The 115,343-nt window shown below is 26.4% G+C and carries 109 protein-coding genes, 1 tRNA gene and 1 pseudogene (2 of these 111 cut by a window edge); 51 read left to right on the top strand and 60 right to left on the bottom strand.

All coding sequences use genetic code 11. The annotated features are described in order from the left end of the window. The 4 genes in view from ACBT_RS11540 to ACBT_RS11525 are tightly spaced (at most 31 nt apart) and all read left to right on the top strand, a layout consistent with a single transcriptional unit that may run on beyond the window. Positions 1–2,058, top strand: partial view of a ribonucleoside-diphosphate reductase subunit alpha gene (locus tag ACBT_RS11540; protein WP_034218396.1) — the 3' portion only. Its footprint begins 327 nt before the window's first position; only the last 2,058 of its 2,385 coding nucleotides appear in the window; its start codon lies off the left edge, out of view; the stop codon is at positions 2,056–2,058. A 31-nt stretch (positions 2,059–2,089) separates the two neighbouring features. After that, positions 2,090–3,112 (top strand): ribonucleotide-diphosphate reductase subunit beta, encoded by a 1,023-nt coding sequence (locus ACBT_RS11535; protein ID WP_024774296.1) that lies wholly within the window; start codon positions 2,090–2,092, stop codon positions 3,110–3,112. A 12-nt stretch (positions 3,113–3,124) separates the two neighbouring features. Beyond that, positions 3,125–4,057 (top strand): OmpA family protein, encoded by a 933-nt coding sequence (locus ACBT_RS11530; RefSeq protein ID WP_024774297.1) that lies wholly within the window; start codon positions 3,125–3,127, stop codon positions 4,055–4,057. Next, on the top strand, positions 4,058–4,453 hold the full coding sequence (locus tag ACBT_RS11525; protein ID WP_024774298.1) for a hypothetical protein: 396 nt from the start codon (positions 4,058–4,060) through the stop codon (positions 4,451–4,453). 4 nt (positions 4,454–4,457) lie between these two features. Here ACBT_RS11525 and ACBT_RS11520 read toward each other — a convergent pair whose 3' ends face one another. The 5 genes from ACBT_RS11520 to ACBT_RS11500 all read right to left on the bottom strand — a co-directional run bounded on the left by ACBT_RS11520 (position 4,458) and on the right by ACBT_RS11500 (position 9,126). Beyond that, positions 4,458–5,441: a YhdH/YhfP family quinone oxidoreductase gene (locus ACBT_RS11520; RefSeq protein WP_024774299.1), complete on the bottom strand. Its 984-nt coding sequence runs from the start codon at positions 5,439–5,441 to the stop codon at positions 4,458–4,460. A 9-nt stretch (positions 5,442–5,450) separates the two neighbouring features. Next, positions 5,451–6,347, bottom strand: a complete 897-nt coding sequence (locus tag ACBT_RS11515) for an NAD(P)H-dependent glycerol-3-phosphate dehydrogenase (protein ID WP_084031334.1) — start codon at positions 6,345–6,347, stop codon at positions 5,451–5,453. Continuing rightward, positions 6,348–7,775: an Asp-tRNA(Asn)/Glu-tRNA(Gln) amidotransferase subunit GatB gene (gene gatB / locus ACBT_RS11510; protein WP_024774301.1), complete on the bottom strand. Its 1,428-nt coding sequence runs from the start codon at positions 7,773–7,775 to the stop codon at positions 6,348–6,350. Positions 7,776–7,796: 21 nt separating this feature from the next. Continuing rightward, positions 7,797–8,618, bottom strand: coding sequence for a peptidylprolyl isomerase (locus tag ACBT_RS11505; protein ID WP_024774302.1), 822 nt, complete (start codon positions 8,616–8,618; stop codon positions 7,797–7,799). 73 nt (positions 8,619–8,691) lie between these two features. Continuing rightward, a complete protein-coding gene (locus ACBT_RS11500) occupies positions 8,692–9,126 on the bottom strand; it encodes a deoxycytidylate deaminase (RefSeq protein WP_024774303.1) in 435 nt (144 codons plus the stop codon). A 151-nt stretch (positions 9,127–9,277) separates the two neighbouring features. Here ACBT_RS11500 and accB point away from each other — a divergent pair, with 151 nt between their 5' ends. The 6 genes from accB to asnB all read left to right on the top strand — a co-directional run bounded on the left by accB (position 9,278) and on the right by asnB (position 17,062). Continuing rightward, positions 9,278–9,757: an acetyl-CoA carboxylase biotin carboxyl carrier protein gene (gene accB / locus ACBT_RS11495; RefSeq protein ID WP_024774304.1), complete on the top strand. Its 480-nt coding sequence runs from the start codon at positions 9,278–9,280 to the stop codon at positions 9,755–9,757. A gap of 10 nt (positions 9,758–9,767) precedes the next feature. Then, positions 9,768–11,120 (top strand): acetyl-CoA carboxylase biotin carboxylase subunit, encoded by a 1,353-nt coding sequence (locus ACBT_RS11490; RefSeq protein WP_024774305.1) that lies wholly within the window; start codon positions 9,768–9,770, stop codon positions 11,118–11,120. A gap of 216 nt (positions 11,121–11,336) precedes the next feature. Then, complete coding sequence (locus ACBT_RS11485; protein WP_024774306.1) at positions 11,337–12,857, top strand: DEAD/DEAH box helicase; 1,521 nt, start codon at positions 11,337–11,339, stop codon at positions 12,855–12,857. A gap of 82 nt (positions 12,858–12,939) precedes the next feature. Beyond that, entirely contained in the window at positions 12,940–14,523 is a 1,584-nt protein-coding gene (locus ACBT_RS11480; RefSeq protein WP_024774307.1) for an inorganic phosphate transporter, read from the top strand. Positions 14,524–14,547: 24 nt separating this feature from the next. After that, positions 14,548–15,462, top strand: a complete 915-nt coding sequence (locus ACBT_RS11475) for an AEC family transporter (RefSeq protein ID WP_084031335.1) — start codon at positions 14,548–14,550, stop codon at positions 15,460–15,462. Between the two features lie 4 nt (positions 15,463–15,466). After that, positions 15,467–17,062: an asparagine synthase (glutamine-hydrolyzing) gene (gene asnB, locus ACBT_RS11470; protein ID WP_024774309.1), complete on the top strand. Its 1,596-nt coding sequence runs from the start codon at positions 15,467–15,469 to the stop codon at positions 17,060–17,062. Positions 17,063–17,091: 29 nt separating this feature from the next. On the opposite strand, the gene ACBT_RS11465 is transcribed toward asnB, so the two are convergent. From ACBT_RS11465 to rsmA, 8 genes are all read right to left on the bottom strand, one after another. Next, on the bottom strand, positions 17,092–17,454 hold the full coding sequence (locus tag ACBT_RS11465; RefSeq protein WP_024774310.1) for a type II toxin-antitoxin system Phd/YefM family antitoxin: 363 nt from the start codon (positions 17,452–17,454) through the stop codon (positions 17,092–17,094). A gap of 81 nt (positions 17,455–17,535) precedes the next feature. Continuing rightward, positions 17,536–18,933 (bottom strand): PhoH family protein, encoded by a 1,398-nt coding sequence (locus ACBT_RS11460; protein ID WP_024774311.1) that lies wholly within the window; start codon positions 18,931–18,933, stop codon positions 17,536–17,538. Further along, positions 18,930–19,442 carry a protoporphyrinogen oxidase HemJ gene (hemJ, locus tag ACBT_RS11455; RefSeq protein WP_024774312.1) on the bottom strand — a complete coding sequence of 171 codons (513 nt, stop codon included), beginning with the start codon at positions 19,440–19,442 and terminating at the stop codon, positions 18,930–18,932. Before hemJ ends, ACBT_RS11460 begins: the two co-directional genes overlap by 4 nt. After that, positions 19,429–20,640, bottom strand: coding sequence for a replication-associated recombination protein A (locus ACBT_RS11450; RefSeq protein ID WP_024774313.1), 1,212 nt, complete (start codon positions 20,638–20,640; stop codon positions 19,429–19,431). Before ACBT_RS11450 ends, hemJ begins: the two co-directional genes overlap by 14 nt. Next, positions 20,624–21,436: a pseudouridine synthase gene (locus tag ACBT_RS11445; RefSeq protein WP_024774314.1), complete on the bottom strand. Its 813-nt coding sequence runs from the start codon at positions 21,434–21,436 to the stop codon at positions 20,624–20,626. The genes ACBT_RS11450 and ACBT_RS11445 overlap by 17 nt, the downstream gene beginning before the upstream one ends. Beyond that, complete coding sequence (locus ACBT_RS11440; protein ID WP_024774315.1) at positions 21,433–22,395, bottom strand: KpsF/GutQ family sugar-phosphate isomerase; 963 nt, start codon at positions 22,393–22,395, stop codon at positions 21,433–21,435. The genes ACBT_RS11445 and ACBT_RS11440 overlap by 4 nt, the downstream gene beginning before the upstream one ends. A gap of 9 nt (positions 22,396–22,404) precedes the next feature. Further along, positions 22,405–24,339 (bottom strand): ribonuclease J, encoded by a 1,935-nt coding sequence (locus ACBT_RS11435; RefSeq protein ID WP_024774316.1) that lies wholly within the window; start codon positions 24,337–24,339, stop codon positions 22,405–22,407. Then, entirely contained in the window at positions 24,323–25,120 is a 798-nt protein-coding gene (gene rsmA, locus ACBT_RS11430; protein WP_024774317.1) for a 16S rRNA (adenine(1518)-N(6)/adenine(1519)-N(6))-dimethyltransferase RsmA, read from the bottom strand. The genes ACBT_RS11435 and rsmA overlap by 17 nt, the downstream gene beginning before the upstream one ends. 70 nt (positions 25,121–25,190) lie before the next feature. Here rsmA and hisF point away from each other — a divergent pair, with 70 nt between their 5' ends. The 8 genes from hisF to ACBT_RS11390 all read left to right on the top strand — a co-directional run bounded on the left by hisF (position 25,191) and on the right by ACBT_RS11390 (position 31,929). Beyond that, positions 25,191–25,952 (top strand): imidazole glycerol phosphate synthase subunit HisF, encoded by a 762-nt coding sequence (hisF, locus tag ACBT_RS11425; RefSeq protein WP_024774318.1) that lies wholly within the window; start codon positions 25,191–25,193, stop codon positions 25,950–25,952. Between the two features lies 1 nt (position 25,953). Further along, the gene (locus tag ACBT_RS11420; protein ID WP_024774319.1) at positions 25,954–26,649 is read left to right on the top strand and encodes an SIMPL domain-containing protein; all 696 of its coding nucleotides are present in this window, start codon (positions 25,954–25,956) and stop codon (positions 26,647–26,649) included. Beyond that, on the top strand, positions 26,646–27,191 hold the full coding sequence (locus ACBT_RS11415) for a phosphorylase family protein (protein WP_024774320.1): 546 nt from the start codon (positions 26,646–26,648) through the stop codon (positions 27,189–27,191). The genes ACBT_RS11420 and ACBT_RS11415 overlap by 4 nt, the downstream gene beginning before the upstream one ends. Next, the gene (gene rlmN / locus ACBT_RS11410) at positions 27,191–28,273 is read left to right on the top strand and encodes a 23S rRNA (adenine(2503)-C(2))-methyltransferase RlmN (RefSeq protein WP_024774321.1); all 1,083 of its coding nucleotides are present in this window, start codon (positions 27,191–27,193) and stop codon (positions 28,271–28,273) included. Before ACBT_RS11415 ends, rlmN begins: the two co-directional genes overlap by 1 nt. 87 nt (positions 28,274–28,360) lie before the next feature. Beyond that, positions 28,361–29,770: a glutamate--tRNA ligase gene (gene gltX, locus ACBT_RS11405; protein WP_024774322.1), complete on the top strand. Its 1,410-nt coding sequence runs from the start codon at positions 28,361–28,363 to the stop codon at positions 29,768–29,770. Positions 29,771–29,822: 52 nt separating this feature from the next. Beyond that, a complete protein-coding gene (locus tag ACBT_RS11400) occupies positions 29,823–30,104 on the top strand; it encodes an RNA recognition motif domain-containing protein (RefSeq protein WP_024774323.1) in 282 nt (93 codons plus the stop codon). Between the two features lie 39 nt (positions 30,105–30,143). Then, positions 30,144–30,800, top strand: a complete 657-nt coding sequence (locus ACBT_RS11395; protein WP_024774324.1) for a response regulator transcription factor — start codon at positions 30,144–30,146, stop codon at positions 30,798–30,800. Next, a complete protein-coding gene (locus ACBT_RS11390; RefSeq protein ID WP_157833396.1) occupies positions 30,778–31,929 on the top strand; it encodes a sensor histidine kinase in 1,152 nt (383 codons plus the stop codon). The genes ACBT_RS11395 and ACBT_RS11390 overlap by 23 nt, the downstream gene beginning before the upstream one ends. Here ACBT_RS11390 and ACBT_RS11385 read toward each other — a convergent pair. Further along, positions 31,926–33,305, bottom strand: coding sequence for a sensor domain-containing diguanylate cyclase (locus ACBT_RS11385; RefSeq protein WP_024774326.1), 1,380 nt, complete (start codon positions 33,303–33,305; stop codon positions 31,926–31,928). The two genes, ACBT_RS11390 and ACBT_RS11385, sit on opposite strands and share 4 nt — an antisense overlap. Before the next feature lie 182 nt (positions 33,306–33,487). Here ACBT_RS11385 and ACBT_RS11380 point away from each other — a divergent pair, with 182 nt between their 5' ends. The 5 genes from ACBT_RS11380 to ACBT_RS11360 are packed head-to-tail and all read left to right on the top strand — an operon-like array spanning position 33,488 to position 39,741. Beyond that, a complete protein-coding gene (locus ACBT_RS11380) occupies positions 33,488–33,871 on the top strand; it encodes a FixH family protein (protein WP_024774327.1) in 384 nt (127 codons plus the stop codon). Position 33,872: 1 nt separating this feature from the next. Continuing rightward, entirely contained in the window at positions 33,873–35,063 is a 1,191-nt protein-coding gene (locus ACBT_RS11375; RefSeq protein WP_024774328.1) for a TolC family protein, read from the top strand. Beyond that, the gene (locus ACBT_RS11370) at positions 35,060–36,040 is read left to right on the top strand and encodes an efflux RND transporter periplasmic adaptor subunit (RefSeq protein WP_024774329.1); all 981 of its coding nucleotides are present in this window, start codon (positions 35,060–35,062) and stop codon (positions 36,038–36,040) included. The genes ACBT_RS11375 and ACBT_RS11370 overlap by 4 nt, the downstream gene beginning before the upstream one ends. A gap of 2 nt (positions 36,041–36,042) precedes the next feature. Next, entirely contained in the window at positions 36,043–39,123 is a 3,081-nt protein-coding gene (locus ACBT_RS11365) for an efflux RND transporter permease subunit (protein WP_024774330.1), read from the top strand. A gap of 57 nt (positions 39,124–39,180) precedes the next feature. Then, positions 39,181–39,741 (top strand): YceI family protein, encoded by a 561-nt coding sequence (locus ACBT_RS11360; RefSeq protein WP_024774331.1) that lies wholly within the window; start codon positions 39,181–39,183, stop codon positions 39,739–39,741. Between the two features lie 53 nt (positions 39,742–39,794). On the opposite strand, the gene ACBT_RS11355 is transcribed toward ACBT_RS11360, so the two are convergent. From ACBT_RS11355 to ACBT_RS11335, 5 genes are read right to left on the bottom strand one after another with little or no spacing between them, the layout of a single operon-like run. After that, positions 39,795–40,271, bottom strand: a complete 477-nt coding sequence (locus tag ACBT_RS11355) for a phosphatidylglycerophosphatase A family protein (RefSeq protein ID WP_024774332.1) — start codon at positions 40,269–40,271, stop codon at positions 39,795–39,797. Then, positions 40,271–41,161, bottom strand: a complete 891-nt coding sequence (locus ACBT_RS11350) for a DNA-binding transcriptional response regulator (protein WP_024774333.1) — start codon at positions 41,159–41,161, stop codon at positions 40,271–40,273. The genes ACBT_RS11355 and ACBT_RS11350 overlap by 1 nt, the downstream gene beginning before the upstream one ends. Beyond that, on the bottom strand, positions 41,158–42,282 hold the full coding sequence (locus ACBT_RS11345; protein WP_024774334.1) for a bifunctional 2-C-methyl-D-erythritol 4-phosphate cytidylyltransferase/2-C-methyl-D-erythritol 2,4-cyclodiphosphate synthase: 1,125 nt from the start codon (positions 42,280–42,282) through the stop codon (positions 41,158–41,160). Before ACBT_RS11345 ends, ACBT_RS11350 begins: the two co-directional genes overlap by 4 nt. Before the next feature lie 56 nt (positions 42,283–42,338). Next, complete coding sequence (locus tag ACBT_RS11340) at positions 42,339–43,160, bottom strand: HDOD domain-containing protein (RefSeq protein WP_034218397.1); 822 nt, start codon at positions 43,158–43,160, stop codon at positions 42,339–42,341. Between the two features lie 10 nt (positions 43,161–43,170). Next, the gene (locus ACBT_RS11335; protein ID WP_024774335.1) at positions 43,171–45,132 is read right to left on the bottom strand and encodes a hypothetical protein; all 1,962 of its coding nucleotides are present in this window, start codon (positions 45,130–45,132) and stop codon (positions 43,171–43,173) included. Between the two features lie 180 nt (positions 45,133–45,312). Between ACBT_RS11335 and ACBT_RS11330 the strand changes: the two genes are divergently transcribed. Continuing rightward, positions 45,313–46,485, top strand: a complete 1,173-nt coding sequence (locus tag ACBT_RS11330; protein ID WP_024774336.1) for an Mrp/NBP35 family ATP-binding protein — start codon at positions 45,313–45,315, stop codon at positions 46,483–46,485. Positions 46,486–46,555: 70 nt separating this feature from the next. On the opposite strand, the gene ACBT_RS11325 is transcribed toward ACBT_RS11330, so the two are convergent. The 5 genes from ACBT_RS11325 to ACBT_RS11305 form a co-directional block, all read right to left on the bottom strand. Next, positions 46,556–46,813, bottom strand: a complete 258-nt coding sequence (locus ACBT_RS11325) for a hypothetical protein (RefSeq protein ID WP_024774337.1) — start codon at positions 46,811–46,813, stop codon at positions 46,556–46,558. An 89-nt stretch (positions 46,814–46,902) separates the two neighbouring features. Next, complete coding sequence (hisIE, locus tag ACBT_RS11320; RefSeq protein WP_024774338.1) at positions 46,903–47,583, bottom strand: bifunctional phosphoribosyl-AMP cyclohydrolase/phosphoribosyl-ATP diphosphatase HisIE; 681 nt, start codon at positions 47,581–47,583, stop codon at positions 46,903–46,905. Further along, complete coding sequence (locus ACBT_RS11315) at positions 47,583–47,960, bottom strand: hypothetical protein (protein WP_024774339.1); 378 nt, start codon at positions 47,958–47,960, stop codon at positions 47,583–47,585. Before ACBT_RS11315 ends, hisIE begins: the two co-directional genes overlap by 1 nt. A 29-nt stretch (positions 47,961–47,989) precedes the next feature. Beyond that, positions 47,990–49,066, bottom strand: a complete 1,077-nt coding sequence (locus ACBT_RS11310) for a prohibitin family protein (RefSeq protein ID WP_024774340.1) — start codon at positions 49,064–49,066, stop codon at positions 47,990–47,992. A gap of 39 nt (positions 49,067–49,105) precedes the next feature. After that, a complete protein-coding gene (locus ACBT_RS11305) occupies positions 49,106–50,026 on the bottom strand; it encodes a branched-chain amino acid transaminase (protein ID WP_024774341.1) in 921 nt (306 codons plus the stop codon). A gap of 115 nt (positions 50,027–50,141) precedes the next feature. Here ACBT_RS11305 and ACBT_RS11300 point away from each other — a divergent pair, with 115 nt between their 5' ends. Further along, entirely contained in the window at positions 50,142–50,741 is a 600-nt protein-coding gene (locus ACBT_RS11300; RefSeq protein WP_024774342.1) for a hypothetical protein, read from the top strand. A 2-nt stretch (positions 50,742–50,743) separates the two neighbouring features. Here the strand turns inward: ACBT_RS11300 and ACBT_RS11295 are convergent, their stop codons facing one another. Genes ACBT_RS11295 through ACBT_RS11285 form a run of 3 tightly spaced genes read right to left on the bottom strand, consistent with a single transcriptional unit; the run spans position 50,744 to position 53,088 of the window. After that, the gene (locus ACBT_RS11295; RefSeq protein ID WP_051429927.1) at positions 50,744–51,544 is read right to left on the bottom strand and encodes a metal ABC transporter permease; all 801 of its coding nucleotides are present in this window, start codon (positions 51,542–51,544) and stop codon (positions 50,744–50,746) included. Beyond that, positions 51,544–52,176, bottom strand: coding sequence for a metal ABC transporter ATP-binding protein (locus tag ACBT_RS11290; protein ID WP_024774344.1), 633 nt, complete (start codon positions 52,174–52,176; stop codon positions 51,544–51,546). The genes ACBT_RS11295 and ACBT_RS11290 overlap by 1 nt, the downstream gene beginning before the upstream one ends. Positions 52,177–52,179: 3 nt before the next feature. Then, on the bottom strand, positions 52,180–53,088 hold the full coding sequence (locus tag ACBT_RS11285; protein WP_024774345.1) for a metal ABC transporter substrate-binding protein: 909 nt from the start codon (positions 53,086–53,088) through the stop codon (positions 52,180–52,182). Between the two features lie 129 nt (positions 53,089–53,217). Between ACBT_RS11285 and ACBT_RS11280 the strand changes: the two genes are divergently transcribed. Both ACBT_RS11280 and metH read left to right on the top strand, forming a co-directional pair. Continuing rightward, complete coding sequence (locus ACBT_RS11280) at positions 53,218–53,817, top strand: SAM-dependent methyltransferase (protein WP_024774346.1); 600 nt, start codon at positions 53,218–53,220, stop codon at positions 53,815–53,817. Positions 53,818–53,896: 79 nt separating this feature from the next. Continuing rightward, entirely contained in the window at positions 53,897–57,370 is a 3,474-nt protein-coding gene (gene metH, locus ACBT_RS11275; protein WP_024774347.1) for a methionine synthase, read from the top strand. A gap of 12 nt (positions 57,371–57,382) precedes the next feature. Here the strand turns inward: metH and ACBT_RS11270 are convergent, their stop codons facing one another. Both ACBT_RS11270 and purM read right to left on the bottom strand, forming a co-directional pair. Further along, the gene (locus tag ACBT_RS11270; RefSeq protein WP_024774348.1) at positions 57,383–59,941 is read right to left on the bottom strand and encodes an ABC transporter substrate-binding protein; all 2,559 of its coding nucleotides are present in this window, start codon (positions 59,939–59,941) and stop codon (positions 57,383–57,385) included. A 114-nt stretch (positions 59,942–60,055) separates the two neighbouring features. Beyond that, positions 60,056–61,051, bottom strand: a complete 996-nt coding sequence (purM, locus tag ACBT_RS11265) for a phosphoribosylformylglycinamidine cyclo-ligase (RefSeq protein ID WP_024774349.1) — start codon at positions 61,049–61,051, stop codon at positions 60,056–60,058. A gap of 158 nt (positions 61,052–61,209) precedes the next feature. Here purM and coaE point away from each other — a divergent pair, with 158 nt between their 5' ends. Both coaE and ACBT_RS11255 read left to right on the top strand, forming a co-directional pair. Next, entirely contained in the window at positions 61,210–61,800 is a 591-nt protein-coding gene (gene coaE, locus ACBT_RS11260) for a dephospho-CoA kinase (RefSeq protein ID WP_024774350.1), read from the top strand. A 30-nt stretch (positions 61,801–61,830) separates the two neighbouring features. Beyond that, positions 61,831–62,631: a glucosaminidase domain-containing protein gene (locus ACBT_RS11255; protein WP_024774351.1), complete on the top strand. Its 801-nt coding sequence runs from the start codon at positions 61,831–61,833 to the stop codon at positions 62,629–62,631. 30 nt (positions 62,632–62,661) lie between these two features. Here ACBT_RS11255 and ACBT_RS11250 read toward each other — a convergent pair whose 3' ends face one another. The 14 genes from ACBT_RS11250 to ACBT_RS11185 form a co-directional block, all read right to left on the bottom strand. Then, positions 62,662–63,744, bottom strand: coding sequence for a hypothetical protein (locus ACBT_RS11250; RefSeq protein ID WP_024774352.1), 1,083 nt, complete (start codon positions 63,742–63,744; stop codon positions 62,662–62,664). 8 nt (positions 63,745–63,752) lie between these two features. Continuing rightward, positions 63,753–64,856: an SH3 domain-containing protein gene (locus ACBT_RS11245; RefSeq protein WP_157833397.1), complete on the bottom strand. Its 1,104-nt coding sequence runs from the start codon at positions 64,854–64,856 to the stop codon at positions 63,753–63,755. A gap of 10 nt (positions 64,857–64,866) precedes the next feature. Next, positions 64,867–67,206 carry an RCC1 domain-containing protein gene (locus ACBT_RS11240; RefSeq protein ID WP_024774354.1) on the bottom strand — a complete coding sequence of 780 codons (2,340 nt, stop codon included), beginning with the start codon at positions 67,204–67,206 and terminating at the stop codon, positions 64,867–64,869. Then, positions 67,203–67,694 (bottom strand): hypothetical protein, encoded by a 492-nt coding sequence (locus ACBT_RS11235; protein ID WP_024774355.1) that lies wholly within the window; start codon positions 67,692–67,694, stop codon positions 67,203–67,205. The genes ACBT_RS11240 and ACBT_RS11235 overlap by 4 nt, the downstream gene beginning before the upstream one ends. Then, on the bottom strand, positions 67,691–68,440 hold the full coding sequence (locus ACBT_RS11230; RefSeq protein ID WP_024774356.1) for a hypothetical protein: 750 nt from the start codon (positions 68,438–68,440) through the stop codon (positions 67,691–67,693). The genes ACBT_RS11235 and ACBT_RS11230 overlap by 4 nt, the downstream gene beginning before the upstream one ends. Then, on the bottom strand, positions 68,428–70,125 hold the full coding sequence (locus ACBT_RS11225; RefSeq protein ID WP_024774357.1) for a GspE/PulE family protein: 1,698 nt from the start codon (positions 70,123–70,125) through the stop codon (positions 68,428–68,430). The genes ACBT_RS11230 and ACBT_RS11225 overlap by 13 nt, the downstream gene beginning before the upstream one ends. Before the next feature lie 10 nt (positions 70,126–70,135). Further along, positions 70,136–71,152, bottom strand: a complete 1,017-nt coding sequence (locus ACBT_RS11220) for a hypothetical protein (protein WP_024774358.1) — start codon at positions 71,150–71,152, stop codon at positions 70,136–70,138. Between the two features lie 3 nt (positions 71,153–71,155). Continuing rightward, a complete protein-coding gene (locus tag ACBT_RS11215) occupies positions 71,156–72,823 on the bottom strand; it encodes a hypothetical protein (RefSeq protein ID WP_024774359.1) in 1,668 nt (555 codons plus the stop codon). 9 nt (positions 72,824–72,832) lie between these two features. Beyond that, positions 72,833–76,168, bottom strand: a complete 3,336-nt coding sequence (locus ACBT_RS11210; RefSeq protein WP_024774360.1) for a hypothetical protein — start codon at positions 76,166–76,168, stop codon at positions 72,833–72,835. Positions 76,169–76,237: 69 nt separating this feature from the next. After that, entirely contained in the window at positions 76,238–76,996 is a 759-nt protein-coding gene (locus ACBT_RS11205) for a hypothetical protein (RefSeq protein ID WP_024774361.1), read from the bottom strand. Continuing rightward, complete coding sequence (locus tag ACBT_RS11200) at positions 76,993–77,733, bottom strand: hypothetical protein (RefSeq protein ID WP_024774362.1); 741 nt, start codon at positions 77,731–77,733, stop codon at positions 76,993–76,995. Before ACBT_RS11200 ends, ACBT_RS11205 begins: the two co-directional genes overlap by 4 nt. After that, positions 77,730–78,464, bottom strand: coding sequence for a hypothetical protein (locus ACBT_RS11195; protein ID WP_024774363.1), 735 nt, complete (start codon positions 78,462–78,464; stop codon positions 77,730–77,732). Before ACBT_RS11195 ends, ACBT_RS11200 begins: the two co-directional genes overlap by 4 nt. 121 nt (positions 78,465–78,585) lie before the next feature. Next, positions 78,586–79,260: a hypothetical protein gene (locus tag ACBT_RS11190; RefSeq protein WP_024774364.1), complete on the bottom strand. Its 675-nt coding sequence runs from the start codon at positions 79,258–79,260 to the stop codon at positions 78,586–78,588. Positions 79,261–79,357: 97 nt separating this feature from the next. Next, positions 79,358–80,020, bottom strand: coding sequence for a hypothetical protein (locus ACBT_RS11185; protein WP_024774365.1), 663 nt, complete (start codon positions 80,018–80,020; stop codon positions 79,358–79,360). Positions 80,021–80,096: 76 nt separating this feature from the next. On the opposite strand from ACBT_RS11185, the gene ACBT_RS11180 reads away from it, so the two are divergent. From ACBT_RS11180 to ACBT_RS11165, 4 genes are all read left to right on the top strand, one after another. After that, positions 80,097–80,173, top strand: a tRNA-Arg gene (locus tag ACBT_RS11180). An 896-nt stretch (positions 80,174–81,069) separates the two neighbouring features. Then, entirely contained in the window at positions 81,070–81,822 is a 753-nt protein-coding gene (locus ACBT_RS11175; protein WP_024774366.1) for a hypothetical protein, read from the top strand. A gap of 99 nt (positions 81,823–81,921) precedes the next feature. Then, the gene (locus ACBT_RS11170; RefSeq protein ID WP_024774367.1) at positions 81,922–82,335 is read left to right on the top strand and encodes a hypothetical protein; all 414 of its coding nucleotides are present in this window, start codon (positions 81,922–81,924) and stop codon (positions 82,333–82,335) included. Then, positions 82,328–82,621, top strand: coding sequence for a nucleotidyl transferase AbiEii/AbiGii toxin family protein (locus ACBT_RS11165; RefSeq protein ID WP_024774368.1), 294 nt, complete (start codon positions 82,328–82,330; stop codon positions 82,619–82,621). Before ACBT_RS11170 ends, ACBT_RS11165 begins: the two co-directional genes overlap by 8 nt. Positions 82,622–82,681: 60 nt before the next feature. On the opposite strand, the gene ACBT_RS11160 is transcribed toward ACBT_RS11165, so the two are convergent. Then, positions 82,682–83,266, bottom strand: coding sequence for a DUF134 domain-containing protein (locus ACBT_RS11160; protein WP_024774369.1), 585 nt, complete (start codon positions 83,264–83,266; stop codon positions 82,682–82,684). A gap of 104 nt (positions 83,267–83,370) precedes the next feature. Between ACBT_RS11160 and ACBT_RS11155 the strand changes: the two genes are divergently transcribed. The 4 genes from ACBT_RS11155 to ACBT_RS11140 all read left to right on the top strand — a co-directional run bounded on the left by ACBT_RS11155 (position 83,371) and on the right by ACBT_RS11140 (position 86,811). After that, on the top strand, positions 83,371–83,583 hold the full coding sequence (locus tag ACBT_RS11155) for a DUF4492 domain-containing protein (protein WP_024774370.1): 213 nt from the start codon (positions 83,371–83,373) through the stop codon (positions 83,581–83,583). 11 nt (positions 83,584–83,594) lie between these two features. Further along, positions 83,595–85,121 carry a cytochrome ubiquinol oxidase subunit I gene (locus ACBT_RS11150; protein WP_024774371.1) on the top strand — a complete coding sequence of 509 codons (1,527 nt, stop codon included), beginning with the start codon at positions 83,595–83,597 and terminating at the stop codon, positions 85,119–85,121. Between the two features lies 1 nt (position 85,122). After that, positions 85,123–86,256, top strand: a complete 1,134-nt coding sequence (gene cydB, locus ACBT_RS11145; protein ID WP_024774372.1) for a cytochrome d ubiquinol oxidase subunit II — start codon at positions 85,123–85,125, stop codon at positions 86,254–86,256. A 111-nt stretch (positions 86,257–86,367) separates the two neighbouring features. After that, positions 86,368–86,811, top strand: coding sequence for a NifB/NifX family molybdenum-iron cluster-binding protein (locus tag ACBT_RS11140; protein WP_024774373.1), 444 nt, complete (start codon positions 86,368–86,370; stop codon positions 86,809–86,811). A gap of 99 nt (positions 86,812–86,910) precedes the next feature. Here the strand turns inward: ACBT_RS11140 and ACBT_RS11135 are convergent, their stop codons facing one another. Next, on the bottom strand, positions 86,911–87,471 hold the full coding sequence (locus ACBT_RS11135; protein WP_024774374.1) for a hypothetical protein: 561 nt from the start codon (positions 87,469–87,471) through the stop codon (positions 86,911–86,913). A gap of 392 nt (positions 87,472–87,863) precedes the next feature. Between ACBT_RS11135 and ACBT_RS11130 the strand changes: the two genes are divergently transcribed. The 4 genes from ACBT_RS11130 to ACBT_RS11115 all read left to right on the top strand — a co-directional run bounded on the left by ACBT_RS11130 (position 87,864) and on the right by ACBT_RS11115 (position 91,132). After that, entirely contained in the window at positions 87,864–89,141 is a 1,278-nt protein-coding gene (locus tag ACBT_RS11130) for a Wzz/FepE/Etk N-terminal domain-containing protein (protein WP_176325400.1), read from the top strand. Between the two features lie 454 nt (positions 89,142–89,595). Further along, positions 89,596–89,808, top strand: a complete 213-nt coding sequence (locus ACBT_RS11125) for a helix-turn-helix domain-containing protein (RefSeq protein WP_024776278.1) — start codon at positions 89,596–89,598, stop codon at positions 89,806–89,808. Then, positions 89,808–90,134, top strand: coding sequence for a HipA N-terminal domain-containing protein (locus ACBT_RS11120; RefSeq protein WP_024776277.1), 327 nt, complete (start codon positions 89,808–89,810; stop codon positions 90,132–90,134). The genes ACBT_RS11125 and ACBT_RS11120 overlap by 1 nt, the downstream gene beginning before the upstream one ends. Before the next feature lie 2 nt (positions 90,135–90,136). Continuing rightward, on the top strand, positions 90,137–91,132 hold the full coding sequence (locus tag ACBT_RS11115) for a type II toxin-antitoxin system HipA family toxin (protein WP_024776276.1): 996 nt from the start codon (positions 90,137–90,139) through the stop codon (positions 91,130–91,132). Positions 91,133–91,298: 166 nt separating this feature from the next. Here ACBT_RS11115 and ACBT_RS11110 read toward each other — a convergent pair whose 3' ends face one another. Continuing rightward, positions 91,299–91,619: a hypothetical protein gene (locus ACBT_RS11110; RefSeq protein ID WP_024776275.1), complete on the bottom strand. Its 321-nt coding sequence runs from the start codon at positions 91,617–91,619 to the stop codon at positions 91,299–91,301. 210 nt (positions 91,620–91,829) lie between these two features. Next, positions 91,830–93,110 (bottom strand): Wzz/FepE/Etk N-terminal domain-containing protein, encoded by a 1,281-nt coding sequence (locus ACBT_RS11105; RefSeq protein ID WP_176325399.1) that lies wholly within the window; start codon positions 93,108–93,110, stop codon positions 91,830–91,832. A gap of 394 nt (positions 93,111–93,504) precedes the next feature. Here ACBT_RS11105 and ACBT_RS11100 point away from each other — a divergent pair, with 394 nt between their 5' ends. Together ACBT_RS11100 and ACBT_RS11095 are read left to right on the top strand one after the other, a co-directional pair. Then, entirely contained in the window at positions 93,505–94,887 is a 1,383-nt protein-coding gene (locus tag ACBT_RS11100) for an MBOAT family O-acyltransferase (protein ID WP_024774909.1), read from the top strand. Positions 94,888–94,896: 9 nt separating this feature from the next. After that, on the top strand, positions 94,897–95,886 hold the full coding sequence (locus ACBT_RS11095; protein WP_024774908.1) for a hypothetical protein: 990 nt from the start codon (positions 94,897–94,899) through the stop codon (positions 95,884–95,886). A 12-nt stretch (positions 95,887–95,898) separates the two neighbouring features. Here ACBT_RS11095 and ACBT_RS11090 read toward each other — a convergent pair whose 3' ends face one another. Further along, the gene (locus tag ACBT_RS11090; RefSeq protein ID WP_024774907.1) at positions 95,899–96,447 is read right to left on the bottom strand and encodes a recombinase family protein; all 549 of its coding nucleotides are present in this window, start codon (positions 96,445–96,447) and stop codon (positions 95,899–95,901) included. 599 nt (positions 96,448–97,046) lie between these two features. Between ACBT_RS11090 and ACBT_RS11085 the strand changes: the two genes are divergently transcribed. The 4 genes from ACBT_RS11085 to ACBT_RS11070 all read left to right on the top strand — a co-directional run bounded on the left by ACBT_RS11085 (position 97,047) and on the right by ACBT_RS11070 (position 101,031). Further along, complete coding sequence (locus ACBT_RS11085) at positions 97,047–98,546, top strand: aldehyde dehydrogenase family protein (protein ID WP_024774511.1); 1,500 nt, start codon at positions 97,047–97,049, stop codon at positions 98,544–98,546. A 253-nt stretch (positions 98,547–98,799) separates the two neighbouring features. Further along, entirely contained in the window at positions 98,800–100,101 is a 1,302-nt protein-coding gene (locus ACBT_RS11080) for a tyrosine-type recombinase/integrase (protein ID WP_024774510.1), read from the top strand. Between the two features lie 71 nt (positions 100,102–100,172). Continuing rightward, the gene (locus ACBT_RS11075; RefSeq protein WP_024774509.1) at positions 100,173–100,829 is read left to right on the top strand and encodes a zeta toxin family protein; all 657 of its coding nucleotides are present in this window, start codon (positions 100,173–100,175) and stop codon (positions 100,827–100,829) included. Beyond that, positions 100,819–101,031, top strand: a complete 213-nt coding sequence (locus tag ACBT_RS11070) for a hypothetical protein (RefSeq protein ID WP_024774508.1) — start codon at positions 100,819–100,821, stop codon at positions 101,029–101,031. The genes ACBT_RS11075 and ACBT_RS11070 overlap by 11 nt, the downstream gene beginning before the upstream one ends. Before the next feature lie 178 nt (positions 101,032–101,209). On the opposite strand, the gene ACBT_RS11065 is transcribed toward ACBT_RS11070, so the two are convergent. Further along, complete coding sequence (locus tag ACBT_RS11065; RefSeq protein WP_024774507.1) at positions 101,210–102,253, bottom strand: IS630 family transposase; 1,044 nt, start codon at positions 102,251–102,253, stop codon at positions 101,210–101,212. Positions 102,254–102,487: 234 nt separating this feature from the next. On the opposite strand from ACBT_RS11065, the gene ACBT_RS11060 reads away from it, so the two are divergent. Beyond that, the gene (locus tag ACBT_RS11060; RefSeq protein ID WP_024774506.1) at positions 102,488–103,684 is read left to right on the top strand and encodes an IS110 family RNA-guided transposase; all 1,197 of its coding nucleotides are present in this window, start codon (positions 102,488–102,490) and stop codon (positions 103,682–103,684) included. A 453-nt stretch (positions 103,685–104,137) separates the two neighbouring features. Here ACBT_RS11060 and ACBT_RS11055 read toward each other — a convergent pair whose 3' ends face one another. Beyond that, the gene (locus tag ACBT_RS11055) at positions 104,138–105,484 is read right to left on the bottom strand and encodes a HipA domain-containing protein (RefSeq protein WP_024774505.1); all 1,347 of its coding nucleotides are present in this window, start codon (positions 105,482–105,484) and stop codon (positions 104,138–104,140) included. A gap of 140 nt (positions 105,485–105,624) precedes the next feature. On the opposite strand from ACBT_RS11055, the gene ACBT_RS11050 reads away from it, so the two are divergent. The 3 genes from ACBT_RS11050 to istB all read left to right on the top strand — a co-directional run bounded on the left by ACBT_RS11050 (position 105,625) and on the right by istB (position 109,131). Then, a complete protein-coding gene (locus ACBT_RS11050) occupies positions 105,625–106,467 on the top strand; it encodes a hypothetical protein (RefSeq protein WP_024774504.1) in 843 nt (280 codons plus the stop codon). A 330-nt stretch (positions 106,468–106,797) separates the two neighbouring features. Continuing rightward, positions 106,798–108,345 carry an IS21 family transposase gene (gene istA, locus ACBT_RS11045; protein WP_201768304.1) on the top strand — a complete coding sequence of 516 codons (1,548 nt, stop codon included), beginning with the start codon at positions 106,798–106,800 and terminating at the stop codon, positions 108,343–108,345. A 45-nt stretch (positions 108,346–108,390) separates the two neighbouring features. Then, complete coding sequence (gene istB / locus ACBT_RS11040; protein WP_024774502.1) at positions 108,391–109,131, top strand: IS21-like element helper ATPase IstB; 741 nt, start codon at positions 108,391–108,393, stop codon at positions 109,129–109,131. 210 nt (positions 109,132–109,341) lie between these two features. Here the strand turns inward: istB and ACBT_RS11035 are convergent, their stop codons facing one another. The 10 genes and pseudogenes from ACBT_RS11035 to ACBT_RS10995 form a co-directional block, all read right to left on the bottom strand. Further along, a complete protein-coding gene (locus ACBT_RS11035; protein ID WP_024774501.1) occupies positions 109,342–109,605 on the bottom strand; it encodes a hypothetical protein in 264 nt (87 codons plus the stop codon). A gap of 50 nt (positions 109,606–109,655) precedes the next feature. Then, positions 109,656–110,279 (bottom strand): annotated as a pseudogene (locus ACBT_RS11030) (nucleotidyl transferase AbiEii/AbiGii toxin family protein); the annotation flags it as partial. A 12-nt stretch (positions 110,280–110,291) separates the two neighbouring features. After that, positions 110,292–110,396 (bottom strand): nucleotidyl transferase AbiEii/AbiGii toxin family protein, encoded by a 105-nt coding sequence (locus tag ACBT_RS11740; RefSeq protein ID WP_228130274.1) that lies wholly within the window; start codon positions 110,394–110,396, stop codon positions 110,292–110,294. Further along, positions 110,389–110,787, bottom strand: a complete 399-nt coding sequence (locus tag ACBT_RS11735; protein ID WP_176325398.1) for a hypothetical protein — start codon at positions 110,785–110,787, stop codon at positions 110,389–110,391. The genes ACBT_RS11740 and ACBT_RS11735 overlap by 8 nt, the downstream gene beginning before the upstream one ends. 79 nt (positions 110,788–110,866) lie before the next feature. Further along, positions 110,867–111,193, bottom strand: a complete 327-nt coding sequence (locus tag ACBT_RS11020) for a hypothetical protein (protein ID WP_024774500.1) — start codon at positions 111,191–111,193, stop codon at positions 110,867–110,869. A gap of 82 nt (positions 111,194–111,275) precedes the next feature. Beyond that, positions 111,276–111,929, bottom strand: a complete 654-nt coding sequence (locus tag ACBT_RS11015) for a DEAD/DEAH box helicase family protein (RefSeq protein ID WP_024774499.1) — start codon at positions 111,927–111,929, stop codon at positions 111,276–111,278. Between the two features lie 230 nt (positions 111,930–112,159). Beyond that, a complete protein-coding gene (locus ACBT_RS11010) occupies positions 112,160–113,794 on the bottom strand; it encodes an ArdC family protein (RefSeq protein ID WP_024774498.1) in 1,635 nt (544 codons plus the stop codon). Next, positions 113,784–113,924: a hypothetical protein gene (locus ACBT_RS11005; protein WP_157833398.1), complete on the bottom strand. Its 141-nt coding sequence runs from the start codon at positions 113,922–113,924 to the stop codon at positions 113,784–113,786. The genes ACBT_RS11010 and ACBT_RS11005 overlap by 11 nt, the downstream gene beginning before the upstream one ends. 9 nt (positions 113,925–113,933) lie before the next feature. Further along, positions 113,934–114,425 carry a lytic transglycosylase domain-containing protein gene (locus tag ACBT_RS11000; protein WP_024774497.1) on the bottom strand — a complete coding sequence of 164 codons (492 nt, stop codon included), beginning with the start codon at positions 114,423–114,425 and terminating at the stop codon, positions 113,934–113,936. Further along, positions 114,425–115,343 carry the 3' portion of a toprim domain-containing protein gene (locus ACBT_RS10995; RefSeq protein ID WP_024774496.1) on the bottom strand. 128 nt of this gene lie beyond the right edge of the window, so only the last 919 of its 1,047 coding nucleotides appear in the window; the start codon falls outside the window, past its right edge — the gene reads right to left on this strand; the stop codon is at positions 114,425–114,427. Before ACBT_RS10995 ends, ACBT_RS11000 begins: the two co-directional genes overlap by 1 nt.

Here is a 115,343-nt window from a genome sequence, read left to right as displayed (position 1 = left end):
ATTAAATTTGGAATTGAAGCTGGAAGATTAATTCCAAACTTAGCAAAAGGTTATGATTTAGATGATTTAAATGGTTATATAAAGCAAGAAAGGGACTTTTTATTTAATTATCTAGGTGTAAAAACTTTATATGATAGATATTTAATTAAAAATAATAAAGGTGAGCCAATAGAGTTACCACAACAAATGTTTATGGCTATTGCTATGTTCTTAGCTCAAAATGAAGAGAATAAGCAAGAAAGAGCAAAAGAGTTTTATGATGTTATTTCTAAATTTGAAGTTATGCTTGCAACTCCGACTTTATCAAATGCTAGAACAAATAGACATCAATTAAGTTCTTGTTATATTGGTTCAAGTCCAGATAATATCGAAGGTATTTTTGATGGTTATAAAGAAATGGCACTATTATCTAAATATGGTGGTGGTATTGGTTGGGATTGGAACCAAATTAGAAGTTTAGGTGGAGCAATTGATGGTCACAAAAGTGCAGCTGGTGGAACTGTACCCTTTTTAAAAATCACAAATGATATTGCAATTGCGGTAGACCAATTAGGTACTAGAAAAGGTGCAATTGCTGTTTATTTAGAACCATGGCATATGGATATCATTGATTTTATCGATTTAAAGAAAAACTCTGGAGAAGAGAGAAGAAGAGCTCACGATTTATTCCCTGCATTGTGGATTAGTGATTTATTTATGAAAAGAGTTTTAGAAGATTCGTATTGGACACTTTTTGACCCTGTAGAAGTAAAAGATTTAAGTGAATGTTATGGCGAAGAGTTTGAGGCTAAATATGTTGCATATGAACAAAATGAGAATATTACAAAAGATAGAATGAAAGCAAAAGATTTATGGAAAAAGATTTTGACTTCATATTTTGAAAGTGGTAGTCCATTTTTATGCTTCAAGGATACAGCAAATAGAGTAAATCCAAATTCTCATGTTGGGCATATTAGAAGTTCAAATTTATGTACAGAGATTTTCCAAAATACAAATCCAAATCACTACAAAATAAAAATTGAATTTGAAGATGGAACTATTAAAGTTTTTGAAGAAGAAGATTTAGTAAAAGTTGATGGAGATTTAGAGAAAAAAGCAAATAAAGTGACAGCTTTAGATAGTATAGGTGGTAAAAAAATATTTATTGTAGAAAAAGAAAAAACAGATGGTGATACAGCTGTTTGTAATTTGGCTTCAATAAATCTTTCAAGAATAAATACTACTGAAGATATAAAAAGAGTTGTCCCAATAGCTGTTAGAATGCTTGATAATGTAATAGATTTAAATTTCTATCCGCTAAGAAAAGTAAAAGCTACAAACTTAAAATCTAGAAGTATTGGTTTAGGAGTTATGGGAGAGGCTGAAATGTTAGCTTCTTCTAAAATAACTTGGGGATCAAAAGAGCATTTCAAAAAAGTTGATGAAGTTATGGAAACAATATCTTATAATGCAATTTTATCAAGCTCAAATTTAGCTGTTGAAAAAGGTGTTTATCCAACATTTGATGGTTCAAATTGGAGTAAAGGTATTATGCCACATGATTTTGCTCCACAAAGTGTAAATGCTTTAGTTGAGAAAGATTTATTTGATTCTTCTTGTGATTGGGAAAGCTTAAGAGAAAAAGTTAAAAAAGATGGAATGAGAAATGGTTACCTAATGGCAATTGCACCAACAAGTTCTATTTCAATTTTAGTTGGAACAACTCAAGCAATTGAGCCAGTTTATAAAAGAAAATGGTTTGAAGAGAATTTAAGTGGATTAATACCAGTTGTTGTACCAAAACTAAGTCCAGATACTTGGGGATACTATACTCCAGCTTTTGAAATAGATCAACTTGATTTAATAAGAGCAGCAGCAATTAGACAAAAATGGATAGATCAAGGTCAAAGTACAAATATCTTTATGAGTCTTGATAAAGCAAGTGGAAAATATTTACATGAAATTTATACTTTAGCTTGGAAATTAGGTCTTAAATCAACTTATTATCTAAGAAGTCAAAGTCCAGAAGCAAAGAATGATGTAGAAGATAGAAGTATGGAGTGTGCTGGTTGTCAATAAACCAGATGCTTTTTAATAAAAAAGGAAAGATATGGAAAGAAAAACTAATTATAATCCTGAATCAAAAGAAAGTTTAAATGATAGAAGAGTTTTTGGTGGAAATCCTGATGGGATGATAAATTTCACTAGAATGAAGTATCAATGGGCTTTAAATTTATGGGATATGATGGAAGCGAATACTTGGTTTCCAAGAGAAGTTCAAATGACGCAAGATGCAAAAGATTATAAATATCTGACTCCAGCTGAAAAAAGAATGTATGATTTAGTTTTATCTCAGTTAATCTTTATGGATAGTTTACAAACAAACAATCTAATGGATAATATAAATCCATATATTACAGCTCCTGAAATAAATGCTTGTTTATCTAGACAATCTTATGAAGAAGCAAATCATAGTAAATCATACGCTGTTATGGTTGAATCAATTTCTGATAACACAGATTTAATCTATGATATGTGGAAAAATGATGCTAAATTAAAAGAAAAAAATACTTATATTGCAAGTGTTTATAAAAATCTTTCACATGGAGAATTAACAGATACAAAGTTACTTTTAGCATTGTTTGCTAACCAAATTCTTGAAGGTTTATACTTTTATGCAGGATTTGCAGCAATTTATGCATTAGGTAAATCTGGGAAAATGTTAGGTTCTTCTCAAATGATTAGATTTATTCAAAGAGATGAAGTAACACATTTATTGTTATTCCAAAATATGATAAATAGTGTTAGAAAAGAAAGACCAGATTTGTTTACAGACGAATTGGAAAGAACAGTTAGAGATATGTTCAGAAAAGCTGTTGAACTTGAGTCATCATGGGGGGCTTATATTACTCAAGGTCAAATTTTAGGTTTTACGGATGGAATAATTAGACAATATATTGAATATTTAGCAGATAGAAGACTAGAGGCTGTTGGATATAAACCAGAATATAATGTAAAACATCCAATTCCTTGGGTTGATGGATATGCAAGTTTTAATGACCAAAGAACGAACTTCTTTGAAGGAAATGTTGTAAACTATTCTAAGGGTAGTATAGATTTCGACGATTTTTAATAGGAAACATACATGACTTTATTTAAGAAAATTACTTACTTTTTGATTATTTTTGTAATTCTAAATATTATAACTATTTACAATTATGACTATATTACGGGGGGAAATAAAAATATTCCTTTTAATTTTACTATTGAAAAAAAGGATAATATTTTAAATATAAGTGGGGTATTCCCTAATGAGAATGATTCAAAAATTGTATTAAATAGCTTAAAAATTGATAAAAGTGATAATATTATCTATGATGATAATACTTCAATTGATAGTTTATTAATCGAAAAACTTAAACCTTTTATTGAGAAATTTAAAGAAGATTCAATAAATGGTTCTAAAATAATTTATAATTCAAATGGTTTGTATGTAATTGCTGATTTAAAAAGTGATGAAAGTATTAAAGCATTAAATGAAATCAACTCTAAAAATAATTTATTTGCTACATTAAATATGAAAGTTTTAGTTAAAGATGAAAAAGCTTTAAGTAAAGAGATTGAAGAGATAAAAAGTATAGTTGAAAAAGATGATAAAAAAGAAGAAGTTATTGCTCCTGCTGTTGTTGAACAAGTGCCAACAATAAAAAATATTCAAGAGCAAGTAAATAATATTTTAAAAACGAATAAAATAACATTTGCAAGAGCTAGCACAAATTTGACTCCTGAATCAATTAAAACTGTTGAAGAGATAGCTAAGATTTTAAAAAATCATAAATATGAAATTGAAGTTGGTGGACATACTGATTCTAAAGGAAATCCCACTTTAAATCAAAATTTATCAGAAAAAAGAGCACAAAGTGTTAAAGATAGTTTGATAAATTTTGGAATAAATAAAGATAGTATAAAATCGTTTGGATATGGGAATAAGTTTCCAATAGCTCAAGAAGATGAGTTAGGTCTTTCTGAAGAGAATAGAAGGGTTGAAATTATTTTAAAAGAGAAGGAAGTTAAATAGATGGTTGAAATTGCTTCGCAGATAGTTTTAAATCTTTTTATTGCTCTAATTATTGGAATATGTATAGGATACATTATTGCAAAGGTTAACATTACTCCCAAAGATGATAGTTTTAGAATTAAATATAATGAGCCTAAAAAGTCTACAAAAGACAATCTAAAAAAGATTAAGGGAATTGATTCAAAATTAGAGTTTGAGCTAAATAAAATGGGTATAACTACTTTTAAACAAATATCTGAGTGGACGAAAGAAGATTGTACAACTATTGGTTCTTCAATTAATGCAGAAAATTCAATAGAAGAATTTTCTTGGGTTGAACAAGCAAAAATATTAGCTACTGGTGATGATACTATATATAGTAAAAAAGTTGAAAATAAAGAGATAAATATAGCTTAATAGCTTAAGCTATTTTAACTACATATCTTCCTACTGCTTTTCCATCTAAAAGTTTAGAATATGCATCTTTTATTTCATTTAATGATATTTCATTTACAATATTTTCTAAACATTCAACACTCCAAGGTCCTGCAAGTTTTTCCCAAGCAGATTGTTTTTTTTCTAATCTACACTCAACGCTATCAATACCAATAAGCCTAACACCTCTTAAAATAAAAGGATATACATTAGTGTTTAATTCATAAGATGCTGTCAATCCACAACAAGTAGCAACACCATCATATTTTATTTGTTTTAAACTTTGCGCCAAAATATCTCCACCCACTGTATCTAAAACAGCATCATATTTTGTTGCTAAAAGAGGTTTTGAACTATTCATCATAAAATCATCAAGAATTATTACTTCATTTGCCCCAATACTTTTTAAATATGCTTCTTTATCTATTTTTGTTGTAATAGCAGTCACATTAAACCCAAGTTTATTTAAAATAGCAATAGAAATAGAGCCAACACCACCTGTTGAACCAGTTACTAATACAGTACTGTCTTCAGGATTTATACCATTTTTTATAAGTTCTTGGATACTTAAAGCAGCAGTTAAACCAGCTGTTCCATAAGTCATAATCACTTTATCACTAATTGAATCAGGAGTTCTTATAGCCCATGAAGAAGGAACTTTTACATATTCAGCATGCCCACCATTTGTATTCATTCCTAAATCATATCCAGTAACCACAACTCTTTGCCCTACTTTAAATATTGATGATTTAGATTCTTCAACTATACCTGCTACATCTACTCCAGTTATATGTGGAAATACTCTTGTAACTCCTGGATGTCCTACTGAGCTCAATGCATCTTTATAATTTAAACTTGAATAGTTAACTTTTATTAAAATCTCATTTTCACCACAAACTGGTTTTTCAAAATCTTTTATACCAGATTTAATCTGTTCATTATTATCTTTTTCTACTAAAAATGCTTTCATGTTTTAACCTTATTTGTTTAATAAATCTTTCAAACTATCTTTTGGATTTTTACCCTCTAAAATTAGTTTAACTTCTTTTGCAATAGGTAAATATATATCATGTTGAATGGATAATTTATCTATTGCAAATGCAGTTTTAACACCTTCTGCAACTTCTCCCAAATCATCTAAAATATCTTTTAATGTTCTATTTTTTGCAAGACCTAAACCAACTCTATAATTTCTACTCATTGTAGAATTTGCTGTTAAAAATAGATCTCCTGCTCCACTTAAACCCAAAAATGAAGACTCTTTTGCTCCAAAATGTTTTCCAAATCTATACATTTCAACTAAACCTCTTGCAATTAAAGAAGCTTGAGCATTTTTACCAAGTTCTAATCCTTCACAAATTCCACTTGCAATTGCTAAAACATTTTTATAAGCTCCTGCAACCTCAGCGCCTATCACATCAGAACTATAATATGTTTTTATGAAATTTGGGAAAAATTTACTATACTCTTCATAAATATTTTTTGATACAGAATTTATTACTAAAGCACAAGGAAGAGCTTTTATTACTTCAGCAGCAAAAGATGGTCCAGATATAAAACCGATGTTTTCATCAGGTATAAATGATGAGTAGATGTCATTTAAGAAAGCTCCTGTATCTGCTTCTATACCTTTTGATGCAACAAGGATTTTTTGTCCTTTAAATTTAAAATTTTGTTTTAACCATGCTCTTATTTCTTGAGCTGGGATTGCAATTACCAAATATTCACAATCAAGAGCAAAATCTAAATCAACAAAGTTCTTTATATTCTTTTTTGTTCTAGAAGTAATATAGCACTCTTGATTGAAGCTTAGTGCAAAATGAAGAGCTTGTCCCCATTTACCTGCACCAATAACTGCAATTGCACCCATTTTCATTTATGATAATCTCTCTTTGATTAGTTCATTTACTTTATTTGGATTTGCAGTTCCTTTTGAAGCTTTCATAGTTTGTCCTACAAAGAACGCAAACATTTTTTCTTTTCCTGCTTTATATTCTGCTACTTTATCTGCATTTGAGGCTAAAATTTCATCAATAATAGCTAATAGTGCCCCATCATCTGAAACTTGTTTAAGTCCTAGTTTTTCAATTGTTGCATCTACATCACTACAGTTATTTGCAATTAAATCATCTAAAACATCTTTAGCTGCTTTTCCTGAAATTGTACTATCTTCAATTCTTTTTACAATAGTTGCTAAAGTTTTCGCATCGATTGGTGATTCTTCAATTGTTACACCCTCTTTTAATCTTCCTTGAAGTTCAACAGTTAACCATGTTGTAGCATTTTTAGCACTAATTCCTTCATTCATCATTGAATCAAAGTAGTTTGCCATTTCTAAAGATGAAGTTATAACAGAAGCATCATATTCTTTAATTCCATAATCTTTAACAAATCTAGCTTTTTTTTCATCAGGAAGTTCTGGAATTTTTGAATACTCTTCTAACATTTCATCAGTAATAATTAAAGGTAAAAGGTCAGGATCTGGGAAATATCTATAATCAGCAGCATCCTCTTTACCTCTCATTGATCTAGTTTCTCCAGTACTTGGGTCAAAAAGTCTTGTTTCTTGAACAACTTTTTCTTCATATTCTCCATCTTCCCAAGCTTCAATTTGTCTATTTACTTCATAAGCTATAGCTTTTTCAATAAATCTAAAAGAGTTCATATTTTTAATTTCACATCTTGTGTAAAATTTAGTGTCACCTTTTGGTCTAATAGATACATTAACGTCACATCTAAAACTTCCCTCTTGCATATTTGCATCACTGATACCAATATATCTAACAATAGAGTGAAGTTTTTTAAGATATAAAATAGCTTCTTCTGCACTTCTCATATCAGGTTCACTAACGATTTCTAAAAGAGGTGTTCCTGCTCTATTTAAATCAACTTGCGAATGGTTACCACTATGAATGTTTTTTCCTGCATCATTTTCTAAGTGAGCTCTTGTAACACCTATTGTTTTACTTCTTCCATCTGGAAAATCTATTGTTAATTCTCCTAATCCTACAACAGGAATTTCTAATTGAGATATTTGATAACCAGTTGGTAAATCTGGATAAAAATAATTTTTTCTATTAAAAATTGATACTTTATTTATTTTAGATTTTAAAGCAGTTCCTAGCATAATAGCTTTATGTACAGCTTCTTTATTAAGTACAGGTAGACCACCTGGAAGAGCTAAACATGTAGGACATGTATTACTGTTTGCTTCTTCTCCAAAACTTGTTGCACAAGAACAAAATAGTTTACTATTCGTATTTAACTGTGCATGAACTTCTAAACCTATTACCGTTTCAAACATACTTGACATAATATATAATCCTTATCTTAATACTTTAATATCTGCTGTTAATTTTTGTTTTTCAAAATGTTCTTTTAAAAATGCCTGTTCTCTTTGCATCATAATATCGTTAAATATTTTTGCTTTAGCCGCTTCAAAAGATTGAGTTGTTGTTCCACTTCTATTTGATATAAACATAGTAACAAAATTTTTATCAGCAGTAAAAATTGGTGTAAAAGCACTATTTTTTGTATTATTTAAAATATATTGAAACTGAGGAGGAAGAGTTGTAGCATCTAAATTCAATGTTGATTTTGTTACATCAGCTGGATTCATCATTGGATTTTGAATAATTTGATTTAAGCTACTTTTATTTTTTGAAACATATTGAATTACTTCAAAATTTTTTGCACTTGAATATTTATTTTTATTTTTTTCATAGTATAACTCCATATCTTCATCAGTTGCAACTGCTAATTGACCTTTTACAATTTGTTGAATTAGTTTTTGTCTAATTACAGCATTTTTTGCTTCATTCTCAAAAGCTTCATAATTAGGGTACTCTTGTTTTACTATAGATTTAAATGTATAAACATCCATACCATTTGAATTTGCAAGTTTTTCAATATAGTCATTTATTTCAAAAACATCTGCTGATATATTATATTTCTCAACTTGTTGATCATAAAGTGCTTTGTCTATTAGATAACTAACAGCCTCATTCTTTGTAATTTTATTTACTGACATTGTTCTTTCAATATCGTAAATTGTAATTGGTTCGTCATTTACTATAATTGCAATACCATTTGGCGCTGCACATAATAGTGTTGAACCAATAAATAGAGATAGTAGAAGTTTATTCATAATAGTCCTTTCTTTACATAAAGTTAATATTTTATCGAAATTTTTTTAAATAAAGGTTTTATCTTTTATTCCTTTATGAAATTTGTTCGATTTTAACACCATTGTCTTTCAAAAATTTTGAAACTACACTTGAATTTGTATGTTCATAAGATTTTTCATAAACAATTCTTTTTATTCCACTTGCAATTAAATTTTTTGAGCATTCACTACAAGGTTCCAATGTTACATAAATTGTCGCATCTTCAATTGCTATTCCTTTTCTTGCCGCCCAAATAATTGCATTCATTTCAGCATGTATTTCATATGTTTTTGACCATTCATGATGATCTTTTGTATATTCACCATTCCAGTAGTCACAACAATTTTGGTAACCAGGAGGTGTTCCATTATAGCCAGTTGATAATATTCTTCCATCTTTTACTATTACTGCACCTACTTGTTTGGATACACACTTTGATGCTTTGGCTATTTCTTTAGCTATATTTATAAAACTCTTATCATTGAACATTAACTTAATCCTATAAAATTTTATTATGATTATATCAAAACTGTTATTTTAATTTGTAATCTTAAAAATTGCTTATTTTTACAAATAAAAATATAAATATTAGAAATATTTTGATATTATGATAGAAATTTTACTAAATAAAAGGCTAAATATGGATTTTAAAGATATCAAAGAGTTAATTAGAGTTTTCGATAAAAGCGAACTTAATAAACTAAGAATTAAAGAGGGAGAGTTTGAAATCTCTATGCAAAGAGGATTTGAAGGTGGAGTGACAGCTGTTGCTGCAGCGCCTATGGTTCAAGCTCAATCTCCTATTCAAACTTCGACAGCTTCTACTTCTGTAGCTTCTACACCAGTAAATAGTGAAGATAAAGTATCAGCATCTTTAAATGGAATTACTATAAATGCTCCAATGGTTGGAACTTATTATTCTTCTCCATCTCCTGATTCACCTGCATTCGTTGGAATTGGTGACACAGTAAGAAAAGGTCAAACTTTATGTATTTTAGAAGCTATGAAAATTATGAATGAAGTTGAAGCAGAATTTGATTGTAAAATTATTGAAATTTTAGTTCAAAATGGTTCTCCAGTAGAATATGATATGCCAATTTTCATAGTTGAAAAAATATAAGAAGTAAATTATGGCAGAAATAAAAAAGATTTTAATAGCAAATAGAGGTGAGATAGTTCAAAGAGCTATTAGAACTATTAAAGAGATGGGAAAAAAATCTGTTGCTATTTATAGTGCTGGAGATAAAAATGCCTCTTATTTAAAACATGCTGATGAAGCAGTATGTATTGGTGGAGCAAAATCAAGTGAATCATATTTAAATATTCCAGCAATTATCACTGCAGCTGAAATGACAGGGTGTGATGCAATTTTCCCAGGATATGGTTTTTTATCTGAAAATCAAGATTTTGTTGAAATTTGTAAATTACATAATATTAAATTTATTGGACCTACTTCTGAAGTTATGGAAAAAATGGCTGATAAATCTAAAGCAAAAGAAGAGATGGTAAGAGCTGGAGTACCTGTTGTTCCTGGAAGTAAAGGTGCAGTTAGAACTCTTGAAGAGGGTAAAAGAATAGCAAAAGAAATTGGTTATCCAATTATGGCTAAAGCTTCTGCCGGAGGTGGTGGTAGAGGTATGAGGCTTATTAAAGAAGAAGCTGAATTTGACCACATGTATTTAGCAGCTTCTAGTGAAGCATTAGCTGCTTTTGGTGATGGTACTATGTATCTTGAAAGATTCATAAATAATCCAAGACATATTGAAGTTCAAGTTCTTGGAGATAGTCATGGTAATGCTATTCATATAGGTGAAAGAGATTGTTCTTTACAAAGAAGACATCAAAAGGTTATTGAAGAATCACCAGCAATTTTATTAAATGAAGAGACAAGAGCTAAATTACTTGATGTTGCTGTAAAAGCTACAAAATATTTAAAATATGAAGGTGCAGGAACTTTTGAATTTTTAGCTGATGATAAACAAAATATCTACTTCATGGAAATGAATACTAGACTTCAAGTTGAACATCCAGTTTCTGAAATGGTTTCTGGAATTGATATTATTGAATGGATGATAAAAGTTGCTGAAGGTGAAAAATTACCAGCACAAGAAACTATTAGATTCAAAGGTCATGCTATTGAATGTAGAATTACTGCTGAAGATCCAAATACATTTTTACCATGTCCAGGAAAAATAACTCAATGGATGGTTCCTGGTGGAAGAAATGTAAGAGTTGATTCACATATTTATACTAATTATATAGTTCCTCCTTATTATGACTCAATGATTGGAAAACTAATTGTTTGGGGTAGAGATAGAGAAAAAGCTATAAATATAATGAAAAGAGCTTTAAGTGAATTCGAAGTTGAAGGAATTAAAACAAATATTCCATTTCATAAAAAAATGATGGAAAATAAAGATTTCATTGAAAATAAATATGATACTAAATATCTAGAGAACTATAAAGGTTTGGATAGTATTTAATGCTTTTAAGAAAGATTTTCTTTCTTAAAGCAAAACTTAATATAAACTTAGTTACAATCCGCAGATTTATACACATTTATATGCCTATCTTTTTTAAAATTTAGTAATTTTATACTAAAAAACTTACATAATTTTTTATGCTTGATAATACATTCAATAGAAAGGTTTTTTCAATATAAGAGTGTATATTTGAAATATATACTTAGAGGATAAAAAGTGACTTTTAAAGATTTCAATTTTAAAGAACTACTACAAAAAGCAATAGAAGAAGCTGGATTTAAAGAACCAAGCCCTATACAAGTTGAAGCAATTCCACATGTTTTACAAGGTAAAGATATAGTTGGGCAAGCCCATACAGGAACTGGTAAAACAGCTGCATTTGGTCTTCCAATTTTAAATAAGTTAGGAAAAAAAGCTGGTGAAGCATTAGTTATTGTTCCTACAAGAGAACTTGCGATGCAAGTATCAGACGAACTTTTCAGATTTGGAAAACATTTAGGAATTAATACAGCAACAGTTTATGGAGGACAATCATACTCAAGACAGATAAAATTACTTGAGAACTCAAATGTTATTGTTGCAACACCTGGAAGACTTCTTGATTTATTAAGAAATGAACAAATTAATATAAAACCAAATTTTGTGGTTTTAGATGAAGCTGATGAAATGTTGGATATGGGATTCTTAGATGATATTAAAGATATTTTTACATACCTTCCTGAATCTAGACAAACTTTACTTTTCTCAGCAACTATGCCAGTAGCTATTAAAAATTTAGCAAAAACTATTTTAAAAGAGCCAGAATTTATAACAATTACACAAGCTAATGTAACAAATGTTAATATTACTCAAACTTTTTATGTTGTTGACGAAAAAGAAAGAGATGATGCATTAATAAGACTTTTTGATTATAAAAATCCAAAAAAATCTATTATTTTTTGTAGAACAAAAAAAGATGTTGATAGATTATCTACATTTTTAGTATCTCAAGGATTTATGGCAAAAGCTCTTCATGGTGATATGGAACAAAAACAAAGAGAAGAAGCTATAAAAGCATTTAAATCTTCAAAATTAGAAGTTTTAATAGCAACAGATGTAGCTGCAAGAGGACTAGATGTAAATGATGTAACTCACGTATTTAATTATCATCTTCCTTTTGATGGTGAATCTTATGTTCATAGAATTGGAAGAACTGGAAGAGCTGGAAAAGATGGAATTGCTATTTCAATAGTTACACCACATGAATTTAGAACTCTTCAAAGAATTGAAAAAACAATTGGTACTAAATTAGAATCAAGAGTTGTTCCAAATATATCAACTGTTAAACAGAAAAAAATTGATGAACTTAAACAAACAATTTTGGATCAAGAGATAAAAGATTATGCGATTACATTAGTTGAAGATTTAAAAGAAGAGTTTGATATCTCTACAATAGCATTTAAACTTGCTTCAATTATTGCTTCTAAAACTTATGTTAAAGGTAATAATAACATAGGTAAAAGTGAAATTGATATCAAAAAACTTACAGAACTTCTTTCTAAAAATGATAGAGGTGATGATAGAAATGGTTCTAGAAATAGAGGTGGAAGAAGAGATAACTTCAGAAGAGATAGAAAAAGAAGTGATAGAGACGAATCTAGTAGCTCTTCTAGACCTAGACAAAGAAGTTCAAGTTCATCTGCTAAACCAAGTGGTGATAGACCTGCAAAAACTCAAAGAAGTAGAAGAAGAGATTAATCTCTTCTTTTATAATCTACAAATAAGTCCTTTTAAATTATAATATAAATAAATTACAGTTTAATTACATAAGGACAAAATCATGGATATGAAGACCATACATACTCTTGAGAAAGCCACCGAAAAGTCTCTTTCAAGTTTTGCAAAATTAACTCTCTCTTTGCTATTTTTATTAGCAGTTTTCCTTTGGACATACTCTTCTCATGGTAAAGTACCTGATAATACTTTTTTAATAATTGGAGCTATATTTGGTGCTTATATGGCATTAAATATAGGTGCAAATGATGTTGCAAATAATGTTGGACCTGCTGTTGGTGCAAAAGCATTAACTTTAACGGGTGCCATTATAATAGCAGCTATATTTGAAAGTGCTGGTGCAATTATTGCTGGGGGAGATGTTGTAAATACTATAAAAAGTGGAATTATAGATATTAACCTAATTTCTGATAAGAATTCATTTATTTGGGCTATGACAGCAGGTCTTTTAGCTGGTGCTATTTGGTTAAATTTTGCTACTTCAATTGGAGCACCAGTTTCAACAACACACGCTATTGTTGGTGGTGTTATAGGAGCAGGAATTGCAAGTGCTGGATTTTCTATATTAAATTGGACTAGTTTAGTTGAGATTGCTTCTTCTTGGGTAATATCTCCTTTACTTGGTGCAATAGTTGCAGCAGGTTTCTTATATTTCATAAAAAAACAGATTGTTTATAAAGAGGATATGATAGGTCAAGCACGAAAATTTGTACCTATTCTTATTGGAATTATGACATGGGCATTTTGTACTTATTTAATTTTAAAAGGTTTAAAACAATTATTTAATGTTGGATTCTTTACCGCAGCTGGAGTTAGTTTAATTTTGGCTATTATTGGATATTTATATACTAACAAAAGTATAGAAAGTAATTTAGAAAATTTATCTAATGACAGAGCTAGTGTTAATAAATTATTTACTCCAGCTCTTATTTTTGGTGCAGCATTACTATCATTTGCTCATGGTGCAAACGATGTATCTAATGCAATAGGACCACTAGCAGCTATTAATGATGCTATTTTACATGATGGTGCTAGCATAAATGCTTCTGTACCATTTTGGATTATGCTTGTTGGTGCAATTGGTCTTGCTATTGGTTTGATATTATATGGACCAAGACTTATTAAAACTGTTGGTAGTGAAATTACTGAACTTGATCAAATGAGAGCATTCTCTGTTGCAATGGCTACAGCTGTTACAGTTATTCTTGCAAGTCAACTTGGATTACCTGTTTCTTCTACACATATTGCAATTGGTGGAGTATTTGGTGTAGGTTTCTTAAGAGAAGCATTGGATAGAACTGAAAAAAATTATGTTCAAGATATTAGAGAAAAGTTTAAAAAACATAAAAAAGAACTTGAAAAGAATCAAGCAGATTTAGCTAAACTGGAAGCTGTTAAAGATAAAAATAAAGCAACATACATAAAAATTGTTGATTTATTTAAAAAAATCGATGAAATTGAAGCTCAAGTAAAACAGGAGAAAAAAGATTTCAAAGAGGCAAAAGGTGCCAAATATGTAAAAAGAGAAGCTGTTAAAAAAATTATTGCAGCTTGGTTAATTACTGTGCCTGCTTCAGCTTTAATAGCAGCAGGAATTTATTATATGATAAAAGGAATTGTAGCAGTTTAATTTGCTGCTACAAAAGGATAAAAAATAGAAGCGATACTTTCTGTACTTCCCATTTATTTTTTTATCTTTTTGGGTTTTATTGCTAAAAAAAAGTTAAAAACCCAAATAGATGAAAAATCTTTAGTTTTACTTTCTTTATATTTTCTCCAACCAATTATGATTTTTTGGGGATTAACAAAAGAACCTATAAATTATGAATTTATAATTTCTCCATTATTTTTTCTTATTTGTATGGGATCTACATTATTTTTGATGTTACTTTATTCAAAATTTATATTTTCTTCAAAAACAGATGAAAATATTTTTTTAGCAACTGCTTTAATTGGTAATACGGGAAATTTAGGAATACCACTTGGTATTGCACTTTTCGGAGAACAAAGTGTTCCATATACAAGTATAATAAACATTGCAAATATCTTTTTTATGTATACAATTTCCATATATTTTTTTGCGAGAGATAAATTTAATTTTAGAGATTCTATAAAATCTATTTTTAAAATACCAGTAATTTGGTTTGCTGTTTTTGCTCTTTTGGTAAATTATTTTCAAGTTCCAATTCCTAAGGAATTTAATTTCGCTTTAGAAATGGGCGCATATACATCTTTAACTCTACAATTAATTATTTTTGGTACATATTTGTATAGTGTTAAAGTAAAAGCAATGCCTTGGAAGTTATCATTGCAAATCAGTTTTGTTAAGCATATTCTTCTTCCAGTTATTTCTATATGTATAGTTGTTTATTTTACAAATTTAAATAGTATGGTTGCATCTATTTTGATAATGGAATTAATGATGCCACTTGCTGTAAACAATGTAAATTTCTCAGTAGTCTACAATACTAAACCTAGTGATGTTGCTGCAACTATTTTAGTTTCATCAGCAATTTTTGTTGGATTATTACATTTTTACATAGAAGTTATAGATTATATTATAAAGTGATTTTATGAAAAAGATTGATTTTGATGATTTAGTTATATATTTTGAAGGTGAAATTTATAATAAAAATATTTTTAGTTTTGATGATGAATTTCTAATTATTGAACATTTATATAAAAATTTTGGTTTTGATTTTGTATCAAAATTAGATGGAGTTTTTTCATTTTGTATTTTAGATAAAGTTAAAAACATATATTTTTGTGCAAGAGATAGGTTTGGAAATATTCCTTTATTTTATACTATTAAAGATGACAAATTTATTTTTTCATCTTCTATTAGAGAAATTCTAAGTCAAATCTCATATATACCTAAGATTAATAAAGTTGCGCTTAGTAAGTATATGCAGTATTTCTCAACTTTTGGTGAAGATACATTTTATAAAGATATTTATAAACTCGAAGAAGCTACTTATTTAGTTTATGAACCACATAAAGAGTTGATAAAGAAAAAGTATTTTAAAATCAACACATATAAAGCCATAAATGATGAAAATAGAGCTTTAAATGATTTAGAAGAGCTTTTATTTACTTCTATTGAAAAACGTCTAATATCATCTCCTAGTGCACTTTTAAGTGGTGGTGTTGATAGTTCTTTAGTTTCTGCAATTTATACAAAAATTTCTGGTAAAAAAATCGATACATTTTCTATAGGTTATAGTGAATATAAAAACTATTGTGAATTAGATTTTGCAAAGATTACTTCAAAATATATTGGTTCAAATCATCACGAAGTTATTATTGATAAAAAAACATATATAGATAATTTTTATAGTACATTAGATCATTTTGATGAACCTCATGGTGATAGTGCATCAATTCCTTTAAATATTTTACTAAAAAATGTAAATCAATTTGGTGTTAATAAATTGTTATCTGGAGAAGGTGCAGATGAGTTATTCTTAGGTTATGATAATTATTCAAAATTTCTTAAATATTATAAATTTAGAGATTCTTTAAGTGATGAACAATTTTCATTTTTAGATGAAATTATTGGAGCTTTACAAAATAATACTAAAGAGAGTGAATATTTAAGAAGAGTTGTTAAAAAGCAAACAGTTTATAATTCATTTGGTGAAATATTTAACGATATACAAAAGAAAAAATTGTTTGTAAATGTACCAACATTCAAAAGTGAAAATCCTAAAAAAGATCCAGTTGATTGGATGAGTTATATAGATTTAAAACTTTGGGTTTCTAATCCAGTTTTAACAAAAGCTTATATAGCATCTAGTTCTAATTCTTTAGAGATTCATACACCTTTTTTAGATAATGATATATTGAAGTATGTTTTTAGTATAAATAGCGACATTAAAGTTGGTAATACAAATAAATATTTACTAAAAAATATTGCACAAAAATATATACCTACTGAAATAATTAATAGAGTTAAGAAAGGTTTTAATTCACCTTATAATGAATGGTTACAAAGTGAATTTGGTGATTCAATATTAGGAATAATATTGGAAGTAAATAAAGAAACAAAATTTTTCAATGAAGTTTATTTGAGACATATTTATTCACTAGCTAGTTCAAATAAGTTTAAACAACATTTATATTCTTTATTTATTTTTTCTTTGTGGTATAGAAAAACTTATTTACAATAATTAGAATGTTTCACGGGAAACATTCTTAGTTAATTCCAGAAATCTTTTAAAGCCTCGGATTTATCTACTTTTTTATCATCTTCTGAATTTTTGCCTATTTTTTCTATTTCTAGTAAAGCTGCTTTGTATTCATCATCACTTATATCATTGTTTTTTGTAATAGAAGTTTTTTTGTTTGATACAAAATCTTTATTATTTTTAAAGTTTATATAATCTTCAATAATTCTTTCATATTCATTAAAATCAAGAAGAATTGCTGATGGTTTACCATCTCTTAATATTACGGCTTTTTCTATTTCTTTATTATTTAATTTATCAAAAATGAATTTATTTTTTCTAACTAAATCAGTGGCTGAAAACATCTCTTTTGAGCTATATTGTAGAAGTGACATTGTATTCCTTTACAAATTTTATTGTGTATTATATCACATTTATAATTTTTAGGAATACTTTAGTATTTTATTAGAACTATTTTAAAATATTGTTTCTGCCCATTCTGTTATTGGACCTCTGAGAACTTTCTCTAGTTTAATTGCAAATATATTTACAAAGTTATTTTCATTCTTTGTTGATTTAAGCAATGTTGTTAGAGCATTTGTATATTTATTTACATAGAAATTGTCTATTTGTTTGTTAGAACCAAGAATTACAACTTTACAACTGCTATCGATTCTTGATAATACCATTTGCATAGTTTTATTTGACATATTTTGTGCTTCATCAATTATAATAAAACTATTAGATAATGTTCTTCCTCTCATTTCACCAACCCACATTGTTTCTATTCCATATGTTGAAATTAACTGTTCAACTCTTGCATTAACTTCACTATCTTCAAGTGGTGTATATGGGGTATCTAGTTTTTTATTTCTTTTTCTTTTGTGTTCACTTCTTACAATATAATCTAAGCTATCCATTAAAGGGTGATTATATATTCTAAACTTTTCTTCTAAACCAGGCAAATATCCAACATCTTCACCTTTATCTAATGATTCAATAGAGTTTCTTATATATATAATTTTTTGATAAAGTTTCTGTTTAACAAGTTTTAATGCGCCGCTAAGAGCAAGTAATGTTTTACCACTACCTGCTTTTGCTTCTATAATTAAAACGTTATAGAAGTGACTAATTATCGCATTTGAGAAAAATAGTTGTTCTTTATTTAAAGGTGTGATTATTTGATTTCTAACTTCTTCTTCATCTAGAATTTTTATCTTTTTATTTTCTATTGAAGCTAGTACAACTTGATCTGAATTTTTTACTTTAAAACAATAAGAAAATTGATCTACACTATATTCTTTATCAAAATTGTTAATATCTTTATTGTCTAAGAATTCGAGATCTTCAAAGTTTATTTCTATGTTTCTGATAAAGTTATAATCAAAATCTATAGATTCTTTACCATGAAGTGCGTCACTTTTTATATCAAGACTTATTGCTCTTGTTCTAGCCATAATATCCATAGAAATAAAGATAATTTTCTCTTCATAATACTCTTGTATTTCATTTGCTATTTCTAAAATCTTTCTATCATTTAATATGTTTAATGAAATGTTTTTAGATGATGAAATATATTCATCTTTTGATACTATATCAACTACTGTATTGTATTCATTTAATATATTTAATCTAATAATTTTTTTATCATTAAATTTTGAAGAACTAACTATTTTTGAATTTTCTAATATTCTTGCAAACTCTCTAGCTTGAAAATTTATCTCTTCAAACCCACTTTTTTTAGTATCAATTTCATCTAAAACAGTTTCTGTTAATATTATTAGATTTTTTGATTCATCACTTAATCTAAATATATTTGTAGCATCTTCCAATAGTATGTTTGTATCTAATAGATAATATTTTTCAAATTTCAATTTTTAGCCTTTTTTGGTTTTAGAATCATATATGAAATAAATGTAAAAAGTGCAATTATTATTAAAGAAAATAGTATTGAAAAATTTTTTGTTATTACATATCCAACAATCAATATTGCTAACATAGTTGGTTGTTCATTATACATTCTAAAAAATTTACCACTTTTCTTACACTCATTTTTCTCTAGTTGTTTTCTATAATACTCTAGTGATAATGAATAAGCAACCAGTAAAATAAGCATAAAGATCTTTGCATACATCCAATCTTGTGTTAAAAGAGAATTATTTAAAATAAGCATGGTTATACCACTTAAGATAGTAGTCCACATTGCTGGATTACCAATATATTTATATATTTTGTACTCTTGTATTTTTACTACTTCAACAAACTCTTTTTTATCAATATTTTCAACATGATATACAAATAATCTTGGTAGATAAAATAACATAGCCATCCATGACATAAATGATACAACGTGAAATGTCAAAATCCAACTATAATACTCCATTATCTTTATCTCCTTTATTAACAGACTTTATTTTATTTATCCATTCATTTAGCGTTTTCTCAAAACCTATATTAAGTGAATTATAAAATTCTATATTTTCCTTGATATACTCTTGTTCTACATATCCACCAAAATCATGTGGATATAAATATCCAATATGTTGAGAATCAAGATGTTTTGGTATATCAAGTATTTTACCATTTTTTATAGTTTCTAAGGCACTGTTGATTGCTTTATAAGCACTATTTGATTTTGGGCTAGATGCTAAATAAATTGCACATTGTGAAAGTATAATTCTTGATTCTGGATACCCTATTTTGTTACAAGCTAACATAGTTGAAACAGCAAGATTTAATGCATTAGGATTTGCATTTCCAATATCTTCACTAGCAAATATAACAAATCTTCTGGTTATAAAATCAACACTTTCACCACCTTCGATCAATCTGGCCATGTAATATAATGCAGCATCTATATTTGATCCACGTAAAGATTTTATCATTGCACTTGCTAAATCGTAGTGAGAACTGCTAGAACTAACTCCATCTCCAATAATATTTTTTCTAAGTTCTCTTAAAATATTTATATCAACTTGATTATTTACTTTATATGCAAAATTTAATAAAGTGAGCATTGCTCTAGCATCTCCAGAACTTGAATAGATTAAGTAATCAATCGATTCTTTATCTATTTTTATATCAACATCTTTGAAAACTTTATTAAGTATATCAAGTAATTCATCATAATTAAATGGTAGAAACTCATATAAAAATGATCTTGACCTGATAGCACTTGTTAATGTAAAAAATGGATTCTCTGTACTAGCTCCAATTATTATTGCATCATAATTTTCCATTATTGGTAAAAGTACTTCTTGTTGATTTTTTGATAGTCTGTGAACTTCGTCAATAAAAATTAAAGGCTTAACAAAACTATTTTTATATCTATCAAATACTTTTCTTAAATCTTCCACCTTTATAGTTGTTGCATTAAAATAAAAATAATCTGTATTTATCTCTTTTGCAATTATTTTGGCTAAAGTTGTTTTACCAGTTCCTGGTTTACCATAGAAAAAAAGATGGGGGATATCTTTTTGTTTTATAAGTTTGTAAAGGGCTTTATCTTTACCTATAATATGAGATTGACCAACAAATGTATCAAGAGATGTTGGTCTATATTTATTAGATAGATCTATCATTTTCTTCGTTTAAAAAGATTCTTAAATTTTTATACTCTTCTTTTGTTAAAAATCTTGATTTACCTGTTGGAAGATTATTTAGGCTAATTCCACCATACTCTACTCTTTTTAAATCCATAACATCTAAATTAAAGTGTGCAAAGAATCTTCTTAATTCTCTATTTTTACCTTCACTTATTACTACTTTTAGTTTCGAAAATTTTTCACCATTTGTTTGTATATCATAAGCTAAAAATGGAGCAAAAGTCATAGATTTAATAGCTGTTTTAGCAAATGCACCTTTTCTAGCATCTTCAATAGCTATTCCATGTTGCATTGCTTCTTCAACAGATGGTGTGATAAAGCCATTAACTTTAACTTTATATACTCTTTCTAAATTTGAATGCATTAATGCATTTACAACGTCTACACTATCACTTAAAAGCAATAATCCTTCACTGGCATAGTCCAATCTACCTACACTTAAAAAGTGCTTGTATTTTGCTTCTAAACCATCATAAATAGTTTTTCTTCCTTGTGGATCACTCTTAGTAACCAATTCACCTTTTGGCTTGTTATAAACAATAACAGTGTACATTCTATTTTTGTCTTCTTTTACAATCTTTTTACCTATTTCAACTTTATCAGTTGTTTTAACTTTTGTTGCTAAATCTGTAATAACTTTATTGTTTACTCTTACAAGACCATCAGCAATAATTTTATCTGCTTCTCTTCTTGAGTAATTACTATTATGAGATATGAATTTATTTAATCTAACTATCTCATAAATTTCTTTTTTATCTAAATCTTTTTTCATTTTATACCTGCTTCAATTAAGTCATGGATATGTAATATCCCAACTAGTTTTTTCTCTTTATTTGTAATAATTAATACTTGAATTTTATAATTCTCAATTATTTGTAATGCATCACTTGCAAGAAGATTTTCATCGTCAAATGTTCTTGGATTTAGTGTTGCAATTTCTTCAACATTACAATCTAAAGAAAAATTTTCTTTCATAAGTGCTCTTCTTAAATCTCCATCACTCAGTATACCAACTACCCTACTTTCTTCATCTATAATTATAACAGAACCTAATCGCCCTTCACTCATTGTAATAATTGCATCTTTTAGTTTTGTTTCACGTGAAACAATAGGAAGATTATCTTTTCTTAATAGATCTTGAACTTTAATGAAAAGTTTTTTACCAAGACTTCCTCCAGGATGAAATGATGCAAAATCTTCTTTTTTGAAATTTCTTTTTTTCATTAAACAAACAGCAAGAGCATCTCCCATAGCCATAGTTAAAGTAGTTGAAGATGTTGGAGCAGTATCTAAAGGACAAGCCTCTTTTTGTACAAAAATATTCATAAAATAGTCTGAATATTTTGCTAAAGTAGAATTAGAATCTTTTGCCATAGCAATTAAAGGAACATTCAATCTTTTTAAGTGAGGTAGTATTTGTATAAGTTCTTCACTCTCTCCACTATATGATATTGCAAGAACAACATCATCTTTACCAATCATTCCTAAATCACCATGCATAGCTTCAGTAGGATGAAGAAAGAAAGAACTAGTCCCTGTACTTGCTAAAGTTGCTGCAATTTTAGCACCAACTAAACCAGATTTCCCTACTCCAGTAACGATAAGCTTGCCCTTAGATTTTATTATAAGATTTACAATATTTTCAATATCAAAAGAGATAGAGTATGAGGCTCTTTCTAACTCTTTTGCTTCAGTTAGTAAAACTTCTTTTACTATCTCTTTGTAGTTCATAAAAATTCCTTATTGAACAAATATAGTAGGAACAATCATTGGGTATTTTTTGTATTTTCTTACACAATGTTTTCTTACAACTTTTCTTAATTCATCTTCTAAAATTCTACTATTTTTGAAAATTCCTGGTTTAGCATTTAAAAGGAATGTATTTAAAAGTTCTTCAATCTCGTTTGTAAAGAATCTATCTTGCTTATCTGAAATAAATCCAAAAGAAGCAACTTTTGGTTTACTAGCTAAAGATCTGTCATTTTCATTGATTTGAGCAACAATCATAACAATACCCTCTTTAGCCATAGTTTGTCTATCAATTACTACATCATCTGTAATTTTGTTATTTAGCTGATTATCAATATAAACTTTACCACTTTTTACAGTTCTTACTTTTTTAAGATATTTAGGATTAACTTCAATTTGTTCGCCATCAGCCATTACATAAACATTTCTTTCTAAAACACCACAATCAACACCAGTTTCTCCATGTTTTAACGCATGGTTATATTCACCATGAACTGGTAAGAAGAATTTTGGTTTAATTAATCTTAACATTAATTTTTGTTCTTCTTGTGCAGCATGTCCAGATACGTGAATATCTGTATAATCTTGATAAGCAACTTTAGCCCCTGCTTTTAAAAGGTGGTTTATTATTTCAGAAACACTTCCTTCATTTCCAGGAATAGCTTTTGCAGATAAAATAATTTGATCATCAGGTTTGATTTTTACATGTCTGTGTTCATGAATTGCCATTCTATACAATGCACTCATAGATTCACCTTGACTTCCTGTTGTTACAATCATAACTTCTTTATCACTATATTTATTTACTTCATGAGCTTCAATAAATTGATCTTTAGGGAACTTGATATAACCTAAATTCATTGCAATTTCAAGGTTTTTTTCCATAGATCTACCAATAACACAAATTTTTCTTCCATATTTTAAAGCTTTTTCAATAGCCTGTGCAACTCTATGAATATTTGAAGAGAAAGTTGACATAATAACTCTACCTTGAGAAGTAGAAAAAATTCTTTCAAAAGTTGGTCCAACTGCTTTTTCAGTTTTTGTAAATCCTGGTGAGTGAGAGTTTGTTGAATCAGAAGTTAAAACTAAAACACCCTCTTCCCCATAATGAGCAAGTCTGTGAATATCTGTTGGGAATCCATCGTAAGGTGTATGGTCAATTTTGAAATCTCCAGTGTGAATCATTGTTCCAGCTGCTGTTTTAATTGCAATTGCAGATGAATCAATAATAGAGTGAGTAATATGCATCCATTCTATTTCAAAATCATTACCAATTTTAATTGGAGTTCTTTTTGATATAGCTCTAAATAGTGATCTATGCTCTCTCATTTTATGTTCATCAAATTTAGAACCAATCATTTCAAGAGGTAAAGATGTACCATATATAGGGAATTGCATTTCTTTAAATAAATATGGCATTGCACCTATATGGTCTTCATGTCCATGAGTAATGATAACAGCAACAATTTTATCTTTTATTTCTCTTAGATATGAAAAATCTGGAATCAAGATATCAACTCCATGCATTTCACCATCTGGAAAACTCATACCAACATCTACAATGATTGCTTCATTTTCAGTTTCAACAACCATCATATTACCACCAATCTCATTTAATCCACCAAGAGGAGTAATTCTAATTTTAGCATTAGTGTTTAAATTTAATTTGTAGTGAGGATTAAGTCTATCTTTGTGGATTTTTTCATTTATAACATATGCTCTTTTTAAATCGTTTGTCCATCCCTCTCCATTTGTTGGAACATCTTTATTTAAAAATTTAGGTTTAGGTTTTCTCTTTTTAAAAGGAGGTTTTTTACTTTGGTTTTGTTCAGTTGAACCAGTATTTTCTTGATTTTCTTGTTTAGTTTGTTTAAAATCTGCCTTATTTTCTTGTCTATTTTCGTCTTTAATTATCTCTTCCATCTTTTACCTTTGTATACATTTGGCTATACAAAGATGCACTAACTTCATGAGGTCGAAGATTGTCGTTTAGATTTAACTCTTCAAATATAGTTGAAATCTTGATTTTATCAACAATTGAACTGAGATTTTTAGATAGTTTTTTTCGCGGTTGAACAAAACACGATTTTAAAAACTTATTAAAATCTTTATCAAATTTTTTTGATAAATCTTTTTTTATATAAAGAATTGAAGATATAACTTTTGGCATTGGGTCAAATGCCTCAGGTGGAACATCAAAAAGTATTCTTGAATCTTTAGAGATAGTTTCGGTAATTATTCCTAAAGATGAGTACTCTTTATCATTTACTTTTGCTGTAAACTTTTCAGCCACCTCTTTTTGAACCATTACAATAATGTGTTCACAAAGGTCATCTTCAAAAGCTCTTAATATAATATTTGTTGCAATATAGTATGGTAAGTTTGCTATCAAGTCATATTTACCATTGTGCAAAGAGTTCAGCTCATCCCAAGCTTTTAAAACATCTATATGTTTTAGCGTGAACTTTTTGCTCTCTAATTCTTTTGCAAATTTCGACTTTAAAATACCAATTAAATCGGTATCAACCTCATAAGCTGTCACATCTTTGTATTTAACTAAATTTTTAGTTAAATCACCTAATCCAGGCCCAATTTCTACAATATGATTATTGTTATGGGGCATCGATTGGATGATTTTATTTAATACTGAATCATCTTTTAAAAAATTTTGTCCGAACTCTTTTTTTGCTTTTACTTTATCCATGAGATAGGAGTATACTTTATTTTAACTTACATTTAGGTAATATTAATAACTAATTTTTAAGGAATTTCAATTGAATAATCTAACAAAGAGAATAATTCCATGCTTAGATGTAAATAATGGAAGAGTTGTAAAGGGTGTAAATTTTGTAGGACTAAAAGATGCAGGCGATCCTGTTGAAATTGCAAAAAGATATAATGATGAAGGTGCAGATGAATTAACTTTTTTAGATATTAGCGCAAGTGTTGAAAATAGAGGAACAATTGTAGATATTGTGAAGAATGTTGCTAAAGAAGTGTTTATTCCTTTAACTGTTGGTGGAGGAATAAGAAATTTAGATGATATATATGCATTATTAAATGTTGGATGTGACAAGATATCAGTAAATTCTAGTGCTGTTAAAACTCCAAATTTAATTGATGATGGTGCAAAAAGATTTGGTAGCCAATGTATAGTAGTAGCTATTGATGTAAAAAAAGTACAAGACGGTTCATATCATGTTTTTGTAAAGGGTGGAAGAGAAGATACAGGTCTTGATGCAATTGCTTGGGCAAGAGAAGTTGAAAGTAGAGGTGCTGGAGAAATACTATTAACTTCTATGGATACAGATGGTGTAAAAAATGGATTTGATATTGAAATTACACAAAATTTATCTAAAATATTAAATATTCCAGTAATTGCAAGTGGTGGAGCTGGTAATATGGAACACTTTAAAGAGGCTTTTGATTGTGGTGCAAGTGCTGCATTGGCTGCTTCAATTTTTCACTTTAAAGAAGTAGATATTATGGATTTAAAAAGATATTTACAAAAAAATGGTGTAAATGTAAGGATATGAAATGAAAAAGAAATTACTTAAAATAGCACTATTTCTACCAATATTAGGTTTTTCTTATGAAATGAATTTTAATAAATCATTTTCAAAAAATGTAAATTCTGATATTTTAGTAAGTAATGTAAATATTACAGTTGTGAAACAAGATGAAAAAAGTGTAAATGGTGAGATAGAAAAATTCAATAATTTTTTAAAAAATACAAAATATATTACAATAGAAAATATGAATTATAATTTGACTCCAAAATATGAGTATGTAAATAATAAATCAATTTTTAAAGGCTATATTGGAGATTCAAGATTTAGTATAAAATCTGAAGATGCAACAAATATAAATAAGTTTCTGAACGATTTAGTGGAGTTAAAAGATAGTTTAAAATCAAATGATTTGAAATTAAATATTTCAAATTTATCATGGGAACTAAGTAATAAATTACAAAATAAAGTTATAGATGAACTTAGATTAGAATCATTGGTTTGGGTAGAAAACTATGCAAGAGAATTATCTCAAAAAGTTTCAAAAAAATGTGAAGTTAAAAACGTAAATATAAATGAAGATTATGGATATATTACACCAAAAAATAGAATGTTAAGTGTTAGTATGGATAGTGTATCAACTTCTGTTAATACAGATATATCACCATTAAATAGTGAACAAAATATTAAAATAAATACAAATTATATTTTGGATTGCAAATGATAGTAAGTGCAGGAAAGAATGAAACTTTTCCTTTTGCTAGACCAATAGGTGTAGGATTAGTTGAAAGTGCTATTAATCTTACAAAATTGTGTTTATTTAATAGACCAGAATATATTTTATTTATAGGAAGTGCAGGAAGTTATGGGAGATATAATATATTTGATATTGTAGAATCAAAAAATTCTAGTAATGTTGAGTTAAGTTTTTTAGAAAACTTTTCATATACTCCAATAGACAATGCAGTAGTAATTGATACGAAATTAACAACAAGTGAAGTTGTAGTTAATAGTTCAAACTACATAAGTACAAACAGTAATTTATCAAAAGATTTTTTAGAATTTAATATAGATTTGGAAAATATGGAGTTTTTTTCAGTTTTAAGTGTTGCAAAAGAGTTTGAAATTCCAGCTTTTGGGATTTTTGTAGTTACGAATTATACAAATGAAAGTGCTCATAGTGATTTTATTAAAAATCATAAAGAGGCAATGAGAATATTAGTAAAATATTTAGAAGATAAAAATATAATAAAAGAGGCAAAATAGTGGCAAAATTTGATGAGTCATCAATATATGACTATACACTAGATGAATTAAAAGAGAAATTAAAACCATCTTTTAGAGCAAAACAGGTTTATAATTGGCTTTATAAAAAATATGCAAGTTCTTACGATGATATGAAAAATCTTCCAAAAGAGTTGATTGAAGATTTGAAAGCAAATTATTCAATTGATATTTTAAAAGAAGTAAAAAAAGAGCAAAGCAGTGATGGAAGTATAAAATATCTTTTTAAATTAAGAGATAACCATACAATCGAAGCAGTTTTACTTTTAATGAAAGATAAAAAAATTGATGGAGATGGACAAATTGTTAGAAGTGAAAAATATACAGTTTGTATTTCAAGTCAAGTAGGATGCAAAGTAGGATGTAGTTTTTGTTTAACAGCAAAAGGTGGATTCGTAAGAAATCTTACAGTTGGTGAGTACATAGCTCAAATAATACATATAAAAAGAGATAACGATATAGCTGAAAATAAAGCTTTAAATATTGTTTATATGGGAATGGGTGAACCTCTTGATAATTTTGATAATTTTGTAAAAGCAGTTGAGATTTTCTCTGAACTTGATGGTTTAGCAATAAGTAGAAGAAGACAAACTGTTTCAACTTCAGGAATTGCGAGCAAAATTAAAAAATTAGGTGAAAAAGATTTACAAATTCAACTTGCTATCTCTCTTCATGCTGTTGACGATGAATTAAGAAGTGAATTAATACCTATGAACAAAGCTTATAATATTGCATCAATTATAGATGCAGTTAAAGCGTTTCCAGTAGATACTAGAAAAAAAGTTATGTTTGAGTATCTAGTAATAAAAGATAAAAATGATAGTTTAGATGCTGCTAAAAAACTTGTAAAGCTTTTAGATGGTATTCAAGCGAAAGTAAATTTAATATATTTTAATCCATATCCAGGAACTTCATATCAAAGACCTCTTGAGGCTGATATGATGAGATTTAAAGATTTTCTAAACTCTAAAGGAGTTATTTGTACAATTCGAGAATCAAAAGGATTGGATATAAGTGCAGCTTGTGGACAATTAAAGGAGAAAGAATTAAATGGGAATTCTTGAAATAGGTTTAATACTTTTTATAGTAGTTGTTGTATTAGCAAGTGGTATTGGATTTTATATACATAATAAAAAAGAGGAGAAATAAATATGGTTGTAACTAGATTTGCACCAAGTCCAACAGGATATTTACATATTGGTGGACTTAGAACATCATTATATAGTTATTTATGGGCTAGAAAAAATAATGGAATTTTTAGACTTAGAATTGAGGATACAGATTTAGAAAGAAATAGTCAAGAAGCTTTAAATGCAATTATTGAAGCTTTTAACTGGGTAGGTTTATCTTATGATGGAGAAGTTGAATACCAATCAAAAAGAACAGAAATTTATAAAGAATATATAAATAAATTACTTGAAAGTGGAAATGCTTATAAATGTTATATGAGTAGAGAAGAACTTGATGCATTAAGAGCAAAACAAGAAGCTGCAAAACAAACACCAAGATATGATGAAACATGGAGACCTGAAGATGGAAAAGTTTTACCTCCTATCCCTGAAGGTGTTGAACCAGTTATTAGAATCAAAGCTCCAAAAACTGGAGAAATTAGATTTACAGATGGTGTAAAAGGTGAAATGAAGTTTGATGCTTCTTTTGTTGATGACTTTGTAATTGCAAGAAGTAATGGAATGCCAACGTATAATTTTGTTGTTACTATTGATGATATGCTTATGGAAATGACAGATGTTATTAGAGGTGATGACCACTTATCAAATACACCAAAGCAAATTGTAATTTATAACGCTTTAGGAGTTAAACATCCAAACTTTTATCATGTTCCAATGATAAATAATCCAGAAGGCAAAAAGCTATCTAAAAGAGATGGTGCAATGGATGTTATGGATTATAAAAGACTTGGATATTTACCAGAAGCACTTTTAAATTTCTTAGTAAGACTTGGTTGGTCAAATAAAGATCAAGAGATATTCTCAATGCAAGAGATGTTAGAACTTTTTGATCCAAAAAATATAAATAAATCAGCTTCAGCCTATAATGCAGAAAAATTATTATGGTTAAATAGTGAATATATAAAATCTGTTTCAAATGAAAGATTGATTGAAGAGCTAAAATTCTTTGATTTAGATTTAAGTAATTATTCTAAAAAAGATGATATTTTAAATCTTTCGAAACAAAGAGCAAATACATTAATTGAACTTAAAAAATCTATTCTTGATATAAAAGATGAACCAAAAGAGTACGAAGAAGCAGGAGTGAAAAAGTTTATAAAAGAAGATACACAAGAAGTTTTAAATGCTTATATAGAACTTTTAGAGAATAATAAAGATAAATTTTCATCAGTTAGCGAGTTAGAAAATATTACAAAACCTTTTATTGAATTAAAAGGGTTAAAGTTCCCACAAATTTTTCAACCTATAAGATTAAGTCTTACAGGAACGACTCAAGCACCATCAGTATATGATATTTTATTTGTATTAGGATTTGATGAAGTTAAGAAAAGAATTTTAAAAGCTTTGGAAAAAAATTTTAAAAACTCTTGATTATTAGAAAATATTAAGGCATAATGTGTAACTTTTTCAAAGGATTAAAAATATGAATATTTACGTAGGTAATTTATCGTACAGAATGAACGATAAAGATTTAGAAGCAACTTTTGCTAAATTTGGTGCAGTTAAAAGCGCAAAAGTTATCATGGACAAAGAAACAGGAAGATCAAAAGGTTTTGCTTTTGTTGAGATGGAAGATTCAGCTGCTGGAAATGCTGCTATTGAAGCATTGAATGGTAAAGAAACTGAAGGTAGAACATTAAGAGTTAATGAAGCTAAACCAAAAGAAGACAAACCAAGAGACAGCAGACCAAGAAGAAATTTCTAAGACTGTAAGGGGCTTAAAGGCCCCTTTTTTTATGCTAATATGAAAATATTACTTCTCGAAGATGATTTGATACTAAATGAGATTCTAGAAGAACACTTAACAAATCAAAAACTCCAAGTTATTACAACTTTCACTTCTAATGAAGCAATAAAATATCTATATTCTGAGACTTTCGATTTACTAATTTTAGATGTAAATGTTCCTGATTTAAACGGTTTTGAATTATTAAAAGAATTAAGAAAAAATAATATTTTAACACCTGCAATATTTGTAACATCTTTAAATATGGTTGAAGATATGCAAAAAGGATTTGATAGTGGATGCGATGACTATATTAAAAAACCTTTTGAGCTAAAAGAGCTTGATATTAGAATAAATAACATAAAAAGGCTTTTTAATATAGATAGACAAATTATAAAAATAGATGAAAAGAGCTACTTAGATTTACAAAATTTAGAGATAATTTTAAATAATGAGCGTTTTTTAATTTCAAGAAAAGAGTCAGAAATACTTGCTTATTTATTAAATAATTCGAAAAAAACTATAAGTATTGAAGAGTTTACAAATAATATTTGGTCATATGAAGATAGTGTTGAGAGTTCAACAATTAGAACTTATATAAAAAATTTGCGGAAAATATTAGGTGAAGATAAGATATTGAACATAAGAGGAGTTGGATATAGATTTAACAAATAGTGAAAAAAAGAGTTTCTTTAGTTTCTTAGGGCTTTATTTAGGATCTTCTTTTATTTTGATGTTAATTGCCCTATTCTTTTATTATCAAAATGAAAAAACGCTTTATATAGATTTAGCAAAATCAAATATGCAAAATATAATTTCAAAAGCATCAAATGAGATAATAGTTTCTCACATGTTAAATGGAATTTTTAATAAAGAGAGTTATTTAAATAATCAAGAATACAAAATATCTTTTTATGATAAAGATAAGAATTTTCTATTTGGAAATTTAGAAGGAGATTTTAGTTTTGAACAAAATTTTTACAATGATGAAGAAAAACTAATTATTATTGATAGCTCTACGGTTGGACATTTGGGTATTTGGTATATAGTTCTAAAAGATAATAGTTTAAAAGAAAAAATATCCAATTTAAAGTTAAATATAGTTCTTATATTTTTTATATTTTATTCAATTATTACTTTAATTGGTTGGTCTTTGGCAAAAATGTTTTTAAGACCAATAAAAAACGAAAGAGAAAGACTAAATAACTTTATAAAAGATACTACACATGAATTAAATACACCAATAAGTGCAATAATTATGTCTTGTGAAGGAGATAACTTAACTCAAAAACAGTTGAATAGAATAAAATTTAGTGCAAAAAGAGTTAGTGAAATTTATAAAGACTTAACTTATATTTTTTTAGGAAATATTGAAAAAAAGAGTTTTGATAAAATAGATTTATCAAAGATTATAAAGCAAGAGATTATAAGTTTTGAGCCAATGATTGCAAGAAAAAAATTAAAAATAGATTTACAATTAGAAGAATTCTTTTATGAAATAAGCAAAGATGATTTTATAAGACTTTTTAATAACCTATTTTCAAATGCTATAAAATATAACAAAATAGATGGAAATATAGATATTATTTTTAAAAATAGAGAGCTAATAATAAAAGATACAGGTATTGGAGTGTCAAAGGATAAGATTAAAGATATTTTTAATAGATATTACAGAGGAACAAACCAAAGTGGTGGCTTTGGTTTGGGGCTAAATATTGTAAATATGATTTGTAAAACATATAATATAAAAATAGATGTTGAATCAATTGAATATAATGGAACAAAATTTATATTAAATTTTTAAAGTTCCTCTTCACCAATAACAATATTTTTACCACTATTTTTAGCTCTGTATAGAGTCATATCCACTCTTTTAAATAAACTTTCTTTATGGTCATCATCGTTTAATGAAGCTACACCGAAGCTACAAGTAACCTCCTTTGGAACAACAGAGAACTTATGTTCGTTTATTATTTTTCTTAAGTTGTTGGCAACATATTTTGCTTTTTCAAAATGAGTTCCAGGAAGTAAAATTACAAATTCTTCTCCACCCCATCTACAAACAGTATCAGTTGCTCTAATATTTGAAGATATAAGATTTGTAATAGATTTTAATATTACATCCCCAATATCATGACCAAAAGTGTCATTTATATTTTTAAAATCATCTATATCAAGAAGTATTATACTCAGTGGATTTCTTTGCATTTTTGCTTTTTGTAATTCAAATTCAAAAAACTCTTCAAATTTCATTCGATTAAATACACCAGTTAAAACATCAATAGAAGCTTGTTGCTCTAAAGTTTGTGCCATAGAATAAAGTTCATCTACTTTATGTTTCATAGCTTTATTAAGAGTACTTAGCTGCTCTTTTGCTTGTTCAAAGTCTGTTACATCATTTCTTATTGCAATATACTCTACTATGTCACCATCTATATCTAGAATAGGAACTATAGTTGATGAAACGGTGTAACTTCTACCATCTTTTTTAAGATTAGTAATTAACCCACTCCAACTTTTCTTATTTTTTATAGTATTCCATAGTTCTTGAAAAGTACTACTTGGCATAGTTGGATGTCTTACTATATTGTGTGGTTTACCTACTAGCTCTTCTCTTCTATATCCAGAAATTTCACAAAACTTATCATTTACATAAGTTATGATACCTTTTGGATTAGTTTTTGACACAATGTTACTTAAGTCAACAGCTTTTTTATACTCATTTAACAGATTTGTATTATCATCTTTTGGAATAGAATTTGAATCATTAATTTGTTCATAAAGTATAAAAAGGTCTTTAGCAACTGCTAAAAAATTATTTTCAATATCTCTAAGAAGATTAAATGATAGTAAACCTTCTAAATTAAAAAATAGAATAATTGAATTTTTTAATGAAGCAAAAAGAGTAAAAAAATCATTTGTACTAAAAGATGCTTTATTTAAAATATTTAAAAGTCTACTTTTAATTGATACATCCGAAACATTTAAATCCCACTGCATAGAACCTATAATAAATTCATAGATGTCATAAAAAACTTTTTTTTGTTCAGTTGTAAGAACATATTGATGAGTAAGAAATATATCTTTTACTAACTCGTTTCCTAACCAATCATCAACGATTTTATTTTTATTTACTTTTAGTAAATATGAGAATTCTTTTATTTGAATAACACGATTCATTTGCGACCTTAATTAATATTGTTATTTCGTTAAGGAAATAAACTTTTGGATAAAGATTATTATATATGAAATCTTATTATTAAATAGTTAAATTTAATACTATTTGTTTATAAAGTATCCACATAAACTACACATAAACTTTGGTAGATTTACAAAAATTAAAAATAAAAAGGATAAATGAAATGAAAAATATCATTAGAGTGTTTTTTACACTATTTTTAGCTGTAAGTTTTTTAAAAGCTGAACCAATGAAAGAGAATCTAAGTATTGATGGATATTCAATAGAGCTTACAAGTAAAAGAGATCTTAGTGCAGGAAGTAATGAGTTCTTTGCAAAAATTACAAAAGATGGGAAAGAGGTAAATGACGCAAAATTAAAAGCTAAATTTTTTATGCCAGAGATGCCAGGTATGCCTTATATGGAACATGAAGGTGAAGCAAAATTTGAAAATGGAGTTTATAGATTTACAATAAATTTTTGTATGGATGGAACATGGCAATACAATATTAAATTCAAAACAGCAGATGATAAAGTTCACTCTGTAAAAAGCAGTGTGAGTTTTTAGAATGAAAAAATTAGTTTTTATTCCACTAATACTTGCTAGTTCTTTATTTTCAACATCCATTGAAAATATAGTTGAAAAGAGTTTGCAAAATAATTTTGATATAAAAAGTCTTGAAAATTCTATTCAAATTGCTAACTTTCAAATAAAGCAAGCAAAGAATTGGGAAAACCCAATGTTAAGTTTTAAAGCAAACGATATTATGTTGAATAAAAACTATATAAATGACCAAAAAGAGTATGGTATTGAGTTATCTCAAGCTATACCTGTTGGTAATAAGCTGGAGCTTGAAGAGAGTATTGCGAAAAAAGAGAAGATATTACAAGAACAAGCTTTAGAAGATAAAAAATTAGAATTTGAATCAAAAATATATTTATATTCTTACACAATTCTAATTTTAGAGAATAGATTAAAATTACTAGATGAGTATCAAAAAAATCTAAATCGTTTAGAAGAACTTTATACAAAACTATATTCATATGACAAAGCATCTTTAAATGAGATATTAAATACACAAATATCAAAATATGATTTGCAAATGCAAATAAACGAGCTTAAAACTACAAAAGATAATTTATATTTAAATTTAGAGCAACTGAGTTATGAAAAGATAGATAAAATTGATGAAAGTTTAAATATAAAAGATATAAATAAACAAAAAGTAGAAGAAGCGTTAATATTTCATCCAAAGATACAGACACTTCAAACAACAAGTCAAAAATATAAAGATACAGCAAAATTAGAAGAAGCAAAGAAATTTTCAAATGTAACTTTAGCTTTAGAATATATGCAAAATAAAGAACAAGATTATGCAAATGTTACAGTATCTATGCCACTACCAATTTATAATACAGAAAATATTAATAAATTAAAAGCAAATTTAAATACAAATGAAACTAATAATAAATTAGATAGTCAATTTCACAATTTAAGATTACAAACAAACATTTATTTAAATTATTTAGATAAATATAAAACTAACTATAAAATATTAGAAGAGAAAATAATACCCTTAAAAAAGAAAATGCAGAAAGTTTTAGAAGAGTTTATTGAATTTGATAAAGAGAGTTTAAAAGAGAACTTAAGTAGCTTGAATGAATTGATTGATTATGAAATAAAAGCAAGTGAACAACTTGAAAAATATTTCGAAAACTACAGTGAATTGATATATTATTCAAATAAAGGTGTAAAATGAAAAAGATATTTTTGACTCTAATATTTATAGCTATAACTCTTAATTCAAATCTAATAGATGCTAAACAACTTTTTAATATTGAAAAAGTAAAAGTAAAGAAAGAGAGTTTTAAAGAATCAAAAGAGTTTTATGGGATTACAAAATTAAATGAGAGTAAAACTATAGATATTGTTAGCAGATTTGATGGATATATTACAAATTTAAATGCAAATAAAAATTATATGAATATTAAAAAAGGTGAAAGTTTATATACTATTTACTCAAGTGATATTGCATCAATAAAAGCTGAAATTGAAATAGCAAAGGATTTAAATAAAAATTTATATGATAAAGCAAGTAGTAAATTAGAAAATTTTGATATAAAAAATTCAAAGTTTATAAACAATGAAATAGTTATAAATTCCCCTATTTCTGGAATAATCACACAAAAAAATATAAATAATAAAAGTTATGTTGAAAAAGGAAAAACTCTATTTCAGATTTCATCATTGGAAGATATCTGGTTTGTAGCTTCTATATACCAAGAAGATTTGAATTTTATAAAACCAAATATGAATTCAATAATTAAACTTGATGGAGTAGAAAATCCAATTTCAGCAAAAGTTGATTTTATATATCCAGTTTTTAATGAAGAGAAAAAAACAGTAGATATAAGATTTGTTATAGAAAATTCACAAAATAAAATTTTGCCTTCAATGTTTGGGAAAGTAAAAATAGAAAAAGAGAGTAAGGAAATTTTAGTTTTACCAAAAACTGCAGTTATAAAAAAATCAGAAAATTATTATGTATTTATTCCAAAAGAAAATGGGCAATTTACTCCTAAAAAAATTGAAGCAAAAAGATTAAATGGTGATAGATATGAGATTTTAAGTGGATTAAATATTGATGATGAGGTTATAAATAATGCCCTATTCTTATATGATGCAGATGCTATGACAAATAGACTTTATGATGAAGCCTCTGATGAGGAGTGGTAAGAATGGTTGAAAAAATAATAGACCTGAGTGTAAAAAATCGTTTTATTGTAATTTTTATAACTATATTGCTAACTTTTGGTTCAATATATGCTATAAAAAATACAAGTTTAGATGCAATTCCAGATTTATCTGCAAATCAAGTAATAATTGAAGTTGAATGGCAAAATCAAAGTGCAAAGACAATAGAGGAGCAAATAGCATATCCATTAATTTCAAATCTTATGAGTCTTCCAAAAATAGAAACTATAAGAGCTATGAGTAGCTTTTCAACTTCTATGATATATGTAATTTTTAAAGATGGAGTTGATTTATACGATGCTAGAAGTAGAATTTTAGAACAATTATCAACATTACAAGGAACATTCCCTTCTTTAGCAAAAGTAAAATTAGGTCCAGATGCTTCAGGTGTTGGTTGGGCTTATGAATATGCACTAAAATCAAAAAATAGAAGTTTAGATGAACTTAGAACTTTACAAGACTACTTTTATAAATTTGCACTTTTAGGAGTTGATGGAGTTAGTGAAGTTGCATCAGTTGGAGGATATGTTCGAAATTATGAGATTACAATAAATCAAGATAGATTAGTGCAATATGATTTAAGTATAGAAGAAGTAAAAGAAGTAATTACTAGAAACAACAATGATAGTGGAGCTAGAGTAATACTTGAAAATGGATACGAACAAATTATTAGCGCAAGAGCCTATTTAAAATCAAAAAAAGATATTGAAAATATAACAATAAAAACTCAAAATAATGTACCTTTAAAAATAAAAGATATAGCAGAAATAAATTTAACTTCAAATGATAGAAGAGGAGTTGCTGAGTTAAATGGTGAAGGTGAAGTTGTTGGTGGTATAGTGGTTACTAGATATGGAGTAGATGTTCATAGTGTAATCAAAAATGTAAAAGCAAAATTAAATTCACTTAATGTTGATGATGTTGAAGTTGTTGAGGTTTATGATAGAACTTCTTTAATAGATGCTGCTATAGATACTTTAAAAAGAACATTGATTGAAGAATCTATTATTGTATTACTAATTATTGCCCTATTCTTATTTCATTTTAGAAGTGCATTAATTATAATAATTACACTTCCTTTAACAGTATTGATAAGTTTTTTATTTATGAAACTATTTAATATTGGTTCAAATATTATGAGTTTGGGAGGAATTGCAATTGCAATTGGAGCAATGGTTGATGCAACAATTGTAATGGTTGAAAATGCGCATAAACATCTTCAAGGAAGAGAAAATATTACAAAAGAAGAAAGAATAAATATAATTTTATCTTCGGCAAAACAAGTTGGGCGACCTATTTTCTTTGCCCTACTTTTAGTTGTAGTTTCCTTTTTACCAATATTCGCACTTAGTGGACAAGAAGGAAAACTATTTTCACCTCTTGCTTTTACAAAAACATTTGCAATGCTAAGTGGAGCAATACTTTCAATCACCCTAGTTCCAATTTTAATGATATATTTTATAAAAGGTAAAATAATAAAAGAGGATAAAAATATTTTAAATAGATTTTTCATAAAAATCTATTCACCTCTTTTAAAATTGAGTTTAAAATTCAAATACATAGTGGTTACTATATTTTTTATAATTTTAATTTTTTCTATTTATGTATATTCAAAACATAAATGGGAATTTATGCCAACACTAAATGAAGCAACTTTTATGTATATGCCAGTAACTCCATATGGAATAGGAGCTGATTTAGCAAAAGAGTTGGCACAAAAGACAAATATGGTTATAAAATCTTTTCCTGAGGTAAAAAATGCTTTTGCAAAAGCAGGACGAGCTGCTACTGCAACTGATCCTGCACCACTTGCAATGCTTGAAACTATTATTACTTTTAAACCACAAGATGAGTGGAGAGAAGGTATGACATATAAAAAATTAATTGAAGAAATGGATAAAAAACTTCAAATTCCAGGACTTATAAATACCTGGACATATCCAATTAAAGGTAGAATTGATATGCTTTTAACTGGTATTCGAACACCTTTGGGAATAAAATTGTATGGTAAAGATTTACAAATTTTACAAGAAGAAAGCTCAAAAATAGAAAATATTTTGAAAAAATATGAAGGCACTATGAGTGTTAGTGCAGATAAAATAAATCAAGGATATTATTTAAATATAAAAATAAATGAAGAAAATTTAAGTAGATATAACATAAGTAAAAATACTATTCTAGAGACTTTGAGTTTAGGAGTTGGTGCTGAACAATTAACTCTATTTTTAGATAATTTAGAAAGATATCCTATAAGTTTAAGGTATCAATCAAATCAGAGAGAAGATATAAAAGTATTAGAAAATCTTCAAATTAAAACAGATTTAGGGTTTAAACCACTTAAGACTTTTGCAACTTTAATATATGAAGAGAGTCCATCTATAATTCAATCAGAAAAAGCTCTTAAAGTTGCATATGTTTATATTAGTCCAAAAGCAGATTATTCTATAAAACAGTACAAAGATGATACAAATGAACTTTTAAAAGATATAAAACTATCTGATGGTTACTATTTTGAATGGTCTGGTCAAAGTGAATTTCTAGAACAAGCAATGAATAAATTGACATTTATTATCCCAATAGTTTTAATGTTTATATTTATTTTAATTTATATGGCATTAAAAGATTTAAAATATACATTAATAATATTTTTAACTCTACCTTTTGCTCTTAGTGGAGGAATATTTTATATTGATGCATTAGGATTTAATATTTCAATTGCAGTAGTTGTTGGATTTATGGCACTTTTAGGAGTTGCTGCTGAAACTTCTATCGTTATGATGCTTTATTTAGATGAAGCATATAAGCATATTAAAGAAAAAACAGATTTGGCATTAAGAGAATCAATTTATCATGGTGCCGTTTTAAGACTTCGTCCAAAATTGATGACACTTTTTGCAATATTAGGTGGACTTATTCCTATTATGTATATTAATTCTATTGGAAGTGAAGTTATGCAAAGAATTGCTGCTCCAATGATAGGTGGAATGGTTAGTTCTGCATTTTTAACACTTTTTATAATTCCAACAATTTTTTATCTGGCAGTAAAAAAAGGATTAAATGATTAATTTAGTATTAACTATAAAACATTAAGATTAATAACAAATTACATTAAGGAGAATAAAATGAATTTAATATCGAAAGTTTCTGCAACATTATTTTTAACTGTAGGTTTATTAACTGCAACTGAATATAAGGTTGATAATGCACATACAAATGTTGGATTTACTGTTAAGCATATGATGATTACAAATGTTCATGGTAAGTTCAATGCATATAATTCTGTTATTGATTTTGATGAAGTAACAAAAACATTTAAAAAATTTAGTGCAACTGTTGATACAACATCGATTGATACTGGAATTGAAAAAAGAGATGCTCATTTAAAAAGTGATGATTTCTTTGCTGTTGAGAAATTTCCTAAAATGATATTTGAGATGACATCTTATAAAGCAGATGGTGATGAGGGAAAAATGACAGGAAATTTAACTATTAGAGGAATTACTAAACCAGTAGTCTTAGATGTTGAAGATATTGCTGTAATTGGGAATAAAGTTGGTTTTTCACTTGAAGGAAAAATCAATAGAACAGATTTTGATTTAAAATGGAACAAAGCTATTGAATTAGGTGGAGTAGCAGTTTCTGAAGAAGTAAAAATCAAAGTTGACGTAGAAGCAGCTAAATAAAATTAGCTATATAAAGATTAAGAGCATAATTTTATATTATGCTCTTTTAAAATTTAGATTATAAATTTATCTATTAATTGCCACGATAAAGCTGTACAGATTCCAGCAAAAATTCCAGCAATAACATCATCTCCCATAACTCCTAGACCACCTTTAACATTTCTATCAATTCTACCAATAATTGATGGTTTATATATATCAAATAATCTAAAAAATATAAAAGCAAGAGGGGCAGTAAAAAGAATATTTTCACTAGTTAATCCACAAATAGAAAGAGTTAACCACATACCGGCTAGTTCATCTATTACTATTTCACTACTATCATGGATACCAATTTCTTTTTCATAAATATCTATTTGTTTAGCAGCAATCACTGTTATTAAAAGTGATAATAAAAATAGAGTTGATGGATGCATAATCTCTAATAAAAATAATCCTAAAATAAGTGATACGAAACTACCAACAGTTCCTGGTGCTTTTGGACTAAGTCCACTAAATCCAACAGTTAAGAAAAATTTTCTAAGTTTCATTATTTCTTCTTTTCTATTTCAAGTTTTTTTCTCTTTTCCCAAAGAGATTTTCTTGAAATTCCAAGTTTTTTTGATAATTCAGTATCAGGATATTTATTTTGATAAGTAGTTACCATAAGTTTTACATAATCATTTATTGACATGATTTGTGTATTATCTAGCATTTTTTTATCATTATTAAACACAATCTTTCTATATGGAAAATCGTCTTCTGTTTCAAGAGTAGAAATAACACAATGTTTATCAGCAATTTGTTTAATAAGCTGATCTTTTATGTTTCTTTTTAATACATGGAAATCTGTAAGATAGATTATTATTTTATCATCTAAGTTAGCTAAACTTTTTTGCCAATTACTAGAAGCTAGCGAGATAAAGCTAATAGGTAAATCTAATTTATTTGATAGTTGAAAAACTAATTTGTCAGAATAACTTTGACAATTTGTCTCAATTAAAATAGGGAAAGATAAAGGTAATGTTATTGAACTTGAATCAATATCACTCATTGTAAAATTAAAATACTCTTTTAAAACAGAAAGTTCTCTTCTCATACTTCTACAATCTTTATAATGATAAATTTTTCTTACTAATTCATCCATTAAAAATGGTTTCATAATATAATCTTTAGCTCCTAATTTAATAGGCTCTGTTACAGTTTCATCAGATATATACGAAACTAAAAGTAATATAATTGAACTAGTAGCATACTTTTTTATAATTGCTTTATAAATAGCAGATGGTAGTGAAGTTGAGATTAAAACTGTATCATAATCTTTTGTTAAATTATCAATATTTATGCTTTCTACATAGTCACAACTATGTCCGTCATCAAGTAATCTTGAGACAATTTTTTGTGCTAAATAAATTTCATTTTCAATAATTAATATATTCATTTTTCCATCCAATTATAATATTTTAAATTAGCAATACTTTGTACTGCAACGCCCTCTTCTCTTCCAATAAAACCAAGTTTTTCAGCTGTTGTAGCTTTTATATTTATAAATTGTTTTGAAAGATTTAAAAGTTTTGAAATAGAACTTTTAATATCGTTTTTAAATGGGTTGATTTTTGGTTTTTGAGCAATTATTGTTAAATCAATATTTACTATCTCATAACCCACACTATATATAAAATTAACAATTTTTTCTAAAAGTATTTTTGAATCAATACCTTTATAAATATCATCTGTATCAGGAAAAAACTCTCCAATATCACCAGCTCCAGCAGCTCCTAAAAGAGCATCTATTAGAGAGTGAATTAGAACATCTCCATCACTATGTGCCTTAAATCCGTATTCGTAAGGAAGTTTAATTCCTCCTAGAAACATTTCTTTGTTATCTTCAAATGCATGAATATCAAAACCAGTTCCTGTAAAAAAGAGATTAGAAGGCTCTTTTAGACAAGGAATTTGTTTTATATCATCACCAAAAGTTAATTTTTTACTAGAAATATCACCTTTTATATAAAAAACTTGGTGACCACTGTTTTTAATTGCACTACTTTCATCTGTAAATTCAATACTAGTATTTAACGCATTATTTAAAATTTGTGTAACTGATAATTGAGGAGTTTGTATTAGTTTTACTTCATCTCTATTTATAGTGTTATTCTCATAAATAACCGTATCACTAACATCTAAAATAGGTACAATGCAATCAGCTTTTGATTTGTTTTGTAAAAGTTCTTTTACAACAAGTTCTGGTATACAAGCTCTTGCTACATCGCTTATCATTACATATTTTGATTTTACAACTTTTAAAGCATTTTTTATTGATTCTTGTCTAGAGATTCCACCTTCAACATAGATATAATCATCGTTGAAATTTTGCATATAGTTTAATTCATCTTTATGAGAAACAACAATAGTTTGATAAAAGTTAGAAAAAGAGTTTAATCTATTTGTAACATTTAGCCACAATGGCTCATTATCAACTCTTAACCATTGTTTTTTACAAGATTTATCAAATCTAGTTGAATTTCCTGCACATAGTACTACTAAAGTAACATCTAGCAATTTTATCCTTTGAGTAAAAAAGTTACAAATTTTAGCTAATTGTTACTTAATAGAACTTAAGAATTCTTGAAAATAGTAGATTTTATAGATTCTATAGAATTTAAGAATTTATCAACATCAAAGTTATAAAGTACAACTTTATTTAATGCTTTTTCAACATTTTCATCACTAAGTGGATATCTAATATCACATAATATTTTTATAATTTGAAGGATTTGAGCTTTTTGCTTAAAAGAAGGTGGACAATTATTTATATCTAATGTAAATGCTATTGGAAAGATTATATTATGATTTAAATTCCATTTTTTGAAAATATTTGCTGTAATTCTTGCACAAGAATAACCAGTGAAGGATTCTTCAACCAATGAAATATCTTTTGACTCTTCAATTTCTTTTAAAAACTCTTCAGTCTTTCTTTCTTCTTGAATTACTGTTGAGATTATAAATTTCCCTACTTCTTGTAAAAATGCAGGAAGTAATAACTCTTCTTTTAAATTAGTATCAATTTCTTCTACCCAAGTATTAATAATATTACTAGCAAGAGAACTAATAAACAAAAAATCTTCAATTGTTGCTGCATATGCAACTAAATTTGCTTTTAAATTATGTGCAATACTTGAACCGATTGCAATAGAGATAATAAACTTTGTACCTAATAAATTAATAGCCCTACTTAAAGTATCTACCTTTGATCTAAATCCAAACATACTAGAATTTGAGATTTTAAGAATATTAGCAACTATCAAAGGGTCTTTTTGAAGAATCTTCATTAGTCTTTGTGTGTCCATGCTATCTTCATTTTTAAATTCGTTTAGTTCAATAATATATGTAGGAAGTTCTGGAAGATTATTTAATTCTTTTATTAATTGTTGTTTCATATAATTTTCCTTAAAATACTAAATCATCATCTAAATAGTAGTTTGCAGAGATTTTTGATGTTTCTTCAAATACTTTTTCTAGCTTGTCTTGAATAAAGAGTTTTGAAGAATTAAAAATTTTATTAAAAATTTCTTCATTTATTTTTATATATAAAAATATTGCACTATCTCTAGAATTAATTATATATGTGGAATCTTCAAGTTCTAGTTTATTGACAAATGTTTTTGAACCGTCATTAAATTCTATATCTACAATATTAAAGAATAGTTGTTTTACTAAAACATCTTTTATGAAAATAATTTTTTGCTCTTTAGTTGAATTTTTTGCAAAAAAATGACCACATAATATTTCAAGTTTAGTAACAACTTTGTTAAAATAGTTTTCTATTAATTTAGTATTAATCTCATTAGATAAGATTTTAAGGTATTTAATAATAGCTAAATTTTGTTTCGAGTAATTATTTTCTATAATGTCATAACTATTAATTAATAAAGATACAATATATAATTCTTCTATCTTTTCATCTTTTACTTTGTTTATACAAAATAGAGTTCCTATATTTAGATATATTTTTGTTAAAATAGAACGAAGATGTATATCCGCATTATTATTCATACAATAAGCTACTATTTTTTCTAAAAGAGCTATATCTTCATCTTTAACTAAAGTTTTTTTCATCGTTTTTGAAACATATAAATCAAGAATGGATAGTTTGAAAAATTCTTGGTAACCGTTTCTTATTGGATTTGAATTTGTTAAAATATTTACTATATGTGAATATTTAAATTCTTCAATATCGTCTGCGAAATACAAAATTCTATAAATAGTTTCAATATTTTTGTTATTTAGTTTGTTCTCGTTTAGAATGAAATCTTCTAAAACATAACAATAATTTTGTTTTTTATCAAAAGTCATATCTGAAGTGTAATTTAGAATTAAACAATTTAATAAATCAGTTTTTATTACTTCAAAATCTTTTGATATTAAGTTGTTTTCAAATAAAGAAAATCTTTTATAGAATGACGAAATAATTTTTCTAAACAGATGATTTTTTAGATAAATTTGTGAATCAATATTCTTTAGTTTTTTAATTAGTTTTAAGATAAAAATAGCTGAATAATTTTTAAATAATAAAAATTCTGTCTCATAATCAAGTTCATTTTCAAATCCAAAATTATTATTCTTTGCTAATTCAAAACCATCTTCTTGTCTATAAAAATATAATAGGAATTCATCAAAAGTATTATTCAAATCATTTGAATCAATTTGAATTTTTTCAAGATGAGAGAACATATATAAATATCTTCCTAGAAGAGTATTAATTCTACTTAATTGAATATTATTTAAAAGAATAGTGTACTTCACTATATTTACACTTTCAGTTATTAGTTCCAGGATATTATGTATTGAACGATTTCTTAAAATATTTGTAGAATTAACAATTGACAATTGAAACAACGTTTTTAGAAGAATCATATATGTGTCAAAGGATACATCAAAAAGTTTGGCATTATTTTTAAAAAAATCTAGTAAATTAGTTTCATAAAATCTAAAAAGATTTGATATTGCTTTTAAATTATAGTTATAAGATGAATCTAAAATATTTTCAGTAGAACCAATTGCGGTTATAGAGACTAATATATTTATATCTTTTAGAATATGATTTGTATCATCTGTCACAAGGTTAGACAATTTTTTTTCAAGATAAAGATTTATATCTCTTTTTAGTGTTATATTGTTTAAAAATAGATTTTGTAAATCTGTTGGTAATTTTATTCCTTGTTTTTGTAAACTTAATGCATAATTTATAATATGAAGGTGATTTTTTTCTTTTGGCCCTATTAATTCATTTTCATCTTTTAAAATATTATATTTTGTGATTATTTTTGAAATTTCGTAAATGTGATTTTTCTCTTCAATTTCATTTTTTGAGAAGAATAAAAAATCATCCTCATCATCATTTATTTTCAATTTATTGTTCCTCGTTTAAAATTAGTAAAATTGTATCAAATTTTGACTTCTATTCATAGATAATTATATAGTAGTTTAATTGTTTTTTGACTAAGATACGAAGATTATATATATGTTATTTAAGACAAAAATTATCCTATTTAAAATATAATTTTAACAGATCAAAAAAAGGAATGATTTATGAATATAGAAAATATTAAAAAATCTTTAGAAAATGTTAAATATCCTGGCTTTTCAAAGTCTATAATTGATTTTGGATTTGTAAAAGATATAAAAGTAGAAGATGAAAATTGTACAATTTATTTAGATATAACTTCTACTTCAAAAGATGTTGAAGATGAATTAAGAAGAGAAATTCCAAAAGTTCTACCTAATTTAAACCTTACTTTATTTTTCAACAAACCAAAAGAAGAAGTGCAAAAAAGTAACAGCGTAAGTGGACAAAATATAGCTCCTCAAATTAAAAAAATAGTTATGGTTAGTTCAGGAAAAGGTGGGGTTGGAAAATCAACAACAACTGTTAATTTAGCTATTGCTACAGCTATGCAAGGTAAAAAAGTTGGTATATTGGATGCTGATATTTATGGACCAAATATTCCTAGAATGATGGGAGTTAATGGAAAAGAAGTTGAAGTTGTAGGAAATAAAGCAAAACCTTTAAATGCCTATGGAGTTGATATTATGTCAATGGGTGTTTTAATGAAAGAAGGAGAAGCTGTTATTTGGAGAGGTGCTATGATAATGAAGGCAATCCAACAGCTTTTAAGAGATATTTTATGGGAAGAACTAGACATATTATTTATTGATATGCCTCCAGGAACAGGTGATGCACAGCTTACTCTTGCTCAAAGTGTACCTGTAAGTGCGGGAATAAATGTAACAACTCCTCAACATGTTGCACTTGATGACAGTAGAAGATCTTTAGATATGTTTCAAAAACTACATATTCCAACAGCTGGAATTATAGAGAATATGAGTGGATTTATCTGTCCAAATTGTAATACAGAAAGTGATATTTTTGATAAAGGAACTTGTGAAGAGTTAGCAAAAGAGTATAAAACTCAAGTTTTAGGAAGTTTACCAATTGAACCAGCTATAAGAAGAGGTGGTGATAGTGGAAAACCAATCGTTTATTTTGAACCAGAATCAATCACAGCAAAAAGATATATGATGGCTGCTGAAAAATTAATAGTTATGTTAGACTCTCAAGAAAGTAATGATGTTTCAAATGAGGCAATCCAACCAATTATGCCAGCAGGAGTAAGTGCATGTTCTCCTGAAGGACAAAAAATAAAAGCTGAACATGAGGCTAAAAAAAGTGGTGGATGTGGAACAGGATGTGGTTGTAAATAACTAAATAAAAAAAGAGGAGAAGTATAAAAACTCCTCCTCTTTTTAACTAAATATGGGTTCTAAATTTTATTCAGCCACACTTATAATACTCTTGAAATAATTCTTCTACTTTTTCAAGTACTAATTCTTCATGCCAGTTATGTCTTTTGGCAAATGATTTGATCTCAGTCTCTTTTTGCTCTTCGTTACAGAAAAAATATAATTTTTTTACAAAAGGTTTTGGTACAGAGATTGCAATTTTTTGAAAAAAGTTCTCTTTGCATTCAGCAGAACAAAAAACTTTTGATATAGGAATTTTTTTAGAGCAACATTGACAACTATTTGTCATAATAACTCCTTTAATTGTTTTTTAATGTTGGAATTATAACAAGTAAGTATTAAATGCAACTTAGTTGTATAAGAAAATTTAATAATTTTCTAAACTTTTCTTGAATTCTTTTCTTCTATCCCAGAAATCCCAAATCTTCTTGCAAGTTCTTGTTTTACTCTATCTGGACTTATATTCTTACTTGCAAGTGCCACTAGTACATGGTACGTAATATCAGCTGCTTCGTATATTGCTTCATCTGTATTGTTATCTTTGATTGCAAAACAAAACTCCCCTGCTTCCTCAACAATTTTTTTAAGCATAGAATTCTGATTACCATTTAATAGCTTTGAAGTATAAGATTTAGTTGTATCTTCATTTTTTCTTTCTTGTATCGTATGATAAAGTGTATCAACGATTCCATATGCAGATGTTGTATTGATTTTTACATCTTCAACTATTTCATTTGATTCAAGTTTAGTAAAAAAGCAAGTTTTTCTACCTGTATGACAAGCTACACCATTTTGTGTAACTTTTAGCAAAATCGTATCATTATCACAATCTACTAAAATATCATCTATTTTTTGAGTATGGTTTGAACTCTCACCTTTTTTCCAAATTCTTTGTTTACTTCTACTAAAATAATGAGCATAACCTGTTTTAAGAGATAATTCTAAAGCCTCTTTGTTCATATATGCAAGCATTAAAACTTCGTTTGTAGTACTATCTTGAGTAACTACTGGAATCAAGTTGTCTATTTTTTCCCAATCAATTTTATTTAATTGTTGCATTAATTTATACCTTTAAATTTTGTTTCTACATCAAATTTTACTTTTTCAAGTTTTCCTGTTTCTTCGTTAAGTTCATATTCAAGTCCTAACTTATAATCTAAATCATAATCTTCATTGCCATTATTATATTTTAATATAGGAGCATATTTATTACTTAAATTATATTTTTCTTCTGTATATGAAGGTTTTATCTCCAAAATATTTAAAATGGGAGTATCTTTAAAAACCATAGATTTTGGTTCATCTATTTTTTGTTTTGAATTTACCAGATTTTTTTTAGTTTCTTTTGGAGATTTTATTTTTTCTTGATTTTCTAATTTTATATCTTTTGCAAAAATAGGAGAGAAGATTATAAAAATCATTAAAAAAATTTTCATAAACAATCCCTTCCCTATTTCAGGTCAAATTACTTTTGATTTACTACAGCATCTCTACTTTTATCTTTTGTATCAACCCAAATATTTGGAGTTGCTCCACCAGGAGTTAAGAAAATTTTAGCATCTTTATTTTCTCTTAATGCTTCGTTAAATTTACCTTGAACTTCAATTTGTTGCATTTGTAATAGATTTGAAGTTAAAGAATCCGCGATAACTTTATTTGCTTCAGATTGAGCTTTAGCTTCAATTGTCACAGCATCTGCTTTACCTTGAGCTTCAATTCTTTTAGCTTCTGCTTCTCCAGTTGCTAAAGCAGCTCTTTTTTCAGCTTCTTGTTTAGCTCTTTGAACTTCATATCTTACTCTTTCAGCTTCTTGATTTGCAATTTGAACTTTTTCTATTTGTTCTTTAATCTTTTCTGGAAGAACTATCTCTTTTAACTGTACTGATTCAACAATAACAGCATTTTTAGATCTTTCTTTTACTTTTTCTTTAATTAATTTATCAAGGCTTTCAGCAACTTCATTTCTTTTCATTGGAAGAACCTCTGCATTGTATCCACCAAGAACACTTCTTGCAACTTCTCCAACAACTTGATTTACAATTTTATCTTCCCAAGATGGTCCCCAAGTTGCAATTGTTTCAGGAACACCACTTGCAATGATATTGTATTGAACAGTTAATTCAATAGAGATTGGTAAACCTCTTGAATCAAGTACATTAATTGCAGGGTTGTTTTTGATACTTTGGTCAAAAGAACCTACAGTTTGAGTGTTCATATATGTTAAAAGTCTAACTTTTGTGTCAACTACAATAACTTTTTGTATTACTGGAATATAGAAATGGAAACCTGGATTTAAAGCTTCTTTATCATATTTTCCTGTTGTTGCTTTAATCCCTACTTGTCCTGATTCAATAATAACAAATGGTTTAAACAAAAACAATGCACCAATAATTATAATTACCACATAAAGCATTCCAGCTTTTTTACCAAAATTTTTGAAAAACTCTGGAGCTTCAAATGGAGGTTGAAAATTCCCACCGCCATTTGGTTTATTTGTATTATTTTGTTGTCTATTCTTAAAATAATCGTTGTCTATAGGCATATCTTTCCTTATTTTATTTTTTACCAATCCTACTAAAAATTAGTTAATATATGTTAAATACTTAGTATATTTAGGATTTTTACCTGTAACTACATCAAAATATGCAGACTGGATTTTTTCTGTAATTGGTCCTCTACAACCAGCGCCAATAATTCTAGCATCAACTTCTCTAATTGGAGTGATTTCAGCTGCTGTTCCTGTAAAGAAAGCTTCATCTGCTACGTAAATTTCCTCTCTAGTTATTCTTCTTCTAACAACTTCTATTCCCATGTCATTTGCTAATTGAATAGCTGTTGCTTGAGTAATAGACTCTAAAGAGTTGTCATTTGGAGGAGATATAAGTTTTCCATCTTTAACAATAAAGAAACAAGCTCCAGAAGCTTCAGCAATGTATCCCTGATCATCTCTTAATAAAGCTTCATCATAACCTGCTTCAACAGCTTCATATTTTGCCATTTGAGAGTTCATATAGTTTGCAACTGATTTTGCTTTTCCCATACCTGAAGTATTTGGAGTTCTTGTAAATGATGATATTTTAACTCTAACACCTTTTTTAAGCCCCTCTTCTCCAAGATACGCACCCCATTCCCATGCAGAAATAGAAACTTTTACAGGTGCATCTTTATGATAAAGTCCCATTACTCCATATCCTAAATATACTAGTGGTCTGATGTAAGCACCATTTGTTAATTCATTTTTTTGTAGTAATTCAACTTGAGCATTATTTAACTCTTCTAGTGAAAAAGGAACATTCATTAACGTCATTTTAGAAGAATTTAAAAGTCTTTGAGTATGCTCATTTAATTTAAATATTGCACATCTTCCATCTACAGTTTTATAAGCTTTTGTACCTTCAATAGCACCATTTCCATAATGCAAAGTATGGCTTAATACGTGAACTTTTGCATCTTGCCATGGAGTGAACTCTCCATCCATCCATATATATTTTGATTCAGTCATTCTATTATTTCCTGTATTTAAAAATTAATAATAAACATTTTACCTAAAGATAATTAAAAATAGAGTTTAAGATAAAAATTTGTATTATAAAAATAAAAATAGAGGATAATAAAAAATGAGAAATATTATTTTTTTAATGTTAATTACTATTTTATTTAGCTCATGTGTAAGAAACAGTGAACAACTAAAAATTGAAGAAAATAAGGCTAAAGTTTTAAAAGATAAAGAGATTGAAGATAAAAAATACAATGAATTAATTAATAGAGTTAATAATCTTTTATCTTTAATACAAAGTTCAAACTTAACATTAATAAATGATTCATATATAAATAAAAATTTTGGGTTATATGAAATTTTTGTCGATGATGAAAATGAAAATATAACTTTAAAATATGATACAAAGATTGAAGAAATTGATGATTATATAGCTTCAAATATTATTTTGTTTGACGAAATAAAATTTAATTGTGCTTCAGAGAATGATTCACTTTATGGTTGGGAAAAAGATGGAGTTTTTTTAGTAAAGAATTTTGAAAATTTATCAGATAAATTATCTATTGCTGAAGATAGAAAAAATATTTTAAAAAATAGCTACAAATTAATTATTACAAATAATATTGTACTTTATCTATCTTATATAGAAAATAGTTGGTACATAACTTTAATTGATAAGGTAACAACAGATTGTAGTATAAAAGATATAGAAAAGAAGTAGCGTCACCTACTTCTTGTAGAAAAAATAAGTGTTAAAATAAATATTGAAAGTAAAACGATAACAATTGTTGCCCCACTTGGAATTGAGATATAAAAAGATAAAAATAATCCTATCACTACACCTAAAATAGCAAATAAAGTTGATAGAATCCAAGTTATTTTAAATCCTTTTTTTAAACAAAGAGCGCTAACAACAGGAATTATCATAATTGCTCCAATAAGTAATGCCCCAATTATCTTAATTGAAATTGCAACTAAAGCCCCAATTAAAGCAGTAAATATTAGATTTATTAATCTTACATTTATTCCAGCAGATATTGCTAACTCTTCATTAAAACAGATAAGAAAAAGTTTTTTATAATGGATAATCATAAATATAAGAGTTAATATAAAAAATATTAAAATTGTTAAAATATCTTCGTGTGTAATAGCAACAATTGAGCCAAAAAGATAATCAAATAAAGATGTATTAAAAGAGTTTGATAATGAAACAATAATAACCGAAAATGCAAGTGCAGAAGATAAAAATATTGATAGCATAGAATCAGAATATAGTTTTTTATAACTTCTTAAATATTCAATCATTATTGAAGCAATAATTGAGATTATAATTGTTGTAAATATGGTTGAAATTTGAAATAAAAATCCAATAGCAACTCCTAATAAAGAGATATGTGCTAAAGCATCTGATAACATTGCATATCTTTTTACAACTACAAAAAGACTAAGAGTTGAGGTTAATATAGCTATTGAAATACCTGCTATAAAAGCATTAATCATAAATTCATATTGAAAAATTTCCATTATTTTAAAATCCCATTTATGCAAAAAGTTTTTGTAATATATTTTTCAATCATTCCTAAGTGGTGCGTTATAAAGACTATAGATGTCTTATTTTCTTTATTTATTTTGTTTAGATTATCTATAAATTTTGATTGAGATATTTTATCAAGCCCCATATCTGGTTCATCTAGAAAAAGAATCTTTGGTTTATTTGCTAGAGCTCTTACTATCATTACTCTTTGCTTTTGTCCTCCTGATAGTTCAGCAAATAGTTTTGAATTTAAATTTGTAATTTCAAAATTTTGCATTAAAAATTTTAAATAATCTTTTTCAATTTTTGAAATCTTTTTTAATATTGAAGAGTTAGTTATAAAAGCAGTTTCTAAAATCTCTTTAACAGTAGCTGGAAAAATTACATCTACTGCAGTAGCATTTTGTGGTACATACCCCATTTTGTTTTTTATATTTTCAAAATATTGAATTTCTCCACTATTTGGTTTTAATATATTTAAAAGCAGTTTTAAAAAAGTTGTTTTTCCTCCTCCATTTGAACCAACTATTGCTATAAAATCACCTTCAAAAATTTCTAATGAGATGTTTGACAAAATATTTTCAAAATTTAAATCACAAATTTCTATAAGTTTTTTATTCATAGCTTATTTACAATCCATAGCAAACTTTAATTTTTCTAAATTATCTTCCATAATTTCAAGGTAACCATATCCTTTTTCATTTTCTATTTTAGAAATATTTTCAGCTGGTCTTAATGTATCTATTTTTACATTTGCTGCTTTTGCAATTGTTTGTGCAACTTTTGGACTTGCAAACTCTTCAAAAAAAACAGTATTTATTTTTTCATTTTTTACTAAGTCTATAAGTTCGCTTACAACTTTAGCAGAAGGTTTACTTTCTGGTGTAAGCCCTGAAATACTATATTGTTTTACATCATATTCATCTGCAAAGTATCCAAAAGCATTATGATTTACTAAGATTTTTTTATTCTTACAACTGTTTAAACTTGTATCATATTTTATTTTTAAGGCTTCAATTTTTTGTAGATATTTATCAGAGTTTTCTTTGTAAATATCTTTATTTACTGGGTCTTTTTCAATAAAAAGTTGAGTTATAACTTTTGTCATTAAAATGTAATTATTTAAACTAACCCAATAGTGTGGATCAATATTTGAATTGTGATTGTGGTCTTTTTCATGGTCATGCTCATTATGATTTTTTTCTTCTATTTCTATTAGTTTTACATGTTTACTCATATCAAATACTTTATTTTCTATTTTTAAAGATGAAACTATTTTATTTTTCCAAGGCTCCATTAAATCACCACTTGAAATTAATAAATCAGTTTTAGATAGTATGGTCATATCTTTAGCTATTGGATCAAAACCATGTGCTTCTATACCAAATGGAATAAGATTATTCAATTTAATTTTATCTGTTCCTACCTCTTTGGCAATATTATATAGTGGATAAATTGTAGTTGTTACATTAATGTTTGATAAAGCATTTGTTCCTAGTAGTAAAAGTGTTGAGATTAGTGTTTTTTTAATCATTTTTATATCCTTTGTAATATTTTGCAACTAAGTCGCATTTCGAAATTATAAATTAGAGAAGTTTAAATGCAACTTAGTTGCATTTAGTAAAAAAATAGTATAATAAATTAATAAATAAGGAGATTGAATATGACTCAACAACAATTTTGGAATAATAAATTTTCAAATCAAGATTTCTTTTATGGTACAAATCCTAATAAATTTTTAGCATCAAACTTAGAATTATTTAAAGATTATCAAAAACTTCTTTGTTTAGGTGAAGGGGAGGGAAGAAATGCGATATTTTTTGCAAAAAATGGTTTAGATGTAACTGCTATTGATACATCAAATTTAGGTTTAGAAAAACTTGAAAAATGGTCGAAAAATGAGAATTTAAATATAAAAACAGTTTGTATGGATTTAAATTATTGGAAAACAGATGAAAAATATGATGTTATAGTTGCTTCGTATTTGCATATGCATAAAAATGAAAGAGAAAAATTATTTAGAAAAATTGAAAATTCTTTAAATTCAGGTGGTTACTTTGCTGCAGAATTTTTTTCAATAAATCAATTAAATTATAATAGTGGTGGACCAAAAGATATAGATTTACTTTATACAAAAGAGGATTTTGAAAACTATTTTAAATTATGTAGAAAAAAGATTACAGAAGAGATAACAATTTTAGATGAAGGAATAGGGCATCAAGGTGAAGCTAGTGTTATTAGAGTTGTTATTCAAAAAAATTGATTTAACATACTTTAACCCCCATTTAAATATACTATTAATAAATTATAGATGTAAAAATTATAACTAAAGCAGAGAATTAATGTTAGAAACAATAAAAAATTTAATAGAAAAAAGAGTTTTAATAATAGATGGAGCTATGGGAACACAGCTTCAATCAAGAGAAATAAAAAAAGAGTTTTGGCAGTATGAAGAAAAAGATTTAGAAGGTTGTAATGAACTTTTGAATCTAACTGCGCCAGAAATTCTTGAAGAGATTTATGAAAATTATGCAAAGGCAGGAGCAAATTTAGTAAGTACAAATACTTTTGGTTCAATGCCATGGGTTTTAGATGAGTATGGAATAGGGCATTTAAGTTATGAATTATCAAAATTAGGTGCGCAAAGTGCAAAAAATGCAATAGCTAAATATAGTAGTGAAGATAATCCAAAATTTGTTTTAGCATCAATTGGTCCTGGAACAAAACTTCCATCTTTAGGTCATATAACTTATGACGAAATGTATGAAGGCTATAAAACTATGGCTAGAGGTTTGGCTGATGGTGGAACAGATATATTTTTACTTGAAACTTGTCAAGATCCTCTACAGATAAAAGCAGGGCTTCATGCATTAAATGATGTGGCACCACAAATTCCAATCATGGTTTCAGTAACGATTGAGTTAAATGGAACAATGCTAATAGGAACAGATGCTCAAACAATAGCAGCAATTTTAAAACCATTTAATATTTTATCTTTAGGATTTAACTGTGGTACGGGACCTCTTCAAGTTCAAAAACACGTAAAAGCATTAAGTGAAGTGTCAAGGTTTCCTATATCTGTTCATGCAAATGCTGGACTTCCTCAAAATAGGGGAGGTAAGAGTTATTATCCTATGGGGCCAGATGAATTTACTACTTTACAAAAAGGTTTTTTAGAAATAAATGGAGTTTCATTTTTAGGTGGATGTTGTGGAACTACACCAGAACACATTAATGCTTTGAGTAATGCTGTAAAAGGAATGATTCCAAAAAAACCTAGTGGATATTTAAAAGCATCTTTGGCTTCATTATTTAATATAGTTCCTTTAAAACAAGAGCTAGCTCCACTTCTAATTGGTGAGAGAAGTAATGCAACAGGAAGTAAGGCTTTTAGAGAACTTTTAAAAGCAAATGATTATGAAGGAACACTAAGTGTTGCTCAACAGCAGGTTCGTGCTGGAGCACATGTTATAGATGTAAGTGTTGGATTTGCTGGACGTGATGAAACTGGAGATATGGATAAAGTTGTATCTTTATATTCACAAAAAATTTCATTACCATTAATGCCAGATTCAACGCAAATAAAAGCACTTGAAGCTGCTTTAAAACAAATTGGTGGAAGATGTATAATAAATTCTGTTAACCTTGAAGATGGTGAAGAAAAATTTGATGCAGTTTGTTCTTTAGCAAAAAAATTTGGAGCAGCCTTAGTTTGTCTTGTAATTGACGAAATTGGAATGGCAAAAACTGTTGAGAGAAAACTTGAAGTTGCAGAAAGAATTTATGATTTATGTGTAAATAGACATGGATTTGATCCCGCAGATTTAGTTTTTGATATGCTTACATTTACTATTGGTTCAGGAGATGATGAGTATAGAACTGCAGGAATTGATACACTGGAAGCAATTAGAGAGTTTCAGTTACGACATCCAGAAGTTGGAACTACATTAGGATTGTCAAATATTTCATTTGGTTTAGCTGCAAATGCAAGAATTTACTTAAATTCAATATATCTTGACCACTGTGTAAAAGCAGGTTTAACAACTGCTATTGTAAATGTTAAACATATTATTCCACTAAATAAAATAAGTCCAGAAGATAAAAAAGCTTGTGATGATTTAATTTTTAACAATCAAGAAGATGGTGACCCATTATTTAAGTTTATAGAGCACTTTTCAAATGTTGAGTCACAAGATGAACAAAGTGATGAAGAGTATCAAAAGTTAGAACCAATAGATAAAGTTAAAAAACTTTTATTAGATGGTGATAAAGAAAGAATGATACCTTTAGTTATGGAATTAAAAGATGTAGTTGCACCAGAGATTATTGTAAATGAGTGGTTAATTGATGGAATGAAAGTAATTGGAGAATTATTTGGAAGTGGTCAAATGCAACTTCCTTTTGTACTTCAAAGTGCTGAAACTATGAAAACAACAGTTGATGCTTTAAATCCTTATCTTCCAAAACAAGAAAAAAGTAGTGAAACAACTATGGTTATAGGAACTGTAAAAGGTGATGTTCACGATGTTGGTAAAAATTTAGTTGATATTATTTTAAGTAATAATGGATTTAAAATAGTAAATATTGGAATAAAAGCAGATTTAAATCAGTTTCTAGAAGCGGCTAAAGAGCATAATGCAGATGCTATTGGAATGAGTGGACTACTTGTTAAAAGTACTGCTGTTATGAAAGAAAATCTAGAAGAGATGCAAAAATTAGGGCTTAAAATTCCTGTACTTCTTGGTGGTGCAGCGTTAACAAAAAATTTCGTTGATGATTATTGTAGAACTATTTATGATGGACCGATATTTTACTGTAGAGATGCTTTTGATGGTGTAGTTGCTATGCAAAGAATTGAAAAAGGTGATAGCTACAATACAAAACTAGCAGCAGATTTAATAGAAATAGTTGATACAAGTGACAAAATAGAAAAAGAAGTAGTAGAAATTCCTCCTTATGAAGAGATACAAATGCCAAAAAGAGATTTTGTCGTTCCTCCATATTGGAATAGGGTGGCTAAAAAAGGTGATGCGTTAGATAAGGATTTAATATTCTCTTGGATTAACCATAGAGTTTTATTTAGACAAAGATGGGGATATAAAAGAGGTAAACAAACACCTGAAGCATTTATGAAATATGAAAAAGATATTGTTGAACCATTATATTATTCTTTAAAAGATGAATTGATTTCAAAAAATATATTTGAACCAATAGCTATTTATGAATATTATCCTTGTATATCTCATGATAATAAATTATATATTTTTGATAAAAAATATCTTTTTAACAATCTTGAAGAGGCAAAAAGAGTACCACCTTTAGAAGAGGCTATAAAAGTTATGGAATTTCCAAGACAAAGAAGAAAACCATTTAGATGTTTAGCTGATTTCTTTGCAAATGATAGATTAGATGTTGTTGGATTTACACTTGCAAGTGCAGGGCTAAAAATTACTGATTATGAGAGAGAGTTTTATAATAAAGGTGAATTTACGAAATATTATCAAGTTCATGGTCTTGGAGTTGAATTAGCTGAGGCATTAGCTGAGGTATTACACAAACAAATAAGACTTGACTGGAATATAGTTCCAAAAGAGGGGCATAAATTAAGTGATGTTCAAATGAAGCAATATGTTGGATGTAGATATTCTCCTGGTTACGCTGCTTGTCCAGATTTATCACAAAATAGAGATATTTTTGATTTACTTAATCCTGAAGAGTTTGGAATAGAACTTAGTGAAACATTCCAAATGCACCCAGAGCAAACAACTTGTGCAATTGTTGTTCACAACAAAGAGGCAAATTATTATAATGTTTAGAAGAGTTTTCTTCTAAACATCTATTTTTAATGGTAAGATAATTCTAAATTTTGCACCTAAAAGTTCATTTTCTTTATAGATAAACTTATAATTTTTAACTGAGATTTTACCTTTAAGATGAGTTTCAACTAATAATTTTGACATATAAAGGCCAATTCCTGTTCCTTTAGATTTATGTTTTGTAGTAAAATATGGTTCGAAAATTCTATCTATAATCTCACCATTTACTCCCAAACCATTATCGTAAATATCTATATTTAAATTAATATCTGATTCTTTTTTGATGTCAATAAATATATATCTAGATTTTTGATTGTCCAATTCTTTTAAAGCATCTTTTGCATTTGTAAGAATATTCATTAAAACTTGGATTAATTCATTTTCGATAGATATAAACTCAAATTCATCTATATTTTTTATGACATTTATATTGTGATTTGCAAAAGAAGGATTTAAAATATCTAGAACTTTTTTTAATAGATTATTTGTTTCAACACTAGATATAAATTTATTTTGATCTAAAAAATTTCTGAAATCATCAATTGTATTTGATAGATAAGAAACAGAAGATTTTATGTGGTTTATTGAATCAAAAAACTCTTTGTCATCTAGTTTTGAAAGTGATTTTTTAAGTTCCATTCCAGATGTGCAAACACTAATTGTTGATAGTGGTTGTCTCCATTGATGTGCAATATTTTCTAACATTTCACCCATAGCTGCCATTTTTGATTGATGCATTAAAATTCTATTTTTTTCTTCATTTTGTTTTATTTCAAATGCTATTTTATCTTCTAAATTTTTATTTATTTTTTTTAGTAAAAAGTATCTATAAATAATAGCAAAAATAATAAATATGATTAAAAGCAAAATGGAAATTTTTATAAGTAGTTCACGATCAAGATTATTTTCATATTTTAAATATACCCATTTATTGAAGAAATCATGTTTTTGATTATCGTTAATTGAATCAAGGGCTTTATCTAAAATCGAAGCAAGATATTTATTTTCTATATTCGTAGCCATATGTAGTTTAAGCTGCTCATCAATTCTTCCAGATACTTTTAATTCTCCAAGGAAATGATTTTGTATTTCATATCCAATAACTGCTAGAGAATCAATAGCTGCATAAACTTCTCCATTTTTTACTGCATTTAGGGAATCATTTAAAGATGGATACTCAACAAATTTGAAATTTTTATATTTTTCTTGTATTAGTTTACTTGTTGCAAAACCTTTTACTAATGCTATTTTTACGTCTTTCAATTTATTAATATCGTCAATAAATGGTTTTGTAATATCTGTTGCAATAACAAAAGGAAAATCAACGTAAGGTTTTGTGAAATTTAAAAGATTTTCTCTGTTAGTTTTATAAGCGATTGTTGTTAGAATATCACATTCATTTTTTACAGTTTTTTCAAAACTTTCATGCCAATTTGATGTAGGAACAAACTTCAAGTCAATATTAAGAGATTTTGAGATTTGTTTCATATAATCTTCAAGTATACCAATATGTTTTCTATTTACAATAGATTCAAAAGGCATTAAATTACTATGGGAACAGTAAGAAAATGTTTTTTTTGTTTTTAAATAAGCTAACTCATCACTATTTAATTTAAGATTTAAATTATTATCATCGTTATGTTCAAATAAAAGTGTATTCAAATCAATTTCATTTTTTATAAGCCCCATAACTTTATATGTATTTATGATTAGATTTATTTTTTCTTTTGAAATCTTTCCAATTTCACCATGTTCATCAAAAACAAGTTTTTTCATTTCTAAAGCTTCAAAAAGTAAAGCCTCTTTAGATTTGTTTTGAGGGTTATATTTTTCATAAATAATATTAACAGTTTGCTCTAGATTATCAAATGCCCATCTCCAACCTTCCATTGAGGCTTCATAAAAATCTTTTACAATTTTTGGATTGTTCCTAGCAAATTCACCAGTTGTAAAAATCAAATCTTCATAAAAATCAAATCCATAATCTTTAGGATAAAAAATCTTACTTTCATAACCTTTCTCTTTTAATAAAAAAGGTTCATTTGTTGTATAAGATAGCATTAAATCTGTATTTTTATTTATTAAATCATTAACATTTAAAGAGTGAGGAAGAATTTTAATAGAGTTAATATCAATATTTTGACTAATAAGCATAGCTTTAAATGTTGCAAATTCTAGTTGCTCTTGAGTAATCATAAGTCTTTTATTTACTAAATCTTTTAAAGAGTTTAGATCTGAATTTTCTAAAGCTAGTAGAACTAGTGGAGATGTTTGAAAAATTGCACCTAAAACCACTACATCTTTATTCTTTGATTTATCAACTATTAAAGATGTTGAACTGATACCAAAATCTGCTCTTTTTTCTAATACTTCATTTAAGACATTTGTTGAGTTATGAAATTTTTTAAATTCAACCTCAAGTCCAGCTTTTTCATAAAAATCTTTTTCTTTTGCTATATAAAATCCAGCAAACTGGAATTGATCAAGCCACATTAATTGAAGAGATACTTTTTGAAGATTATTTGAAAATAGTGATGTTATGAAAAAAAATAGTAAAAATATCTTCTTCATAATTCACAACTTTGTTCAAGCAGAATATTTATAATTGAGTCCGTATAGCAGCGTATATATATGAAAAGAATAATTTAATACCCCTAAAATTAAATATTAACTAAAAAGTAAAGTTTAAATAAACTCTACTTTTCTTTCACCAGTTTTTAATTCACCAATAATATAACCATCTGTATTTGCTAAAATAGAATCAACATTTTCAGGATTTACTGCAAGAATCATTCCTACCCCCATATTAAATGTTCTATACATTTCTTCAAGTTCTACATGTTTACTCATAAATTCAAATATTGGTAAAACTTTTATTTTACTTCTATCTACAACAGCAGTTAAATTTTCTGGTAAAACTCTTGGAAGATTTTCTGTAATTCCTCCACCAGTTATGTGTGCTAGTGCATTTATCTTATCTTTATTTGCTTTGAACTCTTTTACATAAATTCTTGTTGGTTCAAGTAAAACATCTTTTAATATTTTCCCTTGAAAATCATCTTCTAAACTCATTCCTAATTTTTCTAAAAGAAGTTTTCTTACTAGTGAGAATCCATTTGAGTGAACTCCAGAACTTGGTAATGCGATTAGAACATCTCCAGCTTTAACTCTTTCAACTCTATCAAGTTCATCTTTTTCTGCAATACCAACACAAAATCCTGCTAAGTCAAAATCTCCCTCTTTGTACATTCCAGGCATTTCAGCAGTTTCTCCACCAATTAAAGCACACTCGCTTCTAATACAACCTTCTGCAATTCCTTTTACTACTTGTGTTGCTTCTTCAACTTCAAGTTTTGCTGTTGCATAATAATCTAAGAAAAATAGTGGTTCTCCAAAGTTACAAAGAAGATCATTCGTACACATAGCAACTAAATCTATTCCAACTGTATCAAATTTTTTTGCATCAATTGCAAGTTTCAGTTTTGTTCCAACACCATCTGTACCTGCTAAAATAACAGGTTTTTTATAACCGCTAGGAAGTTCGAATGCTCCAGCAAAAGATCCAATTCCACCTAAAACACCTGGAATTAAAGTAGATTTTACATAAGGTTTAATATTTTCTACAAATTGATTTCCTGCATCGATATCAACACCTGCATCTTTGTAACTAACTGTTGCCATTTTTTACCTTTAAATATTTGTTTTTATAATTTTCTTACATTATATCAAATCATTTATAAATATTTTAACAACTTTCAAAGAGTCCATAAAATGGTATAATGAGGATAAATTTTATCCACTTTAATTTTATATTGCTATTTTTATGCTATAATTTCTTGATGAATAACAATTTATTTAAAAATGCAATAGCACTAACCGGTGGTATATCTACTGGTAAAAGTACTGTTTGTAATCTACTAAAACTACATGGTTTTCTTATTATAGATGCCGACAAAATAGCACATAAGCTACTAGATATTAATGCTAAAAAAATAGAAGAGATGTTTGGTAAGCAATATGTACAAGATGGCAAAGTTTTAAGAAAAGAGTTGGGAAAGATAATCTTTTCTAACGAAGAGAATAAGCTTAAATTAGAAGCACTTCTACACCCACTTATAAAAGAGGAAATTATAAAAGAAGCAAAAATTTGTGAAGAACAAAATAAACCTTATTTTATAGATATTCCACTATTTTTTGAAAAAATGCATTATCCAATTAGTAAATCTATTGTTGTTTATACACCAAAAGATTTACAAGTTGAGAGATTACAAAAAAGAGACAATATTAGTAAAGAAGAAGCTCTTTTAAAAATCTCAAATCAAATGGACATAGAGAAGAAAAAAGAGTTATCAACATATGTAATAGATAACTCATATAATTTAAAACACCTTCAAGACGAGGTAGAAAAATTAATAGGAGAAATAATATGAAATTAAAAAAAGAGACCACTAAAGGCTAATATGCAGTTTTTAACAATTTTATTAAAAAATTCAAAAAAACTTCTTCTTAGTCTATTTATATCTGGTGCGGTTCAAATTGCAAGTGCAAAAGGTTTACCGCAAGAGTTTTACAATATTAAAGACAAAGAGCTTGCAAAAGCTTATTTTTTAGAGCATTTATATGAACTTATTGAGCAAGAGAATATTGCTATATTAAAAGAGCGAGAGTTTGTAATAGATGTTTTAAATAATAAATTCTTAGAACTTCAAAAAGATGCTGAATTATTGGCAAAATTAGTAGAAATCAAACAAAAGTACAACATACAAAATATTTACTCTTTAGAAGAGTATCTCAAAAAAATAGATGTTATTCCACCTTCATTAGCACTTGCTCAAGCAGCAGTAGAAAGTGCTTGGGGTAAAAGTAGATTTGTAAAAGAAGCAAATAATATTTTTGGTCACTGGACTTATGATAAAGAGTTTGGAATTATTCCAAAAAGAAGAGATCAAGGTGCTTCACATTTTATTAGAGTATTTGAATCTTTAGAAGCTTCTATAAAAGCTTATATGCTAAATTTAAATAGAAATGAGGCTTATAAATCTTTTCAAGAGCAAAGATATAATAATAAAGAGGAAAATCAACAAATTTCTGGTTTGGTGTTATCAAAAACAATGTTAAACTATTCTGGAATTGCAAATAAATATTTAGATATTTTAAGTAAAGTAATTTTAGGAAATAATCTTGAGGAGTTTGACTTTAGATATTTTGGAAAAACTGAAGAGTTAAATAAAAGTAATCTAATTTTAACAGCAGGCTTATAAAAACTGTGAATCAAGTATAGAAGTTTTATTCTATATTTGATTTTTTACATCAATAACTACACTATATTGCATACCTTCATTTTCTTTTGTTTCTATCGAAAGTTCACCATTAAGAGAATTTACTAAATTTTTTGTTTCTATAATAGTTTTATTTTCACTATTTAGCATAAAAAGATTATAAATGTCTCCAACTTCAAAACCATTGTTTTTTACAATAATTTGAAGTTTGTTTTTATTGTAATTAATTAGAATTGAGATAAATTTTTGAACTTTTCCTTTTTTTAACTCTTTTTTTATAATATCCATACAAGATTGCTCTATTAGATTTGAGATAATATTTTCAACATAGGCAAGATTTAAATTTACAGTTCTTTTCAATTGAAAATTTGTATCAAAATCTAGAATAATTTTATATCTTGTATCTGCATAAAAATAATCATCAACTTTTCTTCTGTGTAGTTCTAAAAGATTATTTATAGGTTTTAAAGAATTTATTTTATATTTTGGTTTTTGGAAATTTATAATTTCTAATTCAAATTTTAATAGCTCTTCATATTGTAGTGCATAAGAGTCAATTACTTCAAAAATAAGAGAACTATTTATAAGTTCTTCAATACCTAATTTATTAATATGTCTATCAAAAGTAGATGTATCAAAATTACTTATGAAGTATTTAAGATTATTTAATCTATTTTTTAAATCAATTATTGATTTTATATCATTTATATATCTATTTTTTAAATCTCCACCCATGATTTGAGTTTTTAAAGAGATAGATAGTAGTTCAAAGAAATTTTTGTCATCTATTAGAAATTCATTTAAATCTAGTTTTTCAAATTGATTATACTTAGCAAGGAGCATTTTTAACTCCTCTTTTAAATAACCTAATGACTCTTCTAATATATAGTTTATTTCCATAATAGAAGTTTGTATATCTTCATGATTTTCATTATACAGTTGTCTATTTAATCTTGTTTTTCCACCATTTTCATTTGAAAAAATATGATCTATACTAAAAAACTTATTATATTTTTGTTTTAGAATAACTATCTCATTTTCTACTTTTGAGATATTTGAAAAAATCTGTGATTTATAATCTTTTGTATTTTCCAAAATATTTCCTAATTACATTCTGTTTGAGTTAGTGATCCATTTGTATTTTGAACCCAGTTACTTTGATCACTTACATTCATTACATCGCCTGAAATTTTTTTATAAATAGTATCTATATTTAACCAATCTTGATTTGATTTCTGAACTACAAATTTATCATTAATTTTTAAAACTCTTAAAATTTTAGAGTTTTCATTTGGTTCGATTCTAACATTTAAATTTTGTCTATTTACAACATAGCAAATTTTATCTGATGCTGATTTTTTTTCTATAGGTTTTACATCTTCAAATACTTTTTTAACACTTGAGTTATTTTTTTGTTCATAATTAGTTGAAGATTGATTTTCTACTATATTTTTTGAAGATTCATATGGTTTATTGTCTGAATAGCTTTCAGTTTTCTTTGTAATATTTTTAGGAGCATTTTGAGTATATCTAGGGTCGTTTTTATCCCTTTTTTCCAAATTACTAACATTTATTCCATAATTACTTAAGAATATTGTATAACCTGTATCTTCATCAAGTTTTTTATATAGTTCTATACTTTTTGTTCTAGTATTTATATCAATTATTTTTAGACCTAGAATATTATCACCTTCAACATATCTTCCTTCGATATTTCCACTAAGCTCGGTGCTAGTTTTATTTCTTGAGGCAGATTCTGTATCATCTAATAGTAAAACAGCATAATCTACACCATTAAACGTATACATACTTTTGATTTTTAAATCTTTTATTTTTTTTGTTCTTGCAAAATCAGTTGTAATTCTTGCTATTTCATTTTGGTGATTAAATACATTTTTTTCATACTCTTCCTCAGTCATTATAACCTGTCCTTGAGTATTTGAAGAATTTTGAGGAACGTTTGTTTGAATAATTCCTTTGTCAGCTTCCTCTTTTTTGTTTTTTAATTCTTGTATTTGTTCTTCTAGGTAACTTTTTTCTAAACCAGTTATTGATTTAAAAAACTCTTTAGATTGTTGATCTAACATATCAAGTTTATCAACATTTTGAGTAGGCTTTTCTTCTATTTTTGTTGTAGGAGCATTTGTCTCTTGAGCATTTATAATAGTTGATATAGCTATTAAAATAATTAATCCTAATTTTTTCATTTTTCCTCTCTTATTTAAATTCAAATTCATAATTAAAACCACCTATATATGTTGGATATTTTATAAAAAAAGCATCAGAATGAGTTATTCCTTCTTGCGTAACTATAGTCGTTTGCCACTCTTTTGAGCTAATAGGTGTTATGTAATCATCTCTTGCTTCTGCCACCATAAAATCTTTTGATAAATCATATAAGTTTGTATTAAATACAGGTATAAAATAGGTACTTGCAACTTTATATCTTTGATTTGAGCCAGCAACTCTATAATATGATTGATTACCCCAACAGTACATTTGATTATTTATATCTATTCCACACATTCCATTATTTTCATCTATAACTTTAATTTGCTTCCATTTTATTTTTTTTATAGAATCAAGAAAATATTCATCATTTTGATTTACAGCAATAAAAATATCACCTTTAAGTTCATTTTTACTATTTATCCAGACTATACCATTACTTATTTTCACTAAGTTAGTTAAATCATTTACTGTTCTTGAAATATCTGCTGAAATTATCTCTCGATCATCAACTGAGTTATATCCCCATTTTTGAGGTATTAAGCTTCTTATATCATCAACTTCTATTTTTTTACTTTTTTCTTGTCTAATTCTATAATATACTCCAGCGTCATCTTTTGCAATAAATGCATCTATCCCACCTCTTATATATTTGAAATTTGGTATAGTTGAAAGATTTGAATTTTCAATTGTTATTTTAATTGGCGCACACATATCATAATTAATTGAAACATTTTTTGTATTTTTCCAAGTTTTTGTGCAATTTCCATAAATTGTATCTGTTGTTGAACCATTGTTATCTTCAACTCCCCAAATATAAACCTCTCCACTACTACTTAATGCCCCAATTCTTCTAAATCCAAATGTTGTAAGGTAGGTCATATCAATAATATTATATAAATTAGGTATTGCTTGATAATTAGTGAGAGTTTTATTTTGAGGTGTACCTAAAGCACCAAATCCAGAAGTGTTTGACCCCCAAATATAAATTCTCCCATCTTCTCCTAAAAAATGCCAAATTTGATTATTTGCAAAATGTTTTTTTAATTTTTTTCCAGCACTTCCATCGAAATAAGTACTTCTATATAAAAGTTCTCCTTTTCTTGCTCCATCTCCTGTAGATGTTTTATCTACATCCGTATAATCACCTTGAGTTGTTGAATTATTATCTCTTTGATTTCCTGTTGTACCACCACAGTATAGCTCACCTTTTGTAGTGATTCCACAAGTACCAGTATAAACTCCTGCAAATAAATCTATAAATTTTGGTCTTTTAGGAGAAGAATAATAATTTTCCATATAATATTTTAGTTTATCAGTTGTACCTATTTTTACAGTCTCATATATTTTTGCTTTATGTAAAATAGGTACTGTAATTAGTGGATATATCCCATTTGATGTTTTCCCTGATAAAGTCATTTTTGCATCTATCCCTGTTATAGCATTTCCATTATTTCCCCATGCATAGATATCTCCATTAACTATCATCCCACCAGCTCTTCTATTAAATAGAATAACTGTTTTACCAATATCTCTTTCTTGTTGATTAACTTTTATTATATTTCCCATATTAATATTAATATATTCTTGAGCAACACCATCTTTTTTGTGTAGTATTGTCATTCCAGCGAATTCAATATCTTTTACTAAATCTTTGTAAGTACTATTTACTGTACCATCTGTATTTAGTAAACTTACACTTTCGTCTAGAAGTAATTCTTTATCATATGAGAATTTATAATTCCCATTTGAATCATACCAATGTAAAACTCCCTTGTTGTCCAAATAATATTTGTTTTTAGGAGTTTTAGCCAAATTATTTGGAGCTGTAGTAGTGATTTTATTTAATGTAGAATCATTAGAACTGTTTTCATATATAAATTTTTCTTTAGAAGATAAGATAATTTCTACATCACTATTATTAATACTTAGAGGAGACTTTGTATTAATTCTATATTTATTTGAATAGTAATAATCATATAAATTTGATTTGAGTATAGGATCTGTTGATTTAAATCCATCTATTCTATGTTTATCATCTTTTTTATTTGTAGGTGTTGAATTATTATCAATATTAAGAGTGATTTGTTTACCAAAAGGGTTAATAGTATCAAATCCTTTTGGTAAATCTAAAAGTTTTATATCAATAGCCCCATTTGTTAATGGAAGTTTTCCATTCTTTAATAGATATTCTTTATAAGCAAGAGCAATTTCTTCTTCTTTTTGTACAAGTTTTTTTATTTTTGTTAAAGTTATTGAATCTATATAGTTATCCGCGAATAAATTTATAGAAAAAATTGAAAAATAAAAAACTAAAAGTATTTTCATTTTAAATCTCTTGGTTTTGAGATATAGTTTACAAAATATAAATTTTCGCTTTGTTCACTTCTTATAGTTTCTCCCAAATAGTTTAAAATTCCTTCTCCAGCTTTAAAACCATTTTCACTATTAGCAGATAGATTAACAACAAGAATATTTCTATCTATACATTGATTTCTTACATCTAGTAGTTTTAATTTATAATCAATCAATGAAACTCTATCAAAAATTTCACTAACTCTTGTTCTTATCTCATCTTCTTTAATGTAACTTTCTTGAATTAGTTTAGTCTTCTCTTTTAAAGCGTTTATTTTTTGTTTTAGAGATGTTGTTTCATCTCTTTTTATCTGTAATTCATTTGTAAGATGTTCTTTTTCTTTATATGCTTGATAATATTCTATAACTGTTGAGGTCATAAAAAATATAGTGTATGCAAATATTGATATAACTACATATTTTGACCATTTTTTTAATGAATTATTACTAATACTTATCATTTAATAGCCTCTTTATATGTAATACAGTCAGTAAGTTTATTATATTCAGCTTGTGCATCATTTAAAGTTTTCATTTGTCTATTTTTAAATTTGTCTTCAAAATTAAGTTCTTGTTTTAGAGGATCTAAAGACTCTATTTTTAGATATTTTTCTTTAATCATATCAAGTCCAAAAGCACTTAGCCAAAAGCTACCACCAAATAAAAATACTAAAATAGATAGTTTTATAGAGTGAGATTTTGGAGTATCTAAATCTTTTAATGGCTTAACTAAATCTTCAATATCTCCAAGAGATTCCGCAATAACTTGTTTTTGTTCATTTTTTATATTTTGTTTCAATATTATTTCTAATGCTGCACGATATTTTGAATTAATTACATAATAAAATTTATTAAGTTCTCCTCCACTACTAAGCATTGTAATATGTTTTGAAATTAGTATAGATTTAACCATATCATCAGTGATAAAATTAGGATTTATTTTAGCACTATATATTGTTTTATGATTAAATAAAATTACAAACTCTTCATCTGCAATATGTATTAAAAACTTGTCTTTATCTAAATACTTTTTTGATAGTAAATTTAAAGAATAAAATTTATAATCACCTTCTTTTGGTAGATAGGCGCTATATTTTTTAAATCCTGAATATGTGAACATATTTTGAGAAGTTTCATATTCTTCATTTACATAAAAATATTCACTCTCTTCTTTTGAAGTAAAATCAGTAATTGCTAATCGTACCATACTTCTTCCCCTCTAATAATTGCAGTTGCATCTTCAAGTGTTATAAATCCAGCATGATATTGTGCCATTGCAGCTTTTTCCACAGTCATATATTCAGCAGGATTTTCAAAGTCACCACCTTGTCCTAATTTAAATCTTACAACCTCTGCAATAGGAACCCTTCCTTTAAATCCTGTATTGCTACACTCATCACAACCAACTTTTTTATAACCACCATTATTATCTGGAACGCTACAAAATTTACAAAGTTTTCTAACTAATCTTTGAGATACAATACCTCTTAGGTTATCTATAATATCACCTTCATTTATTCCTAATGAACTAGTCATTCTTGAGACTGTAGCAGGTGCCGAGTTTGTATGCATAGTAGAAAATACTAACTGACCTAAATTTGATGCATTTACAAGCTGTGCAGCAGTTTGAGGTTCTCTGGTTTCTCCAATTAGAATAATATTTGAATCTTGTCTTAGAATATCAACAACGGCTTCAGGGTAACCATATTTAAACTCTTCACTAGCACTTGCAAACTCTGATAAATCGATTTGGAAAAATGACTCATCAACATACTCAACAGGGTCTTCTATTGTAATTACGTATTGTTGTTGTCTTGCAAGTTGTTGAAGAAGTGCATACATTAAGTGGGTTTTACCACTACCAACTTGTCCTGTTATTAATATCATACCATTTGCATATTTTGTAAGATTATTTAATATTCTTATAGTTTCTTCTGGATAATTTAAACCTGAAAGATTATGTGAAACAACACCTTTTCCACCAATCATCCTCATAACTAGAGAAAAGTTCAATTTAGAGTTTATAAGTCCTAACCTAAATTTTATATTTTTCTTTGCATAGTCGTAGTTTATAACACCATTTATTGATTCATAATCTGAATCTTCTTGATCAGCCATTGTTACTAGTCTTCTTTTTAGAGTTTTAGCAATAGTAATAGGCATTGTTCCCATATCTACTTTTATACCATCTATTCTAAACCATAAAGATGCATACCTACTTGTTTTTTGAATATGAATATCAGATGCTCCAAGAAGTATGGCTTGCCCCATCATTTTATCAAAGTATTTATTTATCTCTTCATCATTTTCTGTATCAGCATTTGAATTAAATATAATCTCTCTATCTTCTCCAAAAACAGAAGATAAAACACCTTCTCCAAGAACTACGATTTTTGTGAAATAAAACTTACTAAGAACATCAAAATCTAGATTAACAACGTCTCTAATCCCTAGAACTTTATTTTTATTTTTTATATCTTCCAAAGTAATAATATACATATTTGCACAAAGTTCTTGCTTTTTATCATCTAAAAAGCTTGAAGTATCTTTATACTTTTTTAGTAATTCAGTATAACTATCAAAGTATTCATAACCTAAACTTCTCACAAAGCTTTCATATTTTGCTTCATTAGCTATTAGATCCGAGAATCCACCTTTTAAATTGTATCTTGTTTGAATCATATTTTCTATCATTGTTGCTAAATGGTTTGAGTTATCTGATTCATTACCCATTATTTCATAAAATTTATTTTTATATTTATCAAAATATGTTTTATAATCAAAATCTTTAAACAAGTTTTGAAAAGATTCTTTGTTAAACTCAAAATTCTTTTTATTTTTTAGAAATTTAAAATCCGGTTTTTTTAATTTAGCTGAAAATTTACTTAGCATTTCAGTTCTCTTATTGATATAAAGTTTTGAATGTAAATGTACTAATAACTAGATTAATAACATCCGATCCAATAATAACTGTAACCAACATGGCAACCATCCAAAATGCAAATTTCCACTGTAAAACCATATAATCTATTTGTTTTTCATACATAGTATCACAAGTTTGATATAAAGCTTTCGTAACCTCTGAAAAACTTGTTTTGCTAAGTTCTGATAATTTTATATCCGCTGTAATAAGAGGAGGAAAATTATATGCTTCAAACATCACATAAAGTTTTTTATTCTTATTAATCATAACAGCTAAATCTCTAAAAAATGGTCTAAGTCCCTCTTTAAAATAATCTTTTGATAAAATTAAAGATGTCTTATGGAATGAAATACCAGCACTAAGCATACCATTTAAAATTCTAAATAAAAATCTTCCATCAGAATAAGCTTGAGTTTTAAAAACTTTATAAAGCCAACCTGGCTTATATTTTTCTGTGTATAAATAACCAACAAAGATAAATAAAGTTACAAAGACAGAAATAGCTAATCCAATATATGCGAAATCATAAGTAAAATATTTTGGTATTCCTAAAAACTGTTCTACATCCGGATTTAATTTTCTAAGAGTAATTAAATCTAATTGTAAAATATCTAGATATAAAATAAGTCCATAAAATGTTCCAACAACAATAATCAACGGAACGAATATTGGATTTACCATTTTAGCTATTAGATTTGAATTTGCTTTTTTAAAAGATAATACAAGTTTTAAACCATCTATTGTACTTGTACTGTTTACAACTAATGAAAATTGAAAGCTATTTAAAAATTTATGTTTAAATAAAATAGCTTCGAGATTTTGTTTTCCTATCTCCATATCTTTTATAGCAGCAAGAAGCCTTTTTTTAAATTTTGTTTCTCTACTAATTTGTTCACTATAAAGAATTAATGCTCTTCTTGTATTAGAACCATTTTCTAATTTTGTAACAAGATAGTCTAATAAAAACTGCTCATATGGATCGGCAAATAGTTGCATATTTTAGAAACCTTTTATTTCTTTTAAAGTAATCACATAAACAATCTCTCTTCTTACATAAGATTTTGAGTCTGTTCCTCCAATAGCAAAACTTTCAATAGGAACTATTCCCTTGTATCCTTTTGCATCATCATGAACAATAATTGATCCAACTATTGATGTTTCTCCTAGTTTAACTTCTTTTGAAACATTATAACTTTGGTCATTGTATTGAGGAAGTTGAATAGTTGTTCCATCTACACTAACTTCTTTAAAAGTGATTAATTTTTTAATTGTTGGTGCTATATTTAAAAATATTTTATCTCTAGATATTTTGGCCATTGCAGTAATAGAAGTTCCTTCTTTTAATGTATTTACAGTAACATCAGAAGTTCTTTCTTTTGTATCAGCATCTCTTGTTGTTTCTATCTTTTCAACATAATCTGTATTGTCTGTTATAGCTTGAACAGAAGGAATATTATTTTTAAGAACAATCATATTTTTACTATAGTTTAACATTTTACCTATATCATTTTTTGAATCAGCAAGCATTCTTAGGTTTCTAATTGGATTTACAGTTTCAAATCCTAAAGCTCCAGTACTTTCGGGTGAAAGAGGTCCTACATTCCAAGATGTTCCATCACCAATTCTTGTAAAATCAGCTCCTAAAATACCAAATTCTCTACTTTTATTTAATAAGACTTCTATTCTTTCAAATTCTATAATTGCTTCTTTTGAGAAACTAGCTTCATAAGCTTTTGCAAGTGTTCTTACAGCATTTTCAATAGATTTTGTTGATTTTAAAAATATAAGACCACTAGCTTTATCTATATGATAAGTTGAGATTTTATCTGTTGCAATTATATTTTTTAACATTTTATCAAGCTCTTCATATAAAACAATTTGAGATTTATTTTCTATTTTACTCTCTCCACCAGTTGTTTCTTGATTTGATGTTTGACTTGTTGAACTCATATCTAAAAGAGGAATATTCAATTCAATTACAACATCTTTATATCTAGAAATATTTATAGCCTCTTTATCATAATCTACATCTACATAAACATCTTTTGACTGAGCTAGAGAATTTAATGCATCTTGCAAATCCCTAGAGCTAATTTGAACAATACTATTTTGGAAATCATTTCTATTTTCTATAAAACTTCCAATATTTATTTCATAACCAGACTCCAGAGTAATTAATCTAATAAGCTCTTCTACGCTAATTTGTCCATCTAAATTGAAAGGAATTGATTTAATAGATCTTTTTTTTCTTTCACTAGAAGTTAATACTTTTACTAATACTATTTGACCATTTTGTTCTGTTGTAAGAGTTTTATCTAAAACAGCATTTATATAGTTGTTTAAATCTTCAAAACTTGATATTTTTATTCTACTTTTTGGAATTAATATATCACTACTTTTTAAAAAATATAAGTTTCCATCGATTTGTTCTAGCTCTTTTAGTATATCAGCTAAAGATTTATCATCTATTATAGAAATGTAATCTTTTTTGATATTTACTTCATCTACAAGACTGTCTGAATATGATTGTTTAATACCGCCGTAATCTTTTTTATCTAAAGATTTCTTTGTGTTTTCTATCATATCTTCATGAAAACTTTTAGAACTACAACCAGAAAGTAGCAGTATTGATGTAGAAATTGCAATTAAACTCTTAATCTTTCTCAAATCTTTTCCTTATTTAAAATAAAATGGATAATCAAACCCACCAATATATGTAGGGTATTTTAAAAATAAACTACCAGAATTATTGAAGTTATCAAACGCCATTTGTTTTGTTTTTTCACTTTCCTGAGTAATAAATAACTTATTTATAGTATTTATTTTACCAACATCATACAAAGAAGTACTTAAAATTGGAATACTTCTTCCAACATTTCCCCAACAGTACATTTGTGAAGCGCTACCAATCCCCGTCATTGCGCAAATATATGGCAATTTTACGCTTGAACTAGAAATTGGTGTAATAGACGATGGATTTTTATTTCCAGTTAATGTAAATTTAACATTATCTATACCCCAAGAAAGTTGATTTATGTAGTTATCTTTGATATAGGCCCCAAATCCTAATTTAATATTACCATAAGAGTCCAAATAAGCATTTTTTGTAAATGAATGTTTATTATCAAGTGTTCCACCAGTATTTGGAATATTAAAAGTAAAAATGTCTCCTATATCTAAAGCTGAATATCTATATGTTGTATATCTAGTTCCATTAATAAATGTATAAAATTCATCTGTTGTATAGCCTAAAACATCTCTCCAAATATCTATTCTGTAGAAGTCATAATCAATTTTTACTTCTTTATTTGCATTTTCTGATCCAAAACTAAAAATTTTATAAACTTCTTGTGTTCCATCGCTATTTCCATTATAAATATCTCCACCCGAACTTTGTCTATTAAATCTTCCCAAAAATTTTGTGGATTCATTATGTCCTGTATAAATTGGATAATTTGCAAAATATGGAAAATCTCTTTCTGCAAAAGGTACAGGACCTCTTGGAACTATCCAATAATCATGGTTTCCATCTTCAAAGTTTTCATAATATACTCCATTTGTAAAATTCACATTATCTATTTTTCTAGAAATTCTTATATTGTCTATACCAAAAGATTCATTATCATACTTTTCGCCTAGAATAGCTCCAAATCCTAATTTTACTTTTCCCCCGGAATCTAAAGTTGTTGTAAAAGAGTATTCGTGTTTTTGGGCGTATTGAGTATATGAACTTGTAACAACATCTAAATCAACTCCACCTTTTGTATCAAAATTTGGATCTGAAGAATAAATATCTCTTGAAACATTTAAATCATTTATATATACATAAAATGATTCGCTTTTACCATTTAGATAGTCCGCCCAATAGTTATTAGCATCCCATGAACCTATTTCATACATATCAAATGTAATTTTTACATTTTGATTTGCCCATGAAGTACCTAAATCTATAGTTTTAAATACAGCTTGACTTCCTGTATCCGTATTTATTATCTCTTTTCCTAGGCGTCCTAAGAATTTTGATGCGGCAGTTCCTCCATCAACGATATAATTTACATTCCAGCCTGCTGTAGAATTATTTTCAAAATTTTCTACATAATCCGTTCCATAATCAACAATATTTTTATTTACATTAGATTCAAAAATAGAAATGTTTGAAAAATTTGCATAAAGTGTATTATTTACACTGTTTGTTAAGTTATTTAGTACATCAAAAGAATCTTTAAATAAAATATTATCTTCACTAGATAAGCATGTATTAAAATCTTTATCTCTGCAGTTTATAAAATCTGAAGAGCCTTTAAGTTGCATATTCTTATCTACATAGAGTAACTCTTCTGTACCATTAAAATCGTATACAGAGACACTTAATGCTCCTTCTTCAACATTTAATTCTTTTATTGTGTCTAGATAAGTTCTATAATATTTATTATCTAAACCTTTTAATACAAACTCTTTACTATTAACAAATATTCCATTTTGATCAAATCTTTTTGAGTTTGATAATATTCTAGGTTTATAGTAGATTTCTCCACTAGGTCTCTCCCCCCAAATCCAGAAATAGTTGTTTGTGTCTAATGCTCCAAAACTTTTTATATCTCGAAGAGCATATATTTTTTTAAAAATTACTCCATCAGGATTTACTTTTTGTGGTTGAAAAGTATAAATATTTAATCCAGATTGATTATCTATTCCTAAAGCGCCTTTATCATTAGAGCCAACTGTATAAATTATCCCAGTATCTGTTAGAAGAGATAAAGTTCCTTCAACCATTGCTATATCTTTAAGATAAAGTGAATTTTGGTTAAAAATACCATTTTCCTTTCCGATTGATACAGCCTTACTTTTTGTTAAAATCGAAGTTTGTGTTTGTCCTGTTGTTTCAGTAAAAAAATCATCAGAATGGATATATCCATTACAATATAGATCACCCCCCTTTTTATATCGAATACCTAATTCATAATAGTCAAATATTGGAGAAATTCCACAAACAAATTTACTATTCATTGCCATTTTCTCAAATTTTACTCTATATGGATTGTTATACCACTTCTTACCTATCAAATCTAAAGTAGTAGTTTTTGTTTTAATATTCTCATTTTGAACTTTTAACATTACAGGAGTGTTTACATAATTAGCTTTTAAAGTAGTATCTAGTTGTCCATAATTTTCAATTCCTGCTTTTTTATAAACATTTTTACCCCAACAAAAAATATCTCCATTAGCAAGCATACAACCACCATCTGGTTTTAAAACTAAATCTTTAGAATCTGGAATATAGGATAAAATTCTATCTTCAATACTGATTTCATCATTAATTTGTCCAGTAGTCCTTCCTGTTCCAACTGGTATCCACGAACCATTTCCTTCATAAAAATACTCATACCAAGATATACCATCTTTTACATATGCTTTTTCACCTATTTCTACTTTTACATATTTTAAGTCATCTAAACTTTCTAAATAAACAGGGGATGTTTGATAAACCTCTATAGAAGTATTTGAAGTTTTACAAAATTTATATATTAAACTTTCATTTTTTAGTTCGTAGTAATGGTTACCCACTTCACAATTTTGAGTTGGTAAGAATATTTTATATTTATTTTCATTTATTACATTTACTATATCTTTTTGTATTTTGTTATACAAAACTTGTGAACCTTTAGCTAGCTCGGATTTTGTATTGTCTTTAGGAGGAATTGTATTTACCCTAAAGATTTTATTTATGTAAAAATTGTATAAATAGTTTAGTTCGGAAGTATAAGAACTTTCACTTTCGAATACACCTTTTATAAATGTATTATTATTTACATCAAAAATAACTTTTATACTTTGTTTTGTTAAAGGATTATATTTATTAAAGTTTGTACCTAAATAATCTGTAGTTAAAAGTTTATCCCAATCCAATGTATTGTCATTTTTCTTAGGAATCTTTCCATTTTGTAAAATGTATTTATTTATAGCTAAAGATATATATTCTTCTTTCTGAATTACACTTTTTATGTCATTCATTAATGATATATTTTGATTATTTGAAAAAGCAAAATTAACAAAAAGTAGTATTAAAATTATTGTTTTGATTTAGTCCACCTTTAATATTTGTAAGTTACCTGATGTATCATTAGCCATTTTTATATTTTTTGTTTTATCTTTTATGAAAATGTAACTACCAATTTTTAAAAGTCTTAGTTTTTCAATTTCAGAAGCAATAACATTTTCACTACTTACTGTTATATTTCCATTGTTAAACTCTTTTATATTGTATTCAATCCAGTTTGAACTAGAGTTATACCATCTTATAGATTTTTTATCATTTATACAATATTTATTTATTAGACCTGCTGAACAATTTTCTAGAATAGTTTCACCATTTTTTAAAATACTAAAGATAGTCATTGCTTCCGGTGATTTTAATTTGAATTCAACAAAAGATTTTGTTAAATCGATTTTTTTATCACTTGTAGTGACAAAATTCACTGTAGTATAGTCTCTATATAGGTCTCTATTATAAAGTAAGATTAAATAATCTTCAGAGTTTATAAATTCATTTTTTGCTATTGCATATTTTATTTGTAAATTATTAGTATCTCTAAAATCTATGTTACTTCCCATTTTATTTTGAACTGAAAAATTGATGCCTAGATAATTTTCATTTATTAAATTGTTAATAGTAGGAATTTGCAATTTATCTAAAAGATATTTTTCAAAATTTTGAGCTATTTTTTCTTCAATTTCTATTAGGTTATGAACATATAAAGTATTTTGTTTTTGTGCAATTAAACTCTCATTAGCATTAGAGTGAATAATTAATAGAAATAAAATTATTAAGTTTTTCATCATTTTAATATCTCTATTCCAGATACAGTTTTTAAATGTTTAACACCATTTGCATTATAAAGAAGAGCACCTTTGGGTATAGAGTTGAATGCACTTTCTGTAGAATATTTTAATATATCATTTGTAATTATTATTGGTCCAGTTTTAAATTTATCTATATGATAAATTATTAAGTATTTGTCTGGAATAAAATTTGTACCATCACTTTTCTTTGTGAGGCCTATGTAAATATGATTATTATCTCTACAATTTATTGGTACTGTAATAATTGAATTTGGACAAATTATAATTTGTCCATTGTTTAATTTAATTAAGTCATATAAATGTTTTGCAAATCCATCTTCTAAAATAAAATATAGTTTATTGTCTCTGATATAAGTTTTCTTTCTGAAAGTATTACTTTCATATAAACTTTTTAGTTGAATGTCATTGAGTTTTAGAGAATATGAAATTTTATTCTCAGATATTGAAAATGGATTAAAATTTGATGAAAAGTCTGTAATATCACTTAAAAAATCTACACTTTGACCTAAATAATTTGATGTATACAAAGAATCAATTTTGTCAGGAATTGCATAGTTATCTAATATATATTTTTCATATGCACTTGCAATTGATTCTTCCTTTAGGATTACACTTTTTATATCTTGCAAAATTTTTTGTCTATCTTCAAAATTTGTTAAATCTAGAGAAAAAGCAATATTTGATAAAAATATGAAAATAAGATATAACTTCTTCATAATAGACTTTCCAACTCTTTATATAGTCTAGTTTCAATAGAAGATTCATTTTTATAAAGTTTTTCTTTTATTTTTTGTTTAAAATAAGCTTGTTGTCTTTCTTTTAATACATCTTCACTTATGCTGGTTTCATTTTCTTTTAAAAACGTAAAATGAAATTTTTCATATGGAGTGAAATTTTCTAAAACACTATTCAAAACAAAAGATTTTGATGAGGTTGATGTATACAATATATCTTGTGACAAAGCATGAATAGCCTTATCTACACTTTTCTGAATTTCTAAATCTTGTACAACAGCATTTTTTTCAGATTTCCCAATCTCAAAAATATATTTACCATTTTCAGGAGTTATTGAGTTAACATCTGTTAAATATTTTAATTTTGCTTTTAGTGCAAGAAGTTTTAATTTTTCATCTTCGCTTATTTCAATATATCCATCTTTATTTATCAAAGATTTATTTGAAATAGCACTACTTTTATCTCTGTCAAGCAATAAAACTTTTTCCCAGTTTTGACCATTTGGTAAATGAACAATTATCTCATCTCTTGTAATATCTTTTGGATTTTTATTGTATTGTTTTGCTAAAAGAGTTTTAATTTCTGAAATTATTTCGTAGTGTTCTTGTAATTGTTTAGTTTCTTTTATATCACTAAGAGATTTCCATAACGCTCCAGTAGAAAATATTGTGACAACAACCAAAGCAGATGATATCCATATATTTCCAAGCATTAAAAGACTTTCTCCCTTTTGTATTAAAACAAAAACTAAATTCTAAAAAATAGAACTTAGTTTTTGCTTTTATTATTTAATAGCAATAAAAAATAATATTTAGGCAAAATACCTAAATATTTTAGTTTAAGTTTATACCAGCAGGAATATCTTTAAAATATATAGTAAACATTCCATCAGTCAAAGTAGCAGTACCCACTGCAACAGTACCTGCATTACCTGCAGCATTTGTCACTGTAGTAGGAGCATTAGCAACTGGTACATCTCCATTAACATCTAAATCAACTGCTGTAGCAGTAGTTGCAGTTCTATCAATAGAAGCAATAGCTGCCAAATCGTTTGCAATTTGTGTTTCTAAGAAACCAGCATTATTTGCTAAGTTACCTTCTGATAAATTTACAAATATACCAGGTCTAGCGTTTGGATTAGCTGCTGTAGGAGTAACTAATGAAATCTGCATATTACTTGTATTATCTGCAGCAGTTACAACTTGTCCACCAAATGAAATCGCATTATAGATATTCTCATTTGCAGCATTACTTCTTGTGTCTGTTAACTGGTCATTAATTTGTTGTGCAAAATAACCAACATTCGCAAGATCCTCTAAAGTCGTACCAACAATAACTTCCCCACCTCTTGAAGCTATTTGTATTCCATTTTTAATATTATTAATTTCAGTAATAATACTTGTTTTTTGCGCAATACCTTCGATCTTATCTCCAGTTCCTCCAAATGTTTGGAACATATATATCATAGCTCCAACAACAATGATAATCATCGCTATCAACTGTGGCATTTTTACCCCTTCTAAATTTAAATTATAACCTTTAAGGCTACTATGTTATCATTTTACCATAAAATAATTTTTTTTACTATTAAAAAACTCTTAAATTTTATTTAAACACTATACAAACAAATTTACTATCTTTTAGATTTCCAGTTTGAACAATTTTGAAATTAGTATCAAAATCTATACCATCTGATAAAAAAGTTCCAAAAAGTGTTTTTTCACAAACTTCTTTACCAAAAAAATTTTCACTAAAAGAATCTTTATTTTTTAAAGTTGAATTATTTGTAAAATTTACAAAAATTTTGTAACCAGCACCGGCACTAGTACTTATATCTTTTTCGATTCCAGAAGGATCTTTATATTTATCCCCTATTACAATTGGAACTATTTGCCAAATAATGTTACTATTTGGAAATTGTAGTTGAGATTCAAAAAATTTGTTTTTGTCAGTTTCTTCACTTGATTGTTTGCTATCATTTAAATTAACTTTCAAAATATTCTCTTTTGATATATTTCCAAATAATATTCCATCTTTATATAGTGAAGCAAAATTTATTTTTTTATATGTTTCAGTATTTATAGTATCTCCCATGGTCATATCTCCACCGCTTTGAATATAAGTATTAACAAATCCATCAATTGTTATAAACATCGATTTCGCTCTTTCAACTTCTACGGTTATAGCACTATCATCTGCTTCATATCTTGTCATTAAAATTATTAAAGCTGCTACAATTGCTATTATTGATGATACTAAATATGGCATTACTTCTCCCTTTTTATGTTTCTTGTTATAGAAAATTTAAGCCTTTATTAGCTAAAATTCAATTCTATTTTTAGGTGCGTCTGTAGTTCAACTGGATAGAATAACCGGTTTCGACCCGGTGGGTTGTGGGTTCGACTCCTACCAGGCGTGCCATTCTTATTCCCTTTAAACCGCGATTTTACCGATCTTTTAGGACTTTAAGGTTTGGTGTTTTAAAACTTTTCTACCCTATTTCTACCCAAGATAAAAATTGCTTACTTTTCTACCTTATAATACAGCACAAATTGAAAAGTTGATTTTGGTAAAAATAAACTTGAAAATACCAAAAAATTCTATTTTATTTTCAAAATATTATGTATTAAAATTTTATTCTAACATTAAAAAGCAAAACATTCAAACATTAAATATTTATAGATATTAGTATGTGATCTGATTACAATAATTTATACTTAGAATTTAAAAACTTCTAAGTTAAAATAATAAGTATGAAAGAAGTAGAAAAAATGAAAAATAGTAAAGACACTAAAGAGTTTAGGGATAAAATATTCAATATATTAAATTTTAAATACTTAGCATATTTATAATTAGTCCCTATTTTCAGTAATTTATATAAATCATGATTACATTAAAATAAATACTAAAATATTTATTAAAAATTCAATCAAAATTTCTACTAGGAAAAATGTAATTTAGCGTTATTTTGTTGTGCAGTGATCTCTAACTGTGAAACAAGTGAAAATATTATTTGAAATTCTCCAGTACTTTACCCTTTTAGCAGTTTAAGATAGTTATTTTTGATATAATCAAAGATTAAATAAAATATAGGAGCAATATTATGAGAACACAAAAAGAGTTGATTTTTTAGAGAGTCATATTCCTACACTTGCTAATAGTGCAACTAGAAAAACCTATTTAGATACTCTTGCTTCAGGTTTGAGTGTTACAAAAGTTATAAAAAACAAAATATATGAAGTATTTCCAGACGGAACTAAAAAATTTATAAAAGATATAAAACCATCAATTAAAATAAATAAAAAAGTATTTAAAATATGAGCTTTGAAATTCCAAGACTAAGAATGTTTGCTGGACCAAATGGTAGTGGGAAAAGTACAATAAAAGATGTAATTAATAAAGAACTTTTGGGTATTTATATTAACCCTGATGATATTGAAAAAAATATAAAAACATATAGTTATTTCGATTTTAATGATTTTGAGATAGAATCTCCAGAAAAAGAAGTTTTAGATTTTTTTAAAAATTCTACACTTCTAAAATCCTTTAATTTACAAGATCAAATTTCAGATCTAAAATATGAAAATAATAGACTTATTTTTACAAATATTGATATTAATTCATATTTTGCTTCAGTGTGTGCTGATTTTATTAGAAAAAAGTTACTAGAGTATAAAAAATCATTTACTTTTGAAACGGTTATGAGCTCTTATGATAAAATTGAATTATTAAAAGTATCAAAAAGTTTAGGGTATAGAAATTATTTATACTATATATCTACAATTAGAACTGTAAATAGATTTTTTGCAGGTGAAAATGTAAAATTAAGTACCATAGAAAAAATTACAAACTTACTTGGTCTTGATTTTGCAGGAAATGAAGTAATACCTTTAAAAGAGTTAGAAAAACAAAGAGCAAAGGAAAAAGCTTTGTTTATGGTTTCTTTAGTTCAAAGTACATCAGCTTTAGAAGTTCAGGGATTAGAAGAAGATTCTTTAAATAAAATAATAAATAAATTTGAAAAAGAATTTTTAGTGGGTCAATATAGAAATAGATTGTGGGTTGTATAAATTTTACAAACTTTAAAACATATTAACTAATTATTCATAGTTGTCATTTTGACATATTTTTATAAAAATGTTAAACTTCCAAATAACAAAGGAGTTCTCATGGAAATTACTAATAAAATATTTGAAACCTTATTAACAAAGAATGATTTTAAGAAAAAAGAGTTTGCTGATTATTCAAAAATTCCTTATGACACTGTTGTTGGTTGGAAAAAAAAAGGGTATATTCCTCCTTATGCTATGGTTATATTAAAAGATATGATTTATAGAAAAAAACTTGATGAAGAAACTGAAAAAATATTTAAAAGAAATATACAACCACCAACAGTTCAGAATTATAATTTAACTAAAATAGAAGAGAATAAGTTAAAAGCTGCATTTTGGGGAACTAACTTTACAACTGATGATATTTTAAAAGGAATAAAAGAAAAAAATCAAAAGATTTTAAAAAAAATTGAAGAAAATTTACCATTAAATTTACAAAAACAAATCTTAGGTAAATTAAATTATGCATAGAGATAACTGGGATGCTGTATTTGAAAATCAAGATAGAATACTAAAACAATTAAAACCTCTTGAAAATGAAATGTTTCTTGCAGGTGGTACTGGGTTACAAAGATTTGTACTACCTCAAGCTTACAGACATTCAGAAGATTTAGATTTCTTTTTTACAAGTTTAAAAACTAAAGAAGAAATAGATAGTATAAAAAATAAAATCTTAGAATTGATGTCAGAAATTCCTGATGCAAAACTTGAAAATATAAAGTGGATAAAAGAAGAAAAAGCTTATAGAATGTTTTAGAGCTTGTATTAGATAAAAATGATTATATAGATGTTATTCTACTTCTTTTGAATTAAAAAACTAAACTAAATTTATCAAATCCTCTTTTTTATCAATTTGTTTCTCAATAGCTTGTATCCCTTTTGCAAAGAGTGAATTTTTTAATCCCTCCCCTATTCTTGTAGATAAAAATATATTTACTTTATATTTCATTAATATTTGTGGTAAAACAATAGCAGGTTTTAATTTTTTGGAAAAGACTTCATTCTCAAAACTATCCAATAATTTAATTTCATTATTTTGGATTTTATAAATCAATACATATTTATCAGTTGCTAAAATTGATTCAAAATTTTCTAAACTTGAAGAACATAAAGCTACAATATAACCTAAATTGTCATCTTGAATAGAAATCTTATTTCCATAAACTAAAGCTCTTGTTAATTTTTGTCTAGCATTTTTTAGAATTCTTGTAAAAGTTGGTCTTGAAACTTCCATACTAATAGCTGCTTCTTCTTGATATAAATTTAAAACATCCATTAAATAAATAGCTTCCATCTCTTCATCTAACAACACAGTAACACCAGTAAATGGTTTATTTTCTGGTATAAAATCTTTAAATGCCGGTTTATATATTAAATTTCTTTTATTTTTATCTCTACCCATTTTTATCCTTGTTTGAAATAATATCAAAATTTTCTTGATTTTTTATTGACATATGTTCATTAAAGTGTTATTATTTTGAACATATGTCAACAAAAGGAGATTTTATGTTGAATATTAAAAATATTTACTCTTTTTATCTTAATGGTTTTAAAAATATGACTATTGGCAAAACATTATGGAAAATCATATTAATAAAATTATTAGTTATATTAGTTTTTCTTAACTATTTTATCCATGATAAATCTATCAAAACTGAATATAAGACATATGAAGAGAAAGTTGATTTTGTATATAAAAATCTAACAAAAGAAAATTAAAAGGAAGAGAAATGGAAGAGCATTTAGTTGATTGGTCCAGAGCTCAGTTTGCACTAACAGCAATGTATCATTGGATTTTTGTTCCATTAACTTTGGGACTTGGATTCATTGTTGTTATTATGGAAACTATTTATGTAAAAACAAATGATGAATTTTGGAAAAAAACTACAAAATTTTGGATGGGTTTATTTGCAATAAACTTTGCAATAGGAGTTGCAACTGGAATAATAATGGAGTTTGAATTTGGTACAAACTGGGCAAATTACTCTTGGTTTGTTGGAGATATTTTTGGAGCTCCACTTGCAGTTGAGGGAATTTTAGCCTTTTTTATGGAGAGTACTTTTTTTGCTGTAATGTTTTTTGGTTGGGAAAAAGTTAGTAAAGGATTTCACTTATTATCAACTTGGTTAGTTGCCATTGGTTCAAATCTATCTGCTTTATGGATACTTGTTGCAAATGGTTGGATGCAATATCCAGTTGGAATGACATTTAATCCAGATACGGTAAGAAATGAGATGAATAATTTTTGGGATGTGTTACTCTCTCCTGTTGCTATTAGTAAATTTTTACACACTATTGGAAGTGGTTATGTTTTAGCTTCACTTTTTGTTATAGGAGTTAGTGCTTGGTATTTATTGAAAAAAAGAGATATTTTATTTGCTAAAAAATCTATGATTATTGGGGCTACATTTGGACTTATAACTTCAATATTTTTGATTTTAAGTGGAGATGAATCAGCTCATCAAGTTGCTCTTAAACAACCTATGAAACTTGCAGCTATGGAAGGTTTATACGAAGGAGAAGAGAAAGTTGGAATTGTAGCTTTTGGTTTATTAAATCCAGAAAAAACAATAACAAATGATGAAAATACTTTTTTATTTGATTTTACAATTCCTTATGCTTTATCATTTTTAAGTTTCCATGATATAAATGCTTATGTTCCTGGAATAAAAGATTTAGTTTATGGAAATGAAGAAAGAGGAATTTTAAGTGTAGAAGAAAAAATGCAAAAAGGTAAAATTGCCATTGAAGCTTTGGAGTCTTATAAAGAGGCTAAAAAAACTTCAAATGAATCATTATTAAATAATTCAAAATTTTTACTTGATGAAAATATGAAATATTTTGGTTATGGACATATTAAAAATAAAGAAGATGTTATTCCTCCTGTTTCTATTACATTTTATTCATTCCATATTATGGTTGGACTTGGAATTTGGTTTACAATACTGTTTGCTTTAGTTTTATTTTTATTAACAAAAAAAGAGATTCTAAACTATCCAATTGTTTTAAAATCAGCACTTTTTAGTATTCCTTTAGGATATATTGCAAGTGAAGCTGGATGGGTAGTTGCTGAAGTAGGACGTCAACCTTGGGCTATTCAAGACTTAATGCCCGTTGGAATTGCAGCTACAAAAATAGCAACAACAAATGTAATGATTAGCTTTTTTATCTTTGCCATACTTTTTACTGTTTTATTAATAGCAGAAATAAAAATTATGACAAAACAGATAAAAATTGGTCCAAATGGAGGTCACTAATATGGGATTTGGAAACTTAGAACTTATCACTCTTCAACAATATTGGTGGATAATAATATCTTTATTAGGTGGACTTTTTGTATTTATTATGTTTGTTCAAGGTGGTCAAACTTTAATAGATAAATTAAGTGAAAATGAGACTGAAAAAACTATGCTAATAAATAGTATAGGAAGAAAATGGGAATTAGGTTTTACAACTTTAGTTTTATTTGGTGGAGCTTTATTTGCAGCCTTTCCACTATTTTATGCTACAAGTTTTGGAGGAGCTTATTGGGTTTGGTTAAGTATTCTATTTTGTTTTATTATTCAAGCTGTTTCTTATGAGTTTAGAACTAAACCAAACAATTTTTTAGGACAAAAAACATATGAAATGTTTTTAAAAATAAATGGAAACATTGGAACTTTCTTACTTGGAGTTGCTATTAGTACCTTTTTTAGTGGAAGCGAATTTATAGTTGATTCAAACAATTTTGTAGATTGGCAAAATTCTTTAAGAGGTTTAGAAGCACTTCTTAATCCATATAACTATTTATTGGGCTTTGCACTTGTATTTTTAGCAAAAATAAGTGGAGCTTTATATTTTATAAATAATATAGATTATGAAAAAATAAGAATCAAAGCAGTTAATTCAATAAAAATAAATATGATTTTCTTTTTATTTTTCTTTTTAGGATTTATGTTATGGATTCTTATAAAAGATGGATATACAGTTGAAAAAAGTGGTTTAATTGTTATTGAAAGATTTAAATATCTTCAAAACTTTATTGATATGCCAATTGTTTTAAGTATGTTCTTAATTGGTGTCTTGATGGTTATTATAGCTGTATTTGTAACTATTACATTTAAAAAAACTTGTTGCATCAAAACAGGTGGAGTAGGAATTGTATTAACTGTAATGGCGATTTTATTAAATGTGGGATTAAACAATACAGCTTACTATCCTTCAACTACTGATTTACAAAGCAGTTTAACAATTATGAATAGTTCAGGAAGTCACTACACTCTTATGGTTATGAGTTATGTTTCATTGATGGTTCCCTTTGTATTAGCATATATAACTTATGCTTGGTACAGTATGGATAAAGTAAAAATTACAAAAGAAGAGATTGAATCTAAAGATTCATATAATTATTAAAAGGTTAGAAAAAATGGAATATTTAAGTGAATTAATTTGGTTAAGTTTATGGCCGGTGGTTATATATCTTGGATATAAAATTTCATATAAAAATGCAATAAAGGAGATAAAATGATTGCAATACCAGTAAAAACAAATAAAGAAAATACAGCAGTATCAACACTTTTTGGAAAAGCAAAATATTTTGCTTTTATAGAAAATAACAAAATTGAAATATTAAAAAATGAACAAATAGGTGGAAAAGCTGTTGTAAATTGGTTAAAAAGTAAAAATGTAGAGGTATTGATTACTTCACACTTAGGAGAAAAACCTTTTGAAACCCTATTAAACAAAGGATTAAAAGTATATTTTGCAGGTGATGAAAGAATAGAATTAAAAGATGTAATTATAAAATATGCAGATGGAGATTTAACTCTATTAACTAATAAAAATTTTCATACTCTTTTAAAAGAGGATAATCATCATTCTAAAAATTGTTCAAAAACAAATCAAAAACCAGAGAATAAACTACAAAGACCTTTATATAAAAGTTTTATAAGAAACATTCATTACTAAAAAAATAAAGAAAGATAGAAACCTTTGTTTCTATCTTTTTTCTATAGAAGATAATCAATTTCTAGTAGAAGAGTGGAATAAATATTTTAGAATTTAAACTTAAGTTTGGTTCCAAATTACTCCAGCGAACCGCAGTCCAAAATTAGCTCCTAATACAGCAACGAATATTTGAACTTTATTTATTTCACCTGTATCTTTATCTACAACATTCATAGTCATTCCACTAAAGTCTATAAATAATTTCTCTCCTGCAACATGAACTTGTCTCATTGATATATTTACTTTTTTTGAGTATTTCTTATATTCATTGCAAAACCATGTATAGCCATAATATCCATTTGGATTTGAAGTTGCATACTCTTCATGTAAAAGTTCTAAAGTTACTCCTTTTCTTCGAAGCTCTTTATGAATATATGCAAAATTTGGAGGATTAAATTTATACTTCTTTTCTAAAGAAGGAAATAGATTTGAAATAATCTCATTGTAACTTAGATCTTTTAGTTCATCATAGTTTTTATCACAAACTTTTGCTTTAGATAAATAGGTATTTACCACTGTATGACTAATATTTAAAGCTCTTGAGATTTGCCTAGCGCTTAAATTACATTCATGTCTTAAACGTAAAATTTCTTTTAGTTTACCCATACTAAGTTTCTCCATAATTTACTCCAAAATAATATTTTTGGAGTTAGTTTATCTCTTGAAACTTGTAAAAATTATTTCGCCAACAAAATTTCCAAATTTATTTCACAAATGTTTCAAAAAATGGAAACATAAAAGTGAAATAGGTGGAAACAAGTTAGTGAAACAAGTGGAAACTTATTTGTGAAATGGGTGGAAACATGCGTGTGAAATCTCTAAAAAGGCACTTTTTAATATAGTTTTATTGCCACATATTAATTATAAAATGTATCTTTATTATGTTGACAATTTTATTCATTTTATTTCTACTCAAAAAATTTAATCTTTTTGAAGTATATAAATTTAGAAAATCTCGAATAATATAAAGAATGTTTTGATATAATCAAGCCCTAAAAAATCAAGGGGATACAATGCAGGAAAAATATTTACAAGAAGATGAAATAGATTTAAGAGAACTTTTTAAAACTATTTGGGATAAGAAAGTTTTTATAGTTGTATTTACATTATTAGTGACTATTTTAGCAGGCTTTTATGCTTATAGTAAAACACCAATCTATGAAGTAAAATCTTATGTAGAAATTGGCTATATAAATAAAGAAAAAATTGAAGATATTGATGCATTAGAACACAAATTAAAAGTAGTTTTTCAAGTTGAGAATCCAAAATATGAAGAAGATAGTTTTGAAAAAGGAATTGTAAGTTCAATTAAACAAATAAAAGGTGTAAAAAGTTTTTTAGAAATAAAAACTGAAGCTACTAGCAATGAAGCAGCTTTAAATAAAAATAAAGAAGTTTTAAAATTTATTCAAGAATCATCTCAAGAAAGTATTAAACAATATGAAATAGTTTTAGAAAATACTATTTTAAATAAAAAAAGAGAAATAGATTTTATAAATGAGATAAATATAAAAAATATAAAATCTGAAATAGATATTTTAAAAGAGCAAGAGTTAAAAAATATAGATACAAAAATAGCAATATTAAAGAATCAAAATATTGAAAGTATCAATAAAGAGATTAGTTTGTTAAAAACTCAAGAAATTCCTAAACTTAAAACTCAAATAAATTTTTTAGTAAATTCAAAAATTAAATCATTACAAGATAAAATCGCTACCTATTCTAAAAGTTTAAATGATTATATAAATGAAGTTGATAAAATAAATAGTAATATAGGGAAAACAGATAATGCAACAGCGATGGTAGCATCTGTTCAAATTCTAAATTATCAGAATTTAATAACAAATTCACAAAATCAAATAAAAGATTTGGAATTACAAATAGAAGTAATACAAAATGAAACAATACCAGATTTAAAATATAAACTTGAAAATATAACTAATGTACAGATAAAAAATTTAGAATATAAAAAAGCTAACATGTTAAGTGTTGATATAAAAGATTTAGAAAATCAGAAATTAAATGTATCTAATGAAAAAATTAGAAAACTACAAGATAAAATAAATATTGAATTACAAACAAAAATTTCTCAATTAAATGAGGAAATTGACACATTGAATTTTAAGAAATCTGAACAAAATCTTAGCAATACAAAACTTGTTGGTGAATATATAGTAAATGATTTTCCAGTAAAACCTAAAAAATCTCTTATAGTAGCAGTTGCATTTGTAACTGGATTTATACTTTCAATTTTCTTGGTATTTTTAATAAACTTTATAAGAAAAAATTAAATTAGAAAATTATTGGTATTCATGTGTTATTAGGTAAAAATACCTAATAACACAGATTATATTCCACTATCTTAAAATATTATTTCAAGTTGGAAAAGCTGATTAAAGAAATCTAGTTGTTTTTTATTCGTTTAAGTAATTCCTTTATTTCAGAATCATCTATATTTTACTTATAAGACTTTTATAAATTAAAAGTAGATATGAATTATATTATACAAATATAATAAGTTATTATATAGATAAAAGTGGTTTTGAGTTTTCGTGAGTATTTTAAACTTTTAGTAGATAGAGTAATTTTCATTAAATTCATTGCTTAGGTTATAAAAATCATTTGATAATTCACAAAATATATTTAGTTTATAAACTAAATATTAATATGTATTTAATATTTGATATATATAATTAACCATATTTAACTTATATACTAAATAAGAGTATTTATTTAAGGCACAAAATGGAATTAACTAATATAAAAATAGGAAAAATTATCAAAAAAAGAAGAATGGAATTAAATCTTGAATTAAAAGATTTACAAGATTATTCAGGTGTAAATTATGTTTCAATTTCAGATATTGAAAATGGAAAAGCAAATCCAACTATAAAAACTCTTGAAAAGCTTTTAGATGTTTTGGGTATGCAAATAAATATTGAGGTAGTAACTAAATAATGCAAAGAGCCAAAGTTTTTAGAAACAATATATTTGTAGGATTACTTACGAAACTAAATGAAAAACAGTACGTTTTTGTTTATGATAAAGAGTATTTGAAACTACCAAATAAAAAACCTATTAGTTTAACTTTACCATTACAAAAGGAAGAGTTTAAATCACCTTATTTATTTCCTTTTTTTTATAACTTACTAGCAGAAGGAAAACTAAAAGATATCCAATGTAAAGAATTAAGAATAGATAAAGATGATGATTTTTCAAGACTTATACTAACAACAAAAGAGAATACAATAGGCTCTATAACTATAGAAAAAGATGAGACATAAATATGGAAAATGATATTTGTTTGGGTTGTTTAGCAACAAATAAAACACTTAAAAATAATTATTGTTTAAAATGCATAAAAGAACTTTTTAATGGGATAGTACCAAATCCTTTAAATTTTGACAGAGTTGAATTTACTAAAAAAAGAGCTGAGTTATCACCTAGAATGTCAATTTCAGGAGTTCAAGATAAAATCTCTTTAACTTTTGAAAAAAAAGATTTAGTTCCAACTGCGATTAATGGAAAATATATCTTAAAACCAATTTCTAGTGGTGATGGATATATTCAAAATGAAAAAGATGTTGTTGCAAATGAACATTTATCAATGCTTATATCAAAAAATATTTTTAATATCCCAACAGCAAGTTGTGGATTAATACAGTTTAGTGATGGTGAACTTGCATATATAACTAAAAGATTTGATTATGATGATATTTCAGGATTAAAATATGACCAAGAAGATTTTGCAGGAATTATTGGTGTAACACCATCATCTCATGGTGAAAACTATAAATATGATGCTTGTAGTTATCTTGATTGTGTAAGAATAATAAAAAAATATGTAGCTTCTAGTGTAGTTTCAGTAGAAGACTTTTTTAAGAGAATTATTTTGAATTATCTAATTTGTAATGGCGATGCTCATTTGAAAAACTTTTCTTTGTTTAGTAAAGTAAATTCAAATGAATATTTTTTAACACCAAATTATGATCTACTAAATACTAGATTTCATGTAAATGAAAAATATGGAGATATGGCACTAGAGTTATTAGATGGATATACAGCTACTTATGAAAAATACGGATATTATACTTATGATGATTTCAAAACATTTGCAAAGTATATAGATTTACCAGATGTTAGATTCAATAAAATTATGAAGTTTATAGAAGAAAGTTATCCTAAAGTTGAAGAGTTGATTGATAAATCATTTTTAAGTGAAAGTGCAAAAAAGTTTTATAAATCATCTTATCAAGAGAGAATGAAAAGAATTAAATTTTAATTAATAATATTTAGAATATAAAATATTTGTTATAAAGAGAATGAATTTTATAACTATTTTATAATATATTTCAGGAGAGCTATCACGTCTTGAAAATGACTGTAAATTTAGAATTGAGAGTATTTTAAATATAGAAATATATCCGTGTCATACACGGATATATAAATTATTTTTTATTTTCAGTAGCAGCTTCTTTTACTTCAGTAGTAGCTTCTTTTACTTCAGTAGTAGCTTCTTTTACTTCAGTAGTAGCTTCTTTTACTTCAGTAGTAGCTTCTTTTACTTCAGTAGTAGCTTCTTTTACTTCAGTAGTAGCTTCTTTTACTTCAGTAGCAGCTTCTTTTACTTCAGTAGCAGCTTCTTTTACTTTAGTAGTAACAGCTTCAACTTTAGCAGCTTCAGTTTTTACTTCTGTAGGTTTTTTGTCTTCTGTACAACCAGTAAATATCGCAATAGCAACAACTGATGAGAATAAAATTTTTTTCATTTTATGTTTCCTTTTTTTGTAGTTATTCTGTGTAAATGAATCGTGGAATAGTACCAAAATTACTTTAAATTAAAGATTAAAATAATATTTTATACATAAATACTACTAAATAATTATACTTTAGAACTTTATAAAATATTATAACTATGCATTTAGAATATCATGAAATAATTAATTACGATAACACAAATATGTTAATAATTTTCTAGTTTAATTTTTTCTTATAAAGTTTATTAAAAATACCAAGAAAATTGAAAGTATAAATCCGGTTACAAATGCAACTGAAATTATAAGAGATTTTTTAGGTTTTACTGGAAAATTATTTACTATATACTCACCAACAAGTTTTGTATTGCTAAGATTTTGTTCTGATTTTTTAAAATTTAAAGTATCAATCTCTTCATTTAATTGGGAAATTTTTGTTTGTAATTCAATATTGATTTTATCTTGTAGCTTTCTAATTTTTTCATTTGAAACATTTAACCTTTGATTTTCTAAATCTTTTATATCAACACTTAACATGTTAGCTTTTTTATATTCTAAATTTTTTATCTGTACATTAGTTATATTTTCAAGTTTATATTTTAAATCTGGTATTGTTTCATTTTGTATTACTTCTATTTGCAATTCCAAATCTTTTATTTGATTTTGTGAATTTGTTATTAAATTCTGATAATTTAAAATTTGAACAGATGCTACCATTGCTGTTGTACTATCAGATTTTTCTATATTTTTATTTATTTTGTCAAGTTCATTAGTATAAATATTTAAACTTTTAGAATGATAAATAATTTTATCTTGTAATGATTTAATTTTTGAATTTACTAAAAAATTTATTTGAGTTCTAAGTTTTGGAATTTCTTGAGTTTTTAACAAACTAATCTCTTTATTGACACTTTCAATATTTTGATTTCTTAATATTGCTATTTTTGTATCTATATTTTTTAACTCTTGCTCTTTTAAAATATCTATTTCAGATTTTATATTTTTTATATTTATCTCATTTATAAAATCTATTTCTCTTTTTTTATTTAAAATAGTATTTTCTAAAACTATTTCATATTGTTTAATACTTTCTTGAGATGATTCTTGAATAAATTTTAAAACTTCTTTATTTTTATTTAAAGCTGCTTCATTACTAATTGCTTCAGTTTTTATTTCTAAAAAACTTTTTACACCTTTTATTTGTTTAATTGAACTTACAATTCCTTTTTCAAAACTATCTTCTTCATATTTTGGATTTTCAACTTCAAAAAGTACTTTTAATTTGTGTTCTAATGCATCAATATCTTCAATTTTTTCTTTATTTATATAGCCAATTTCTACATAAGATTTTACTTCATAGATTGGTGTTTTGCTATAAGCATAAAAACCTGCTAAAATAGTCACTAATAATGTAAATACAACTATAAAAACTTTCTTATCCCAAATAGTTTTAAAAAGTTCTCTTAAATCTATTTCATCTTCATACTGTTTAATGTTTTCTTGCATAGCTTAATAACCCTAAATTATAAAATATACGAAAATTAAGAAATAATGAACTTCCATATATAAATATTTTTTTATTTTTAATCCAAATTATGTATTAGAAACGTTATTTTTAAAATTACATTTTAAGGAAATAATATATTTCTCAAATACTTAGTTCTATTAAAATTCTAATTTTTATTACATAACTTGTGTTTAGTATTATATGAAATAGATGTAAGATAAATATAAGAATTTTAATATAGTAATTAATTTTTGTTTTTTAAGTAACAATTTAATATATTTCTTTATTTATTTAAGCTATAAACCTGTTTATAGCATATTTATAATAATCATTAAACAATTTTTATTACATTTTTTATTAAATTGTTATAGTTTTTACTAAGAAGAGGTTTGATTGCTTTTTAACTCTTATGAATTCTTACTACTATTTTTACCAATAACTTTGATACTATATTTTTATCTAAATTCTATAAAAATGGTTACTTTGAGTAAATTAATGCTTGTGATTGCAAGTTTATTTTTTTATTCATGGTGGAATTCTATTTATTTACTTTTAATTTTAGGAAGTATGATTTTTAATTTTATAATTGGAAGATCTTTAGGAAAAACTGCTTCAAAAGTCTTACTTATATTTGGAATTATTGGTAATGTTGCACTTTTAGGATATTTCAAATATACAGATTTTTTTATAGAAAATTTTAATTGGGTTTTAAGTAGGGATGTTGATTTACTTCATCTAGCCTTGCCATTAGCAATTAGTTATTTTACATTTCAGCAAATTGCTTTTTTAGTGGATAATTACAGAGGAGAGGTAAAAGAGTTTAGTTTTTTAAATTATTCACTATTTATTACTTTTTTTCCACAGCTTTTAATGGGTCCAATTGTTCATCATAAAGAGATGATGCCCCAATTTGCTTTAAAATGGAGAAGTATTTTAAGATGGGAAAATATTTCTTTAGGACTATTTATTTTTGCAATAGGTCTTGCAAAAAAAACATTAATAGGTGATCCACTTACAGATTATGCTCAATATGCTTTTGATAATGCTCAAAAATTAACTATGATAGAAGCTTGGTATGCTTCAACTTCATATGTTTTATCCTACTATTTTGACTTATCAGGTTATGCAGATATGGCAATTGGAATTGCAAAAATGTTTAATATTGATTTACCAAAAAACTTTAATTCTCCATATAAAGCAAGAAATTTTGCTGACTATTGGAGAAGATGGCATATGACTTTGAGTCGATTTTTAGGAGATTATATTTATAAAAGTTTAGGTGGCAATAAAAATATTGTTTGGATTATTTACTTGAATATTATGATTACTTTTTTTGTTTCTGGTTTTTGGCATGGTGCTGGATGGACATTTGTTGTTTGGGGATTATTAAATGGTATTTTTGTAGTAATGGCACATATGATGAAAAAAGCTAATTTAGAAATGAATTTTTATGTAGCATGGTTTTTAATGTTTATTGGGTTAATTATTACAAGAACTTTATTTGTTGCAAAAGATTTTAGTGATGCTTGGTATGTTACAAAAACTATGTTTAATCCTATGAATTTAAAATTTGAAGGGTTGGTTTATATAGATCCTATATTACAAAGTCTTTATCTTGCTATTGCTTTAATATTAGCTTTAGGATTTAAAAATAGCGCCCAAATTGCGGAAAATTTTAAACCAAATATAAAATATACTCTTTATACAATAGTGCTATTAGCTACTAGTTTGTTCACTTTTTCAAGTGCAAAAGAGTTTTTATATTTTCAATTTTAGGAAAAATAGATGAAAAAACATAAAATTTATATTTTCACTTCAATATTTTTTTCACTTCTAATTTTTTCTTTTGGAATAGGTATTAAGTATATAATTGATCCAGTTGGATTAAATAATAAATTTGACATAGGATTATATAAAGATGTTGCTTTAGCCTATAGGACTCAAAAATTTGTAGAATTAAATAATTTTAAACCAGATACTTTGATAGTTGGTGGAAGTAGAGTTCATTATTTAAATAATCAAGATTTAGCAAAATATACTCAAGATAGAGTTTATAATTTGGGTTTTAGCTTTTCAACTCTTGAAGAGCAATACTATTATTTAAAATATTCTTTAGAACATTTTGACATAAAGAATGTTGTAATTGGTCTAAATCTATATACCTTTAGTGAAAGATTAGAAGAAAATAATAGTGATTTTGATAAAGATTTACTCGAAGATGGATTTACATTATTCAAGCAAATAAAGCATTATGTAGAGGTTCCATTATTTAAATATCTAAAATATGTTTTAAATCATAAAGAAATAGAGAATTTATATAAAGATGGGGGAATAACAGCTAGTCATCAAAACGTTGTTATAAAAAATAATCCAAAAGAAGAAATGTGGAAAGGAACTTTAAAAGGTTATAAAGAAAAATATGAAGATTATTTGGAATGGGGAGAAGAAAGTACAAAATATTATAAATTAATGGTTGAACTATGTCAAAAATATGGAGTTAATTTAAAAGTTTTTACTACAGCAGTTCACTCTGACATGATAAAATTATTAGAAGAAACGGACAAAATGGATGTGTTTTATCAATGGAAAAATGAAATAGCGAAGATTTATCCTTATTGGGATTTCATGTACGAGAATAGTATAACAAATAACAAAGATGTTTACATTGATCCTTCACATTTAAAACAAGAGTATGGTTACTTATATTTTGCAAAACTATTTAATGATGAAAATATTGAAGTTCTAAAAGATTTTGGAGTTTACATAAGCAAATAGAAAATTTGAATATTAAGTTGCAGGAATCCATCTATACAATGTAGCAAGAGAAATTCCTAAATCTTTTGCAACATCTTTAGGTAGAGCTCCAGATTCTAAAAGTTTTTTTGCATTTGCAAGTTTACTATCGGTCATTTTTCTTTTTCTACCACCAATGCGTCCAAGTTTTTTTGCAGCATCAAGACCAGCTTTTGTTCTTTCAACAATTAATTCTCTTTCCATTTGTGCTAAACTTGCCATTACATGAAAAAAGAATCTTCCTGATGGTGTTGAAGTATCAATAGAATCAGTTAGACTTTTAAAATGTATATTTCTCGAATTAAGGTCACTTACAAGGTCAATTAAACTTTTTACACTTCTTCCAAGACGATCTAATTTCCATACAACTAAAGTATCATCTTTTCTTAAATGTTCTAGAGCTTTTTCAAGTCCTGGTCTATTATCTTTTGTGCCACTTATTTCATCTTCATAAATTCTTTCACAACCAGCTTTTTCTAGAGCCTCTTTTTGCAATGTAAGATTTTGATCAGTTGTAGAAACCCTTGCATAACCTATTAGCATGTTAAATCCTATGAGAAATTTTTACAAAGTGCTTGTATAGCTAAATCATATCATATTCTTCTTGGGTTAATTTAGCTATTTTATAATTTATCATAAATTTATTTTTCAACTGCCCAGCTTGGTACCTATAAAACTTTTATAATTTATTTGAGGTGATAATTATATAAAAAGTGTTTATTTATAATTTTTAATTAAGCTTTTATATATGAATTTAATGATTTTTAAGTGTGAACGTTGAGAAAGATTAATTATTTACTTACTCTTAAATTATAAAAATGTTGTAAAAGCATTATAGTAAATAAATTAACCATCTTTAAAGGTGGTTAGTTTTTAAAAGATACTTCAAATTTATTAAATCCAATATATTTTTAAAACTTATAATTCTTATAATTAAATAATATAAAAAATGTAAATTGTTATTTTATTGCTATTTATTACATATAGAATTCTATCTTGAAGTTAATTCAAATAATAATAAACCATCCTATAAAAAATAGCCTAGTCGTTTAAGCTATTCTTTATAGGATGGTTCGTATAATACATTTATCAATCAATATTTTAAACTTTGATTGATAAATGTATTATACGAAGGATTTAATATGATTTACGATAGACCAAAGTATAAAGAGCAATATGAAAATTTCATAGGTGGGGAGTGGATTCCTCCAAATAGCAAAGAGTACATTCAAAATATTTCTCCAGTTGATGGAAAAGTTCTTACAAAAATACCAAGATCAAATGAAAAAGATGTTGATTTAGCAATTGAAGCAGCTAAAAAAGGTTTTGAAGAATTTAAACATACATCAGTTGCACAAAGAAGTGCTTTATTGAATAAAATTGCAGATATTGTAGAGCAAAATTTAGAGACTTTAGCAGTTGCTGAAACACTAGATAATGGAAAAGCAGTAAGGGAAACGTTAAATGCTGACTTACCACTATTTATAGACCATTTTAGGTATTTTGCATCAGTTATAAGAGCAGAAGCTGGAACAGTTGCTGATTTAGATGAAAATACTATTTCGCAAGAAATTTATGAACCTTATGGAGTAGTAGCTCAAATTATACCTTGGAATTTTCCACTTTTAATGGCTGCATGGAAATTAGCTCCAGCAATAGCTGCTGGAAATTGTGTAATACTAAAACCTGCTAGCTCAACTCCACTTTCAATACTTTTATTTTTAGATCTAATAAAAGATGTATTGCCTAAAGGTGTTATAAATGTTATAAATGGATCAGGTGGAAAAATAGGTAAATATTTAGTAACACATCCAGATATTAAAAAAGTTGCATTTACTGGAGAGACATCAACAGGTCAAGAAATCATGAGATATGCAACAGAAAATATTATTCCTTCAACTTTGGAATTGGGTGGAAAATCTCCAAACATTTTCTTTGAATCAATTATGCAAGAAGATGATGAATTTTTTGATAAAGCTATAGAAGGACTTGTACTATTTGCATTTAATTCTGGAGAAGTTTGTACATGTCCATCAAGAGCGCTAATTCAAGAGTCAATATATGAACCATTTATGAAAAGAGTGATTGAAAGAGTAAAAGCTATAAAACTTGGTAATCCTTTAGATACTGAAAATACAATGGGTGCTCAAAACTCTTTTAATCAAAAAGAGAAGATTGCTAAATATTTAAAATTGGCAAAGGAAGAAGATGGAGCGGAGTGTTTAGTAGGAGGGGATATTTATCATTCAACAATTAATCCCGATGGTTTTTATATTCAACCAACAATTTACAAAGGGCACAATAAAATGAAAATTTTCCAAGAAGAGATTTTTGGACCAGTTTTATCTGTAACAACTTTTAAAGATGAAGAAGAAGCAATAAAAATTGCAAATGATACAATCTATGGTTTAGGAGCAGGAGTTTGGTCTAGAGATGCTCATCAAATTCATAGAACTTCAAGAGCGATTGAAGCTGGAAGAATTTGGGTGAATTGTTATCATTTATATCCTGCTCATGCTTCATTTGGTGGATATAAAAAATCAGGTATTGGAAGAGAAACTCATATGATGATGTTAAATAATTATAGACATACAAAAAATATTTTAACTTCATTTAATACAAAAGCTTTAGGGTTCTTCTAATAGTTAATTTTATATTTATATGATTTTAGAATTACAAAGAGAAATTATTCTCTTTGTAATATTCAATAAAATCTATCTTTTATTTTCAATATATTTATAACAAACTATAATGACATACAAGCACCCTATTTTAAGGGTTTTAATCTTTACTTTACAACTATAATCAGCTACAATTATTTTTAATTATTTACAAAATTCCACACTTTTTTCTAGAAAAACATCAAAAAGTGTGGATGAATAGAAGGTGCTAAAAATGGCTATTTATAAACCTTATAAAATAAAACTATCTAATGGTACAGCTTCAGGAATGTATCTATTAGCAACTGATGAAGAAATCAAATATGACAAAGATGGAAATACAAAATCTCCTAGTGGAAGAGCATATAAAATTCAAATAGAAGTAGAAGCTATCTATAACAACCGAAGAAAAAGAGGTAAAAAATCATTTAATATTCCATTAGGTACATCAATAGTAAAAGCTGTTCAATCACTTCAAGGTAAAAAAAATGAAATGATTAATCTACTTAAAAGTAAAGGCACTTTAAAAACTGAAAAAGTAACTTTTTCAGATATAAAACAAACTAATGGAAACTTTGCAGATTGCTGGTTATCGTACTATGAAACGCAGTTAGCTACTGATAAAATCAAACATTCAACTTACTTGATTTATAAAAATGCTTTTAATACTTATTTAAAACCTTTACATAAAATGAAAGTAAATGAGATTACAATAAGACATGTACAAAATATTATAAATAATGAATTAAGTAATAAAAAAGCACCTGCGACAATATCAAGAATTAAACCTACAGTAAAACCTTTATTAGAACATTATGATGTGATTTTAAATTGGAAAAAATTAATTGAGCCAAAAATTGATAATGAAAGAAAATATAAAAAATCTAAAGAAGAAACAAAACAAATAATTAATGAGTTATTAAATTATAAACATCCAGAAGTAAGAGCTATCTTCCATTTTTCATTAACAGGAAGAAGAATATCAGAAATTTTAGCTTTAAGATATGAAAATATAAATTGGAACACTAATTTAATACCAAAAGAGAATGTTAAAACAAGAAAAGATATTGAATTTAAGCTTACTCTACCTCTAATTGATGCTATTAAATCAAGAGGAAAAATAAAAAAAGAAGGACTAATTTTTTCATTAAGTAGTAAATGGGTACTTGCAAACTTTAAAAAATGTATGGCAAATTTAGGAATATATGATTTACATTTACACGATTTAAGAAGCTTAGTTGCACAAACTGCATTAGATAATGGAGCAAATATATATGATGTATCTGCATTATTAGCACATTCTAATATTGCAACAACAGAAAAAAGATATGTTGATAAAAATAAAGACCATGCTCAAAAAGCACTTGATAAGTTTACTAGTGCAACAACTCTATTATTGGAAGAAGAGATAATTGATGTAGAAGTTGTTGAAGATAATTTTTTAGGTATTAAAAAACTCTTTCCAAATGCATCTGATGAGCAAGTTAAAAAAGCAATAGCTATTCTAGTGTCTGATAACTTAGATAAATTGAAATAATATGCTACAATTTAACTTAAATTATCAAAATACTTTTACAGAACTTTAAAATTTATAAAAGAATAACTAAAATGAATGAATTAGAAAAAATAGCTATTGAATATCTTAATCAAAACAAACAAAAATTTCTAAATGATTATACAAATACAATAAAAGTAACTGATGAGAAAATAGCTATATTTACAGCTGGTATGAGTGGAGTTGGAAAAACTGAATTAGGGATTTTTTTTAAAGAAAATAATCCTGATATTTTACATATTGATACAGATAATATAAGAGAATTTTTTAAGCCTATTGGTTATGATGGTCAAAATTCTGATGTTTTCCAAAAGGTGGCTAGTAGAGGATTTAATGAACTTTTTAACTATGCTTTAAAACAAAGTTACTCTATTATTCTAGATTCTAATTTTTCTAATATTACTTTAGCAATTCAAAATATTGAAAGATTATTAAAAAGAGGCTACAATATTCATATATATTATCTCTATAATTATCCAAAAGTTTGTTTTGAATATGCAACAAGAAGAGAAATAGTAACACATAGAAAAGTTCCAAAAGAAGTATTTGTAAAGAGTAATATCAACTCTTACAAAACAATTTTAGAGATAAAATCAATATTTAAAGATAGTGTTAATTTACATTTTATAGATAAAAGAAATGACTCTTTTTATGAAAATATTGATGACAATTTTATACAAAATAAAATAGGAGAATATTTTGAAATTTGATAATCAACTTATGCAAAATGCACTTATTAGAATAAATGAATTACAACAAGAAGTTATAGAAAAATCAAAAAGTATTAGTGGAGCAGAAGATTTTGTAAAACAAAAATTAGCACTTTATGAAGAAGATGAAAAAATTAGAGCTATGGCTAAAAATATTAATATTCAAGAGAAAAGAATAACAGATAATTTTTTTAATAAGTAATGTATAAATTACAAAATAATATTTGAAATAACACCTCAAATATTATTTTAACCTTCTACCAAAAATTTTTGTAAAATTAACATACAAAGAGATAAGCAAGAGAACGTTTTATCCTTAGATTTTATCTATTAAACTTAAAATTTTAAATTATTACTCCACCACCAAATAATCTGAAAAATCAGCAAGCATATTTAACACTTGGATGTTGAAAAAAATTAGCAATTTTTTGTGGATTCTTTTGTAAATTCTCCATATAATTTTGAGTATTCTCTTTTAACTCTTTTTGATTTTTTGGAATATTATTTTTATTTCCATTTCTTTTATAATCTTGATTTAAATATTCATCTGGATTAAACTCTGGTGAGTATGGTGGCAAATAAAATAGTTTTATATATTTTGAATTCTCTTCTTCCCATTCTTTTACAAGTTTTGCATGATGAACTCTTAGGTTATCTACAATAAGAAATACTTTTTTACCATTATTTGATTCTATTACTTTTTGACAAAAATCTATAAATTTATCAATATTTATAGATTCATTATAAAGAGCAAACATTGATTTACCAGTATTGGTAATAGCACTTATCATATTGATCTTAAATTTTTGTGCTGGATGATTTAGTATTGGTTTATTTTTACTTCCTATTGGTGCATATCCTTTTAGGTTTGAAGGTAGTGAAACACAAGCTGTCTCATCAGCCCACCAAATATCGGCATTTTCACTTTTTGCTTCTTTTTTTATTTGCGGATACTCTTCATTTAGCCATTTTTGAGTATTTACATCTTTCCTCTCATATGCCCTTTTTATTGGCTTTTTTGAAGTAAATTGCCATTTAGCCAAATAATCTCCAACAGTTGATATTGGCATATCTATTTCTAATTCTCTAAAAATTAGTTGTCTTACTGCCTCTCTTGTCCATAGTGCAAATTTAAATTGTAGTTGTTGTGGATTTGTATCTATAAGCATTCTAATAATTTTAGCTTCTTGTTCATCACTTAATCGCTTACCACTTTTTTTAGGTCGTCCAGCATTCTTGACTTTAAAAATATTAGCTCCACTATTTTTGTATTGTGTATAGTAGGTTGATATAGTTTGAGCTGATATCCCAACAATCTCTGCTACCTCTTTATTTGGCACACCTTTTTCTCTTAACTTTATGGCTATCTTCCGTTTTTCAGACAACTCTCTTGGTGATAATTTTCTTGCATCTATTTTTTCCATCCCATATTATATTATAATTCAGATTATTTATCGGTGAAGTAATAATAGATAATAAATCTCCATACGAGTCTGTTACTTGCTTTCAATCCCAATTAGTTGATTAGGTCTTAGAACCTCTGTCATTTGGAAGGTAGGATCAAGTCAAGTATTTGCTTATCTGTTTGTATGTTTTTAAATAACTTTTGGTTTTTATTTTTTATATTCAAATATAAACTCCAATTTAAAAGGAAATTTATGTACCAATATTTTCTAGGAATAGATATCTCTAAAGATAGTTTTGATTTTTGTTTTATAGATTCAAACGAGAAGCTATTAGATAAAAATCATTATCTTATGAGTTATGAAGATTTTACTAATCTTGGTGATATTTTATCTTCTTTTTCTAAGGATGAAATTTTAATATGCATAGAAGCAACAGGAATATACCATTTAAATTTACTCTCATTTTTATTAGAGCTTAATTTTAATGTATGTGTTATAAATCCATTGTTTGTTAATGCATTTACTAAATCAATAACTATTAGAAAAACTAAAACAGATAGCAAGGATGCATATACTATTTCTCTATTTGCAAAGAGAAATAGTAGTACACTTAGGCTATCAAAGCTTAGTGATTTAGAAACAATAAAACCTATCATTAGAGAAAAAGAGAAACTTACCAACCAAATATCAGCTATAAAAACTGATATTAAAGCATTAGTTAATCAATTATTCCCAGAATTTTTAAAGAACACAAATATCTTTTCAAAGAGCAGTTTAAATCTGCTCTTGCAAGCTCCTAGCAAACAAGCTATTAGGAACTTGAAAGAGAAGAAAATAGCTTCACTTTTAAACAAAGATAACCAAAGAGGAGCTAAAGCTAAAATCAGTGCTAATGATATACTTTTATTAGCTCAAAATTCTATTGGTATTAACAATCCATCTTTAGAAAAAATACTCATCTCTAAAATCAAACAATTAGAATTCTTACAAATTCAATTAGATGAGTACATTAAAATAATAGAAGAGTTTGTTGACGAACATCACAATGACGATATTGAAATATTAACATCTATTGCTGGTGTTGGAAAAGATAGTGCTTCATCATTTCTTGCAGAGATAGGAAATATAAAAAACTTTGAATCACCTAAGCAAATTATTGCATTTGCAGGCACTGATCCAGCTATTTACCAAAGTGGATCTTCAGTTAATATTAGAGGTTCAATTTCAAAAAGAGGCAACTCTCATTTAAGAAGAACCATATGGCATATGGCAAGAGCAGCAACTGTTTGGAATGAAACACTCAAATCCTATTATGATAAAAAACGAAATGAAGGCAAAACTTTTAAACAATCAGTTATTGCTGTTGCCAATAAACTCATTCGTATTATTTTTAAAATGTTAAAGAACAATACTAAATTTGAATCAAATCACACAAATTTAGCAATATAAAAGTTTCCAACTGAAACTCTTATATTAATTTTTTGATTTAAGTTTAACTATTAATTTAAAATAGTTGACTCATATGAAATATTGATTCATTTTTAATTTCTTTGAAGAGAAAATATTAATCTTTTAATTATAAAGCTCTAGCAGTTTTTTCCCAATAATACTTGGATTTTAAATGGAATTTGAACAAGAACATTTGTTGTTATAAAATATTCTTAAAACTTATTATTACTATAGTAAATTAAGAATTGGTTTTGAGAATAGTTTTTGAGAATTTCTAAATATTGATTCTATGGAATTTAGAAATTTACTTTTTTTAATTCTTGAAAACGATCGTTTGTAAAAATTGATTTATTAAATTGTTGAGAGTAAAATATCTGAAATGATGACTTTAATATAAAAGCTAAAAAAATTAGTGTCTTATATGTAAATTTAGTTTTTTACTTTTTATTGACCTTATTCCCAAATACTATGACTATTAAATTTTTCTAACAAATTATTATATAAATCTTCAACTCTATTTTTATAATACTCTTTCAAAACAGCTTCAAATGGTTTTTGTCCACCATATTTTGATGTATGATAAGGTAGTGCTTTTATGCTATCAGGTAGTTTTTCAATATAAGTTTGAAAAGTGTCAATAAATTGCTTTGATGTTAGCTCTATTAAATTATCAACTAAATTTTGATCAATATCTATACATAAAGCGAGTTGTAATAAATCTGTTTTTTTTACTTTACTGGTTCTGTTTTCAATTTTTAATCCTACATCGTTTTTTTTTGTATCTTTATAAATTTTTGTGGTAGAAATATCATAAAAAGGAGATAATTGCATAGCTCTTTCATCCAATTTGTTGCTTGAATAAATAAGCGAAAGATTCTTTGCATGTAAATCTCCATGACCAATAACTACAGAAAAGACAATAAATCTAAAAAGTTCTACAAGCTGTTCTTTTGAAATATACATTTTTGCAGTTTCCAAAACTTCTCTCATTGAGACTTTATATTTTTGATCACTATTTTTATTCATTAATGTCAGTATTTCATGGTGGTCGATTTTAAGTTCTCCGTATCTATCAAATCTTTTAATGATATAGTGGTAGTCGCTATCATGTTTTATAATTCCATTGTATGGAACACTAAATCCAAAATCTCTAGCAAGGCTCATAAATAAATGTTCATTGATGAGTAAATATGGGATGTAACTTCTATCTTTTTCATTGGGCATGTAGGATGTATAGAATTTACTATAGGGTTTCATGAAATAATTACTATTTTTTGTTTCATCATAAGAAATTGTTTTGTTTATATCATCTTTTATGATACTAAACTTATATTGATATCCTGAAAGTCCTATAACTTTACTATTTGCCAAACCATTTGGATATAAAATTGAGTCATCTATACTTAATGAATAGTCTAAAATATTTGGAAAAGTATAATTGTTATCAAGTATCTCTTCTTTAGTATCAATAAAATTGAAAATATTTTGCTTTTGTAGTTCAAGTTTTTCAATATCATTTTGAGTATAAAATTCATAGCTTCCGTGGATGTCAGTAAGATAAAGTAAAACTTCAATTTGAGTTGAGATATTATTTTGAGCTTTAATGAAGTTTAGTTGCTCAAACTCTGGTAGCATATTTTCAAAAATTGGAAATAGATTGCTTGATATATTTTCTTTTTCTTTTAATCCTTGGAAATAACTGCCTGCAGGTATTTCATCATTGTAAACAAATCTAATTTTTCCAATCTCTTCACTAAGAGTCCCAATAAATTGTTTATTTTTTACTACAAATATTTTCATTATTTACTTCTTTTAATTAAGTACATATACTTAATTTTATCAAACATTTAATAAAAGTCAATATCTACATAGAAAGTCATCTTGACAAAATTTAAAATATTTGATATAGTAAAGTAAATTTACTTTACTAAGACTAATAAATGAAACAAGACTATTTTACTTTAAATAAGCAAGAAATTTTAAAATTTATTTATTCATATGAATTTTTATCCCAGGGGCAGTTGAAAGAGATATTAGTAATATTAAAAAATAAATCTTTAGTATCAAATAGTCTATCATTTAACTCTTTTTTATTGAAGCTTATCGATGAGGGATTAACTCAAAAAAGTATCATTATAAGAGGACATTTAAAAACAAGATATACCTTTAATCAAGATTTTAATATCTATAATTTTTGTAATTCTTTAGAAAAAAATAGTTTTTTTTCTATGAGTACAGCACTTAATATTCTAAAAGTGAGTTATTTTAGAGATGAGTACATATTTATTTCAAAAGAAAGAACAAAAAGAATAAAGCATAGCAATGCAATTTTAACTCAAGAAAATATAAATAATGCTTTTAGTAAAAGACCAAGAAGAACTGCTGCTTATGATAAAATTGATAATCGTATTGTAATTCTACTTGAATCAAATAATACTAATAGTTTTGGAATTATAAAATATGATGGATATAAAATATCTTCAATTAATAGAGCTTTTGTAGAGATGATTACAAATATTCATTATTTTCAATCTAGCAAAAATGTAATTAAAGTTTTTACAAATATAAAAAATAGGCTTGACGTAGATGAGATTTACACTATTATTGAAAAATTTGATTTTATCTATCCTTACTTTCAGTTAGCAGGATTTTATTTGGAACAAATTGGTTATTCACAAAATGAACTTTCAAAATTTCATGCAAAGAAATCAGAACTTAATTTTTATACTGAAAAAAATAAGGACTACTATATGCTAAATAAATATTGGAATATTTTCTATTAATCTAGATGTAAAACGATGTGCTAAACTGGACAGTTGATTTTTGAAAAAAGTTACCTTTAAAAGCATAAACCATCTTTATTTTTTCTACCATTTTAGTTGGAGATTTTGCTCCAAACTTATAAATATCTCAATTGATTGTTGGGACGCAAAGAATTTAGCCACCGAGTGCATTCACACTTGGCCAGCTGACGCATTATGATTTGGCCAGTGTGCGCATCTCAAAGAGAGCCACTAAAACCTTTATGATGCGTCTATAAGTTTGAGTTAAGTTTAGAAGTATTCTTCAATATAATACACCTAAAAAAGGTGTAAATAATGAGGAGAATAGATATGAGTAAAATCAAAGAAGTATTAAGATTAAAGCTTCTTAATCAATTGTCAAATAGACAAATACAAACTATTACTGGAGTTTCCAGGAATAGTGTTGCTAATTATGTAACTTCATTTAATGAAATGAATCTCTCTTTGGAAAAAACATTAAATTTAAATGATGTAGAGGTAGAACAACTATTTCATCCTAAAAAACCTTCGGAGAAAAAATCAACAACTACAGCTATTGAAATAGATTGGGATAATGTACATTATGAACTTTCACAAAAAGGGATGACTAGAAAACTATTGTATGAAGAGATTTCAGTAAATAACCCAAATATCTATAGTTATAGCCAATTTAATCGTTACTATAATAAATTTGTACAAACAGTAAATCCTTCAATGAGACAAATACATTATGGTGGAGATAAACTTTTTATTGATTATAGTGGTCTTACAATGCCAATTGTAAATCAAAGAACTGGTGAAATAAGTAAAGCTCAAATATTTGTAACAGTTCTTGGAGCTTCAGGTTATACCTATGTTCATGCAAGTATGACTCAAAGCACAAAAGATTTTATAAATTCCAATATAAATGCTTTTTATTTTTATGGAGGTGTTCCAAATATATTAGTACCTGATAATTTAAAAGCAGCAGTTATAAGTAATAAAAAAGGAATAGTAAAACTAAATGATGCTTATGCTGATATGGCTAGACATTATGGAATAGCAATAGAACCAGCACGACCATATAAACCACAAGATAAAAGTAAAGTAGAACTAGGAGTTAAAGCAATTCAGCGATGGATACTTATGAGATTGCGTCATCATACTTTTTTTAATGTTGATCAATTAAATGAAAAGATAAATAAATTGCTAGATTTTTATAATCTTAAAAAAGTAAGAAGATTTAATAAAAGTAGAACTGAACTATTTGAACTGTTAGATAAACCATATTTACACCCTTTAAGAGCAAATCGGTATGTTTATAAAGAGTTTAAAAAAGCTACTGTTGGAATTGATTACCATGTTGAACTTTTAGGAAATGGATACTCTGTACCATATCTTTATTTAGGTAAAAAAGTAGATATTACATATTCTTCAACATCAGTAGTAATTTCACTTGATGGAAATGCAATTGCACATCATAAAAGATTATATCAAGCATATACAGATTCAACCATGAAAGAGCATATGCCTTTAGAACATCAGTATCAATATGAGAAGTGGAATAGTAGAAGAATTTTAAATTGGGCAAATAGTATTGGAAAAAATACAAGTTTATTAATGCAACAAATAATGGATTCAAAAGGCCATGAAGTAAGAGCTTATAAATCTTGTATAGCAATACTAAGTTTCTCAAATACTTATGGAAAAGAGGAGATTGAAAAAGTCTCAAAAGTTGCACTTGAAGCAAATATTTTAAAAGTAAGTTTAATTGAAGCAATGCTAAAAACAAAAAGTTATCTTTACTATTACACTCAAGAAAAAAGTGTAAATAACTCTTACTTGAATGACCATGAAAATATTAGAGGTGGATTATATTATGCAAAAAGTGATATTTAACTTATCGACAAAAATTAGAAAAATAAAAACAATAAGGAAAAAATCATGATATCAGTTGATACAATTGTACAGCAACTAACAATATTAAATCTAACAGGATTTAAAGATTCATTATTGCATCAAAGTAATGATGCTAATTACAGCTCATTGAGCTTTGAAGAGAGGCTTTATCATCTATTTGAAGCAGAGATTATTCAAAGAGATAATAAAAGAATCAAAAGAGTTTTACAAGCTGCAACCCTAAAAGATAAAACAGCTTCACTAGATCAAATAGAGTATCTTCCAAAAAGAAATTTAGATAAATCAGTAATTATGTCATTAGCAACTGGAAATTTCATAAAAAACAATCAAAACGTTCTAATTACAGGTCCAAGTGGTGTTGGAAAGAGCTTTACCATGCAATGTCTTGCAAGAAGAGCAATTGATTTAGGATATACAACAAAGTATTATAGAGTTTCAAACTTACTTGAAGAAATTAGAGTTTCAAGAATGGCAGGAAATTATACAAAAACTTTAGCAAAAATCTCAAAATTTAAACTTTTACTTCTAGATGACTTTGGAGTATCTGCTTTAAGACCTGATGAAGTAAATGATTTATTTGAAATTATAGAAGATAGAGTATTTAATGGTTCAATAATTATAACAGCTCAACTTCCAATAAAAGATTGGCATGCATATTTAGGAAATGAAACAATAGCTGATGCAATGATGGATAGACTTATTCATACTGCACATAAATTGGAATTAAAAGGTGGTTCTATGAGAGAATATTTAGCAAAAAAATAAAAACATTTGGCCACTTATGTTACAATACACCAAGAATACTTTTTAACTATTCAACTGGCCAAATGTTTATGCATTTGTGTGGCCAAGTGCATGCGTCTCAACAATTGATATTTGATTCTCTATTTTCTTTTAATCTATGGTATATAATTTTACAAAAATTGGGATTGAATCATAATTTTAAAATCTATTCACTTTTGTTTTTCCAGTACATTATAACTCATCAAAATTTGGTATATCAGACCTTAAAAGTTTTCTGAAATAATCTTGTCTTACACTAAATCCAATTTCTTTTAATTTATCATCAATAGCTTGTAATTGACCCTCCGAAAGATAAATATTAACAGGAGTATTTAATTTCTTTGTAAACTTTTTAGGGCGACCGATTTTATCCGTTTTTGAATCTGTTATCTCTTTTGTTTCGATAATTACATTCAAATCGTCTATCTTTACAGGTTCTATTTTTCTTTTTGCCATTTTCTTTCCTTTAATCTTATTTAGTATTAGTTAATATTTTATAATATTAATTATTTCTCAATACCTTGATTTTTAGATATTGCTTTATCTTTTAGTTTAAAAGTTTTTTTTTGTTCTAAATTGTTTTTATTTTCTATTAATATTTCAACTTTTTTAAGAATATTTTGTGAATAATTATCTGTAATATCGATATCTTTTGAAGAAACTAATTTGTGTTTTTTGACTTCATCTTTTAGAAGTAGATTTAACTCTTCTGTTCCAGCATAAGATACTTTTTCGTGTACAGCAAATAATGACTCTTTACTAAAATTTTTAGGGTATTTCTCAAGTAAATATCCTAAATCATAAAAATCTCTAATTTTATCTCTACCGCTAAAAGCAATAGTTTTCATTTTTATTAGTTCATCTATTGAATATACATTTACTCTATCAATATTTTCATATTTTAAAGAGTCAGTTTGCAGAAATATTTTATTTCTATTGCTTACTTCTATTTTTAGATGATAATCTTCTAAGTGAGATTTAGCTTTGTAATCTATCATTGCTCTAAATACAGTATCAGTATCTTTTTTAATATTTATATTCCAGTTTTTAAAATCTTTATGATTTTTAAGTTTATTTATAAAATTCATATTATTACTTTTTGCATCAAAATCTAAATCTTCTGAATACCTATTTAATCCATACTATAAAGATAAAGCTGTACCACCTTTAAGTACAAAATTATCTCCAAAATATGGCAATATACTTTTCATAAGATTAATTCTATCTTCTTGGTATTTTTCAAGCATTTTTTATTTCCTTAAAATATAGTTTTGTGAGTTCATATTTCATAAAATCTTCAATATTTTTATACTTGTTAATAATTTTTGAGTATTTAAACAATTCTACTGCTTCATCATCATCTAAAAAATCATATACACAATTTTGAAGTTCTCTTGTATTATTTTCATAAACTAAATCAGCAATAGCTCTTGGATAGTTTGCTGTATATTCATCTTTATTTAAAAAAGGTATATATCTTTTTGAAATACCACTATCTTTTAATATTTCATTGTAAGGATATTTTTTTAATTCTTTCTTCTCATTAAAATAAAATTGTGGGTGCCAATCAGCAATATAACCATTAGAAGTAGGAATATTTAAAGCTTCCCAGCCTGAAATATAATCATTTGCAGACATATATTAATTCCTTTTATTTTTTATATTCTATCGTAATTATGAATTAATATTATTAAGTATTAATAAATACTATTTAATATTATAAATTATCTTTTATAAAATCTTTTAAATATTGATGAAATTGATTTTTTAGTTCTTGATTATCTTTAATCATAGTTTTTATAATGTTTAATGTTTTTTTAATATCATTTGGAAAATTAATTCCAAAATCTTCTTTATCAAAATCTATAAATATTTCATTATAAATTCCAAGCTCTCTACATCTTTTTTTTATTGCCATAATAGAGTTGTTTTTTTTCCATTTTGATATCGCTTGTTGAGATATCTCAAGTTTAGTTGCAAGTTCATGCATACTAAATACATTAAAATAAGCCATTAGCTTATTTATAAGAATTTCAGAATTCAAATTTGACCCCAATAAAAATAATAAGTATCATTTCAAGATTATATATTTTCATTATATCCCTCTTATTTAAATTTTTCATATTTTAACTGTAATGAACAGTTATTAAGTCAACAAGTTCATCAATTAGCTTATCAACATTTTTATATTTAATATTTTGTTCAAATTTACCTTTTATATCATCTTTTTTACTATTTTCATCTACTAACTTTCTCATAAGAGTAGTTTTTGGAAGAAATAGAGTAGGAAATCTTACAAATCCATTTACTTCTATATGTTCTTGAAATTCTTTTATTTTGTCATCTCTAGTTGTTTTATCCACAATAAAAGCTCCATTTAAAATGAATATGATTTTAGCTTTTATATTGTTTTTCAAAATATAGTGAGCTGTTCTCATGCTTTCAGAAATACTTTCATAATCATCAAAAGAGGGGATAATATAAAAATCACTTTTTAAATCAACTAACCTCTCATCAAAATATCCACCCAAATCACAAATTAAATAATTTGATTTTGTTCTTATTGTTTGTTCTGTAATTTTATCTCTCAAAATTAAACTGTCATCATTTCTAATAATAGATTTATTTTCAGGAATATTAATTGTTGAAACTACATTATAAGCTTCACTATCTCTTTTTTTATCAAAATTTAAAATAGTAGTATTTAGTTTTTCAGCTAATAATCTTGCAATTGAGCTTTTCCCACCACTTCTAAAATTTGCTGTTGTAATAAGTAACATTTCTTTTCCTTTTATTTGATATTTATTAATATTTTTTAGTATTAATAAGTTGCTTAAGAACCATGATTTTAAAATATTTATAAATGCTTAATAGTATTAATAAACATTAATTAATATTTGTAATTTAATTTTGGTCAAAAAAAATATAGCACCAAGATTCATCCTTGGTACTACATTTATACTATTTTTTAAGACGGTACAAATAAATTCTGTTTTATTCTTTTCCGTTATTATCTTTCAGCTTCTATGCTTTTCCTCTCTTTTAATTTAAATGGTTTTTTATCTGAAATATCATGACCTGGTTTCTCATTTAAATCTTTTTTAATTTCAGATATTTTATTTAATTCCCATTCTTCTATTTTTTGAGGGAAATGGTATTTTTCTAGAAGCTCTTTTGCTTCATTATGATTTAGTTTATTCCAAGTTTGAACACCTTTATCATCTATATTTAAATGTTTGATTTCAGAAAGATCACTGTTTGCCATTAGATAGTTTGATTTTAAATTTGATTCAAAAAAAGCTGATTGAAGAGTGATAAATTTTGGATAATGATTTTCTAGTTGAGTTTGATATTCTTTTAAAATTGGAAAATCTTCATTTTTAGTAAAATTATAATCTAAGGATATATCTTGTGTTTTATAGGAATTTTCAAGCTCTTTTAGTGAGCCCTTGTTATTCTTTAAATCATCAATAGTTATAAATTCTGAATCAAACCCTCTTTTAAAAAGGTCATTTTTACTAATATCTAAAGCTTTTTTGTACTCAAGATCTGATATGTCTTTATTGTTGAGCTCTTTATTTGAAAGATCTTGTAAAAATTTGTAATCATCAATACTTTTATTAAAAATATTATCTTTCCAATTAGGAACATTATAATTGATTGAAAATTCATGAGTTATATTTTTTTCTAAAGCTTTATCAATATATCTCTCTTTCACAAAATCAACAATTTTAAAGCTATCTTTAACTGCTTCATAAATTTCCGTTTTTTTATCTTCTAAATCTTTTGTCCAGCTATCTATATAACTTTGATGGTTACCTAAATTATAATCCATTCCTAGCTCTTTTGCTTGCAAAAAACTATAAATTTCAGCTCTTAATTCTTCTTTTGCATATGCAGGGGTACCAAAAGAATTTGCTAAATCTCTATTTAGTCTTGATTTATGTCCTGTTGAGTGTCCTAGTTCGTGAAAAGCTGTACTGTAATAAGCTTCAGCACTTGTAAATTGTTCTTTCAATGGTAGTACAATTTCATCATTTGAGGAGTCATAATATGCTCTTGTTTGATAAAGATGTTTTATTTTTACATCATTTATATTGTCTAGAACTTTTTGGCACTCTTCATTTGAGATAAAATCTTTTTTCTCAAAATTATTATCTTTGTACAAAGCTTTAAACTTATCCATATTAATATCTTTTATTTGAGCTATATTAAAAACATTAGAGCCTTTAAATATCAAATCAATTTTCTTTTCTCTGTTTGAATCTACTAATAATTGTTTAGATTTATTATCTAAAGTTTTATCACTTAATATTTTTTTCTCTTTTTTTTCAATATCTTCTTGTGTTCTAACTTTTCTCTCAAAATATACAATATCTGTAGATTTACTACCTTTTTCAACAAAACCACCTAGATCTTTTATCTGCTTAAATGTAAGCCAAGAATTATCTTTATAATTTTTTTCAATCCTAATTAAATCAAGCATAAATGCATTCATACCTTGATATATTGTTCCAGTTACAGGATTATGCGCTTGATATTTAAAATCATTTGCTTTCCACTCTTTTAACCAAGGAGCTGTTCCATTTTTAATAGCTTCATAGAATATATCAGCTGTTTTTTCTATGTGTTCTTCATATTTCATCACTAGGTACCTCAGTGTATATATCTATATCATCTTCATTTTCTAATTCCTGATACATTCTTTTAAAATCCTCTTCAGATTCTAATTCAATGATCTTTTCATCTATTTCTAAATTTTCATTATTTTCCATTTTCATTTCCTAGATATTTTTTATTAATTTTGCTTGATAATATTTTGTTTGTAGATATTTTTCATATTTATCAATATAACCATTTTTAAAACCATTTATAAAAGAGCCGGTATTGTAAGCACTTAGTGCTTCTTTGACTCTTTTTATTTTACTTTTTAATACATCTGTTTTTAAATAAAAGTTGTAAAAAACTGTACTTGCAAGATATATGTTTTTGCAAGGATCTAAAGCTTCATCTAAATTTGTGTCAAGTCTTTTAAAATTATCACTATTTAGTTGCATATAACCAACATCAATACTAAAACCTTGATTGATATAATTCACTGCAATTTTTTTAGCTTCATCTTTTGTTTTTGGATTAAAAGATATGTAGCTTTTTCCATCTTTATTTACATTAATTGCAAAAGGTTTTTTTGCACTCTCATTTTTAATAATTGCTTGCACTACATTTGTTGAAACATTTATGTTTTTACAGTTTTCAATAAATAGTTGATCTATCATCATCTCTCCAAATTTTTTGTGTTGGTTGTTTTATGTTTTAAGGTAAATACTTTTTTATTTCTACAATGCATTTCTGCTAAAAAATCTGTCATATCAAAGCCTTTAAAGAGATTTAGATTATATTTTTTAGCTTCATTTTCCCAATCCCAGGACTTTACACTTTTAGTAATACCTTTTAATTGATCTACTATTTTTTCTGTTCCTTTTTTTCCAGCATCATCATAATCATAAGCAACTATAATTTTCAGATTTGAAAATAGATTTAAATGCTCTTTTTGTATATCGCTATTTTCTGCGCCTAAAGTTATTGCTCTATAACCATTCCCTAGCATATTTAAAGTGTCTTTTTCTCCAGCACATAGATATATTTCAGCATCCTTGTCTTTTTGGTACTGTTTTAAATCTGTAATATTAAAAATAGTTCTTTTCCTACCTTTACTAAATAAAACTTTAGGAAGTTTAATTTCTTTATCATCTTCATCTAAAAAAGGTTTTGGATTTTTATTGTATTTCCAAAAAGTTATAATGTTTTCATTTTCATCAATAATTGGCATAATTAATCTATCTGATTGTTTTATATATCCAATTTGATACTTTAAAGCTAATTCTTTTTGTTTTGTAAAGCACATAGATGGTAGAGCTTCATTCAATAATTCTCTAAATCTATCAAAGTTTTCCACTCTTTGATTTTTAAATTCTTCAACAAAATCTTTTGAAATAAATTCACTTTTTACATGATTATTTGTCATTTTTTCTTTTGAAAAATCTATTTGAATAGGAAGATTTAAAAGAGTATAAGCTTGATCTTTTAATTCGTTAAATTTTAAAGTTGGATTAATAAGTTGTAAAAAATCTATAATATCCCCATGATTTTTTGTGTAATTATTAAAAGGACTGGCAGTCCAACAATGAATAGAA

The sequence above is a fragment of the Aliarcobacter cibarius genome (assembly GCF_013372265.1).
GTDB lineage: Bacteria > Campylobacterota > Campylobacteria > Campylobacterales > Arcobacteraceae > Aliarcobacter > Aliarcobacter cibarius.
Note: the sequence above shows the minus strand (reverse complement) of the source record. Positions and strands in the feature narration are given on the sequence as shown.

Bases quoted from the DNA above. Each gene is read 5' to 3' on its own strand.
- hisIE (WP_024774338.1), bottom strand. From the start codon at position 47,583: ATGCAACAATTAAATAAAATTGATTGGGAAAAAATAGACAACTTGATT.
- ACBT_RS11210 (WP_024774360.1), bottom strand. From the start codon at position 76,168: ATGAATGACATAAAAAGTGTAATTCAGAAAGAAGAATATATATCTTTA.
- ACBT_RS11120 (WP_024776277.1), top strand. From the start codon at position 89,808: ATGCAAAGAGCCAAAGTTTTTAGAAACAATATATTTGTAGGATTACTT.
- ACBT_RS11035 (WP_024774501.1), bottom strand. From the start codon at position 109,605: ATGGCAAAAAGAAAAATAGAACCTGTAAAGATAGACGATTTGAATGTA.
- gltX (WP_024774322.1), top strand. From the start codon at position 28,361: ATGGTTGTAACTAGATTTGCACCAAGTCCAACAGGATATTTACATATT.
- ACBT_RS11255 (WP_024774351.1), top strand. From the start codon at position 61,831: ATGCAGTTTTTAACAATTTTATTAAAAAATTCAAAAAAACTTCTTCTT.
- ACBT_RS11125 (WP_024776278.1), top strand. From the start codon at position 89,596: ATGGAATTAACTAATATAAAAATAGGAAAAATTATCAAAAAAAGAAGA.
- ACBT_RS11340 (WP_034218397.1), bottom strand. From the start codon at position 43,160: ATGAAACAACAATTAATAAAAGAATTAAATAATCTTCCAGAACTTCCT.
- ACBT_RS11150 (WP_024774371.1), top strand. From the start codon at position 83,595: ATGGAAGAGCATTTAGTTGATTGGTCCAGAGCTCAGTTTGCACTAACA.
- ACBT_RS11165 (WP_024774368.1), top strand. From the start codon at position 82,328: ATGCATAGAGATAACTGGGATGCTGTATTTGAAAATCAAGATAGAATA.
- ACBT_RS11230 (WP_024774356.1), bottom strand. From the start codon at position 68,440: ATGGTACGATTAGCAATTACTGATTTTACTTCAAAAGAAGAGAGTGAA.
- ACBT_RS11300 (WP_024774342.1), top strand. From the start codon at position 50,142: ATGAGAAATATTATTTTTTTAATGTTAATTACTATTTTATTTAGCTCA.
- ACBT_RS11220 (WP_024774358.1), bottom strand. From the start codon at position 71,152: ATGCAACTATTTGCCGATCCATATGAGCAGTTTTTATTAGACTATCTT.
- ACBT_RS11520 (WP_024774299.1), bottom strand. From the start codon at position 5,441: ATGAAAGCATTTTTAGTAGAAAAAGATAATAATGAACAGATTAAATCT.
- ACBT_RS11000 (WP_024774497.1), bottom strand. From the start codon at position 114,425: ATGATAGATCAACTATTTATTGAAAACTGTAAAAACATAAATGTTTCA.
- ACBT_RS11175 (WP_024774366.1), top strand. From the start codon at position 81,070: ATGAGCTTTGAAATTCCAAGACTAAGAATGTTTGCTGGACCAAATGGT.
- ACBT_RS11535 (WP_024774296.1), top strand. From the start codon at position 2,090: ATGGAAAGAAAAACTAATTATAATCCTGAATCAAAAGAAAGTTTAAAT.
- istB (WP_024774502.1), top strand. From the start codon at position 108,391: ATGATATCAGTTGATACAATTGTACAGCAACTAACAATATTAAATCTA.
- ACBT_RS11415 (WP_024774320.1), top strand. From the start codon at position 26,646: ATGATAGTAAGTGCAGGAAAGAATGAAACTTTTCCTTTTGCTAGACCA.
- ACBT_RS11480 (WP_024774307.1), top strand. From the start codon at position 12,940: ATGGATATGAAGACCATACATACTCTTGAGAAAGCCACCGAAAAGTCT.
- ACBT_RS11245 (WP_157833397.1), bottom strand. From the start codon at position 64,856: ATGAAAAAATTAGGATTAATTATTTTAATAGCTATATCAACTATTATA.
- ACBT_RS11305 (WP_024774341.1), bottom strand. From the start codon at position 50,026: ATGACTGAATCAAAATATATATGGATGGATGGAGAGTTCACTCCATGG.
- ACBT_RS11740 (WP_228130274.1), bottom strand. From the start codon at position 110,396: ATGCTTGAAAAATACCAAGAAGATAGAATTAATCTTATGAAAAGTATA.
- ACBT_RS11380 (WP_024774327.1), top strand. From the start codon at position 33,488: ATGAAAAATATCATTAGAGTGTTTTTTACACTATTTTTAGCTGTAAGT.
- ACBT_RS11295 (WP_051429927.1), bottom strand. From the start codon at position 51,544: ATGGAAATTTTTCAATATGAATTTATGATTAATGCTTTTATAGCAGGT.
- ACBT_RS11015 (WP_024774499.1), bottom strand. From the start codon at position 111,929: ATGTTACTTATTACAACAGCAAATTTTAGAAGTGGTGGGAAAAGCTCA.
- ACBT_RS11240 (WP_024774354.1), bottom strand. From the start codon at position 67,206: ATGAAAATACTTTTAGTTTTTTATTTTTCAATTTTTTCTATAAATTTA.
- ACBT_RS11445 (WP_024774314.1), bottom strand. From the start codon at position 21,436: ATGAAAAAAGATTTAGATAAAAAAGAAATTTATGAGATAGTTAGATTA.
- ACBT_RS11170 (WP_024774367.1), top strand. From the start codon at position 81,922: ATGGAAATTACTAATAAAATATTTGAAACCTTATTAACAAAGAATGAT.
- ACBT_RS11190 (WP_024774364.1), bottom strand. From the start codon at position 79,260: ATGCCACAGTTGATAGCGATGATTATCATTGTTGTTGGAGCTATGATA.
- ACBT_RS11010 (WP_024774498.1), bottom strand. From the start codon at position 113,794: ATGAAATATGAAGAACACATAGAAAAAACAGCTGATATATTCTATGAA.
- ACBT_RS11530 (WP_024774297.1), top strand. From the start codon at position 3,125: ATGACTTTATTTAAGAAAATTACTTACTTTTTGATTATTTTTGTAATT.
- ACBT_RS11330 (WP_024774336.1), top strand. From the start codon at position 45,313: ATGAATATAGAAAATATTAAAAAATCTTTAGAAAATGTTAAATATCCT.
- ACBT_RS11400 (WP_024774323.1), top strand. From the start codon at position 29,823: ATGAATATTTACGTAGGTAATTTATCGTACAGAATGAACGATAAAGAT.
- ACBT_RS11490 (WP_024774305.1), top strand. From the start codon at position 9,768: ATGGCAGAAATAAAAAAGATTTTAATAGCAAATAGAGGTGAGATAGTT.
- ACBT_RS11280 (WP_024774346.1), top strand. From the start codon at position 53,218: ATGACTCAACAACAATTTTGGAATAATAAATTTTCAAATCAAGATTTC.
- ACBT_RS11285 (WP_024774345.1), bottom strand. From the start codon at position 53,088: ATGATTAAAAAAACACTAATCTCAACACTTTTACTACTAGGAACAAAT.
- ACBT_RS11375 (WP_024774328.1), top strand. From the start codon at position 33,873: ATGAAAAAATTAGTTTTTATTCCACTAATACTTGCTAGTTCTTTATTT.
- ACBT_RS11110 (WP_024776275.1), bottom strand. From the start codon at position 91,619: ATGAAAAAAATTTTATTCTCATCAGTTGTTGCTATTGCGATATTTACT.
- ACBT_RS11055 (WP_024774505.1), bottom strand. From the start codon at position 105,484: ATGAAAATATTTGTAGTAAAAAATAAACAATTTATTGGGACTCTTAGT.
- ACBT_RS11325 (WP_024774337.1), bottom strand. From the start codon at position 46,813: ATGACAAATAGTTGTCAATGTTGCTCTAAAAAAATTCCTATATCAAAA.
- istA (WP_201768304.1), top strand. From the start codon at position 106,798: ATGAGTAAAATCAAAGAAGTATTAAGATTAAAGCTTCTTAATCAATTG.
- ACBT_RS11310 (WP_024774340.1), bottom strand. From the start codon at position 49,066: ATGCCTATAGACAACGATTATTTTAAGAATAGACAACAAAATAATACA.
- ACBT_RS11090 (WP_024774907.1), bottom strand. From the start codon at position 96,447: ATGCTAATAGGTTATGCAAGGGTTTCTACAACTGATCAAAATCTTACA.
- ACBT_RS11080 (WP_024774510.1), top strand. From the start codon at position 98,800: ATGGCTATTTATAAACCTTATAAAATAAAACTATCTAATGGTACAGCT.
- accB (WP_024774304.1), top strand. From the start codon at position 9,278: ATGGATTTTAAAGATATCAAAGAGTTAATTAGAGTTTTCGATAAAAGC.
- ACBT_RS11385 (WP_024774326.1), bottom strand. From the start codon at position 33,305: ATGAATCGTGTTATTCAAATAAAAGAATTCTCATATTTACTAAAAGTA.
- ACBT_RS11500 (WP_024774303.1), bottom strand. From the start codon at position 9,126: ATGTTCAATGATAAGAGTTTTATAAATATAGCTAAAGAAATAGCCAAA.
- ACBT_RS11160 (WP_024774369.1), bottom strand. From the start codon at position 83,266: ATGGGTAGAGATAAAAATAAAAGAAATTTAATATATAAACCGGCATTT.
- ACBT_RS11395 (WP_024774324.1), top strand. From the start codon at position 30,144: ATGAAAATATTACTTCTCGAAGATGATTTGATACTAAATGAGATTCTA.
- metH (WP_024774347.1), top strand. From the start codon at position 53,897: ATGTTAGAAACAATAAAAAATTTAATAGAAAAAAGAGTTTTAATAATA.
- rsmA (WP_024774317.1), bottom strand. From the start codon at position 25,120: ATGGATAAAGTAAAAGCAAAAAAAGAGTTCGGACAAAATTTTTTAAAA.
- ACBT_RS11005 (WP_157833398.1), bottom strand. From the start codon at position 113,924: ATGGAAAATAATGAAAATTTAGAAATAGATGAAAAGATCATTGAATTA.
- ACBT_RS11135 (WP_024774374.1), bottom strand. From the start codon at position 87,471: ATGGAGAAACTTAGTATGGGTAAACTAAAAGAAATTTTACGTTTAAGA.
- ACBT_RS11050 (WP_024774504.1), top strand. From the start codon at position 105,625: ATGAAACAAGACTATTTTACTTTAAATAAGCAAGAAATTTTAAAATTT.
- ACBT_RS11525 (WP_024774298.1), top strand. From the start codon at position 4,058: ATGGTTGAAATTGCTTCGCAGATAGTTTTAAATCTTTTTATTGCTCTA.
- ACBT_RS11155 (WP_024774370.1), top strand. From the start codon at position 83,371: ATGTTGAATATTAAAAATATTTACTCTTTTTATCTTAATGGTTTTAAA.
- ACBT_RS11185 (WP_024774365.1), bottom strand. From the start codon at position 80,020: ATGCCATATTTAGTATCATCAATAATAGCAATTGTAGCAGCTTTAATA.
- ACBT_RS11115 (WP_024776276.1), top strand. From the start codon at position 90,137: ATGGAAAATGATATTTGTTTGGGTTGTTTAGCAACAAATAAAACACTT.
- ACBT_RS11735 (WP_176325398.1), bottom strand. From the start codon at position 110,787: ATGTCTGCAAATGATTATATTTCAGGCTGGGAAGCTTTAAATATTCCT.
- ACBT_RS11465 (WP_024774310.1), bottom strand. From the start codon at position 17,454: ATGTCACTTCTACAATATAGCTCAAAAGAGATGTTTTCAGCCACTGAT.
- ACBT_RS11350 (WP_024774333.1), bottom strand. From the start codon at position 41,161: ATGAATATATTAATTATTGAAAATGAAATTTATTTAGCACAAAAAATT.
- gatB (WP_024774301.1), bottom strand. From the start codon at position 7,775: ATGTTTGAAACGGTAATAGGTTTAGAAGTTCATGCACAGTTAAATACG.
- ACBT_RS11205 (WP_024774361.1), bottom strand. From the start codon at position 76,996: ATGATGAAAAACTTAATAATTTTATTTCTATTAATTATTCACTCTAAT.
- ACBT_RS11435 (WP_024774316.1), bottom strand. From the start codon at position 24,339: ATGGAAGAGATAATTAAAGACGAAAATAGACAAGAAAATAAGGCAGAT.
- ACBT_RS11235 (WP_024774355.1), bottom strand. From the start codon at position 67,694: ATGATAAGTATTAGTAATAATTCATTAAAAAAATGGTCAAAATATGTA.
- ACBT_RS11140 (WP_024774373.1), top strand. From the start codon at position 86,368: ATGATTGCAATACCAGTAAAAACAAATAAAGAAAATACAGCAGTATCA.
- ACBT_RS11060 (WP_024774506.1), top strand. From the start codon at position 102,488: ATGTACCAATATTTTCTAGGAATAGATATCTCTAAAGATAGTTTTGAT.
- ACBT_RS11075 (WP_024774509.1), top strand. From the start codon at position 100,173: ATGAATGAATTAGAAAAAATAGCTATTGAATATCTTAATCAAAACAAA.
- hemJ (WP_024774312.1), bottom strand. From the start codon at position 19,442: ATGGAGTATTATAGTTGGATTTTGACATTTCACGTTGTATCATTTATG.
- ACBT_RS11130 (WP_176325400.1), top strand. From the start codon at position 87,864: ATGCAGGAAAAATATTTACAAGAAGATGAAATAGATTTAAGAGAACTT.
- ACBT_RS11440 (WP_024774315.1), bottom strand. From the start codon at position 22,395: ATGAACTACAAAGAGATAGTAAAAGAAGTTTTACTAACTGAAGCAAAA.
- coaE (WP_024774350.1), top strand. From the start codon at position 61,210: ATGAATAACAATTTATTTAAAAATGCAATAGCACTAACCGGTGGTATA.
- ACBT_RS11095 (WP_024774908.1), top strand. From the start codon at position 94,897: ATGAAAAAACATAAAATTTATATTTTCACTTCAATATTTTTTTCACTT.
- ACBT_RS11355 (WP_024774332.1), bottom strand. From the start codon at position 40,271: ATGAAACTTAGAAAATTTTTCTTAACTGTTGGATTTAGTGGACTTAGT.
- ACBT_RS11270 (WP_024774348.1), bottom strand. From the start codon at position 59,941: ATGAAGAAGATATTTTTACTATTTTTTTTCATAACATCACTATTTTCA.
- ACBT_RS11085 (WP_024774511.1), top strand. From the start codon at position 97,047: ATGATTTACGATAGACCAAAGTATAAAGAGCAATATGAAAATTTCATA.
- ACBT_RS11450 (WP_024774313.1), bottom strand. From the start codon at position 20,640: ATGATAGATCTATCTAATAAATATAGACCAACATCTCTTGATACATTT.
- ACBT_RS11505 (WP_024774302.1), bottom strand. From the start codon at position 8,618: ATGAATAAACTTCTACTATCTCTATTTATTGGTTCAACACTATTATGT.
- ACBT_RS11225 (WP_024774357.1), bottom strand. From the start codon at position 70,125: ATGCTAAGTAAATTTTCAGCTAAATTAAAAAAACCGGATTTTAAATTT.
- asnB (WP_024774309.1), top strand. From the start codon at position 15,467: ATGAAAAAGATTGATTTTGATGATTTAGTTATATATTTTGAAGGTGAA.
- ACBT_RS11365 (WP_024774330.1), top strand. From the start codon at position 36,043: ATGGTTGAAAAAATAATAGACCTGAGTGTAAAAAATCGTTTTATTGTA.
- ACBT_RS11105 (WP_176325399.1), bottom strand. From the start codon at position 93,110: ATGCAAGAAAACATTAAACAGTATGAAGATGAAATAGATTTAAGAGAA.
- ACBT_RS11200 (WP_024774362.1), bottom strand. From the start codon at position 77,733: ATGAAGAAGTTATATCTTATTTTCATATTTTTATCAAATATTGCTTTT.
- ACBT_RS11420 (WP_024774319.1), top strand. From the start codon at position 25,954: ATGAAAAAGAAATTACTTAAAATAGCACTATTTCTACCAATATTAGGT.
- ACBT_RS11195 (WP_024774363.1), bottom strand. From the start codon at position 78,464: ATGCTTGGAAATATATGGATATCATCTGCTTTGGTTGTTGTCACAATA.
- ACBT_RS11515 (WP_084031334.1), bottom strand. From the start codon at position 6,347: ATGAAAATGGGTGCAATTGCAGTTATTGGTGCAGGTAAATGGGGACAA.
- ACBT_RS11290 (WP_024774344.1), bottom strand. From the start codon at position 52,176: ATGAATAAAAAACTTATAGAAATTTGTGATTTAAATTTTGAAAATATT.
- ACBT_RS11360 (WP_024774331.1), top strand. From the start codon at position 39,181: ATGAATTTAATATCGAAAGTTTCTGCAACATTATTTTTAACTGTAGGT.
- ACBT_RS11370 (WP_024774329.1), top strand. From the start codon at position 35,060: ATGAAAAAGATATTTTTGACTCTAATATTTATAGCTATAACTCTTAAT.
- cydB (WP_024774372.1), top strand. From the start codon at position 85,123: ATGGGATTTGGAAACTTAGAACTTATCACTCTTCAACAATATTGGTGG.
- ACBT_RS11065 (WP_024774507.1), bottom strand. From the start codon at position 102,253: ATGGAAAAAATAGATGCAAGAAAATTATCACCAAGAGAGTTGTCTGAA.
- purM (WP_024774349.1), bottom strand. From the start codon at position 61,051: ATGGCAACAGTTAGTTACAAAGATGCAGGTGTTGATATCGATGCAGGA.
- ACBT_RS11315 (WP_024774339.1), bottom strand. From the start codon at position 47,960: ATGAAAATTTTTTTAATGATTTTTATAATCTTCTCTCCTATTTTTGCA.